The sequence below is a fragment of the Pelomonas nitida genome (assembly GCF_043555975.1).
In the GTDB taxonomy this organism is placed as follows: domain Bacteria; phylum Pseudomonadota; class Gammaproteobacteria; order Burkholderiales; family Burkholderiaceae_C; genus Pelomonas; species Pelomonas nitida.
In genome coordinates this window covers 313,432-428,774 of record NZ_JBIGIA010000002.1, presented here as the reverse complement: position 1 = coordinate 428,774, position 115,343 = coordinate 313,432, and the positions used below count along the sequence as shown (strand labels likewise).

Below are 115,343 nucleotides of genomic sequence, written 5' to 3'. Positions count from 1 at the left end.
AGCGTTGTTCCGCACCGTGGTGCCCAACTCTTCCATCGTTGCCGCTGTCTGTTGCAGCGCGCTCGCTTGCTCTTCGGTGCGTTGACTCAAGTCTGCGTTGCCGGCTGCGATTTGCGCCGAGCCGGTTGCGATGGACTCGGACGCACCCCGGACTTGGTGGACGATCTCTGCCAAATTGCGACGCATGGTTTCCAGTGATGCGAGCACGCTGCCCTCGGGCGCCCGTTCGTTGTATTCCACAGGCAGCAGGTCCCCGTCGGCTACCCGACGGGCCGCAGCGCTCAAGGCGGCCGGTTCGGCGCCAAGCGCGCGGGTCAGGCTTCGAACGATGAGTGCTCCGCTGACGATTGCGACGCCGAATGCGAGCGCCGTGATGACCAGAAACACATTCATCTCGCGGGCCACCCGAGCCTCGGAAGCATGAATCAGCTGCTCGGCACGGTTGGCGGTGTAGTTGGAATAGGCGTTGGTTGCATCCACCAACTCGGCCAGGAGCGGGCGGCATTGTTCAATCATCTTCTGGTTGGCCTCATCGCGCTTGTGCTCGAGCGCGAGGTTGACGATGCCCAGAGCCACCGGCGCATACCGCCGCTCCACGTCGGCAATGGCGGCGATGAGTTCCCTGGCCTTGTCGGAAACGCCGTCCGCACGCGACATCTCCTGCAGCTTCTTCAGTTGCTCGGTCGTCGTGGCATGTGCTTGCTCGACCTTGGCGCGCTCAGCTTGCAAGTCCTCAGGCCGGATGACCAAAACAAGGTTGCGTGCCGCAATAGCCCTTGCATCGACCGCCTGGCGAACAGCGTTGGCAACGTTTGCCCGCGCGTTGATGCCTTGGACGAAGTCCTCGAACGCGGTGCTCTCGACGTTCAATGCTCGCCAAGCAAGCATGGCGACAAGCAGTAGCAGAGCTGCCAGCACGCCGAATGCCATCGACAGTTTGGCTCGGATAGTCAAGGAGGAGAACTTCATGGGAGGCCTTTTCGGTTGCCGAGAACGACATTCGTCCAGTGCCAGCAGGTTAACTCAGCACGGATAAATTTGATGCATTTGATAAAAACAAAATGCAAACAACTGCACGCTATGCCTCAGGTGGCAAGAGGCTCGCGCCAGCAATGGCCGCGAGAAGCCAACAATGATCGAGCGTCGAAGTCGGACGGCGACGTGGTGGCGCGTCCGTGACCAACCGACATGGCGTTCACGGCCAATGCACGGGCTCACGCTGCCGCAGGCACCTCCAGCGAGGGGGCATCCAAAGCCGCATTGCACGCCGACGCGTCGAATGCAATGACTAGCTGGGGCGTCACCGCTGGGTGGTGACGCGCACGCTTGCGTGGCTGGCGGCCTTCGGCAAGCTGCGCATCCGGTTCGACGCGCCGCCTGGACCCATGTGCGCTGTTGAGCTTGGCGCGCCGTGCCATCTGTTGTCGCGCCTTGCCCGAATTTTGCTGGCAGCACTCAGTGCGCCGGCTGGGTCTCGAGGTGTTGGCGCAGGCGGCTGACCTGGCTCTCGGACACCGGCGCGGCCTGGTTGCCCCAGCCCTGGCGCACGAAGCTGGCCAGGGCCGCCACTTCGCGGTCGTCCAGCCGCTGGGCGAAGCCGGGCATGACCAGCACCGAAGGCGCCTTGTCGGTGGAGGGCGTGCTCGCCCCGGCGAGGATGACGTGCAGCAGGCCGCTGGGGCTGTCCGCATTGACGACGGTGGCGCCGTCCAGGCGCGGGAACACGCGTGTCGCGCCCTGGCCGGTCACGAAGTGGCAGGCCGCACAGTTGTCCAGGTACAGGCGCTCGCCCAGCGTCAGGTCCACGGCGGCGGTGAGCTTGCGCTGGGTCTCGGTGGCACCTTGCGGCTTGACGGCGGCGCTGCGTTCGGCCACCGGGCTCAGTGTCTTGAGGTAGGCCGCCATGGCGCGCAGGTCGTCTTCGGCGAGGTGGGCCGTGCTGTGCTCCACCACCTGTGCCATCTCGCCCGCGACGGCGGCGCTGCGGTTGCGGCCGGTCTGCAAGTAGTCGACGATGTCTTTTTCGGTCCAGTGCGGCAGTCCGCGCAGCGACGGCACTTCCCAGCCGCCCAGCTCGCCGCCGGACAGGAAGCTCGCCTGGTCGGAACGGTCGGCCTTCTCGTTCATCGCAAAGCCTCGCGGCGTGTGGCAGCTGCCGCAGTGCCCCAGGCCTTCGACGAGGTAGGCGCCGCGCGTGACCTGCTGGTTCCAGCCGGCTTGTGCGCGGAAGGGTTGGTCCGACGTGAAGAACCAGTTCCACAGCCCCATGGCCCAGCGCTGGCTGAACGGGAAGCTCAGGTCGGTGGCGGGCGGCGTGACTGCCGCCGGCTTCACGCCCTTCATGAAGAACACGTAGAGCGCGTGGACGTCTTCGTCCGAGACCTTGGCGTAGCTCGGGTAGGGCATGGCCGGGTAGAGGTGCTGGCCGTCGGCCCGCATGCCGTGACGCAGCGCGTCGGCGAACTGCGCCTCGGTGTAGCGGCCGATGCCATGCGCCGGGTCGGGTGTGATGTTCGTGGAGTAGATCAGCCCGTGGCCGCTGTCGATGGGCAGGCCGCCGGCGAAGGCGGGCTTGCCGGGCGCACTGTGGCAGGCGATGCAGTCGCCCGCGCGGGCGAGGTATTCGCCGCGCTGGATGAGGGCTGCATCGGTGGGGGCAGCGGCGGCGGTACCGGCGCTGGCGTTTTCAGCGGCAGTCGAAGAGCGCCAGGCGCCGGCGGCCAGCAGGCCCAGCACGGTGGCGGCGAATGCGAGCTTCAGCGGGGCCGAGACGCGGGGGAACTTGAGGGACTTCTGCGTGTTCATCGTGCTCGCCTCCCGCTCATGCCTGCACCAGCGGGCCGGGATTCTTGAGGTACTGGTCCTTGATGGCCTTGGCCGCCATCAGCGTGATGGCGCCGATGGTGGCGGTGGGGTTGGCTTGGAAGTTCTGCGGGAAGGCATTGCCGCCGGGCACGAAGACGTTGTGCACGTCCCAGGACTGCAGGTATTTGTTGAGCGCCGAGTCGCGCGGTGACGTGCCCATGATGGCGCCGCCCACGTTGTGCGTGGACACGTACTTGGTGATGTCCCAGTGCGAGTCCAGCGCGAGGAAGTTCTCGTTGATGGCGTCCGGGCCCAGCTCCTTGGCGATCTTCAGCACGATGTCGCGCAGATAGCGCTGCAGCTTCAGTTCGTTCTGGCGCCAGTCGAAGGTCATGCGCAGCAGCGGCGCGCCCCAGGGGTCTTTGTAGGTCGGGTCCAGGTCCAGGAAGTGGCCGCGGTAGGACATGCAGGTGGTGGTGATGCCCACCGTCATGGAGCGGCCATACCAGTCGACCATGCCTTCCTTCCAGCCCTTGCCCCACTGCGGCGTGCCCTTGGGCAGCGCGGCGCCGATGGGCGCGCCGGTGGACTGCGAGCTGTGGATCTTGGCGCCGCCGATGAAGCCGAGCTTGATGCCGTCGTCGAAGTTGCCGGGCGAGATGTCGTTGAACATTTCGCCGGTGGCGCCGGCGGTGGCGAACGGGTTGAAGTGCTTGTCCTTGAAGAACAGCGTGGCGCTGCCGTTACTCAGGAAGGCGTAGTTGCGGCCGATGGTGCCGGTCTCGGTGACGGGGTCGTAGGGCTTGCCGATGCCCGACAGCAGCATCAGCCGCACGTTGGCGAACTGGAAGCTCGCCAGGATGACGATCTTGGCCGGCTGGAAGACGGTGTTGCCGGCTTCGTCAACATAGGTCACACCCTTGGCGGTCTTCTTGTCGGCGTGCAGCTCGACGCGGATGACGTTGGCGTTGACCTTGTAGTCGAAGTTGGGCATGCGCTTGACCACGTCGAGGATGGTGGTCTGGGGCGATGCCTTGGAGTAGTTCAGGCAGGGGTATTTGCTGCAGTAGCCGCAGTAGTTGCACGGCGCCAGCTGCGCGCCGTAGGGGTTGGTCCAGGCCTGCGACACATTGGCCGACGGGTTGGGGAAGGGGTGGTAGCCCAGCTTGCTGGCGGTCTGCGCGAACAGCGAGCTGTTCAGCGTGTCCTGCAGCGCGGGCAGCGGATAGGGGTTGGAGCGCGGCCCTTCGAACGGGTCGCCGCCGGGCTGGATCTGGCCCTTGAGGTTGCCGGTGTTGCCGGACAGCCCGCAGACCTTGTCGAAGAAGTCGAAGTGCGGCTCGATCTCGTCCCAGGTGAACGGGAAGTCCTTGATCCGCATCTCGGGGTCGAGCTTGCCGCGGCCATAGGCCTGGTCGGCATAGGTCTTGAGCTTGATGTCGGTCTGCGTCGGGCGGATGAGCACGCCCGTCCAGTGCAGGCCCGAGCCGCCCACGCCGGTGCCGGGGGCGAAGGCGCCCCATTTGCGCGTCGGCAGCGCGGTTTCGCCGGCGTTGTAGCGCACGGTCAGCGCCGCGTCCTTGGGCGTGGCGAAGACCTTGTTGCGGATCGCGTGGGCGTATTGGTCGGCCGGCTTGGGGTAGGCGAAGTCGGACGGCGGGCGCTCCGGGCCGCGTTCCAGCGCGCGGACTTTCAGGCCGGCCTGCGCCAGTTCGATGGCCATGAGGGAGCCGGCCCAGCCGAGGCCGACGATGACGACATCGACGTCGTCGTTGGTGAGGTTTTTTGCCATGGGGTGTTGGGTGCGGGGCGCCACGAGGGCGCCGGCAGGAGGCTCACGTCGGCCCGCGGTGGCGGGGGGCGCTGTCGCCGGTCAGTCAGGAAAGCCGAAGCTGGCGGGCGCCGCGCCGCGTGCGGCGGTGTGGCGCGTCGTGCTTCAGGCGCGGCGGCCGCTCAGGCTCACGGGGCCCAGTGGGTAGGGGCGGTTGTGCTGGTCCACCCACTCCGTGTAGGCGCCGCGGGCGCCGGGGAAGCCGATCGCCACCCAGGCTTTCATGTCCTTGTTGCCGCCGTACATGGGGTCGGCCAGATAGCCGTTCTTGGCGTCGTCCAGCAGCTGCCCGAAGAACTGCGAGGCCTTGAGCACCGGCTCGCCGAGCGCGGCGAAGTCGGCGCCGTTCTTCTGCAGCGCCGTCAGCAGCGCGTCGCGCTGGGCGGGCTCCAGGGCCTCGAAGCGCCGCCCCTCGTGCTGGGCCTGGCTGTAGCGCTGTGCCAGGGCGATGCCGCGCCGGTAGACGTCCTGCGGGCTGTAGGGCAGCTGGAAGCCCAGCGTGGCCGGAGCATCCGGCTGGTGGGGCGCGGCCAGGTAGATGTCGCTGCCCAGGCCGTTGTGCAGTTGCTGGTCGATGAAGACCGGCACATGGGTCTCCAGCGCGCCGGGGCCACGCCCTTCGGCCGGGATGAGGCGGTCACAGGCGGCGAGCACGAAGCGCCATTCCTCGGGCGTGAAGAACACCGGCTGGTAGGACTGGAGATCGATGCCTTCCAGCCCTGGGGCCCGGCGCGGCTGCAAGGGCAGCGCAACGACCGGCACGGCAACGGCAGACGCGAGCAGCAGCGCGCGACGGGAAGGGGAGGGGTTGTCTGACATCGGCACTCCTGGCGTCAGCGGGGCGTTGCGGCCCGTGCTCTACGCGTAACTACTAAGAAATACGATGTCATACATCCTATGCCGCAGGCCGGCCAGGCGTGTCGCCTCGCTGCGAATAACCGCGCTGGCGTTGTGGTTTGTTAGCAGTTGTTTCGGGGGCGAGAAGGCGCGCCTCCGGGCAAGCGCCTGCCCCGGCTCACCGGGGGCACTCGCGTGCGGGCCGAACGGCGCCGCTCAACCCAACCGGCGATCGCTGGGCCGGGCGAGGTAGAACCATTCCGTGCCGGGCTGCGACTTCACGTTCGGGAACACGATGCGGCCCTCGCTGGGCGCCAGCACGGCCTCGCCGCTGGCCCGCGTGCCGATCGCCTGGCCCTGCTCGATGGCATCGAAGCTGGCCCATTCGCGCGCGAAGCGGTCGCCCATGTCTTCGCGGTCGATGACGTCGTAGAGCTGCAGCAGCTCCGGCGGCTGCGCCGGCCGGTGCGGCTCGACGGCGCTCTCCTCCAGCATGCCGAGAAACACCAGCGCGCGCAGGATGGCCAGCCGGGCCACCTCGGGGCCGTTGGGGTCCAGATGCTGGCCGCACTCCAGCGTGATCGCCCAGCCGCCGGTGGAGCGCATGTATTCGGTGGTGCCCACGCCGTAATGCGGGTCGGAGATCAGCGAGGCCCGGCGCGAGCCGTCGTGGGCCCGCTGCTGGCGGCGCTGCAGGCCCAGCGCATAGGTGGACAGCCAGCCCTCCACGATGCGGCCGACGCCCAGCCGCGCGGCCAGCGCGGACTCCGTCGCCTCCTGCGAGAACGGCTCCAGCTCGCCGCTGTTGTTGCGCGGCCCGATCATCGCGAAGGCCGGGCCGTTGCCCTGGAAGCTGTGCAGGTCCAGGATGCCGTCGTGCTGGGCAATCAGCGGGCACAGCACGCGCGCGATGCGGTCCTCGAAGTCCTGCGCAATGATGGGCGGGCGCAGGTTGCGGTTCAGGTTGCGGTCGCCCTCGCGGCGGTCGAGCTGGTGGGCCAGCGGGTTGACGATGGGCACCAGCGTCAAGGTGCCGCGCAGCAGCGTGAGTTCGCCGGCATCCAGCTGCCGAATGATCTCGGCCATCGCACGGGTGCCGTGGATCTCGTTGCCATGCACCGCGCCGGTCACGAGGAAGCGCGGCCCCGGCTGCAGGCCGGCAAATTGATGGATGCGGAGGTGGGTCGGTCGGGTCATGGCTGGAGCAGGTCGGAAGACAGCGCCTGATCGGCGGGAAAGACGCGGGGCGGCAGGTCACCGGCAGGCTGGCCCGCACGGTAGCTGACCAGGCGGTAGAGCGTGGCAAACGCGAAGTCCGGCGGCGCCTCGCCCGCGCCGAGCACCAGCTCGCCGCCCCGGCGCACGGCATCGGCCAGGAAGGCGGGCAGGCGCAGGTGGTAGGGGTTGCGGGCAATCTCGCCGGTGTGCCGCTCCAGCGCCGCGATGAGGCGGGCGGTGTCGGCGATGTGGGTCTGCACCAGCGCGTTGGGCCGGGCTTGAGTCGACCAGAACTCGGTCAGCGCCAGCACGGTGTCCAGCCGCGTGGCGGCGATCGCCTGCACGACCAGCTGGTGCACGCCGCGGTGGCTGGGGTTGTCGTCCAGCGCGTGCGGCGCGAGCACGAGGTCGGGGCGATGCGCTTCGAGGACGGCGGCGAGCGCCTGCACCTGCTCGGCGCGAATAGGCTCCGCGCGCACGTCGGACAGGCCGTGCTCGCCGACACGCTGGCACTCGAAACCCAGCACGGCGCAGGCGTCGAGCAGTTCGGCCCAGCGCGCCTCGCGGCGGGCGGCGTTGCTGCCCAGCGTCACCGCGACGTTGGTGACGCGCCAGCCGGCTTCCTGCTTCAGGCGCAGCGGCAGCGCACCGACGATGCATTCGTCGTCGGGATGGGGCGAAAACACCAGGCAGCGGCCGGGCCTGGATGCCGGCGCCGGGGCAGCCTGGCGGTCGGGCGGGTTGCCCAGCAGGGCGGCGAAGCGGGTCAGGTGCTCGCGCCAGCGCGCGAGATCGGTTTCCTCGGACATCCCGTCATGCTACCGGTCAGCGGTTTTCGCGGGCCATGTCGCCAGCAGCACGCCCGATAAGGCCAGGCCATAGGCCAGCGCCTGCTGGGGCGACAGCGTCTCGCCGAGCAGCAGCCCGACGAGCGCCGTGCTGATGGGCAGGAAGACCATGAACACGCCGGCCTTGGCAGCGGGCAGGTGGCGCAGCCCGGCCATCCACAGCCAGACGGTGAAGACGCTGGCGGTCGCGGCGTAGTAGGCCAGCAGGCCCCAGTCCTGCACGCGCGGGCCGCCGAAGTCGAAGCTCAGGCCCTGCCACAGCGCCAGAGGCGACACCAGCACCAGGCCCCACAGGTTGATCAGCGCGCTGATGCGCCGCGGCGTGAGCCCGGCCGTCAGCTGCTTGCCGATGACGACGTAGCTCGCCTCGCAGAACACGGCGGCGATGAGCAGCAGGGCGCCCAGCGGCGTCGTCTCGGCGCCGCCCTGGCGGCCACCGGCCACCAGCGCGATGCCGGCCACGGCGCAGGCGACGCCAGCCAGCGTGCGGCGGCCCGGCTGCTCGCGCAGCACCACCCAGCTCAGCAGGGCGACGGCCGCCGGGATGCCGGCCATGATGACGCCGGCCACCACCGCCGAACTCTGCCGCAGCCCGAACAGCATGCACAGCGAGAACAGGAAGTTGCCGAGAAAGGACTCCAGGAACAGCAGCACGCGGGAGCGCGCGTCCAGCGGCCCCTCGTCGGCGGGCTTCTTCAGCCAGGGCAGCATCAGCAGCGCCGCGAAGCCGAAGCGCAGGCCGGCCAGCAGGAACACCGGAAACGCCGCGACCAGCAGCTTGGACAGGCCGACATAGCTGCCGATCAGGCTGGTGCTGGCCGCGAGCAGCGCGTAGGCGCGCCAGGGAACGGGAGACATGCGGATGGCGAAGTGGTGCGGCGCCTCGCGCGGTGCCGGCGCGAGCGTGCCGGCGAGGCGGGCGCGGTCAGTCCAGGCTCAGCACGACGAACTGGGTGAACTGCTCGGGGTTGAAGTTGTTGTCGGACGCGAGCACCAGCGTGCGCTTGCCCTGGACGGTGGGCCCGAAGGTGATGCCTTCGATGTTGTCGACCGCCAGCGCGCTGCCGTCGTCATTCTTCAGCGTGGACAGGTCCAGCAGCAGGCGGCGCTTGGCGGGCACCCATTCGCGGCCCTTGATGGACGGCCAGCCGGCGACGTTGGTGGCGCCGCTGGTGTCGACAAGGTAGAGCCGGATGGTGTTGCCGGTGGGCTTGCCGGTGTGCGGGCCGAGGCCGGCCGTGGCAGCGCCGACGGCGTAGGAGCGCTCGATGGCGATGAATTCGTGGTCCGACAGGGCCAGCATGTCGGCCACGCCGTTGGTGGCGAAGTCGCCGTCCTTGGTCGGCGGGAAGGCGACGGGGCCGACCTCGTAGACGTATTCGGCGCCGGCCTTGCCGGTCTCCAGGTCGAAGGACAGCATGCGCGCGTGGCTGGTGCGGTCCACGGCGGTCGGCAGGTCGTCCTGGGCGAGAGCGTTCTCGGTGATGGTCCAGAGCGTGCGGCCGTCCGGGCTCAGCGCGATGCTCTCGAAGGCGAGGTTGTTGTAGACACCCATGTCGCCGGCCGCCAGCCCGCCCGCGCTGCCGCTGGGGGCGTAGTAGTCCGGCACGGGGAACTCGCCGGCGGGGCGGCCGTCGAGGTGCATGCGTCGCACGGTGGGCTTTTGCAGCGCGCCGTTCTTGCGCTGGCCTTCGTTGCTCCAGTAGATGAGCTGGCGCCGCGCGTCCAGGCGCAGGCTTTCCGGGTCCACTTGGTTGCGGGCGAAGGGGTGGCCGTCGAGGTCCTGGATGGTCGTCGACGCGATGAAGCGCACGCCTTCGTGGCCCGGCGCGGCGCTGCGGCGGAACTTGGACAGGTCCAGCGCCAGTTCGTAGAAGCGCGCCGGGGCGAGATCGCTGCGGTCGTCGCAGATGGCGAGGTAATGGCCCGTGGCGGGGTTGTAGTCCAGGCTGGAGAGGCCGCCGACCGGTAACTCCTGGAACGGCGTGCCGGTGGGGACGATCTGCTGACCGAGGTAGGTCAGCGTCTGGGCGCTGGCCGACAGGCCCAGCAACGAAAAGGCCGCTGCTGCGGCCAGGTGAGACAACGACTTCATCTTTTTCCTTGGCGCCGCTTGTCGCGTGCGCAGCGGGAGTCTATCTGCCCGCCGGCGCGGGGCGCTCAGGCGGCGCGGCGCAGCGCCCCGCGCAGCGTGTCGATGATGCGCTCGATGTGGCTGCTCTCGATGATGAGCGGCGGGGACAGCGCGATGGTGTCGCCCGTGGTGCGGATCAGCAGCCCCTTGTCCCAGCAGTCCAGGAAGATGTTGAACGCACGCTTGGCCGGCTGGCCGTCCAGCCCCTTGAGCTCGATGCCGCCCACCAGGCCGATGTTGCGGATGTCGATGACGTTGGGCTCGTCGCGCAGCGAATGCAGCGCCTTGGCGAACTCGTCCTGCATGCGCGAGGCGCGGGTCAGCAGGTCGCCGTCGGCGTAGGTGTCCAGCGTTGCCAGGCCGGCGGCGCAGGCCAGCGGGTGGGCCGAGTAGGTGTAGCCGTGGAAGAACTCGATGAGGTGCTCGGGCCCCGTCATGAAGGCGTCGTGGATCTTCTGCTGCGCGAACACCGCGCCCATCGGCACGCAGCCGTTGGTGATGCCCTTGGCCACGGTCATGAGGTCGGGCGTGACGCCGAAGGTCTGCGCGCCGAAGGGGTTGCCGGTGCGGCCGAAGCCGGTGATGACCTCGTCGAAGATCAGCAGGATGCCGTGCTTGTCGCAGATGTCGCGCAGCCGCTGCAGATAGCCGGCCGGCGGGATCAGCACGCCCGTGGAGCCGGCCACCGGTTCGACGATGACGGCCGCGATGGTCGACGCGTCGTGCAGCTGCACCAGGCGTTCCAGGTCGTCGGCGAACTCCGCGCCATGCTGCGGGACGCCCACCGAGAACGCGTTGCGCGCCGCGTCGTGCGTGTGGCGGATGTGGTCCACGCCCGCCAGCAGGCTGCCGAACATCTTGCGGTTGGCCACCATCCCGCCCACCGAGATGCCGCCGAAGTTCACACCGTGGTAGCCGCGCTCGCGGCCGATGAGGCGTGTGCGGCTGCCTTCGCCGCGCACGCGGTGGTAGGCGATGGCCATCTTCAGCGCCGTCTCGACGGACTCGGAGCCCGAGTTCGTGAAGAAGATGCGGTTCAGCCCGGCCGGTGTGATCTGCGCCAGCCGCTCGGCCAGCTCGAAGGCCTTGGGGTGGGCCATCTGGAAGGGCGGCGCGAAGTCCAGCTCGGCGGCCTGGGCCTGGATGGCCTGGACGATCCGGGGCCGGTTGTGGCCGGCGTTCACGCACCACAGGCCGGCGATGCCGTCGAGCACCTCGCGCCCCTTGTCGTCCCGGAAGAACATGCCGTCCGCACCGGTCAGCAGTCGCGGCGACTGCTTGAACTGCCGGTTGGCGGTGAAAGGCATCCAGTAGGCGTCAAGCTTGGAAACGTCAGCGCTCATGCAGGCTCCTGGCGAGGGGCGTGGTCGGATGCGCAAAGTCTAAAAGCTAATTTGACGGGTTCGTCAAAATTTGCCGTCGTCTCAGGGTTCCTACCAGCGGCATCAGCTGCACCGAAAGAATGCACGCCAGCATCAGCCCGCAGCCCAGCCAGCCCGCCGCGTTCAGGTGCTCGTTGAGCAGCAGATGGCCGAACGTGGCGGCGAACAGCGTCTCGGACGACAGGATGATGGCCGCGTCGGCGGCATGCGCGTAGCGCTGCGCGATGACCTGGCCCGTGAAGGCCACGCCGACCGACAGCACGCCGGTGTAGAGGATGGGCCCGGCGGCACTGACGAGGCCTTGCCAATGCAGTGGCTCGGTGGCGAGTGCGGCCAGCAGCGACAGCAGCCCGCAGACCGCGAACTGCCCGCAGGCCACGAGGAAGGGCGCGCCCATGCGGTCCGCCCAGCGGCCGACCATCAGCACGTGGAAGGCCCACGGCAGCGCCGAGGCGATGACCCACAGGTCGCCCAGCCCGACCCGCAGCTCATGCGCGCCCGACAGCAGGAACGCGCCCGCCAGGCAGCCGAAGGCCGCCGGCCACACGGACCAATGCGCCACCTGGCGCAGCAGCGCCCAGGCCAGCACCGGCACCAGCGGCACGTAGAGCGCCGTCAGGAAGCCGGCGTTGGTGACGCTGGTGAACTGGATGCCGACCTGCTGCATGACGGCGCCCAGCGTCATCAACACGCCCAGGCCGGCGATGTGCAGGGCATCCACGCGGCCCAGCGGCCGGCCCGCGCGGCCCAGGCGCCGCCATTCGAGCACCGCCAGCGGCAGCACGACGGCGGCGCCGATCAGGAAGCGAACGCCGGTGAAGAGCAGCGGGCCGACGTCGGCCATGCCCTGGTTTTGCGCAACGAATGCGGAGCCCCAGATCAGCGCGACGAGGGTCAGGAGGAGGTTGGCCTGCAGGCGGGTCATGGGGCGAGGAGGGCGGCCAGTTCGGCGTCGTCGAAGCCGGCGGCACGGCGGGCTTCCAGGTTGAAGGGCGCGCGCAGCCGCGGGGCCTGGTGGCGGGCTGCCAGCTCGGCGTAGGTGGCGATGGGGTCGAGCCCGCGCTGCTCGCACAGGAAGCGGTACCAGCGGTTGCCGGCCAGCACATGGCCGATCTCGTCGCGCAGGATGATGTCGAGGATGGCGCCGGCGCGGTGGTCACCGGCACCGACGAGCTTGGCCCGCACGGCGGGCGAGGCGTCCAGCCCGCGGGCTTCGAGCGTGCGCGGCACCAGCGCGATGCGCGCGAGCAGGTCGTGCCGGGTGCGCTCGGCCATGTCCCACAGCGCGTTGTGCGCGTCGAAGTCGCCGTAGTCGAAACCCAGCGTCAGCAGGTGGTCGCGCAGCAGCGTGAAGTGCGTGGCTTCCTCCTGCGCGATGCGCAGCCAGTCGCGGTAGAAGGCCTCGGGCATGCCGGGGAAGCGCCAGCAGATGTCCAGCGCCAGGTCGATGGCGTTGAGTTCGATGTGGGCGATGCTGTGCACCAGCGCTGCGATGCCGGCGGGCGTGCGCATCGACGGCGGCTTGAGCCGGATGTGCTCGACGAGCTGCGGGCGCGGCGGGCGGCCGGGGATGCCGGCGGGGGCGTCGATGGCCGCCTCGGTGTCGACGGGCAGGTCGCGCGCGAGCGCCAGCGTGGCAGCGGCCTTGGCGGGGGCATCGGCGATCAGGAGCGGGCCGAGCGTGGCCAGGCGAAGGTCGGACATCCGCGCAATTTTAGAATCGCTGGTTTTGACGGGAGGGCCGCGATGGCGATCTACCAGCTCGACGAGCACATGCCCGACGTGGCCGACTCGGCATACGTGGCCGACAGTGCCGAGGTCATCGGCCGCGTGACGCTGGGCGCGGACGTCAGCGTCTGGTTCAACGCGGTGCTGCGTGGCGACAGCGAGACGCTGACCATCGGTGCGGGCAGCAACATCCAGGACGGCGCGGTGCTGCATGCCGATCACGGCTTCCCGCTGGTGCTGGGGCAGAACGTGACGGTGGGCCACCAGGTCATGCTGCACGGTTGCACGGTTGGCGACGAAAGTCTGATCGGCATCGGCGCCGTGCTCTTGAATGGTTCGCGCATCGGCCGCAACTGCGTCGTTGGTGCGGGGGCGCTGGTGACGGAGGGCAAGGTGTTCCCTGACGGCAGCCTCATCGTCGGCGCGCCGGCGCGTGTCGTGCGCGCGCTGACGCCCGAGCAGATCGATGGCCTCAAGGCCAGCGCCCTCCATTACGTGAACAACGGCCGCCGCTATGCCAGCGGCCTGAAGAGAATCCGATGAGCGAATTGCACAAGTTCCTGTTCGATGGCCTGCCCGTGCGCGGCATGCTGGTGCGGCTGACCGACTCCTGGCGCGAGGTGCTGGCCCGCCGCGAGCCGGGGCAGGCCTACCCGACCGAGTTGCGCAACATGCTCGGCGAGATGAGCGCGGCGGCCGTGTTGATGCAGGCCAACATCAAGTTCAACGGCGCGCTGGTGCTGCAGGTCATGGGCGACGGCCCCGTGAAGCTCGCGGTCGCGGAGTCGCACCCCGATCTGTCGTTCCGCGCCACGGCCAAGTGCGTCGGCGAGGTGCCGGCCGGGGCGACGCTGGAGGCCATGGTCAACGTGCACGGCCAGGGCCGCTGCGCGATCACGCTGGACCCCAAGGACAAGTTCCCCGGCCAGCAGCCCTACCAGGGCATCGTGCCGCTGCATGGTGACCGCCGCGAGCCGCTGAAGCAGGTCAGCGAGGCGCTGGAGCACTACATGCTGCAGTCCGAGCAGTTGGACACGCGCCTCGTGCTGGCGGCCAACGGTGACATCGCGGCCGGCCTGCTGATCCAGCGCCTGCCCGTCGAGGGCGAAGGCAACCTGGCGGGCCGCCGCAACGAGGACGACATCGGCCTGTCGGAGGCGTTCAACCGCATCGCCATCCTGGCCGGCACCTTGACGGCCGAAGAACTGCTGACGCTGGATGCCGACACCATCCTGCGCCGCCTGTTCTGGGAGGAAACCGTCACGCGCTTCGAGCCGCAGGCGCCACGTTTTGCCTGCACCTGCTCGCGCGAGCGCGTCGGGCAGATGCTGCTGGGCCTGGGCCGCGAGGAGGCCGACGACGTGCTGGCCGAGCGCGGCGACATCGAGATCGCCTGCGATTTCTGTGGCCGGCACTACCGCTTCGATGCCGTGGATGTGGGCGCGCTGTTCGCGCCGCCCGGGCGCCAGCCCGATGGCGCCGACGCCACGCTGCAGTAGCCCTGTGCGGGGCCATGGCCCCGTCATGTGTTCTGAGGATGCTTTCGCCCTTGGCGATTGACGCCTCCCTGGCGAGCTGAGAGTGTCGCCCCTGGCCCTGTGTTTGCAGGGACGGAGGCGACATTGGCGGACAAGCTCGGCATTGGCAACATCCCTTGGACCAGCATCGCTGTGCTTGCGGCTTTCGTGGCCAGCACGCAGTTGGTGCCTCATGCGTTCGAGCCGTTGCGGCCGGCCGAGAAGGCCCGGGCGCAGGTGCCGCTGGACCCCGATCTCGACGTCAACGCGCGGTTGTGGGAAGACCCGTTCGCTGCCGTGCGCCGCTATGAAGCCGAGCGTGCCGAACGCTGCGAACGCGTGCGCAAGCAGGCCTCGGCGCCACAGGGGGTCGACTGCCTGGCGCATGTCGACGACGTGCGCGACCCGCAGCGTCTCCTTGCCCGGCTGGACCGCGACCATGACCAGCGCCTGGACGACACGCTCATCATCATGGGCCTGATGCCCGGGGCCGACTTCGTCGGCGCCGAAGAAGCCCGTCGGCGCCTGCGCTATGCGACGCTGGCCGGGTTGATGGCTCAGGACTACGTGCCAGACAGCGCCGAGCGGTTGAGCCTGCTGCAGTTCGACCTGCTGCGCGGCCCGCCGCCTGCAACCGCCGCCGTGTCCAGCCCGGCTGCAGGCGATGCCAAACCGGCGGCGCGCGCGGGATGCCTCACCGACTGCTACCTCGTGCCCTACGAGATGCTGTCGGTGCGGGCGGAGCACCGGCGCAAGCCGGACGCTGGCGGTGACGGCCGGGGCGAGAAGCCGCGGCGCTACAGCCAGATCGCCTTGCTGTGGGTGGACGAGAGCGCGCTGCCGCAGCGCAAGCTCGATGCGCTGGCGCGTTTGACGCGTCAGTTGATCGGCGCGGCCGTCATTTCGCAGGAGGCGCTGAGTGAGGCGACGTTGAACGGTACGGCCTCGCGACGCATGCCCAGCCTGGCGGTCATCGGCCCGTCGTCCACCGATGCACTGCGCGCCGCGCTCATGGACCTGCGTTGTGCGGCCGATCGCAAGCATTTCGCGCGGGCGCCCGCCAGCCCGGCCGCGAGCGCCGCCGCTGCCCGCTGCAGCTCCGGTGTGGCGGGCGATGGCGCAGCGGCCTTGCCGGATGACCTGGCGGATGGCTATCGCCTGCTGTCCAGCGCCGAGTTCTACAACTCGTCGTCCACGGCGCCCAACAGCATGATCGGCGAGCTCAGCGACCAGAAGCTCGACGCGTTCGTGACCGACCAGTTCAACCGCATCACCGACGCCAACCCGGCACGTCCGGTGCCCATGCTGCGCACGATCGGCAATGACGCCGATCTCATCAAGCGTCTCGTCAACGAGTTGGTGCTGCGCCTGCCGCGTGAGCCCAGGCGGGTCGTCATCGTGGCGGAGCGTGACTCGCTGTATGCGCAGGCGCTGGTCAGCGAGCTCCGTTACCGGCTGCGGGACAGCCGCTCGGCTGAGCAACTGCAGAGGATCGAGGTCATCTATTTCTTCCGTGGCCTGGACGGGGTGACGACCCGCGATGCGAGCGCGGCCGCCGCCCCCGGTGCTGGTTCCAAGAACGCGCCGCTGGAATGGCCGGAGAGCCGCGACCAGCTCGACTACCTGCGCCGCATGGGCGCCGACCTCAAGCGCAGCGAGACCGACCCGAACCGTCTGCCGATCGGCGCCATCGGCATCTTCGCCAACGACGTGCACGACAAGCTGCTTGTGCTGCAGGCCATGCACGAGGACTTTTCCGATCGCATGTTCTTCACCACCGACATGGACGCGCGCTACCTGCATCCCCGCACGCAGGCCTTTACGCGCAATCTCGTCGTGGCCAGCAGCCTGCCCCTGGCCTTCTACCCGCCAGCGCCCGGCGCGTCGGCGGTCGATCTGCAGGCCGGCACGCCGCCGTTTCGAGATATCTATCAGGTCAGCACCTACGCGGCCGCGCGACGCACGGGTTGTCGCAGCGAGAGTTGCAAGCGCGAGGAGCGCCTGGCGCTGGAGCCGGTGCTGCAAAAGCCGTCGATGTATGAGATCGGGCGATCCAGCGCCGTGCCGCTGTCGGGGTATGCGCTGGAGGCCGGCCCGCCGCGGCCTGACGCGGGGCGAACTGCCCTGGCTGCATTGATGGTGGTGGTCATGGGCGTCGTGCTGCTGGTGTGGCCGTCCACGCCGTCGATGCGGCAGGCTAGGCAGGCGTTTCTGCGCGAGCCCACGGCAGTCAACCAGCCGCACATGGACATGACGTCGATCGTCCTCGTCGCGCTGCATGCCGGGCTGTTCGCCTACGTGCTGGCGAGTCTGATCGAGTTCCTCCGGCCCTCGCAGCTGGGGTTCGTCCAGGCCTTGCTGCTCGCCAGTCTGGCCGCGTTCGGTGCGCTGCTGGCGGTGCTGCCCGCGTTGTTGCAGGCCCGGCGCGAGCTGCCTGCGCCGCCTGATCAGCCTGCCCGGGTCGACCGTCTGCACTTGATCGTCGTGCTGTTCGTCGTGGCCTTGTGGGTGTGGCTGGCCTGGCCGGTGGGCGGCTGGCGCGCGGCCGTCCTCTGCGAGAGCTGCGAGCCCGTCACCTGGGTGGAAGGTGTCAGCGCCTGGCCGTCGCACCTGATCCACCTGCTGGCGCTGTTCGCCATTCTGTGGGCCCTGGACTGGGCGTGGGCTGACACGGTGGAGCAGTTGCGTCGTGATGCGGACTGGCTGCGGCTGCCTCGCGCCATGCCCGCGCCCATGGTGCGCAACGACCTGCGCCTGCTCGTGGGCGGCTGGTTCGAGCATGTCAGCGTGCTCTTCTGGCGCAGCGGTGTCGGCTACAGCTGCGACTTTCAGCAGCTCTGGAAGGAATACGGTGAGCGCGGCGAGGCAAGGCCGCGCGCGGCACGCACGCTGGTGTGGTTCGCCTTGACCGTCTGCTGCGCGGCGCTGCTGTTCATGTGCCTGTCGGAGGGGCAGATTCCCGCCGTGCCGGTGCGCGGTGACGAGCACCGGCAGATGGTGACGGTCACGCTCTACGCCATCTTGTTGCTGCTGCCATTGCTCATCGTGGCTGTGGCGGATGCAACCGTGTTGCTGCTGCGTTTCGTGCGTCATCTCAACGCCGGCCGCAGCTTCTATCCGGAGGCCACCGTCGAGATGTTCGCCAAGGGCCTGGGCGAGGAGCACAAGGCCTTGTGGTCGCAGCGCTTCTGCGGTCGGCCTGAAGAGCGTGGCAGGGACGGCGGAGGCTTTGCCGTGCATACGCTGCTGGACGACTGGATCGACGTGCAAGTCGTCGCCCGACGCAGTGCGACGGTGGCGCGGCTGGTGATCGGCCCCTTCGTCGTGCTGGCGCTGCTGGTGGTGGCGCGTAGCCGGCTCTTCGACAACTGGGCGTTGACGACGGCGGTCGCCGTGGGGGTGAGCTGTTATGTGCTGGCGTTGATCGGCCTGACGTTGCTGCTCAAGCAGTCCGCCGAGGCCACGCGCCGTCGCGCGCTCGAATCCATGCAGGCCGACCTGCGCTGGCTGGCGGGCAGCGGCAAGCCGCTGAGCGACCTGGTGGAGCCTTTCAAGCGCCTGATCGCCCAGGTCGAGAACAACCAGCAGGGCGCCTTCGCTCCATTCTTCGACCAGCCGCTGCTGAAGGCGATGCTCGTGCCGCTGGGCGGCGCCGGTGGCACGCAGTTGTTCGACTATTTGCTGCTCGGGCGTTGACGGCGAGACACGCTCCGGGGCGCGCGCGCTGGCGGGAAGCCGTGCGTCACGTCCGCATCGCAGGAGTCCGCGCAGGCCCGTGGGACGCGCTCAGGCAACCGGGCGGTGCGGCATCAGGCCGGCGCCTGCAGTGCCCGTAGCGCGCCGGAGAGACGCTCGTCGTCGCTGCCGGCGATGTCGGTCCAGGGGAGGGCGTGCCGGGTCATGGCGTCGCGCAGCCGGGCATCGAAGCGCTCGCGCACCGCCGGGCCGTCACGCAGGATGCCGTCGGCCTGCCAGGGCAGGTCGGGCGCGCACAGCAGCGTCAACTGGCAACGGCGCTGAAAGGCCACGGCACCGGCGGTCAGCGAGTCGTCGCTGAAATAGTGCTCGCTGCACAAGGCCGTGATGAGCGGTGTCGTGTCGCAGAAGACCAGGGCATGCCGCTGCGCGGCCACTTCGATGCGCCGCGCCTGCTCTGCGGCGATGGCCGCCTGTTCGTGGCGTTCGGGCGTGCGGGCGTGCGTGTCGCACCATTCGCGCAGATATTCGGTCACGAGGCCGGCGTTGAAGCGCCTCGCCAGTGTCTCGGCCAGCGTGGACTTGCCGGTGCATTCGGCGCCCACCAGCGCCACGATGCGGCTCATGCCCGCCGCCATGCGCGCCAGCCGAGCACGCTCATCGGGATGAAGGCCGCGTACAGGACCACGGTCAGCCAATAGCCCTTCAGCCCGAACAGCACGACGCTGACGGTGTTGACGACGATCCAGGTTGGCCAGTTCTCTTCATACTTGCGTGCGAGCAGCCATTGGCCCAACAGGCTCGCGACGGTGGGGAACGCATCCCAGTAAGGCAAGGGGCTGTCTGTGAACCGGGCGAGGAACAGGCCCAGCAGCGGCCAGGCACCGAGGGTGAACGCGGTCGGTGCGATGAGGCCGCGCAGGCCCAGCCGGCGCACGGTCAGCAGCTCGCCGCTGCTCGTGCGGCCGAAGCGCCACTGCCACGCCCCCCACAGGGCCAGCGCGGCGAAGACGAGCTGCAGGCCCGCCTCGCCGTACAGCTTGCCGTCCAGGAACAGCGCGAAATACAGCAGCGATGCGATGAACGCGAGCGGCCAGGCCAACGGATGGACGCGCATGTTGCAGACGACCATCCACACGGACAGCACGAACGCTGCCAACTCCAGCCAGGTGATGGGGCTGCCAAAAGCAGTGAAGGCCGGCGCCAGCAGCGCCGACCACAGTGTCATGAGCATCAGGGCTTGGGGCTGGAGGCGGCCAGCGAAGCGGTTCTGGCGCCCGAGATGGGCACGAAGACCTCATCGGGCTTGATCATGCCCAGCTCAAAGCGGGCCTTCTCTTCCACCATCTCCAGGCCTTCGCGCAGGTCGCGCAGTTCGGCCTGCAGCTGCGCGTTGCGCAGGCGGGCCTGTTCGTTGTCCGCCTGTGCGGCAGCCACCTCCTGCCGGAGGTGGGCCACGTACGGCACGCTGCCCCGGCCCACCCAGAGCTGGGCTTGGATGGCGATCAGGAAGATCACCAAAACGGCAGCAAGTGCTTTCATGTCAAAGCGTCCTCGGCCCACGAGGCGAGCCAAGGGCCGGGCCGCTCCCAAGCCGGCCCGCCGTGGCGAAGCGCTGCGGCACACGCCGCAGCGCGGTCCCAGACCAGGCTCGCCTGCGTTCAGCAAGGCGAGGATGGGCGAGGAGCCTGGTCACTTCACTTCAGGTTGTAGAACGCAGCGCGGCCGGGGTAGGCGGCGATGTCGCCCAGGTCTTCCTCGATGCGCAGCAGCTGGTTGTACTTGGCCATGCGGTCCGAGCGCGACAGCGAACCCGTCTTGATCTGGCCCGCGTTCAGGCCCACGGCGATGTCGGAGATGGTGCTGTCTTCCGTCTCACCCGAGCGGTGCGAGATGACGGCCGTGTAGCCCGCGCGCTTGGCCATCTCGATGGCGGCGAAGGTTTCCGTCAGCGTGCCGATCTGGTTGATCTTGATCAGGATCGAGTTGGCGATGCCCTTCTCGATGCCTTCCCTCAGGATCTTGGTGTTGGTGACGAACAGGTCGTCGCCGACGATCTGCACGTTCTTGCCCAGGCGGTCGGTCAGGATCTTCCAGCCGTCCCAGTCACCCTCGGCCATGCCGTCTTCGATCGAGATGATGGGGTACTTGTCGACCCACGTGGCCAGCATGTCGGTCCACTGCTGCGAGGTCAGCTGGATGCCGCCTTCGCCGTCGAGCACGTACTTGCCGTCCTTGTAGAACTCGCTGGCGGCGCAGTCCAGGCCGATGGCGATCTGCTCGCCGGCGGTGTAGCCGGCCTTGGCGATGGCGTCCAGGATCAGCTGGATCGCGGCCTCATGGCTCTCGACGCTGGGCGCGAAGCCGCCTTCGTCGCCCACGGCGGTGGAGATGCCCTTGTCGTGCAGGATCTTCTTCAGTGCGTGGAACACCTCGGCGCCCCAGCGCAGCGCTTCGCGGAAGCTCGGCGCGCCCACGGGAATGATCATCAGCTCCTGCAGGTCCAGCGAGTTGTTCGCGTGGGCGCCGCCGTTGATGACGTTCATCATCGGCACGGGCAGTTGCAGGCCGCCCATGCCGCCGAAGTAACGGTACAGGGGCAGGCCGGATTCCTCGGCGGCGGCGCGGGCCACGGCCATGGAGACTGCCAGCATCGCATTGGCGCCCAGGCGGCTCTTGTTGTCGGTGCCGTCCAGGTCGATCAGCGTCTTGTCCAGGAAGGCCTGCTCAGAGGCGTCCAGGCCCAGCACGGCTTCGCTGATCTCGGTGTTGATGTGCTCGACGGCCTTCAGCACGCCCTTGCCCAGGTAGCGGCTCTTGTCGCCGTCGCGCAGCTCGATGGCTTCACGGCTGCCGGTCGACGCACCCGACGGTACGGCCGCGCGACCCATGACGCCGGACTCCAGCAGCACGTCGCACTCCACGGTGGGGTTGCCGCGGCTGTCGAGGATCTCTCGGCCGACGATGTCAACGATGGCGCTCATTCAGTATCTCCAGGAAGTGAAAAATTCGGGCGGGCGCAGTGTGCCTAAGGACAGTTACGGTGTCAGAACAAGCGACCGTGGCTGGCGCCGCAGTTTAAGTGCTGGTGTCGACCGCCGGCCCCTGGCGCCACAGCCGCCAGGTCAGCGCCGCGAGCGCGGCCACGCCCAGGCCTAGCACGGCCCACAGCAGAAGCCGGCGCGGCGGCAGCGCGGGTGGGGCCGGTGCAGCTGCCGCCGGCTGAGCAACGAATTCACCCACGCGGGCCCGGCCCAGGCGTGCCTGCTCGGCCGGCCAGTCGGGAACGACGTCCGGCAGCGGCCGCGGGCCGGCCTCGGGCGATGTCACTCCGACCTCCAGGCTGAAGGGCGGCTGGCCCTGGACCGCCCAGACCAGCCGTGGCGTGCGGGTGGTCCAGCTGAGTTGCAGGGTGCCATTTGGCGGCATGGCGGTGCCGCGCGGCGGCAGCAGGCGCACCTCGCTGACGGCCAGTGTCAGCGGCACGGCGGGTGCGGCATCAGCCGGCGCAGTGCCCCGGTCGACACGGTAGAACACCGCGCGGGCCACGGTCTGCCACGGCGCATGCGGGTCGGCGCGCGTCTGCACCTGGACGGGCAGCACCCAGGTACCCTGGCTGCCGCTCAGCGCAAGACTCATCAGCGGTTGCGGGCCGCCCAGCGGAATGACCCAGCCGCCGTCGGCGTCCGGCGCGGGCAGCGGCGCCGTGCGCGCCGTGTGCGAAGGGGGGAGGCCGCTGGGCTGCCAGGCCAGCGTGGCGGCGTCAGGCTTCACGGCACGGGCCGCGTCGTCCCACAGCAGTCGCAGGTAGCGCTGCGGCGAACCGGGCAGGTCCAGCGACGGTTGCGTCAGCGGTGCGCCGTCGGCGGTGTGCACGCCGAGCAGCTGGCCGGTGCCGAGCGGCCGCCAGGTCTGCAGGTCAGCGCTGGTTTCGAGCCGGTAGCCCGCCTGGAACGGTGCAGCGTCCGCGGGCCAATGCAGTCGCAGTCGGGCTGGTGCCCCTGGCCAGCCGGGCGGCTCGCCCAGGTCCACCAGCCACCCCGCTGGCGCGCGGACCGCGGGTGTCGGGGCGTGGCTGGCAGACGCGGCGGCGACTGGCGGCGGCAGCGCGAACAGCGGGACCGCGCGGTCCGCTGGCGCGACGGGGCCTTCGTCGGGCTGCAGGGCGAAGGGCACGCGGCGGCCGCTGGCGTCGAGCAGCTGCCAGTCCTGCAGATCGGCGCGCCGGCCGTACCGCCAGGCGTCACTGCCCACCTCCAGCGCGAGGAATGGGGCCGGCTGCGTGACCTGGACGGGGGCCCGGTAAGGCGTTGCGCCGGCCGACGCGCAGGCCAGGACGAGCAGCCACTCAGCGCGGCGATGGGCCATGACGTGCGTTTCCAGTCGTTCCAGGCAGCGGGGCGACATAGCCGATGACCAGCATCAACACCCCCACGCCGATGAAGGACACGATGCGCAGCACCGTGCCGCTGCCCTGAAGGTCGAACAGCATCAGCTTGAGCACCACGGCGCCCAGCAGCACGGCGCCCGTCAGCCAGGGCGCGCGCTGCTGGCGCCGCGTGCCGAGCAGCATCAGCACCAGCGCCAGCGCGCTCCACAGCAGCGCCAGGCCCGTCTGCACGCCGCGCGAGGCCAGCCAGCCGGAGACGTGGTAAGGCACGCCGCCCCAGTGGTGGAAGCTACGCACCAGCATGCCGTTGAGCCACAGGAAGCCCAGCGCGGCGGGCAGTGCCAGCGCCTGAGACGGCAGGCGCAGCGCGGCGGCGGCCGGGCTGCGCAGCCAGGCCACGACGGCCAGCAAGGCGGCGGCGATGCCCAGGTCCAGCGGACTCAGCACCGGTACATAGGGCAGCGGCCTGGCGTCGCCTGCGCTGCCCCAGTTGGCGATGAGGGTCCAGGCCGCCAGCGCCAGGCTCAAGGCGGCGCCGCCGGCCTGCGCGTAGGCCGCCGGTGCCAGCCGCAGCGGCCAGACCTGTTGCGGTGGCGCGCGGCGCTGCTGGTGCAGGATGGCGGCGAGCAACAGCGCCGGCACCGCCAGCCAGCCCAGCCAACCCCAGGCACTGCCGGGGTCGCCGAGGTCGGCCGTCCAATGGCGGGCCTGCAAGGCGCCCAGCAGGGCGAACGCCAGCAGGCTGCCGGCGTGCGTGGCCTGCCGCACGGGCGCGGGCCAGTGCGGCGCCGTCTGCGAAAGCACGCAGGCCTGCGCAAGCCAGGCCAGCGGCAGCGCCCACCAGCCGCCGGCCAGCAGCGGCGCGCCATGCAGCGCGGTGCCCACGACGCCGAGCAGCGTCCAGGCCGGCAGCAGCAAGGCCGTGGGCCAGGCGACGACCGGCCAGCGCCACCGCGCCTGCAAGCCCAGCAGCACGGCGCTGACGGCGGCAGCGCACGCAACGCTGGCCGCCCAGGCCTGCGCAGCCGGTACCCATTGCACATGCACGATGGCCGCCGCTGCGACGAGCCAGGCCGTGCCCCAGCCCACCAGCGCCGCTGCCAGCCCGGCATGCCAGGCGCGGGCCAGGTTGCGGCCGAGCAGCCGTGCGCCGGCCAGCCCGGCTGCCGCGATCAGCACGGCGTTCAGCAGTTGCGACGCGGCCCCAGGTCCTGCGAACCCCTTGTTCGCCATGGCCATCGTGAGCGTGAGGCCGCCCAGGGCCATCAGCGCCAGGCCGCTGGCAAGCACGCGCAGCCGCCCCTGCCGCAAACCGAGCCAGAGGGCGCCCAGTCCCTCCAGCGCCCAGGCGCCCGCGGTGGCCTCGGCACTGAGGGCGAATGGAATGACCAGCGTGCCGAACACGGCGCCCAGCGCGATGAAGGCCTCGAACACCAGTGCATGCGCGGCGCGCTGGCGGGCCCAGGCAGCCAGCCCGATGTAGGCGCTGCCAGCCAGCAGCGCCGCCAGCGCAATGGCCATGGCATCGGGCTTGAGCAGTGCGTACTGCAACGCCGCGCCGAACACGGGCACGCCAAAGAGCATCGAGGCCTGCAACCAGTGTTCCGGCGTCTGCGCGCGCCGGCCGGGCATCAGCAGCACGGCCGTGAACAGCAGCCAGAAGGCGATGAGGAAGGCCTGGGCGACGGGATAGTCGGCGGCCGTGTAGCTGGTCAGCCCCCAGGCCGTGGCGATGAGCGACGTGAAGCCGAAGGCGATGAGGTTCAGGCGCGGCCAGTGCTTGAACCAGGCCACCAGCGCCACGCCCAGGCCGAGCACGAAGTCGTAGCCCAGCAGCGTCGCGATGGCGCCGCCGCCGCTGGACAGCAGCAATGGCGTGGCGTACCCGCCCAGCGTGCCGACGACGGCCAGCGCCTGCGCATCCTGGCGCACCGCCAGCAACGCGGCCAGCAGCGAGGCGGCCAGCATCAGCGCGAACACCAGGCCCACCGGCTGCAGCCCGGCCAGCTTCGCTGCGGCGAACAGCGTCAGGTAGACCACCGCGACGCCGCCGCCCTGCATCAGCAGCCCGTAGGCGCGCGAGCGCGATCGCAGCCGCCAGCCGATGGCCAGCAGCGCGAGGCCGGTGGCGCCGATGCCGGCGAGGCGAACCTCCAGTGGCACCGTGACGTTCTCCGCTGCGAAGCGTGCCAGGAACACCAGGCCCAGGAACAACATGGCCAGGCCCACCTTGACGATGGTGTTGGCCGCCGCGAGCCGCTGGGCCCAGGCCGGCATGGGCAGCGGCCGGCGCGGGGGTGAGGGCGCGCGCGCTGCGGCGGGCGTTGGTGGGGCGGGCGTCGTGGCCGCTGCCGGCGGCAAGGTGACCGGCGGCCGGGCTGCCGCTTCGGGCCTGGGTATGGGCAAGGGCGCCGACATCGGCACCGGTGCCGGCATCTCAGCGGGCTCGACGGATGGGCGAGGCTCGGCGGTCGGCCGCACGGGCATGGCCGGGCGTGCGGCGAGCTGCTGCTCGAGCTTGTCAATGCGCCGGCCTTGCTGCAACTGCTGCCAGACCAGCCATCCGCACAGAGCGCCGAGCAGCGCGCCCGGGAAACTTTCCGTGATCAGGCCGCCCAGCAGCAGCCCCAGCAGCAATGCGACGAGTGCCATCGGGTCAGGCGCCTTCCACCAGCATCAGCGGCCGCCGGTCGTCCTCTTGCCCGGCCTGGCCGGTGAGCTTGAAGTTGGCGACGATGCACGCAGCAGACATGTGAGCCTCAGAGCAGTGGGGGCGTTGGCCGTGCGCCCGGCTGCTCAAGGAGCAGCGGGCCGGCTTGGTGACTGTAGACGGCCACCGGCAGCCCTGGCGGAGTGCCCGTGCGCAGGGGCCGCACGGGGGCAGGGCGTGGCGATCCCTGCGCGATCAGCAGGAGAAGTCGTTTTCCAGCAGCGGCTGCTGCTTGACGACGCGGTCCAGCGCGACGAGCTGCGTCAGCAGCGTCTTCATGTGCTTGAGCGGCACCGCGTTGGGGCCGTCGCTGAAGGCCTCGGCCGGGTTGGGGTGGGTCTCCATGAAGAGGCCCGCCACGCCCACGCCCACGCCGGCACGCGCCAGCACGGGCACCATCTCGCGCGCGCCGCCGCTGGTGCCGCCCAGGCCACCGGGCTTCTGCACCGAGTGCGTCACGTCGAACACCACCGGTGCGCCCGAGTTGCGCATCTCGGCCAGGCTGGTCATGTCGGCGACGAGGTTGTTGTAGCCGAAGCTGACGCCGCGTTCGCACGCCAGGAAGCGGTCTTCGCTCAGGCCCACTTCCGCCGCAGCGGCACGGGCCTTGTCGATGACGTTCTTCATGTCCCACGGTGCGAGGAACTGGCCCTTCTTGATGTTGACGGGCTTGCCGCTCTGCGCCACGGCGCGGATGAAGTCGGTCTGGCGGCACAGGAAGGCCGGCGTCTGCAGCACGTCGACGACGGCAGCGACCTCGGCCACCTGCGACGCGTCATGCACGTCGGTCAGGATGGGCAGGCCGGTCTGGCGGCGCACTTCATCGAGGATCTTCAGGCCGGCTTCCATGCCGACGCCGCGCTTGCTGGTGCCCGACGAGCGGTTGGCCTTGTCGAACGAGCCCTTGTAGATCAGCGGGATGCCGAGGGAGTCGCAGGTCTCTTTGAGCAGGCCGGCGACATCCAGCGTGATCTGCAGGCCCTCGATCGAGCAGGTGCCGGCGATCAGGAAGAAGGGCTTGTCGAGGCCGGCGTCAAATCCGCAGAGTTTCATGTCAGCTCCCGCTGGGCCGCCCCAAGGGAGCGGGCGCCCCCTTGGGGGGTGGTGGACGAAGTGAGCGTGGGGGCCGGCATTTCAGGCCTCGTGCTTGTGGTTCAGCGCAGCCTTGATGAAGGCCGCGAACAGCGGGTGGCCGCCCCAGGGAGTGGACTTGAATTCCGGGTGGAACTGCACGCCGACGAACCAGGGGTGCACCTCACGCGGCAGCTCGACCATCTCGGTCAGCTTCTCGCGCTGCGTGATCGCGGAGATGACCAGGCCGGCCTTCTGCAGCCGGTCGAGGTAGTGCTCGTTGGCCTCGTAGCGGTGGCGGTGGCGCTCGGTGACGATGGGGCCGTAGATGTCGTGCGCCAGCGTGCCGGGCTTGACGTCGGAGCTCTGTGCGCCCAGGCGCATCGTGCCGCCGAGGTCGGAGTTGGCGTCGCGCTTCTGGATGCTGCCGTCGGCGTCCTGCCACTCGTCGATCAGCGCGATGACGGGGTGGGGCGTCTCGGGCTCGAACTCGGTGGAGTTCGCGCCTTCCAGGCCGGCCATGTGGCGGGCGTACTCGATGGTGGCGACCTGCATGCCCAGGCAGATGCCCAGGTAGGGCAGCTTGTGCTCGCGGGCGTATTGCGCGGCCAGGATCTTGCCTTCCACGCCCCGTTTGCCGAAGCCGCCGGGCACGAGGATGGCGTCGAACTTGCCGAGCTCGCCCACCGTCTCCGGCGTCAGCGTCTCGGAGTCGACGTACTCGATCTTGACGCCGGCATGGTTGTGGATGCCGGCGTGGCGCAGTGCCTCGTTGAGCGACTTGTACGAATCCGACAGGTCGGTGTACTTGCCGCACATGGCGATGGTGACTTCTTCCTTGGGGTTCTCGACCTCGTGGACGAGCATGTCCCAGCGCTTGAGGTCGGTGCTCTTGGTGTTGAGCTGCAGCTTGGTGCAGATGAGCTGGTCCAGCCCCTGCTCGTGCAGCACGCGTGGCACCTTGTAGATGGTGTTCACGTCCCACATCGAGATCACGCCGTACTCGGGCACGTTCGTGAACAGCGAGATCTTCTCGCGCTCGTCGTCGGGGATGCGGCGGTCGGCGCGGCACAGCAGCGCGTCGGGCTGGATGCCGATCTCGCGCAGCTTCTGCACCGTGTGCTGCGTGGGCTTGGTCTTGAGTTCGCCGGCAGCGGCGATCCAGGGCACGTAGGTCAGGTGCACGAAAGCCGTGTTCGTCGGGCCGGCGCGCAGGCTCATCTGGCGCACGGCTTCGAGGAAGGGCAGGGACTCGATGTCGCCCACCGTGCCGCCGATCTCGACGATGGCCACGTCGACGCCCTCGGCGCCGCGCTTGATGTATTCCTGGATCTCGTTGGTGATGTGCGGGATCACCTGCACCGTCTTGCCGAGATAGTCGCCGCGGCGTTCCTTCTCCAGCACCGTCTTGTAGATCTGGCCGGTGGTGAAGTTGTTGGCCTTCTTCATGCGCGTCGTGATGAAGCGCTCGTAGTGGCCCAGGTCCAGGTCGGTCTCGGCGCCGTCATCGGTGACGAAGACTTCGCCATGCTGGAACGGCGACATCGTGCCGGGGTCGACGTTGATGTACGGGTCCAGCTTGATGAGGGTGACTTTGAGGCCGCGCGATTCGAGGATGGCAGCCAGGGAGGCCGACGCGATGCCCTTGCCCAAGGAGGACACCACACCGCCGGTGACGAAGACGTATTTGGTCATGTCTTGCAGCAGCCCAGAACAGGCTGCTGTGGTGGGAAATGATGATTGTAAGGGAGGCGCCCACCGGGCCCGGCCTCAGCGGAGCGGATCGTCGAGCAGTGCCAGCACCAGGTCGGCCGTCTCGTCGGGCTTCTCGAAGGGGTAGAGGTGCGAGCCCTCCATCCAGCGCCAGCGCTCGCCGGCGAGCTTCATCGAGGCGGCCGCGCCGGCCTGGCGCAGCTCGACGGACTGCGTGCCGCCTACAAAGGCGACCGGGCATTGCGGCGGCCGCAGGCGCAGCAGCCGCGGCAGGTGATGCGGCAGCGTGCGGTAGATCGCCGACTCCACGTCGCGCTGAAAGCGCAGCCGCGTCTGGCCGTCCTCCGTGGGCTCGAAGCCGGCCTGCACGTAGTCGGCCAGCACGCGGGCATCCCAGCGCGCGAACAGCGGCTTGGCGGCGAAGTGGGCGTGGACGGCCGCGCGGTCGGGCCAGCGGTGGCGGCGGTCGCGCGCGACGCGCGAGGCTGGAAAGCGGGTCATCAACCCGGTCGTCTTGGCCACCGCGATCGCTGCGGCCTTGACGCCGGCGATGACGGGTGAGTCGAGCATGACGACGCCGCGAGCTAGGTCCGGCCGGCGGCAGGCGGCCATCAGGCTCAACACGCCGCCGAGCGAATGGCCCACGAGGGCGACGGGTGCCTCGGGCCTGACCTCATGCTCGATGAAATGCAGCAATTGGTTGCGCAGTTGGCGCCAGTCGGCCGTGACCGGGAAGCGCGGGTCGTGGCCGAAACGGTCCAGCGCCTCCACGCGCCAGCCCGCGGCGCGCCAGCGCTCGAACAGCACGCGGTAGCAGCCGGCGGGGAAGCTGTTGGCGTGGGCGAAGACGAGGGTCTTGTTCACCGGGCACCCTTCGGGCTGCGCGTTCCCGCCAGAGGGGACCGGAGCGCCTTCGGGCGGCCGGGCAGCGCTCATGCCTTGGCGATCCTCTTGAGCTTGTAGAGCGCTTCCAGCGCCTCGCGCGGCGACAGCGCATCGGGGTCGATGCCGTCCAGCGCCGCCACCAGCGCGCTGGGTTCCGGCAATGGCGGTGGCGCGGGGGGCGCGGCGAAGAGGTCGAACTGATCGTCCTCGGCGTTGGAGCGTGCCTCCAGCGCTTCCAGCGTCGCCCGCGCCTGGCGCACGAGGCTGGCGGGCATGCCGGCCAGCTTGGCGACCTGCACGCCGTAGCTGCGGCTGGCGGGGCCCGCCTGCAGCTCGTGCAGGAACACGATGTCCTCGCCGCTCTCGACGGCCGAGACGTGCCAGTTCTGCGCCAGCGGGTGCTTGGCGGGGAATTCGGTCAGCTCGAAATAGTGCGTCGCGAACAGCGTGAAGGCGCGCGTCTTGTCATGCAGGTGCGTGGCGATGGCCGAGGCCAGCGCCAGGCCGTCGAAGGTCGATGTGCCTCGGCCGATCTCGTCCATCAGCACCAGCGACTGGTCGGTGGCCGAGTGCAGGATGGCCGCGCCCTCGGTCATCTCCAGCATGAAGGTGGACTGCGCATTGGCGAGGTCGTCGGCCGCGCCGATGCGGGTGTGGATGGCGTCCATGGGCCCCAGCCGGCAGCTGGTGGCCGGCACGTAGGAGCCGATGGCAGCGAGCAGCGCGATCAGCGCAACCTGGCGCATGAAGGTGCTCTTGCCGCCCATGTTGGGGCCGGTGATGACGAGCAGCCGGGTGCGCGCATCCAGCCGGCAGTCGTTGGGCATGAACTCCGCGCCGCCGGTTTCCGCCAGACGCGCCTGCACGACCGGGTGCCTGCCGGCTTCGATGTCCAGGCAGGGCTGCGGGACGAACTCCGGCCGGCACCAGTTCAGCGTGGCGGCGCGCTCGGCCAATGCGGCCAGTGCGTCCAGCCCGGCCAGCGTGCGGCCCAGCGCGGTCAGCGGCTCCAGCCGGCTGATGAGCGCGTCGACGATCTGCTCGTACAGCAGCTTCTCCCGGGTCAGCGCACGTTCGTTGGCGGACAGCGCCTTGTCCTCGAAGGCCTTCAGCTCGGGCGTGATGTAGCGCTCGGCGTTCTTCAGCGTCTGGCGGCGCTGGTAGTCCATCGGCACCTTGTCGATCTGGCCTTGCGTGACCTCGATGTAGAAGCCGTGCACGCGGTTGAACTGCACGCGCAGGTTGGCAATGCCCGTGCGCGCACGCTCGCGCGTCTCCAGGTCCAGCAGGAAGCCGTCGCAGTTCTGCTGGATGCCGCGCAGCTCATCCAGGTCGGCATCGAAGCCATCGGCGATGACGCCGCCGTCGCGCGGCAGCAGCGCCGGCTCGGCGGCGATGGCGCGCTCCAGCAGATCCAGGATGTCGTCCGGCGGAGTCATGGCCTCGCTGCGCAGGCCCGGCGGCGTCGCGGCGCGCAGCGCCGGCAAGGCCTGCAGCGTCGCCCGCAGGCCGGTCAGCTCGCGCGGCCGCACCTGGCGCAGCGCGATGCGCGCGGCGATGCGCTCCACGTCGCTGACCGACTTCAGCGCGTCACGCAGCGGCTCGAAGCCGGCGGCCTGCAGCGCCGCAATGGCGTCGTGGCGCGCGATGGCCTCGCTGCGGTCGCGTTTGGGGTGCAGCAGCCACTGGCGCAGCATGCGGCTGCCCATGCCGCTCTTGCAGGTGTCCAGCAGCGAGAAGAGGGTGGGGCTGGATTCGCCGCGCAGCGTCTGCACGAGTTCCAGATTGCGCTGCGTGGCCGGCGGCAGGTCCAGCAAGTCGCTGGCACGCTGCACGCGCAAGCTGCGCACATGGGCGAGGGCCCGGCCCTGCGTGTGCTCGGCAAACGCCAGCAGCGCACTGCCGGCGGCGTGGGCCAGCGTCAGCTCGTGGGCATTGAAACCCTGCAGGTTGGCCACGCCCAGCTGCTCGCAGAGCTTGCGCTGGCCCAGGGCGCCGTCGAACTGCCAGCTGGGCCGGTTCGTGACCGGGAAGCGCGCGCGCATGACGCCGGCGGGCTGCTGCTCGCGGTTCACGAGGATTTCGGCGGGCATCAGCCGTGCCAGCCAGGCCGGCAGCTCGGTGTCGCTGCATTCGGCCAGGCCAATCTCGCCTTGCGTCAACGACAGCCAGGCCAGCCCGTGGCGGCGGCCCTGGCCGCTGACGCTGAGCAGCACGGCGTCCTGCTTGTCGGCCAGCAGTTCGGTGTCGGTGATGGTGCCCGGCGTGACGACGCGCACCACCTTGCGCTCCACCGGTCCCTTGCCCGCGCCGACCTCGCCCACCTGCTCGGCGATGGCCACCGCCTCGCCCAGCTTGATGAGCTTGGCGAGGTAACTCTCCAGTGCATGCACGGGCACGCCGGCCATGACCACCGGCTGCCCGGCGCTCTGGCCGCGGGTCGTGATGGTGATGTCCAGCAGTGCGTGGCACTTGCGCGCGTCATCGAAGAAGACTTCGTAGAAGTCCCCCATCCGGTACAGCAGCAGCGTGTCCGGGAAGTCGGCTTTCAGCCCGAGATACTGCTGCATCATGGGCGTGTGGGCGCTGAAGTCAGCGGGCTGGGTCATCGGCGTCGTTCGGGAATGGAAAAGCCCTCGGTGGAGGTCTTCAGAAAGCGCGGCAGTTTAAGCGGCGAGGTTCGTGCTTCAGAGATTGGCCGCCGGTGCGGCGGCTGCGGATGTTCCGGCCCGTAAAACGCGAAAGGCCCGCTTGCGCGGGCCTTCGGTGCTTGTGCTGGCGTCAGGAACGCGCGGCGTGATCTCAGTCCTCCGACTTGAACACCAGCTTGACTTCGTGCGTCTGCGCGGCGCCCGTGCCTTCGAACTTCCATTGGCTCAGCGCTTCGATGGCGGCGCGGTCGAAGATGCGCTTGGGTTCGGCTTCCACCACTTCCACGCCCGAGACCTTGCCGTCGCCGGCGATGGCGATCTTGGCGCGCACGCTGCCGGCGCTGATGTTCTTCTTGATGGCCTCGCCAGGGTACTCGGGGGCCACCTTCTTCAGGACCTTGGCATCGGCGTGAGCCAGCGAAGCCGCAGCGACGAGGGTGAGGGCGAGGACGGAGCGAGCGAGCATCGAGAGCTTTCGAAGAGTTGATGAGTGACGGTGCGGCGTCGTGCTTGGCCGCGCTGGCGCGCATTCTGGCGAGGCGCTTCCCCACGGGTAAGGGGGAGAGGTGTGCACAAGTCACGCTTGGCTCTTCGGGTTAGTGCTTACGTGCTTTCCTTGCCAACTTCGTCACGCCCGAAAACAGCGAAGCCCTCGCTGGGAGGGCTTCGTGCATGGCGATAGTCTGGGCTCAGACCGGGCTGTCGTCGCTGCGGTCTTCCTTCTTCAGTCGCACGGGGCCGCGCTTCTTGGCCACTGGTGCAGCGGCCGGGGCAGCGGGTGCCGAGGCCGGGGCGGTGGCCGGCGCCGCCAGGTCTTCTTCCTTGATGACGCGTGTGTAGGGGGCCAGTGTCTGCACGAGCGGGGCGTAGATGCGCGGCGTGCCGGCGATGACTTCGCGCTGGTGCAGGAAGTCGGCTTCGCCGGTGAAGTTGCCGACCAGGCCGCCCGCCTCGGTCACGATCAGCGAGCCGGCCGCCACGTCCCAGGGCTGCAGGCCGGTCTCGAAGAAGGCGTCGTAGTAGCCGGCCGCGACGTAGCAGAGGTCCAGCGCGGCCGCGCCCGGGCGGCGCAGGCCGGCGCACTGCTGCATGACTTCCTCGAACATCTTCACGTAGCGCTTGAAGTTGTCGCCACGGCGGAACGGGAAGCCCGTGCCGATCAGCGCGTCGCTCATGCGGGTGCGCTTGGACACGCGCAGGCGCTTGTCGTTCAGGAAGGCGCCGCGGCCCTTGGTGGCGTAGAACAGGTCGTTGCGGGTGGGGTCGTAGACGACGGCCTGCTCGACCTTGCCGCGGAACGTCAGCGCGATGGACGTGCAGTAGACGGGGAAGCCGTGGATGAAGTTGGTGGTGCCGTCCAGCGGATCGATGATCCAGACGTACTCGGAATGCTTGGCGCCGTGCGTGCGGCCGGACTCTTCGGCGAGGATGCCGTGGTCGGGGTAGGCGCCCAGCAGCGTCTCGATGATCACCCCTTCGCAGGCATGGTCGACCTCGGTGACGAAGTCGTTCGGGCTCTTGGTGTTGATGCGCAAGGCCTCGAGATCCAGCGACGCGCGATTCATGATGGCGCCGGCTGCACGTGCGGCCTTGATGGCCACGTTGAGCATGGGATGAAGAGACGTTTGCTGCATGCGTGCACTCGCTGGGAAGAAGGGGCTGGCGGGGAGGAAAGAGCGGTGGGCGGCCTGGGCCGGCCCGGATAATCGCGCGATTCTAGCCGCTGACCTCCGTACAAACCCCGTGGAATCCGCACGTTTCATCCTCATCCACACCAGCCATGCGGGCAATGTCGGGGCCACGGCCCGGGCCATGAAGGTGATGGGTTTCGGCGACCTGGTGCTGGTGGCGCCGCGCTTTGCCGACGTGCTGTGCCACGAAGAGGCCGTCGCCATGGCCAGTGGCGCCGCCGACATCCTGGCGCGGGCGCGCGTGGTGCCCACGTTGGCCGACGCGCTGGACGGCGTGGATTTCGCCTGTGCCACGGCCATGACGCCGCGCGACTTCGGGCCGCCGACGCACGAGCCGCGCTCGCTGTTCGCGGAGCTCGCCGCGCGCGAGTCGCCGCCGCGGCTGGGCCTGGTGTTCGGTTCGGAGCGCTACGGCATGAGCAACGAGGATGTCTACCGCTGCCATGCGGTGCTGAGCATTCCCACGCACCCGGACTACGGCTCGCTGAACCTGGCGCAGGCCGTGCAACTGCTGGCCTACGACCTGCGCCAGGCGCTGGGCGGCTTCACGGTCTCGGCGCGAACGCCCGACCCTGCGCTCGCCGACGCCCGTGCCGTGCAGGGGCTGCTGGACCACCTGCAGACGGCGCTCGTCGACATCGGCTATCTGGACCCGGCGGCGCCGCGCAAGTTGATGCCGCGCTTGAATCAGCTCTTCAACCGGGCCGCGCTGACCGAGGAGGAGGTTCACATCCTGCGCGGCATCGCGCGCCAGATGTCCAAGACCTCAGCCGCCGCGGGCCCAAAGTAGCGCTCCTACACTGGCGCGCCAACCGCTTCCTGGCCGCATCATGTTCCAGCGCCTTCGCGAAGACATCGCCCTCGTCCTGCAACGCGACCCGGCCGCCCGGTCCACCTGGGAGGTGTTCACCTGCTATCCGGGGTTGCATGCGCTGTGGATGCACCGGCGCGCGCACTGGCTGTGGACACGCGGTTTCAAGTGGCTGGCGCGCTGGGTGTCGCACTGGGGGCGGTTCCTGACGGGCATCGAGATCCATCCCGGCGCGAAGATCGGCCGCAAGGTCTTCATCGACCACGGCATGGGCATCGTCATCGGCGAGATGGCCGAGATCGGCGAGGGCTGCACCATCTATCAAGGCGTCACACTGGGCGGCACGTCGCTCGTGAAGGGGGCCAAGCGCCACCCGACGCTGGGCCCCGGCGTCATCGTCGGCGCCAACGCCTGCGTGCTGGGCGGCTTCACCGTGGGTGCCGGGGCGCGCATCGGCTCGGGCGCGGTCGTCACCAAACCGGTGCCGGCCGGGGCGACGGCGGTGGGCAACCCGGCCCGCATCATCGAGGCTGCCAGCGACCAGGCCCGGGAGGAGGCTGCCGCGCGCATGGGCTTCTCGGCCTATGGCGTGGCCCAGGGGGACGACCCGCTGGCGCTGGCCATGCGCGGGCTGATCGACAGCGCTTCGGGCCACGAGCACCAGATCGCCCTGCTTTGGGAGGCTGTCTGCAAGCTGTCGACGCAGCTGGGCAAGCCAGTTAGCGACTGCGTGCCCTGCGACGCCCAGCGCGACGAGGCCTTCGACGCGGCGGGCATGAACCGGCTTGTGAAGTAACGCTACCGTAACGCGGGTTTCTGGGGGAAAACGTCATCAGTGTCGATGAGAATCGGCCATTCCGGGCCGCTGCCCGCCTCTGACGGCACTTCTTGTCCTCACGCATTTTCGGACTGCAGTTCTTCTCCTTACGGCTGGTGCTGATCGGCCTTCTGCTGACCGCATGGCGGGCCGACGCGGCACCGGCCGCTCGCGAACCGGTGCATGACGGCCTGGCCGATGTCACGTTCCAGCACGTGAACCAGGACCAGGGCCTGCCGAATGCCATCACGACGACGCTGGCCGAAGACGGCCAGGGCTTTCTCTGGATCGGCAGTCCGGGCGGGCTGGCGCGCTGGGACGGCTATCGCTTTCGCGTCTACCAGGCCGACCCGCAGCGTGAGGGCGCGCTGCCCGACAACTACGTGCAGGCGCTGCACGGCGATGTGCGCGGGTGGCTGTGGGTGGGCACCACGTCCGCCGGGTTGTTGCGGCACGATCCGGCAACGGATCGGTTCGTGCGCTACCCGATCGGCGGCGAGAACGGCGTCAGCCACGTCAGCGTGCGCCAGGTGCTGGACGACGGCACGGGCGGGATCTGGATCGTCACGGAAGGCGGCCTGGACTGGCTGGACCCGGCCACCGGGCGGGTTGAGCACGCCAGCCGGGGCTGGGCAGCAGCCGCCGGCGCGCGGACGCGTGTGTTGATGCGCGACAGCGCCGGCGTGCTGTGGCTGGGTAGCGCGGCGGGCCTGTTCCGACGCGAGGTCGGCGGGGAGTTGCAGGCCGTGCCCTTGCGGGCGGGCACGGTCGTGCAGCCCGAGGCGCTGGCGCAGGACAGCAAAGGGCGCATCTGGGTCGGCAGCCGCCGGCATGGTGTCTTCGTGTTGCCGGCGGACGCACGCGCCCCGGCGCAGCAGGTGCATGAGCGTGGGGCCCGCGATGGGCAGGATGTGCTGCAGGACCGGCAGATCACCGACCTGCTCGAAGTCCAGCCTGGCGAGATGTGGGTGGCGACGCAAAGCCAGGGCCTGGTGGCCGTGGCGCTGGACGCCGGTCGCACCCGGCGACTGCGGCACGTGCCCGCCTGGCCCATGAGCCTGGCGGACAACGTGCTGCGCGCGCTTTATCGCGATCGCGCGGGGCTGGTCTGGGTGGCGACCGACCGTGGGCTCAGCCGGTATGACCCGCGCCAGAGCGGCGTGCGCACGCGCTTTGGCGCGACACCGGATGGCGGCGATGCACTCGATGCGCGCTTCGTCAGCACCGAGATCAGTTGGATTCAACCTCGGCCGGGCGGGCAGGTGTGGCTGGGCACGCACAAGAACGGCGTCGACATCCTCGACGCCGGTGGCGCCCGCATCGGCGCGCTGCGGCCCGATGCGGCGCGGCCGCAGACGGCATTGCCGGACGACATCGTGCTGGCGATGGCGCCGTCGCCGGACGGCGGTGTCTTTGTCGGCACCAAGCGCGGGCTCTACCTCGCCGACGCCGCGGGCCGGCGCGTCAGCCGTGTCGCGTTCGCAGGGCGTGACCCTAGCGCGTCCGTGTGGGCGCTGCTGGCCGATGGCGACACGCTGTGGATCGGCGGGCAGAACGACGGCTTGTGGCAGCTGGACCTGCGCACCGGCGGAGGCGCCGCCGTGACGCTGGCCGCGCCGGGGCTCAGCGATCAGCGTGTCACGGTCCTGGCTCGGGCTCCCGCGGCGGAGGGCGTGCTGTGGGTCGGCACGCGCAACGGGCTCAATCAGGTCCGCCTGGACACCCGGGCCGTGCGGCAATGGCTGCCCGGCCCGTTGGCGGGCGACCATCTGGCGGCGGGCTTCATCACCGCCTTGCACACCGACGAAGGCGGCCGGCTGTGGGTGGGCAGCTATGGGGGTGGCATCGACCTGCTGCCCGCCTCGCTGCAGGGCACGCCGCAGCGCATCGGCCTGGCGCAGGGGCTGCCGGACAGCACGGTCAATGCACTGCTGCCAGACCATCAAGGCCGCATGTGGGCCAGCACGGACAACGGCCTGGCGCGCATCGACGGCCGCACGCTGGCGGTGCGGGCGCTGCGGCGCGCGGAGGGTGTCGTGTTTCCGATCTACTGGACCGGCTCGGCCGCCCGCACGGCCGGCGGCGAGCTGCTGTTCGGCGGCGCTGGCGGCATGACCGCCGTGCTGCCGGAGAAGTTGCAGGTCTGGGACTATCGACCGCAAGTACTCGTGACCGGTGTGACGCTGGGCGGTCAGCCCCTGCCTCTGAACCCGGCCGGCGCCTCGCTGACGGTGCAGCCGTCTGCCAACAGCCTGGCGGTCGAGTTCGCGTCCACCGACTTCTCGGCGCCGGAGCGCAACCGCTACGCCTTCAAGCTCGAGGGCTTCGACGCCGACTGGGTGGACAGCGACGCGTCGCGCCGGCTGGCGGCCTACACCAACCTGCCGCCCGGCGACTACGGGCTGCGCCTGCGTGCCTCCAACCGCGATGGCCAGTGGGGCGAGCAGGAGCTGACGTTGCCGGTGCGCGTGCTGCCGGCCTGGCACCAGACCTGGTGGTTCCGTGGGTTGCTGGTCATCGGCGCCTTGCTGCTGATGCTGAGCGTGGTGTGGATGCGTACGCAGCTGCTGCAGCGTCGCCAGCGCGAGCTGGAGCTCAAGGTGAAGCAGCGCACGGCGGAGCTTGAATGCCTGCATCGCTCGCTGCAGGAGAAGACCGCACTGCTTCAGCGCAGCAGCGTCACCGACCCGCTCACTGGCCTGCACAACCGGCGTTTCCTGACCGATCACATCGAGCAGGACCTCGCCGCCAGCCTGCGCCGCGCCCAGGAAACGCTGGCCGCCGGCGGGCAGCCGCTGGACACGGACAGCGTCTTCCTGCTGCTGGACATCGACGCGTTCAAGCGCATCAACGACCGCCACGGCCATGCGGCGGGCGATGCGGTGCTGGTGCAGTTCGGCGCGCGGCTGCGGTCGGTGTTGCGGGAGTCTGACTACCTGGTGCGCTGGGGCGGCGAGGAGTTTCTGGCCGTGGCGCGCGACACCGACCGCGTGCGCGCCGAGGAGCTGGCTGAGCGCATGAGGGTCATCATTGCCAGCACGCCGTTTGAGCTGGCGGACCGGGCGCAGCTGGATGTGAGCTGCTCGATCGGCTTCGCCTGCGTGCCCTTCGAGCCGGAGCGGCCGCTCGCGCGCAGCTGGCAAGAGGTCGTCAACCTGGCAGACCTGGCGCTGTACGCGGCCAAGCGCTCGGGCCGCAACGCGTGGGTGGGCGTGCACACGGCCTGCGGCCGGGGCGCCATCGGCGCGCGCGACATCGGCGGGTTCGGCCTCAGCAGCAATCGGTCGCTGGACGAGGTGGAGGCGGCGCTGGCGACACAGGCCGAACCCGGCGCGATGATCGGCTGAGCCGGCAGCGGCTCAGGCCCGCGCGGGCCGCTGGGCGCTCTTGGGCCGGAAGGCCTTGCAGACCTCGTCGCGCGTTTCCAGATAGGGGCCGCCGATGAGGTCGATGCAGTAGGGCACGGCCGCGAAAATGCCGCTGGCCTGGGCATGGCCGGCCAGCGTCTCGGCAATCGCCTTGGGCTGGCCCGGCAGGTTGATGATCAACGCCTTCCCGCGGATGACAGCCACCTGGCGCGACAGGATGGCCGTCGGCACGAAGTGCAGCGAGATCTGCCGCATCTGCTCGCCGAAGCCGGGCATCTCGCGGTCGGCGACGGCCAGCGTGGCCTCCGGCGTCACGTCACGCGGCGCGGGGCCGGTGCCGCCGGTGGTCAGCACGAGGTCGCAGTGCGCGGTGTCGACGAGGTCGATGAGCGCTGCCGAGATGCCGGCCTGCTCGTCGGGGATCAGGCGCGGCACGAACTCGATCGCGTTGAGCAGCGCGCTGCTCAACCAGTCCTTCAACGCGGGCAGGCCCTTGTCCTCGTAGACGCCGCTGGACGCGCGGTCGCTGATCGAGACGATGCCGATCCTGACCAGCTCGGGCGCGGCGTCAGTCATCGGTGTCGTCGTCGTCGGCAGGCTCCGGCGCCGCGGGCGCTTCGGAGGCCTTGATGAACTGGAACAGCTCGCGGAAGGCGCGGCCGCTGCGCTTCTCGGGTGCGTTGGCTGCGTCCTTGCGCGCGGCGCGCACGAGGTTGCGCAGCTGCTGGATGTCGACGTCGACATGGGCGTTGAGGAATTCCTGCAGCGCGTCGTCGCTGGCCAGCAGGCGGTCGCGCCAGCGCTCGGACTGGTGCAGCCGCAGGCTGTCCTGCGCGTGGCCCAGCTTGAACGCGGCCACGGCCTCGCGCACGGGCTCGGCGTCGATCTTGCGCATCAGCTTGCCGATGTACTGCATCTGGCGGCGGCGGCCTTCGAAGTTGGTGATCTTCTTGCAGGCCTTCAGCGCGTCGTACAGGATTTCCGGCAGCGCCAGCGGCTCCCAGCGGCTTTCGGGCAGGGCCAGCAGGTCTTCGCCCAGCTTCTGCAGCGCGGTCATGTCGCGCTTCATCTGGGACTTGCTGGGACGATCGAAGTCGTCGTCGTCGAATTCAGGGGTGTGTTCTTGCATCTTGTGTCCCGAGGCCGATCCAAAGTGGTCAGCCCTGTCGAGCGGCGGCCGGAGATCCGGCGTCGCCGGTCCGCTGGCGGCGCCGCTTGAGGGGGCCAGCGAAGCCGGTACGGGGTGGTCCATGTTCTCTATGATTGTCGCCCACCCGAATTCAGTGTTCTCCGATGTCTCAAGCCCAAGACGGTTTTGCCTACAGCCCCGAGCAGTTCCAGCAGTGGATCGACGATGCGCTCACCGAGGCGAAGAAGCTGGGCGCGACCGACGCCGGCGCCGAGGTGTCGGAGGGCTGTGGCCTGTCGGTGTCGGTGCGGCTGGGCCAGCTGGAGAACGTCGAGCGCAACCGTGACAAGTCGCTGGGCATCTCGGTCTACCTGGGCCAGCGGCGCGGCAACGCCAGCACGTCCGACTTCTCCCCGCAAGCCATCCGCGACACCGCGCGGGCGGCCTACGACATCGCCCGCTTCACGGCCGAGGATGAATTCGCGGGCCTGGCCGACGAGGCCGACCTGTCGCTGGACGCGTCGCAGCGGCCCGAGCTGGACCTGTTCCACCCCTGGGCCATCGACGCGGCCCAGGCCGCCGACATCGCGCTGCGCTGCGAGGCCGCGGCGCTGGGCGTGGACAAGCGCATCACGAACAGCGAAGGCGCGGCCGTCTCGGCGCAGCAGTCGCATTTCTGGATGGGCAACACGCGCGGCTTCCAGGGCGGCTATGCGAGTTCGCGTCATTCGTTGTCCGTCGCGCCCATCGCCGGCCGTGGCGCCGGCATGCAGCGTGACGCCTGGTACAGCTCCATGCGTGACGCGGCCGATCTCGCGTCGGCCGAGGCCGTGGGGCGCTATGCCGCCGAGCGCGCGCTGTCGCGCCTGAAGGCGCGCAAGGTGGCCACGGCCGAGGTGCCGGTGCTGTTCGAGAGCACGATGGCCATCGGCTTGCTCGGCGCGCTGGTGCAGGCCACCAGCGGCGGCGCGCTCTACCGCCGCACGACCTTCCTGCTCGACAGCCTGGGCCAGCCGGTCATGGCGCCGCACATCGACATCGCCGAAGACCCGCACGTGAAGAAGGGCAAGGGCAGCTCGCCGTTTGACGACGAAGGCGTCGTCACGCGGGCGCGCTCCGTCGTGCAGGGCGGCGTGCTGCAGGGCTATTTCCTGTCCAGCTATTCGGCACGCAAGCTGGGCCTGCGCACGACCGGCCATGCCGGCGGCTCGCACAACCTGCGCATGACCAGCCGAGCCACGGCGCCGGGCGACGATCTCGCGACGATGGTGCGCCGGCTCGGCCGCGGGCTGCTCGTCACCGAGCTGATGGGGCAGGGCGTGAACTACGTGACGGGTGATTACTCGCGCGGCGCCAGCGGCTACTGGGTCGAGAACGGCGAGATCGCCTATCCGGTGCACGAGGTCACCATCGCCGGCAACCTGAAGGACATGCTGAAGAACATCGTCGGCATCGGCGCCGACGAATACACGATGGGCACGAAGACGGTCGGCTCGGTGCTGGTCACCGGCATGAAACTCGCCGGCAATTGAGCGTGGGCGATCGGGCCCGTGCCGCGGAAGGCGGCCGGGGCCGGTCAGGCTCCTGATCTTGAGGGGGCGGCCGCCGGGTAAATCCGGGCCGCAGGGTGGCGGGCGACGTTCCAGAATCTCCCGTCATTTCTGACTGAAGACCCCATAACAGGAGACACCCATGCCCATGGAACGCCGTTCCTTCGTTCGCCACGCCGGGCTGGCCGGCGTGCTGGCGGCAGGCGCCGCCCCGGCCGTCGTGCAGGCCCAAGCCCAGTTGCGCTGGCGGCTCGCGTCGAGCTTCCCGAAGTCGCTGGACACCATCTTCGGCGCGGCCGAGGTGTTCGCGAAGAAGGTGTCGGACATGACCGGCGGCAAGTTCCAGATCTCGGTGCACGCGGGCGGCGAAATCCTGCCGGCGCTGCAGGTGGTGGACGCCGTGCAGGCCGGCACGGTGGAAATCGCGCACACGGCGCCGTACTACTTCTTCGGCAAGGACGAGACCTTCGCGCTGGGCTGCACCATCCCCTTCGGCCTGAACAGCCGCCAGATGACGGCCTGGATGGTCGAGGGCAACGGCCTGAAGCTGATGCGCGACTTCTACCGCGGCTACAACATCATCAATCTGCCCGGCGGCAACACCGGGGCGCAGATGGGTGGCTGGTACCGCAAGGAGATCAAGAGCATCGCCGACATGAAGGGCCTGAAGATGCGCATCGGCGGCTTCGCCGGCCGCGTCATGGAGCGCCTGGGCGCGGTGCCGCAGCAGATCGCCGGTGGCGAGATCTATTCGGCGCTCGAGAAGGGCACCATCGACGCGGCGGAATGGGTGGGGCCTTACGACGACCAGAAGCTCGGCTTCAACAAGGTCGCGCCCAACTACTACTACCCCGGCTGGTGGGAGGGTGGCCCGGAGCTGGACTTCTTCATCAACACCAAGGCCTACGACGCGCTGCCCGCCGAGTACAAGGCCATCGTCGAGGCGGCGGCGGCGCTGGCCCACATCGACATGCAGGCGAAGTACGACGTCAAGAACCCGGTGGCGCTCAAGCAGCTGGTGGGCTCGGGCACCAAGCTGTTCCGGTTCCCGCGTGACGTCATGGAGGCGGCGTTCAAGGAGTCGCAGGCCATCTACGCCGAGCTGTCGACCAAGAACCCCAACTGGAAGAAGGTCTACGAGGACTACGCCAGCTTCCGGCGCGACCAGAGCCTGTGGTTCCGCTTCGCCGAAGCCGGCTTCGACGACTTCATGCAGGCGCAAAAGCTGTAGCCGCAGCATCGATCGAGCGGCCGGGGCGCGCGGTCAGGTGGCGCACGCGTCGCGCACGCAGGCGCGCAGCCAGCGGTGCGCCGCGTCTGCCTCCATGCGCGGATGCCAGAGCATGGACACCGTGAATGCGTCCAGGGCCAGTGGCAGCGCGAAGCTGTGCAGGCCGTTCCGCAGGTGGCCGGTGTGCCGCTCCGGGACCGTGGCGATCAGGTCGGTGTCGCGGGCGAGCGCGAGCGCCTGGGTGAACCCCGTCACGGTCACGGCGACGCTGCGCTGCAGGCCGGCGGCGCCGAGTGCCTGGTCCAATGGCCCGGCTCGCCCGGCTTGCCCGGCCCGCCGCTCGACCGCCACATGTCGTCCATCGGCATAGCGTTCGGGCGTGAGCGGGCCCAGGCTGAGCGGGTGCCCCTGGCGAACGACACCCACCAGCCGATCACGGAACAGGGCCTGGGTGCGCAGCTCCGGGCCGCTGGTCTCGCTGACGACCCCGGTTTCCAGATCCACGCTGCCGTCGCGCAGCGGGGCGCTGTCCTTGTCGGGCTTGGCAACGAAGCGCAGCCGGACCCGTGGCGCCTCCGCCGTGACCCGCGACAGCAGTGCCGCACCGAAATTCTCGACAAACCCTTCGCGCGTGCGCAGCACGAATTCGCGCGCCAACCGGTCGAGCTGCACCGGGGCGGCGGGTTGCAGGGCCGCCCGCGCGTCCTGCATCAGCGGCCCGATCCGTTCCCTTAGCGCCAGGGCTCGCGGCGATGGCACCAGGCCCCGCCCTGCGCGGACCAGCAACGGGTCTCCCGTGGCGGCCCGCAGCCGGGCGAGCGAGCGGCTCATGGCCGAGGGGCTCAACCGGAGCCGGCGTGCGGCACCGGCGACGCTGCCCTCCGCCAGCAAGGCCTCGAGGGTGAGCAGCAGGTTGAGATCGGGCTCTGACATGGCGTTGTATGCAGCAATGGAGTGCAGATGATGCGGCTTCCGCCACGGCCGGAGGCTCTCTATGGTCGTGGCCATGACTTCTTTCGTTCGACTCCCCTCGATGGTGCGGCCAGGTGCCGACGGCCTCGCCGGCCTGGCCTTGTGTTCGCTGCTGCCCGCGTTGGCCGTGAGCAGCGCCAATGTGGCGTTGCCGCGCCTGGGCGACGCCCTCGATGCCCGCTTCGCCACCTTGCAATGGATCGTGCTGGCCTATCTGCTGGCGACGACGGCGCTCGTCGTCGGCGCGGGGCGCCTGGGCGATCTGCTCGGCCGGCGGCGCGTGCTGCTGGGCGGGGTGGCGGTTTTCTGCGCCGCCTCGGGCCTGTGTGCGCTGGCACCCGGCGCGGGCTGGCTGATCGCGGCGCGCGCCGCCCAGGGGGCGGGCGCGGCGGTCATGATGGCGCTTCCCATGGCCCTGGTCGGCGACGTCGTGCCCAAGGCGCGCACCGGAGCGGCGCTGGGGCTGCTGGGGACGATGTCCGCCGTGGGCACGGCGCTTGGCCCGTCGCTCGGCGGGCTGTTGCTGGCGGCATGGGGGTGGCGCGCGCTGTTCGCTGTCAACCTGCCGCTGGGGCTGGCGGCGCTGGCCTTGCTGTGGCGCCGGCTGCCGCCGGATCAACCGTCAGATCAACTGTCAGATCAGTCGAGCACTCGGCCGGTCGGCCTGGACCTGCCCGGCATCGCGGCCCTGGCGCTGGCACTGGCCGCTTATGCGCTGGCGATGACGTTCAGTATCTGGCTGCTGGTGGGCGCCGCCGTGGCCGCCTGGGTCTTCGTGCGCGTCGAGGCCCAGGCCGTGTCGCCGCTGCTGCCTTTGGCGAGCTTGCGTGATCCGGTGCTGGCGGCGCGGCTGGCGGCCCATGCGCTGGTGTCGGCGGTCATGATGGCGACGCTGGTCGTCGGCCCGTTCCACCTGACCTGGGCGCTGGGGCTGGCACCGGCCAGCGTGGGGCTGCTGATGTCGGTGGCGCCGCTGATCGCGGCCTTCAGCGGTGTGCCGGCCGGCCGCCTGGTCGACCGCATCGGCGTGCAGGCCGCCGCTGGCTGGGGGCTGTGTCTGATGCTGCCCGGCTGTGCGCTGCTGAGCCTGCTGCCTGCGGCGCTGGGGCCGGCGGCCTATGTGGGGCCGCTGCTCCTCATCGCGCCGGGGTATGCACTGTTCCAGGCGGCCAACAACACGGCCGTCATGGCCGGCGCCGCCTCGGCGGGCCGTGGCTTGGCCGCCGCGCTGATCAGCCTTGCCCGCAATCTCGGCCTGATGACCGGCGCCTCGCTGATGGCGGGCCTGTTTGCAGCCGCTGCCGCTGCGGGCGGCCCGGCGGCAGCCGCCCGGGGCACACGCTGGAGCTTTGCCGCGGCAACGGGGCTGGTGGTGCTGGCCTGGCTGCTGGTGGCCGGCATTCGGCGGCGCCGGCTGCCGTAGCGCCATCCATACCTATCTTTGCTTTCGACCGGGCCGGGCGGGTCGTCGGCGCCCGTAAAGTGAATCCCGTCGTCAATCCTCGCCCAGGGCGCCGTGCCCGACCTCAATGCCTTGTTGATCCGCCCCCAACTCCTGTCACTGGCCGCCTTGCTGCTGTCCGGCTGCGTGAACCTCGCGCCCGAGTACCGACAGCCCGCAGCCGCCATTCCGGCGGATGGCGCGGCGGCCGTGCCGGCGCCGGACCCGTCCCAGGTCGGCCGCAGCGAGTTCTTCGTCGACGCGCGGCTGCGCCGCACCGTCGAGCTGGCGCTGGCCAACAACCGCGACCTGCGGGTGTCGACGCTCAACGTGCAGCGGGCGCGCGCGCAGTACCGCATCCAGGACGCGGCACGGCTGCCCGGCGTCGATGCGTCGGTGGGTGCGAGCCGCTCCAACAACGGCACGTCGCTGTCCGCCGGGCTGGCGTTGTCGGCCTTCGAGCTGGACTTGTTCGGCCGCGTGCGCACCCTCAGCGAGGCGGCGCTGCAAAGCTATTTCGCCACCGAGGAGGGGCGCCGCAGCGCCGAGATCAGCCTCGTGGCCGAGGTGGCGAATGCCTGGCTGACGCTGGCGGCCGACCTGGAGCGGCAACGCCTGGCCGGGCAGACACAGGAGACCCGCCGCGCCAGCCTGGCGCTGGACGAGCGCCGCCATGCGCTGGGCGCGATCACCGGGCTGGCGCTGGCGCAATCGCAGTCGCTGGTCGATTCATCGCGGCTGGACGTCGCGCGATATGCGGCGCAGGTCGAGCAGGACCGCCATGCGCTGGAGTTGCTGCTGGGCGCGGCCTTGCCGGCCGACCTGGCCCCCGCCAGCGAGCAGAACCTCGCCGACGCCAGCCGCCTGGTGGAGCTGCCGGCAGGCGTGCCGGCCGAGCTGCTGCAGCGCCGGCCCGACGTGCTGCAGGCCGAGCACCAGTTGCGTGGCAGCGTCGTGCAGATCGGCGTGGCGCGTGCGGCCTTCTTCCCCCGCATCAGCCTGACCGCTTCGGCGGGCACGGCCAGCAGCGAGCTGTCGGGCCTGTTCAAGTCGGGCAGTGGCAGCTGGAGCTTCGGCCCGTCGTTGAGCCTGCCGATCTTCGACGGCGGCGCCAATGCGGCCGCGCTGGAGAGCGCCCGGCTCGATCGTGACATCGCCGTCGCGCAATACGACAAGGCCGTGCAGACGGCATTCCGCGAAGTGGCCGACGCACTCAGCGTGCGCGCCAGCCTCGCGGAGCGCCTCGCCGCGCAGCAGGCGCTGGTGGCCAATGCCGAGCGGCAGCTGAGCCTGGCCCAGGCCCTGCACCGTGCCGGCAGCACCGGCATGCTGGAGGTGCTGGACGCGCAGCGCTCGCTGTACGCGGCTCAGCAGTCGCTGATCGACCTGCGCCTGACCGAACAGAGCAACCGGCTGGACCTCTACAAGGTGCTGGGCGGGGGCTGGAAAACATGAAGAACGACGTGATGAAGAAATGGCTCAGACCCGGGCGCCTGACGGCCCTGGCGCTCGTGTTGCTCGTGGCGGGCTACACCGTCAAGCGCGCGTTGACCCCGCCGCCACCGCCGGCCGTAGCGACCGCGCCGGTCACCGTGGCGGACATCGAAGACAGCGTGCTGGCCACCGGCACCATCGGTGCCTTCAAGCAGGTCAGCGTCGGCGCCCAGGTGACCGGCGAGGTGAAGAAGCTGCATGTGGCGCTGGGCGACTCGGTGAAGCAGGGGCAGCTGATCGCCGAGATCGACGCGCTGACGCAGACCAACAACCTGCGCAACAGCGAGGCTGCGCTGCAGAGCGCACAGGCGCTGCTCAAGGCCAAGCAGGCGGCGCTCAAGCAGGCCGAGCTGGCGGCCGCGCGGCTGCGTGAGCTGGTGGCGGTGGATGCCGGGGCGCGCGCCGACCTGGAGGCCGCCGAGGCCACGCTGACGACCAGCCGGGCCGACATCGCCGCGCAGGAGGCGCAGATCGTGCAGGCCCAGATGGCGGCCGACACGGCCAAGGTCAACCTCGGCTACACGCGCGTCGCCGCGCCGATGGATGGCGTCGTCGTTGCCATCGTCACCGAGCAGGGCCAGACCGTGAATGCCAACCAGTCCGCCCCCACCATCATCAAGCTCGCCAAGCTGGACGTGATGACGGTCAAGGCGCAGATCTCCGAGGCCGACGTGCCGCGCGTGAAGCCCGGCATGCCCGTCTACTTCAACCTGCTGGGCGAGCCGGACAAGCGCTACGACGTGAAGCTGCGCGCGGTCGAGCCCGGGCCGACGACGATCGCGACCGACAGCACGACGACGACCAGCAGCGCCACCAGCACCGCCAGCGCCATCTACTACAACGGCATCTTCGACGTGCCCAACCCCGACAACAAGCTGCGCATCAACATGACCGCGCAGGCCAGCATCGTGCTGGCGCGTGTCGAGAAGGCGCTGACGATGCCCAGCGCGGCGCTCGGGCAAAAGCAGGGCGCCGATGGCTACCGCGTGCGCGTCATGGAGGCCGGCGGCCACATCGCCGACCGCGTCGTGCGCATCGGCCTGAACAACCGGGTGCGCGCGCAGGTGCTGGAAGGCCTGAAGGCCGGCGAGCAGGTCGTGACCAGCGAGGCGGCCCCCGCCGGTGCCGCCGGCAACAACAACCAGCGCCGCGGCGGCCCGCCGCCGTTCTGAGCATGACGAGTCCTTCCTTTCTTCAGGCCGGGCGAGGGGCTGGCTGATGGCGTTGCTGGAGCTGCGCGGCGTCGTCCGCGAATTCCCTGCCGGCGAGGGCACCGTCGCTGTGCTTCGCGACGTGAACCTGGACATCGAGGCCGGCGAGATGGTTGCCATCATGGGGCCGTCGGGTTCGGGCAAGTCCACGCTGATGAACATCCTCGGCTGCCTGGATCGCCCGTCACGTGGCAGTTATGCCGTCGCCGGCCAGCAGACCGGCGCCATGGAGCCCGACGCGCTGGCGCGCTTGCGGCGCGAGCACTTCGGCTTCATCTTCCAGCGCTATCAGCTGCTGGGCGACCTGAATGCGCTGGGCAACGTCGAGATCCCGGCCGTGTATGCCGGTGCGGCGGGCGATGCGCGCCAAGCGCGTGCCCGCGTGCTGCTGGAGCGGCTGGGCCTGGGCGAACGGCTGAACCACCGCCCGGGCCAGCTGTCGGGCGGTCAGCAGCAGCGGGTGTCGATCGCGCGGGCGCTGATGAACGGTGGCGACGTCATCCTCGCCGACGAACCCACCGGTGCGCTCGACCAGGCCAGCGGCCGCGAGGTCATGCGCATCCTGGCGGAGCTGCATGACGACGGCCACACGGTCATCCTCGTGACCCACGACGCGCAGGTCGCGGCACATGCGCAGCGGGTCATCGAAATCAGCGATGGCGTCATCGTGGCCGACCGTCGCCAGCCCGACGCCGCCCCGCGGCCGCGCCGCGAGCGCACACCGCCCGCGCGCAGCGGCAGCGCCCTCGGCGCGCTGGCGGGCCGGCTCGCCGAGGCCACCCGCATGGCCTGGCGTGCCATGGTGGGCCACCGGCTGCGCACGCTGCTGACGATGCTGGGCATCATCATCGGCATCGCGTCGGTGGTGTCGGTCGTCGCGCTGGGCGAGGGCTCGCGCCAGCGCATCCTGGCCGACATCAGCTCCATGGGCACCAACACCATCAACGTCATGCCCGGCACGGGCTTTGGCGACCGGCGCGCCGCCGCCGTGCGCACGCTGCGCGCGGGCGACGCCGATGCGCTGGCACAGCTGGACTATGTCGACAGCGTCACGCCCACGGTCAGCGTCAGCGCCGGCCTGCGCTACCGCAACGTCGATGTGTCGGCCAGCGTCAGCGGCGTGGGCGAGCAGTTCTTCCGCGTGCGTGGCTACACGTTTGCCAGCGGCCAGGGCTTTGACACCGAGGCCGTGCGCCAGCGCGCGCAGGAAGCCGTCATCGACGACAACGCGCGCAAGACGCTGTTCCCCAACGGCGAGAACGCGCTGGGCGAGGTCATCCTGCTGGGTTCGCTGCCGGTGCGCATCGTCGGCGTCACCGCCAAGAAGAGCAGCGCCTTCGGCAACGACGATGCGATCAACGTCTGGATGCCCTACACGACGGCCATGAACCGCGTGAACGGGCAGGACTATCTGCAAAGCGTCACCGTGCGTGTCAGCGACCGCGTGGCCAGCAGCATCGCGGAGCAGGGCGTCAAGCAGCTGCTGACGCAGCGGCACGGCAAGGAAGACTTCTTCCTGATGAACACCGACAGCATCCGCCAGACGGTGGAGCAGACCACCGCGACGATCACGCTGTTGATCTCGTCCATCGCGCTGATCTCGCTGCTGGTGGGCGGCATCGGCGTCATGAACATCATGCTGGTGTCGGTCACCGAGCGCACCGGCGAGATCGGCGTGCGCATGGCCGTTGGCGCGCGGCAGAGCGACATCCTGCGGCAGTTCCTCGTTGAGGCCGTGCTGGTGTGCGTCATCGGCGGCGCCATCGGCGTGGGCCTGGCCGTCGGCGGCGCGCTGCTGTTCAACCAGGTGGCCGGCGACAAGTTCCAGATGAGCATCTCGATGCTCGCGGTGGCGGGCGCCTTCGGCGTGTCGACGCTGATCGGCGTGGCGTTCGGTTTCCTGCCGGCCAGGAGCGCCGCCAAGCTCAATCCGGTCGAGGCGCTGGCGCGGCTGTGAGCGGCGCGCCGCGCCGTCGGTGCGCTTCAGTGTGCGTCAGTGCGCGGCCGGCAGGGCGTCGAGCGATTGCTTGAGCCGCTTGAAAGCGGGTGATTCGCGCAGCGCCGCCGCACCGGCGCGCTGCAGTTCGATCACGTCGTGGGCCTCGATGGTGAAGGCCGTGGGCACGCGCAGCAGGGAGTGGCGGATCTTGTCGTCCGGCACGTCGTGCAGGCTGACGCTGACGACGTGGATCTCGGCGTCGGCCGCGAAGGGGCTGCCCGGCTGACCGCGCGTGCGCAGGATCTCGTCGCGCCAGCGCCGCTGGTCATCGTTGAGCATGGCCAGCGTCACCTGCGTCTCGCGCGAGCCGGCGCCGAAGATCAGCGACTCCAGCACCTGCGTCGTCGTGGGCACGCGGTCGCTGTTGTCCACGCGTTCCGTCAGGCTGCGCTCGGAGTTCACGGTGACGAGGATGAGCCGGCGGATCGTGCCGGGCGTGACCTCGGAGAAGTTCGCGGTCATGGAGCCCGTGGCCACCAGCCGGTCCAGCATCAGGCGCACGCCGAGGTTGTCGGTCACGCCGCCGTCCACGAGGTGGATGTAGGGCCGTTCGCGCGCATTGCGGTAGCTCTCGACGCTGCTCTGGAGCATGCGCGCGCGGTAGTCCTGCGCCGGGGCCGGGGCCGGGGTGCTGGCGGCCTGCGGGCAGGCGTCGGCATGGTTGCGCAGCGTCACTGGTGACAGCAGCAGCGGCACGGCCGACGAGGCCGCCACTGCGAACGACAGCGGTGTGGCTTCGATATCCGAGCAGATCAGCTGGAACTGCTCGGCCGTGAAGTCGAACGGCGCGCCGGTCGTCAGGTCGGTCGCCGTGATCATCAGCTCGGGCGCGCCGGGGCGCTTGATCACGTCGGCGAAGGTGCGGCCCTCGAAGAGCTCATCGAAGCGCTGCGCGAGGATCTGCGTGCGCCCGTACCAAGGCGAGGTCAGCCGGTAGAGCCGCTTGGGCCAGAGCGCCTCGCGAATCAGGCGGCCTTCGAAGGGCACGAGCAGGAAGTCGGGCTCGAACCGCTGCAGTGTCGCGTCGCCGAAGGCGGCGAAGTGGGCGGCCAGGATGCTGCCACCCGACACGCCGCTGATGAGGGCGACATGGTCGAGCAGCGACGAGGTCTGCCCGTCGATCGTGAGCGTGGTGGCCTTGAGTTCGCGCAGCACGCCCAGGCCGAAGGCAGCGGCCCGCGCGCCACCCCCGGAGAGCGTGACGGCCATGGTGACCGGCTGCGCCGCCGTCGGGGGCAGCCGGCGCGACTCGGCACCGGCCTGCTGGCCGGCGTCAGCGGCCGGCGGGCGCGGCGCGTTGATCCAGGGGCGGTAGCTCGAACAACCGGCAAGCGCCAGCGCCATCACCACCATGCTCACGCGCCCCGTCCACCACCTTGCTGCCGCCATCACCACCGCACGCCTTCGTTCGTTTCATGCCATCAAGGTTGCCAGGCTGCCAGCGCCAGCTGCACCTGGGCATAGGCCGCCAGAGCCTGTGCCTGCTGCTCGAGCGCCTGCTGCGCGGCCGAGAGCCGCTGCTGGCGCGTGGACAGCGACGTGGCGGCGGGTTCGAGCCCCAGCGCCTCGCGGCGTGCACTGTAGGTCATGGCCTGGTCGGCCGAGCTGAGCGCCAGCTGTGCCTGCCGCCAGCCCAGCCAGCGCGCCTGCCAGCCACGCAGCGACGACTCACCCTCGGCCAGGGCCGTCAGCACCGTCTGCTCGAACTGGGCCCAGGCGGCCTCGTTGCCGGCCTGGATGGCGGCGGTCTCGGCGGCGCGCCGGCCGCTGTCCAGCCAGTCCCACTGCAGCACCGGGCCGGCGGCGTAGCGCACGGCGTTGGCGCGGCCGAGCTGCCCGGGCGTCTGTTGCAAGCCCAGCGTGGCGGCCAGCGAGAGCCGCGGCAGGTAGGCACGCTCGGCGAGCACGGCCTGGCCCAGGCCGGCGCGCAGTTGGGCCTCGGCGCGGGCGACGTCGGGGCGGCGGCCCAGCAGGTCGGCCGGCACGGTCAGCGTGGCGTCGTCGGGCACCGAGGGCAGCGGAGCCGGGGTTTGCAGCGACTGCAGCAGCGGCCCCGGGCGGGCGGCCGACTCGCCCGTCAGCACGGCCAGCGCGGCCAGCTCGACGGGCGTCTGTGCGTCCCAGCCGGCCCCGGCGGCGCGCAGCTGGGCCAGCCCGGTGGCCGCGGCATCGGCCTCGCGCGGGTCCTCCAGGCCCGCGCGGGCGCGTGCCTGCAGCTGGGCCAGCCGGCGGGTGGCCACGTCGAGCTGCTCGTCAGAGAGCCTGGCCGCCTGCTGCGCCTGGCGCAGGGCGATGTAGTGCCGCACCACCTCGGCCTGCACGAGTGCCTGGGCGCCGCGGGCATCTGCCGCGGCGGCGTCCACCGCACGGTCGGCAACTGCCTGCGCGGTGCCGACACGGCCGAAGAGGTCGACCTCCCAGCTCAGCGCCTGGCCCAGCGTGACCAGGCGCTGCTCCGGCGGCCGCGGCAGCCCTTGCCGATAGGGGTCGACCTCGGTGAGGGAGGGGCGTGCGGCCTGCGCCTGGGCGCTCAGGCCGCCTTGCAGCCGCGATTGGGCCTGCACGCCGCCGGCGCGGGCGCGGGCTTCGCGCACGGCGGCGAGCGCCGTCTGCAGGTTCAGGTTGCGGGCCTCGGCCTGCGCCACCAGCGCATCGAGCGTCGGGTCGTGCAGGTCTTGCCACCAGGCGTGGCCGGCATTGCCGGGCAGGGTGTGGTGGCCGGTGGCGGCCGGCAGCGGGGCGTCGTGGCGGGCCTGCAGCGCGGGCAGTTGTGGGCCCGGGGCGACGGCGGCGCAGCCGCCCAGGCCCAGGGCCAGTGCGAGAGCCAGCGAGAGAGCCGCGCGCGCGCGGCGGCGGTGGAGCGAAGTGTTCATGGCGGACGGGAAGGTTCAGGCCGACGTGGCGGCCGGGGCCGGCACGCGGTAGGCGACGGCATAGAGGGCGGGGATGAGGCCCAGCGTGATCAGCGTGCCCAGGGCCAGCCCGCCCATCATCACGACGGCGAGGCTGGTCCACACGGCGCCGCCGTAGAGGTAGAGCGGCACCAGGCCGAGGATGCAGACCATCTTGGTCATGACGATGGGGCGCAGCCGCTTGGCCGCCGCGTCCTCGATGGCGTCCGGCCCCGGCATGCCGCTGGCGCGTGCCTCGTCGATGGCGTCCAGCAGCAGCACCGCGTTGTTGACGATGATGCCGGCCAGCGCCAGCAGGCCCAGGGTGCCGACGAAGGTCAGCGTGGTGCCGGTGAGCTGCAGGGCCAGCGCGGCGCCGATGCTGACGAAGGGGATGCTGGCCAGCACGATGAGGCTTTTGCGCAGGCTGCCGAACTGCCAGACGAACAGCAGGAACATGGCCAGCACGCAAGCGGGCAGCAGCGCGGAGATGGCGCCGTTGGCGCTGGCGTTCTCCTCGATCTCGCCGCCCAGCGCGACACGCACCTGGCCGTCCTGCTGCACGGTGTCGATCTCGGCCGCCACGGCATCGGCCAGCACCTGGGCCGTCCAGCTCGCATGCCGAGCGCTGATGGTCAGCGTGCGCTCCTGGTTGTAGCGCTGCAGCACCGAGGGCTGGGCGGCCAGCTCCACACGGGCCAGCTGGCCCAGCGGCACGGTGCCGCTGCCGTCCGGGCGTTGCAGCGGTGCGGCGCGGAGCTGTTCCACGTGGTCGCGAATCGCCAGCGGGCCGCGCACGACCACGGGCAGCAGCGTGTCGCCATCACGGAACTGCGTGACGGCCTGGCCGGCCAGCAGCAGATCGAGCTGGCGGGCGATCTCGGCGTGCGAGAGACCGGCGCTGGCGGCCTTGAGCGGGTCGACCTGCACTTGCAGCTGTGGGATGGCGCGCTCGGCGTCGCTGGAGAGCTCGACGATGCCGGGCAGGGCGCGCAAGGCCTGCGTGAGCCGGGCGGCGGCGGCCACGTGCGACTGGCCGTCGGCGCTGGACAGGCGGAACACCGCCAGGCCCGATTCGGCCGAGCCCATCGAGAAGCGCTTGGGCTCGAAGCGAACTTCGGGGAACTGGCGGGGCAGGGCCTCGCGCAACCGGGCCAGGGCCTGGGCGTGGGTGACGCCCGGCGCCAGCGTCAGCACGGCATAGGCGCGGTGCGAGGCCGGGGTGGGTGGGTTCAGCGCCAGGATGAAACGGGGGCCGCCGTCGCCGACGTAGATCGCATGGCTCTGGATCTCGGGGAAGCGGCTCGCATCGGCCAGCGCCTGCGAGATGCGGCCGGCCGTGGCCAGTGTGGCGTCGCCGCTGCTGTCGGGCGCCAGCTCGATGCCCATCTGCAGCTGGCGCCGCTCGGAGGCGGGCATCAGCTCCGACGGCACGTGGGCGAACAGCCAGCCTGCCGCGCCCAGCAGGGCCACCATGGCGCCGATGTAGGTCGCCTTGTGGCGCAGCACCCAGCGCACCTTGCCGCGGTACCAGTCGGTCAGCGATTCGACGGCGCGGGCCGTGCGGCTCAGCTCCGCATGGTGCCGGGCGAAGCGCTGGCACAGCAGCGGTGTGACGGTGACGGCCAGCACCAGCGACAGCAGCAGCGCGATGGCCATCACGATGCCCATGCTGCGCAGGTACTCACCGGTTTCGGTCTGGCTCAACACCAGCGGCGTGAAGGTGAGGATGATGGCCAGCGACGACACCAGCAGCGGCACGAACATCGAGCGCCCCGCCTCGGCGGCGGCATCCTCGCGCGGCTGCCCCAGCGCGAGCCGGCGCTCCATGTCCTCGGCCACGACGATGGCGTTGTCCACGAACAGCCCCAGCGCAATGATGATGGCGCCGATGGAGATGATGTGCAGGTCGATGCCCAGCAGCTTCATGGCCACCAGGCTGACGAGCACCGTGGTGGGCACGATAGCGCCGACGATCAGGCCCGTGCGCAAGCCCAGGAACAGCACCACGATGCCCATGACGATGACGGTGGTCTCCAGGAAGACCTGCCCCACCTGCCGGAGCTGTTTGCTCACGACCTCGGCCTGGTCGGTGATCGGCACCAGGGTCATGCCCGGCGGCAGATGCGTCTGCAGGCGGCGAATCTTTTCCTGCAGATGCTCGGCGAAGCTGATCACGTTGAGGCCCGGGTCCATCGACACCGCCAGCACGGCGGCCGCCTGGCCGTTGACGAACGCACCGGTGCTGGCCGGGGCCAGCGGCACCCGCGCGACGCGGGCCAGCTGGCCCAGCGGCATCCAGCCGCCGCGCGGCAGCGCCACGAGCGTCTGCTCCAGCGCCGCGAGATTGGCGGCATCGCCGCTGACCTGCAGCGCGAGCTGGGCGCCGCCGGCATTGACGAAGCCGGCCGGCGCGACGATGTTGCTGCGGGCCAGCGCGTCGGCCACGGCGGTGGGTGTCAGCCCTTGCGCAGCCAGGGCCGGCAGGTCCAGGCTCACCTCGACCTGCTCGTCACGCAGGCCGTGCAGTGTCACGCGCTCGACGCCGGGCAGCTGGTAGAGCCGATCGCGCAACTGGCGGGCCTGCTCGCGCAATTCGCCGGGCGTGTAGTCGGGCCCGGTGAGGCCCAGGGTCAGCACGGCGACGCGGCCGAATTCGTCGTCCACCAGCGGGCCGGTGGCGCCTTGCGGCAGGCGCGGCTGCACGTCGGCCAGCCGGTTGCGCAGGCGCTGCCAAACCGCGGGCAGCGCCTGTGGTGAGACGTCCGGCTCCAGCTCGACATAGCTGAAGGCGAAGCCGGGGCGCACCGTGGTCTTGACGCGCCTCACCTCGGGCAAGGTCTGGATGGCTTCCTCTGACGGGCGGGCGACCAGCTGCTCCATGCGCTCGACGGAGGCGCCAGGAACGAAGGTCAGCACGGTGGCGGTGCGGATGGTGATCTGCGGCTCTTCGGTGGACGGGAAGTCCAGCACCAGCCACAGCCCGCTCAGGATCAGCAGCAGCGCAGCAAGGAAAGCGAAGCGGGGGCGCTTCAGGGCGTAGGCCGTGATGTTCATGACGGGCCCTTTCAGCGCAGCCGGCTGACCGGTGTGACGGCCTCGCCGGCCACGAGCGCGGGTGCGCCGGCCAGCACGACCTGGTCGCCGGCCTTCAGGCCCGTGCGCACCTCGACCTGCTCGCCCTGCAGCGCGCCCAAGGTGACCTTCACCCGCTCGGGCACCTGGCTGCCGGCGGGCAGGCGCATCACCTGGCCGTCGCCAGGCCGGGCCGCGTCCAGCTGCACGGCGCGCAGTGGCACGAGCAAGGCGCCCGTGGCGGGAGCGCGAGGCCAGAGTTGCACCGACACCGCAGCACCGGTGGGCCAGTCGTCCGGGGCGCTCAGCAGCACGCGGCGGCTGCCGCCGGCTTCCAGCCGCGCACCCACCTGCAGCACACGGCCTTCGGCGTTGCCGGCCGGGCTGCGCAGCGTCAGCGCCTGGCCGGTGGTGAGTGGCAGATCGCCGGGCACGGCCAGCCACAGTTCGCGGCCGCGGCCTTCCAGGCTCAGCACCGGCGTGCCGGCGCCGACGACCTGGCCGACCTCCAGCTGCCGCGAGGCCACGCGGCCGTCAAACGGGGCGCGCAGCGCCACCTGTTCGCGGCTCCAGGCGGCGCCGGCGCGCTGCGCCTCGGTCGCAGCCACGGCAGCACGCGCCGCCTGCACCTCGGCCTGCACGGCCGTCCATTCGGCGTCGCTGGCGGCACCGGTCTCGTGCGCGGTTTGCAGCCGCTGCTCGCGGCGCAGGGCTTCCGCCAGCTGGGCCTGCAGCCGGCGGCCTTCGGCCTCCGTGCCGGCGAGCTGGGCCTGCAGCGGTGCCGCGTCCACGCGGGCCAGCAACTGGCCGCGGCGCACCGTGGCGCCCGGCTCCACCAGCACCTCGCGCACCACGCCCGCCACGGCGAACGCGAGCTCGGCCCGCTCGCGGGCGCGCACCTCGCCGGCGAACGTCAGCCCGCCCAGCGGCGCCTCCAGCACAGTGGCCACCAACACGGGGCGGGGCGGCGCCGATGCGGGCGGCGTGTCATGGTTGCCGCAGCCGGCCAGCAGCAAGGCCGCGGCGAGCAGGGTGCCGCCATTCAACAGCGACGAGGGTGAGATCAGGAGGGCGGCGGGCATGACGAAGCCGGAACAGGCAAGGGTTGCGATGGGACGGAACTCTAGGGAGGCAGGGGTGCCGAAGAGGGTGCTTTTCCGGCCAGTCCAGGCTCAGTTCCGGCCCGGCTGCTCCGTGGCAGTGCCACGGGCCGGCGTGGTGTGATGTACTCCTGGTGCCCATGCCAAGCTGGTTCTGTGCCCTGATGCACCGCCGGAGCCGTTGTCCCGCCCATCATTCAAAGGGCCTGCTTCGGCCAGTTCCTGATCACCCTGTTTCGCCATGTCACCCGCCAGATCCGCACCCCGCGCCACGCCCGACCCACGCAGCCAGGCCAATCTCATCCCGGGCCTGGCGCGCGTTTTGCTGGCGCTGGTGGAGGAGCGCGGCCTGCAGCCGGAGCGGCTGTGTCGTGGGCTGGGCATCAGCCCGCATGACCTCGCCATGGCCGACGTGCTGGTCTCCTATCAGCAGACCCGCGCGCTCATCCTGCGGGCCCAGCGCATGCTGGGTGAACCGGCGCTGGGTCTGGCCGTGGGGGCGCGCCAGACGCCCATCTCGTGGGGGCTGCCGGGCCTGGCCATGCTGACCTGTGCGACGCTGGGCGAAGCCGTGCACTACGGGCTGGAGCGGCAGATGCACACGGGCTCGCTGCTGGAGCATCACGTCGTCGTCGACGGCCTCAGCGCCCATCTCACGGCCACGCCCCGCGTGTCTGACCTGGAGATCGAGCCCTTTCTGGTGGTGGAGGCCTTCGCGGGCTCCGTGGCCGTCGTGCGTGCGATGGTGGGCGCGGCGTTCCGGCCGGTGCAGGTGGACCTGGCCCATGCCAGCGACGGCCATCGGCGGCTCTACGAACGCTTCTTCCATTGCCCGGTGCGTTTCGAGGCCGACGAGCACCGGCTCACCGTCGCGTCCAGCTGGCTGCAGGCGCGGCTGCCGGGCTACGACCGCATCACCAGCGACCTCGTCCGTCACCAGCTCAACCAGGTGTTGCGCGTGCCGATCGGGCAGGACGACCTGCTGGCCTCGGTGGCAGGCCGGCTGCGCCATGGCTTGCGCGATGCGCCCAGTCAGGGCGCCATGGCGAGCGAGGTCAACGTCAGCGAACGAACACTGCGCCGCAGGCTGGCCCAGCGGGACACGAGTTTTCGCGCGCTGCGCGACAGCACCCGGCTCGAGCGCGCGAACGACTTGCTGAGCAACACGGCGATGACGATTGCCGAGGTCGCGCAGGCGCTGGGCTATGCCGATGCTCGCTCCTTCCGCCGCGCGTTCAAGCGCTGGACCGGGCAACTGCCCACCGCGTTGCGCGAGGGTTGACGCGCATGGGCTTGCCAAGTGAGGGCAATGGCCCGCACAATCGCGCCCGCTCCGGGGTGCCGGGGCTTGGTTCACACCAGGCCTTGACGCTGAGACGGTCATTGATGACCGAACCCGTGAACTTGAACCGGCTAGTACCGGCGTAAGGAGAGCGCATGCCTCGCGGCGTGCCGATGGACACCCTCTGCGGTGGACCGTCTGGCGCACGCACAGGCGGCCTTGGAGCAGCTAACCCTTCAGCTCCAGGAGACCGCCGTCATGAATGCCCCCGAAAACAACCTCTCGCTCGCCGAGCGCCTGTCGCTGACGCGCGAGCCCTTCCCGGCGTCGCGCAAGGTCTACGTGGCCGGCAGCCGGCCCGACGTGGCCGTGCCCATGCGCGAGATTGCGCTGACGAACGGCGAGCGCGTCGTCGTGCACGACACGTCCGGCCCCTACACCGACGCCAGCGCGACCATCGATGTGCGGCGCGGCCTGCCGCCCATCCGCTCCAGCTGGGTGGGCGACCGTGCAGACACCGAGGCCTACGCGGGCCGCACCCGCGTCGCGCTGGACGACGGCGGCAAGGAAGACAGCGAGCGCATCGCCCAGCTGCGTGCCGAAGCAGCCGCGCTGCAGCGCCCGCCACGCCGTGCGCAGGCCGGCGCCAACGTCAGCCAGATGCACTATGCGCGCCGCGGCATCGTCACGCCCGAGATGGAGTTCGTGGCGCTGCGTGAGAACGGCAAGCGCGAGTGGATGCAGGCCTACCTGTCCGACGCCGAACGCGAGCAGCGCCTGAAGGGCAGCGCGATGGGCGCGCGCATCCCGGCTGTCATCACGCCCGAGTTCGTGCGCGACGAGGTGGCGCGTGGCCGTGCGGTCATTCCGGCCAACATCAACCACACCGAGCTGGAGCCGACCATCATCGGGCGAAACTTCCTGGTCAAGGTCAACGCCAACATCGGCAACTCGGCTGTCACGTCCAGCATCGAGGAAGAGGTGGAGAAGTTGGTTTGGAGCATCCGCTGGGGCGCGGACACCGTGATGGACCTCTCCACCGGCCGCAACATCCACACGACGCGTGACTGGATCGTTCGCAATTCGCCGGTGCCCATCGGCACCGTGCCCATCTACCAGGCACTCGAGAAGGTCGGCGGCGTGGCCGAGGACCTGACCTGGGCCATCTTCCGCGACACGCTGATCGAGCAGGCCGAGCAGGGCGTCGACTACTTCACCATCCACGCCGGCCTGCGCCTGCCGTTCATCCACCTGACGACCAAGCGCCGCACGGGCATCGTGTCGCGGGGCGGCTCCATCCTCGCCAAGTGGTGCATCACGCATCACCGCGAGAACTTCCTGTACACGCATTTCGAAGAGATCTGCGACATCATGAAGGCCTACGACGTCACCTTCTCGCTGGGCGATGGCCTGCGCCCCGGCAGCGCGGCCGACGCCAACGACGAGGCCCAGTTCGCCGAGCTGAAGACGCTGGGCGAGCTGACGCAGATCGCGTGGAAGCACGACGTGCAGACCATGATCGAAGGCCCCGGCCATGTGCCCATGCACCTGATCCAGGCCAACATGGACGAGCAATTGAAGCACTGCCACGAGGCGCCGTTCTACACGCTGGGGCCGCTGACCATCGACATCGCGCCTGGCTACGACCACATCGCCAGCGCGATCGGCGCGGCCATGATCGGCTGGATGGGCACGGCCATGCTCTGCTATGTGACGCCCAAGGAACACCTGGGCCTGCCCGACCGCGACGACGTGAAGCAAGGGTTGATCGCCTACAAGATCGCCGCGCATGCCGCAGACATCGCCAAGGGCCACCCCGGCGCCCGTGCACGCGATGACGCCATGAGCAAGGCGCGCTTCGAGTTCCGCTGGAACGACCAGTTCGCGCTCGGCCTGGACCCCGACACGGCGCGCGACTATCACGACGAGACGCTGCCCAAGGATTCGTCCAAGGAGGCGCATTTCTGCTCCATGTGCGGGCCGAAGTTCTGCTCGATGAAGATCACGCAGGATGTGCGCGATTACGCGAGCAGCAAGGGCCTCGAGGCTGCCGATGTCGTGGCCGAGGGCATGGCGCAGAAGTCGGCCGAGTTCAAGGCCGCCGGCAGCGAGTTCTACATCCCCATCCACAAGGGTTGAGCATGGACATCGCCATCGCAGGCGCCGGCGTCATGGGGCGGCTGCTGGCCTGGCAACTGGCGCGTGCCGGCCACCGCGTGACGGTTGCGGACCCGGCCACCGGCCCCGACGCTGCCGGTGCCGCCGGCTTCAGCGCCGCCGGCATGCTGAGCCCGCTGGCCGAGCAGGAGCATGCCGAGGCCGACGTCGTCGCGATGGGCTGGCGTTCGCTGGCGTTGTGGCCCGGCATTGCCGACGCGCTGGAGCAGCCCGGCCTCGTGAAGATCGATGGCAGCCTGTTGTTGGCGCATGGCGCCGACCTGGGGGCTGCGCAGCGCGTGCTGGCGCGGCTGGACGATGGCCCCGAGCCGCTGGACCGCGCGGCCTTGCAGCGGCTGGAGCCGGCGCTCGCGCCCGACCTCAAGGCCTGGCGGCTGCCGGGCGAGGGCCAGCTGTTGCCGCGTGAGTTGCTGGTGGCGCTGGCGCGGCAGGCTGCGGGCGTGGACTGGCTGTGGGGGCGGCGCGCTGCGACCGTGCAGCCGCATCGCGTCGAGCTCGATGACGGCCGGCGATTGGACGCCGACCTTGTCATCGACACCCGGGGCCTCGGCGCCAAGCCCGACATGCCCGCGCTGCGCGGCGTGCGCGGCGAGATCCTGTGGCTGCATGCACCCGGCGTGCCGCTGGGCCGGCCGGCGCGGCTCATGCACCCGCGCCACCGCGTCTACCTCGTGCCGCGGCCGGGCGACATCGTCGTCGTCGGTGCCTCCGAGGTGGAAAGCGAGGACTGCTCGCCCGTCAGCCTGCGCAGCGCCGTCGAGCTGATGGCAGCCGCGCACAGCGTGCTGCCGGCGCTGGCCGAGGCGCGCATCGTGCACATGGAGACCAATCTGCGGCCGGCGCTGCCCGATCACCGGCCGCGTGTCGATGCGCAGCCCGGCCTGCTGCGCATCAACGGCCTGTTCCGCCACGGCTGGCTGCTGGCGCCGGCGCTGGCGGAGCAGGCCCTGCAACATGTCTGAGTTCACCGTCAACCGAGAGCCGCAGCCCTGGCGTGACGGCCTGAGCGTTGCGGCGTTGCTGGCCGAACAGGGCCGCGCGGCCGACGCCGTCGCCACGGCGCTCAACGGCGCCTTCGTGCCGCGTGCACGCCGGGAGGTCACGCTGATCCAGCCCGGCGACGAGCTCACCCTCATTCAACCCATCACCGGAGGCTAGGGAACCATGCGCGAACCCCACACAGCCGCTCCTTCCGCCGCGACGCCGCGCGGGAATCACTCACAGCGCCCGACGACCTGGACCCTCTACGGCCGCGAGCTCACGAGCCGCTTCCTGCTCGGCACCGCCGGCTATCCCTCGCCCGAGGTGCTGCGCCAGGCCATCCACGCCAGCGGCGCCCAGGTCCTTACCGTGGGCCTCAAGCGCACGCTGGCGGCGGCGGGCGACAACGGCTTCGTCGCGGCCATCCGCGAAGCGCTGCGCGAGATTGGCGGCGCGTTGCTGCCCAACACGGCCGGCTGCCGCACGGCGCAGGAGGCGATCACGCTGGCCCACATGGCCCGGGAGCTGTACGACACGCGCTGGATCAAGCTCGAGGTCGTCGGCGACGACTACACGCTGCAGCCCGACCCGTGGGAGCTGGTCACGGCCGCCGAGCGGCTGGTGAAGGACGGCTTCGCCGTGCTGCCGTATTGCACGGACGATCTCGTCACGTGCCGGCGGCTGCTGGACGCGGGCTGCGAGGTGCTGATGCCCTGGGGCGCGCCGATCGGCTCGGGCCAGGGCTTGCTGAACCCGTTCGCGTTGCGCACCTTGCGGGCGCGGCTGCCCGGTGTGCCGCTGATCGTGGATGCCGGCATCGGTGCGCCGTCGCATGCGGCGCAGGCCATGGAGATGGGGCTGGACGGTGTGCTGCTGAATTCCGCGGTGGCCCAGGCGGGCGACCCGGTGCGCATGGCTGCCGCGTTCGGCCAGGCGATCTCTGCGGGGCGGCTGGCCTACGAGGCCGGCGTGATGGCGGCGCAGGACATGGCTGTGGCCAGCACGCCGGTCGACGGCCGGCCCTTCCTGATCCCATGAGCGGGCCCGTCATCTGGAGCGTTGCCGGGCTGGACAGCGGCGGAGGCGCCGGGCTGAGCGCCGACCAGCGCGCCGCCGACGCCATGGGCGTGCACCTGTGCGGCGTGGCCGCCGCGCTGACGGCGCAGAACAGCGTCGCGGTCGAGGCGGTGCATGCCGTGCCCGCCGAGCAGCTGGACGCCCAGCTCAGCGCACTGGCGCACGACCTGCCGCCCGCCGTCATCAAGACGGGCCTGCTGGGCGGCGTGGCGCAGCTGCGCGTGCTGACGCGTTGGGTGGACCGCCTGCGCGAGCGCGGCCCCGTGGCGCTGGTCGTCGACCCCGTGCTGCGCGCGTCCACCGGCGCCAGCTTTGCCAGCGACGAGCTGCTGCAGGCGTACCGCGACGAGTTGCTGCCACGGGCAACGGTCGTCACGCCCAATCGCCGCGAGGCCGGGCGGCTGGCGGGTGACGGCGAGCCGCCGTTGCAGGCAAGCCGGCTGGGCGTCGAGACGGTGTGCATCACCGGTGGCGACGAGGGCGGCCCGTTGGCGATCGACTGGCTGGCCAGCCCGCAAGCCAGCGGCTGGCTGGCGCTGCCGCGCCGCGACGCGCGCAACCACCACGGCACCGGCTGCTGCTTCGCGACGGCGCTGGCAGCCGCGCTGGCCAAGGGGTTTGTGCCGGCCGATGCCGCAGTGCTCGCCAAGATGCTGACCACCTCCGGGCTGAGCGACGCGCCGCCGCCCGGCGAGGGCGCCGGGCCGGTGCGGCCCCGGGCCGGCTTCATCACCGAGCCCGGCCTGTTGCCGGCGCTGTTCGAGGAGCTGCCGGCGGCCTGGCCTGCACGTGCGGCTTCGGCGGGCGCCTTCATGGGCGTGTACGGCATCACCGACAGCGGTGCTCATGCGGCGGCGCTGTTCGGCGACGGGCTGAATACCGTTCAGTTGCGCATCAAGCGAGCGGACGGCGAGGCCGAAGCGCCGTGGCAGACCCGGCTGGCGGCCGAGATCCGGCCGGCACTCGAGGCGGCCCGGCGCCACGGCGCAACGTTGGTCGTCAATGATCACTGGCAAACGGCCGTGGCGCTGGGCGTGGAGGCTGTGCATCTCGGCCAGGAAGACCTGCTGGCGCTGGACGAAGCCGGCCGCCAGGCACTGGCCGGCGCCCGCGCAGGTGGGCTGCAGCTGGGCCTGAGTTCGCACAGCCTGTGGGAGCTGGCGCGCTGCGTGGCCTGGGCGCCGGACTACATCGCCTGCGGGCCCGTCTGGCCCACGCTCACCAAGGCCATGCCCTGGCGCGCGCAGGGGCTGGGCAATCTGGCCTGGTGGGCCGCGATGTCGCCCGCGCCGGTGGTGGGCATCGGCGGCGTGCTGGCCCCGGCCCAGCTGGCGCAGATCGCCGCCAGCGGCGCGGCGGCGGGCTGCGTGGTGCGAGGCCTGCTGCAGTGGCCGGCGCAGGACTGGCTGGATGGCTGGCGGCTGGCCGGTGGCGGGCCGCCGCGCGCCTTGCCCGGCTGGCCTCAGCCCTCGCTTGGCGCTGCGGCCAGCGCCAGGTAGACCCGCAGCGAGGCGTGCGCGTCGTTGGCCGCGTAGTGCAACTGCTGCGGCGTGAGCGTCGCGTTGGCCCAGTTGGACGTGGTGGCCTTGCGCGACTTCGAGAATCGCTGCCCCAGCACGATGGCCACGGCGGCCTTGAGCCCGACGGCGTCCTTGAAGCCCAGCTTCTTCACGAGCTGGGAGACATCGATGGCGGCCGCCAGCCGCAGGCCGAGCCGGCGCTGGATCTGCGGTCGGTCGGACGCGAGGCCGAAACCCACCTTGATGACGTCCTCGCCTTCGATCATGGCGCGCAGGAATTCGCCCACGCCGGGCGTGGCGGTCTGAACGATGTAGGCATCCGTCAACGTGGCGAACTGGATGACCTCAGGCCCGGTCTGCGGCGCGCCCGCGACGAAGACCGGCTTGCTCTCGGTGTCGAAGCCCACATGCCGCGCCTGGCGCAGCGCGTTCGCCGCCGCGTCGAGCTGTTCGGGGCTCTTGAGCAGATGGATGCGGCCTGCGGGCAGGGGCGCATAGGCCGGCATCGCGGCGATCTCTTCGGCGGTTGGGCGCGACGGGGCTGGGGGTTTGCGCATGCCCGCAGTATGGCCGGCGATGCCGCGCGTCAGTCCGCCAGGCCGCGCCGCCAGAGTTGCTCGGCCGCCTCGAAGACCGAACCGCCGGCTTGAAATGACCCGGGCGCCGCTGCCAGGGCCAGCCAGGCCAGCGTGTCGTGGTGGCTGCCGGGGATCAGGTCGGCCGAGCGCTGCGCGGTCAGCCAAGCATGCAGCCGACCGTAGTGCTCGGGGTGGTGCTCGCGCGTCCAGGCCAGCCCGACGAGGTCGCCATAGGCTTCCTCGCGGCGTGTGGAGCGCATGTCCAGCCAGGCCTGCTGCAGGTCGGCAGGCAGGGTGGCCGGCGCACGCGCTGCGGTGAAGCCGGCGGGCAGGCGATACCAGGCGCCGTCGAGGTAGCGGCGGCAGTGGCCCAGCTCATGGGCGGCCATCAATTCCAGCGCCGCGCTCGTCAGGTCGGGGGGAATGTCGTCGAGCTGCCGCTGCGCCTCGGGGTTGCCGCGCAGCGAGAGCACCAGCTTGCAGCGGCCGTCCGCAAAGCCCAGCGCCAGCGGCGCGGCGCCGGGCGCGTCCTGCGGCTGCACGACGATGTCCAGCGGCAGTGCCAGCGTTTGCCGCGCGTGCAAGACGACCGGCGACGCGCCCTGCAGCCAGCGGGTTTCCAGCGCGGTGAGGTCGCTGGCGCGGGCCAGCGGCGCCAGCGCCGTGGCCAGCAGTGCGAGGAAGGTGAACAGGCGGCGCATCACGGCGGTGGACTCCTTGGCGCGGATCTTCCGGCGGGCCTGGCGGCCGGGCGACGCGGCGCCGGCAGCGAGTCGTGAAATTTGAGGACATGCGGGCAACCAAGCTGTAACGGCATCGGGCCGGCATGGGCGACGGGACCTGTTGATGCCCGCGGTGGCCCGCGGCAGATGCCGCGTGGCACAACGGCCTGTGGCTCGCTGGCTACGCGCCACCTCGTCATGCCGATGATCTGGTTAGCAGATGTTGTCGGCCGGCTCGGAGGACGTTGGCGTGTCGATACGTTGCCGCGTTCGTCGCGCCGTAGCGGGTGAGCGGGAGTGGCTTGGCCCAGCTCGTCTCGCGGGGCGCCTGGAGGGTTGTGCAGATGTCGTGTGAATGCTCAGGGTGGTGTCGACGCTCCCAGGCGATCGTTACGCTTCTTTATAGGGGATCGTCTGAAGCGACGCACCATGCCGCTACACGAGGAGCCGGGCTCCTCCACAACATGGTCGAACGGAGGCACCCTTGAGCAGATTTCTGAAGACGCTGACGTCGCTGGGATGGATCGTCCCCGCGCTGTGGTTGGCGGCACCGGCGCATGCTGCCGGCCCGGCCAGCGGGACGATCGTGACCCTCAAGGGCGTTCAGTCCGGCAATTGCCTGGGCGTGAAAGGGTCATCCGGCGCCTCCGGTGCTACCTTGCAGAGCCAGGGGTGCAGCACGTCCGATTTCCAGCGCTGGAAAGCCGTTTCCGATGGTGCGGGCTACTACCAACTGATCAACGTGGGCAGCGGGCTGTGCATTGACGTACCCGGCGCCTCCGCCGCTGGTGGCGTGGTGATGCAGCAATGGGGCTGTGGCGGCGGCAACTGGCAGAAGTGGGCGTTCAACGAGGATGGTGCAGGGCACTACTACCTCACCTCCAAGTCCAGCGGACTGTCACTGGACGTGCTGAACCAGAACACCGCCAACGGCGCTGCCGTCGTGCAGTGGAAGTACTGGGGCGGAGCCAACCAGCAATGGTCCACGGCCACGACACCGGCGGCCGACACGGCGCCCGTTGGTTTCGGTGCCGGCACCACCGGCGGCATCGGCGGCGCGGTTGTCACCGTGACGACACCCGCCCAGCTCGCCTATGAGCTGTGCCGCACGAGCTCGGGCGGCGTTTGCACCGACACGACCCCGCGCATCATCCAGGTGTCTGGCGCCATCGATTTCCGTGGCAGCGAAGGCTCCATGACTTCTTCGGGCTGCTACGTCAAGCAATGCACCTCCGGGCAGAGCGAGTACATCCTCGGTTCGCTGGGGGCTTGCAATGGCAAGTCCAGCTTCAACATCACCTACGACAAGGCGGGCACTTCGGCGCTGCTGGTGGGCTCCAACAAGAGCGTCATCGGCCTGGGCAGCACGGCGGCCATCCGTGGCAAGGGGCTGCGGCTGGTGGGCGGCGTGAGCAACATCATCATCCGCAACCTCACCATCTCCGACATCAATGCGCAGGTGGTCTGGGGCGGTGACGCCATCACGCTGGACAACGTGGACCGGGTCTGGATCGACCACAACCGTTTCGCGCTGATCGGCCGGCAGATGATCGTCTCGGGCTGGAACAAGGCGTCTCGCGTCAGCGTGACCTGGAACGAGTTCGATGGCCGCACGCCTTACTCCGCCAGCTGCGACGGCACGCATTACTGGGTTGCCCTGATGATCGGTGCGAACGACAGCATCACGATGGCCAACAACTGGGTGCATCACTTCGGGGGCCGTGCGCCGCACGTCGGCACCGACAGCGGCGCGATGCAGCTGCACATGTACAACAACTACTTCCAGCATGCGCCCAACGGCCATGGCCTGGATGCCGGCTCGGACACGACCTATGTGCTGGTGGAAGGCAACTACTACGAGAACGTGGCCCGGCCGTTGACGCCGGTGGTGACGGCCCATGTGATGGCGCCACTGACGAGCACGGCCAGTGGAGCCGCGAGTGCCTGCAACGCGGCCCTGAAGCGTGCCTGTGTCGGCAACGTGGCCGACCCCATGCCTTCGAATGGCACGAGCGCGTTCCCGGCTGATGCGACGGCGCTGAGCAAGTTCAAAGGCCTGTCGACCAGCACGCTGCCCACGCCGTATCCAGCGGCCGATGTGCCCACCATCGTGCCGAAGTCGGCGGGCCCCGGCCACCTGTGATTTGTGAGTGAGGCGCAAGCCGCGATCGGTGATCACGGCTTGCGCCATGGACCCGCGTTTGCGCGGGCTTTGATGCGCTTGAGACCGGGCCAGCCTGCCGGGCCGGTCTGTCCTCGCGGTGCCGTGGCCGCGCGCATCACGTGGCTGTCAGCCCCTCGCAGCGGCGGCGCAACTCGGCGGCCAGGCGGCGCAGGGCCGGCGTGAGCCGGTGGCGGCCGACCGACATCCAGTGCAGCGGCGCGGGCTCGCCCAACCAGCCGGGCAGCAGCGCCACCAGGCGGCCGGCGGCCAGGTCGGCGGCCACGTCCAGGCGGCTCTTGTAGGCCAGGCCCAGGCCGGCCAGCGCCCAGTCGCGCACCATGGCGCCGTCGTCGGCGATGCGGCTGCCGCCCACCTCCAGCACCTGTGGGTCTCCACCCGCTGTCTCAAACTGCCAGCGGCTGTGCACGCTGTCGCCCAGCATGAAGCGCAGGCACGCATGGCCCCGCAGGTCGGCAGGCGCCTGCGGCCAGCCGTGGCGGGCGAGATAGGCGGGGCTCGCGCACAGCACGCGCCGGTTGTCCGGGGCCAGCGGCAGCGCGACGAGGCCTGAGTCCGGCGGCTCGCCATAGCGCACCGCGTAGTCCACGGGTTCCTGAACCAGGTCGGTCAGCCGGTCGCTCAGGCGCAGCTCCAGCTGCAGGCCCGGCGCCGGCTCGGCGGCGGCGAAGTCCTCGATCCAGCGCCACAGCCATTGGCGGCCGATGTCGCTGGGCAGGCTGATGCGCAGCCGGCCCGACAGCGGCTGCTCGGTGCCCGCGCCGGCGGCGAGCGCCGCCTGGCCCTCCTCCCAGGCCGCCACCATCTGGCGCGCATGGGGCAGCCATTGCTCGCCGGCCTCGGTCAGGCGCAGCCGGCGCGTGGAACGCTCGAACAACCGTGTGCCCAGCTCCCGCTCGAGCCGCGCGATCGTCGCGCTGGCCTGCACCGGCCCGATGTCCAGCCGCCGGGCCGCCGCAGAAAAGCTGCCGGCCTCGGCCGCGGCGATGAACAGCTGCACGGGGGAAAAGCGATTCATCTTCATCAATGTCATGAAACTGATTCGGCAATCCTAGGCTTTCTGGTTGAAGTGATGGGCGACACCATGGCGCCCATCGTTGACCTCTCTACAAGGATCGCCCCATGAAAGCCATCGGCTACCTGCAGTCCCAAGCCATCCACCACCCTGAAGCCCTCGTCGACCTGAGCCTGCCGGCGCCCCAGCCCGGCCCGCAGGATCTGCTGGTGCGTGTTGCCGCGGTGTCGGTCAACCCCGTGGACACCAAGGTGCGCCGCAACCGCGCGCCGCAGCCCGGCCAGCCCGAGGTGCTGGGCTGGGATGCCGTGGGCACCGTGGAGGCGCTGGGCGAGGCCGTGACGGGCTTCGCCGTGGGCGACCGTGTCTATTACGCCGGCGCCATCAACCGGCCCGGCACGAATGCAGAGCTGCACGCGGTGGACCACCGCATCGTGGCCCGCGCGCCCACCAGCCTGGGGGATGCCGACGCCGCGTCGCTGCCGCTGACGGCCATCACCGCGTGGGAGCTGCTCTTCGACCGGCTGGGCGTGCCGCAAGGCGGTGGGCAGGGGCAGACGCTGCTGGTGGTGGGCGCGGCCGGGGGCGTGGGTTCCATCCTCGTGCAGCTGGCCCGCCAGCTGACGTCCCTGCGCGTCATCGGCACGGCCAGCCGGCCGGAGAGCCAGGCCTGGGTGCGCGAGCTGGGCGCCCACGCCGTCATCGACCACGGCCAGCCGATGCGGCCGCAACTGGTGGCGGCCGGCGTGCCGGAAGTCGAGTACATCGCCAGCCTGACGCACACCGAGCAGCACTGGGCCGACCTCATCGACGCCGCCGCGCCGCAGGGCCGGCTGGGCCTGATCGACGACCTCAGCGGGCCCGTCGACATCATGCTGCTCAAGCGCAAGGCCTTGTCGCTGCACTGGGAGCTGATGTTCACGCGGCCGCTGTTCGGCACGCCCGATATTGCCGAGCAGGGGCGGCTGCTCGCGCGCGTGGCGACGTTGGTGGACGAGGGCCGGCTGCGCAGCACGGTGACCGAGCGGCTGCAGCCCATCGATGCCGCCAACCTGCGTCGGGCGCATGCGCTGGTGGAGGCGGGCCGCATGTGCGGCAAGGTGGTGCTCAGCGGTGGCTTCTGAGGCGGGTTCTGAACCTAGGAGGCTGTCGGGCTTTGGGCCTGGAGCGCGCCGGGGCGAGTTGCGGGGCAAGGCAAGGCGCCGACGAGGCGTGGGATAGTCCCCCACAACGAGTCGGCAACGCCGAATTGCCCCGCAAATCGCCCCGGCCCCTCGGGTTGGGCCTGCAAGGAGGCTGATCCGTCGTTGCAAATGCTCGCTGGACATCGAGTCCAGCTGCGCTTTGCGCCTCGGCTGAGCCCCCTTGCAGGCCCAACGCGCTCCAGGTCCAAAGCCCGACAGCCTCCTAGCCGCCCGGGCTACCAGCCGCAGCCCTTGCCCCGGGCCGCGTCGACGGCCAGCGGCACGACGGCCAGCAGCCCCATGTTGTCGTAGGACTTGCGGCAGTCCTTCTTCGTGGCGTTCTCGACGGACTGTTCGATCTTGGACTTGCGCTCGGGCGGCGGCGGCACCAGGTCGATGAGGCCGGGGCTGCGGCGTGCGGACATGTCGCCGCGCGGCAGCGACAGGTTCAGCGGCGTGCGCCCCGACGCACTGGCGGCCGGGCCAGGCACGGCCGGGGTGGGCAGGTCGGCGCCCACGCGCAGGCCGGCGTCGGGCGAACCGGCCGAGGCCTTGGGCGCGGCATAGGGGTTGGCCGTGGGGTCGCCCCGGCCAGGGCCTGCGGGCGGGGCGACCTGGGCGGGCAGCGCACTGGACAAGTCCGACAGCTCCGACACGCGGGCGCTTTGCGCTGACGGTGTGGCGGGGCGCACGGCGGTCGACGGCTTCAGCGGCGCGACGGTGCTGGCGTTGTCGGGCGCCTCCAGCCGGCGCACGGCCGTGGGCAGCGCCGGCGCGCCGGCCTGCAGCGCGGCGTCCTGCGCTGCGGTGGCCGGCTGCACGCGCAGTTCGCTGGCGCGACTGACCGGCTTGGCAGGGCTGTCGGCGGCGGCTTCCAGGCGCTGCACGGGCGCCGGCAGTGGTGCGGGTGCTGCAAGCGGTGCGGCGTTGCTCGGTGCCGGCCGCAGGTCGCTCGGGCGAAGGCGTGCCGTCGGGGTGGTGGACGGCGCTTCGAGGCGGCGCACTTGCGCGGGCAACTCGGAGGCCGGCAGCGGCGCGGCCGTGACGGCTGACGTGCGCAGGTCGGCGGCCCGCGGCAGGCTGCTGGGCGCGCGGGCGGCTGGTGCCTCCAGGCGATGGACCGGCGCGGGCAGATCGGTACTGGGCAGCGCGGCCGTCAGCGGCGTGGCGCGCAGGTCGGCAGCGCGCGGCAAAGTGGCGCTGGGGCGGTCGGCGGCGGCGGCTTCCAGTCGGCGCACCGCAGCGGGCAGGTCGGCCGTGGGCAGGGCGGCCGAGGTCAGCGGCGTGGCGCGCAGGTCGGCGGCGCGCGGCAAGGTGGCGCTGGGCCGGTCGGCAGCGGCGGCCTCCAGCCGGCGCACCGCGACGGGCAGCTCGGCGTTGGGCAGGGCGGCCGTGGTGGGCGGTGGGGTGCGCAAGTCGGCGGCGCGCGGCAAGGTGGCGCTGGGGCGGTCGGCAGCAGCGGCCTCCAGCCGGCGCACCGCGGCGGGCAGGTCGGCGTTGGGCAGCGCGGCCGTGGTGGGCGGTGGCGTGCGCAAATCGGCCGCGCGGGGCAGCGAGGTGGCGGCCGGCGCGGCTGTCGCTTCCAGTCGGCTGACCGGTGCGGGTAGATCGTTGGCGGCGGTGGGCGCTTCGGGCGCCGGCCGGGGGGCGCTGCGCAGGTCCTCGGCGCGGGACAGTCGCGTCAGCGGTGCATCGGTCGGGGCTTCCAGGCGGTTCAGCGCGGCGGCCGGCAGGTCTGGCGTGGGCAGCGCGCCGGGGGTGCTGCGCGGCGCGGGGCTGAGGTCCTGGTGCTCGATGGGCCGGAAGCCGTCGGGCAGAGACAGCGTCGCCGTGTTGGCAGGCGCGGGGGACAGCTCATCGGTGCGCGCGGCGTCGGCCGGCACCTCCTTCGGGTTCCAGCGGCCCACGGTGGCCGCACCGGGAGTGGACGACGTGCTGCTGCGCGCCGGCCCGGTGGCCGGGGTGTTGCCGGGCGGCGCCAGCGCGTCGCTGCCGCTGCGCCCCACCAGCTTGACCGACAGGCTGCCCCACACGCCCTGGCCGGGTGCGGCGGTGCCCGAGGCGCTGCCGAACACCAGCACCAGCCAGACGTGCAGCAGCACGGCCAGCAGCAGGCAGCGCTGCAGCAGGCGGTTGTCGGGGGGCGAGGGGCGGCGGCGGCGGGAGGCGGTGGTCACTGCGGGGCGCATTGTGGGCCACGCCGGTGGGCAGGCCGGCGAACGCTATCGGGGATGGACGGCTGGCGCGCCGTGTGTCCCCGCAGACGTTCAGGCCGGTGGCCAGGCGGGCAGCCGGTGCGTGACCGGCGCCATCCAGTGGCCATCGGCATCGACGCTGCGCTCGACGACATGGGTGGTGCCGTCGGCCTGCCGGATCAGCACCGTGGCGCAGCGGGTGCCGTAGACGGCTCGCGCGGGCGCGTCGTCGGCCGGGATGCGGATGAAGCGGGGCGACAGCTGGCGCTCGCGCGTGAGGCCCACGCCGGTGTCGGGCAGGTCGGCGTCGGCAGCGGGGCGGTCGTCGGCCAGCGCGGCCAGCAGTCGCTGCGTCAGGTCGCGCGTGCCCGTGGCCTGCATCAGCGCGTCGGCCATGGCCGTGCGCAGGCCCGTGGTCTTGGGCCACGGGGTGTCGAGCGCGGCGTTGGACAGCGTGTGGATGCCGGCGCCGAGCGCCACCGGCGTGGCCGACGCCCGGTTGCTGATCCAGTGCCACTGGCCGCGCGACATGTCGGCCGTGACCAGGTTGAAGCCGTTGAAGCCCGCCGGCAGCGCCTGTGCGAAGGCGGCGGCCTCGTCGTGGCTGTGCAGCCAGCGCAGCACCAGCGTGCCGCGGGTCGGCGCGGTCGGGTTTTGCCGGCCGGGCTCGCGCACATTGGTCAGCAGCGCCAGGCGCCCCTGGCGCGTGAGGCCGAACCAGGTGCCGCCCGCGCTCAGGTCACGGCCGGCGAGGATGTCGGCATCGTCATGCCACCAGGCCATCGGCGCGGCCGCGCGGGCGAAGGATTCGTCGCGGTTGGCCGCCATGACCAGCGGGTAGGCCGGATGGACGTTCAGCGCGAACGCGGCGAGGCACATCGGTCAGCCGTGCGGTCTCAGCATTCGACGATGTTGACCGCCAGGCCGCCGCGCGCCGTTTCCTTGTACTTGGTCATCATGTCGGCGCCGGTGTCGCGCATGGTCTTGATGACCTTGTCCAGGCTGACGAAGTGCGTGCCGTCGCCGCGCAGCGCCATGCGCGCCGCGTTGATGGCCTTGACCGACGCGATCGCGTTGCGCTCGATGCAGGGGATCTGCACGAGGCCGCCTACGGGATCGCAGGTCAGGCCCAGGTGGTGCTCCATGCCGATCTCGGCGGCGTTCTCGACCTGCTCCGGCGTGCCGCCCATGACGGCGCACAGCGCGCCGGCGGCCATCGAGCAGGCCACGCCCACCTCGCCCTGGCAGCCCACCTCGGCGCCGCTGATGGAGGCGTTTTCCTTGTAGAGGATGCCGATGGCGGCGGCGGTGAGCAGGAAGTCGATGACGCCGTCGTCGTTGCTGCCGTGGACGAAGCGGTGGTAGTAGTGCAGCACGGCCGGCACGATGCCGGCCGCGCCATTCGTCGGCGCGGTCACGACGCGGCCACCGGCGGCGTTCTCCTCGTTGACGGCCAGCGCGTAGAGGTTGACCCAGTCCATCACCTGCAGCGGGTCGCGCAGGGCGGCTTCAGGATTGGCGACCAGGCTGGCATGCAGGCCGGGCGCGCGGCGCTTGACCTTGAAGCCGCCGGGCAGGATGCCTTCGGTGCGGCAGCCGCGCTGCACGCAGGCCTGCATGACGGCCCAGATTTTCAGCAGGCCGGCGCGGGTCTCGTCGTCAGGGCGCCAGTGCGCCTCGTTGCGGCGCATGACCTCGGCGATCGACAGGCCGAACTTCTTGGTGAGCGCCAGCAGCTCGTCGCCGGTCTTGAAGGGGTAGGGCAGGACCGTGGTGTCCGGCGCGATGGCCTTTTGCTTGCTGCCGTCGGCCGCCACCTCGTCGCTGACGATGAAGCCGCCGCCCACCGAGTAGTAGATGCGGCTGGCGATCTCGGCGCCGTCCGCGTCGACCGCGACACAGCGCATGCCATTGGCGTGGAAGGGCAGCGTCTCGCGGCGCTTGAAGACGAGGTCCTTGGCTTCGTCGAAGGCGATCTGGCGCTGGCCTACCAGATTCAGGCTGCCGGTGCGGATGGCCACCAGCAGCGCGGGAATGGCCTCGACGTCCACCGTGTCGGGCTCATGCCCGGCCAGCCCCAACAACACGGCCTTGTCGGTGCCATGCCCCTTGCCGGTGGCGCCCAGCGAACCGTAGAGGAAGACCTGCACGCGTACCGTCTGGTCCAGCAGCCCGTCGTGCTGCAGCCGCAGCCCGAACAGCCGCGCGGCCCGCATCGGGCCCACGGTGTGCGAACTGCTCGGGCCGATGCCGATCTTGAAGAGGTCGAAGACGGAAACGGCCATGAGGTGCTTCTACGATTGTTCAACTATGCGCAAGGCCACGACCTTGCCCGACTGTGCCTTGAAGCTGCACGCGAACTGGTAGCAGTGCTCAAGTTCGATATTGAGCTGGGCGCCACGCTCAACCTCGGTGACGTGAAGAGCCGTGATGACGTTCTGCCCGTTGAAACCTTCGAGGTTTAGGTCGCTGATGCCTTCAAAACGGAAGCTCACCAAAGCTACTTTGGACTGGACGAGTTCGCCGCTGCCTGACTTGGTCAGTAACCAGCCCCGAAGGTCAAGCTCTAGCGAGGGCGCCAGATTGCCCGTGCGATCAAGGGTGATGCGATGGACTTCGCCATCGTGAAAGCTCGGCCAGCAACCAAACCAGGAGGAGACGAGGTGGTGATTGGCGAGGCGCTCGAAGGGCTTCGCGGAGACACTCCCTTCGAGCACATTCGCCATTACTCGGCGTACTCGGACAGGGGCACGCAGCTGCAGAACAGGTTGCGGTCGCCATAGACGTTGTCCACGCGCCCCACCGGCGACCAGTATTTCTGGCGGCGCAGCGACGGCAGCGGGAAGGCGGCCACTTCGCGGCTGTAGCCGTGGGCCCACTCGGTGGCGCTGACGACCATGGCCGTGTGCGGCGCGTTGACCAGCGGGTTGTCCTCGCGGCTCACCTGGCCGGCTTCGACCTCGGCGATCTCGTGGCGGATCTGGATCATCGCGTCGATGAAACGGTCCAGCTCGGCGCGCGATTCGCTCTCGGTGGGCTCCACCATCAGCGTGCCGGCGACCGGGAAGCTCAGCGTCGGGGCGTGGAAGCCGTAGTCGATGAGGCGCTTGGCCACGTCTTCGGCGCTGATGCCGGAGCTGTCCTTCAGCGGGCGCAGGTCCAGGATGCACTCGTGGGCCACGCCGCCACCCTTGACGCCGTCGATGCCGCCGCTGAAGTGGATGTCGTAGTGGTCGCTCAGGCGGGCCGCCACGTAGTTGGCGTTCAGGATGGCCATCTCGGTGGCTTTCTTGAGGCCCTCGGCGCCCATCATGCGGATGTACATCCACGAGATCGGCAGCACGGCCGCGTTGCCCAACGGGGCCGCAGACACGGCGCCGATGTTGCTGGCCTTGCCCAGGCCCGCTGTGCGGTGCGCCGGCAGGAAGGGCACGAGGTCGCTCACCACACAGACGGGGCCGACGCCCGGGCCGCCACCGCCGTGCGGGATGCAGAAGGTCTTGTGCAGGTTCAGGTGGCTCACGTCGCCGCCGAACTCGCCGGGTGCCGCCACGCCGACCAGCGCGTTCATGTTGGCGCCGTCCACGTAGACGCGGCCGCCGTGGGCCTTCACCATCGCGCAGATCTCCTTCACGTGCGTGTCGAACACGCCGTACGTGGAGGGGTAGGTGATCATGATGGCGGCGAGCTTCTCGGCGTGCTGCTCGCACTTGGCCTTCAGGTCGGCCAGGTCGATGTTGCCTTCCTTGTCGCACTTGGTGACGACGACCTGCATGCCCACCATCTGGGCCGAGGCCGGGTTGGTGCCGTGGGCCGACTCGGGAATCAGGCAGACCGTGCGCTGGGTGTCACCGCGGGACTCGTGCCAGGCCTTGATGGCCAGCAGGCCGGCGTACTCGCCCTGCGAGCCGGCGTTGGGCTGCAGGCTGATGCCGGCATAGCCCGTGGCCTCGCACAGCCACTGCTGCAGCAGCGCGTCCAGCTCGGCATAGCCGGCCAGCTGGTCCTGCGGTGCGAAGGGGTGCAGGTTGGCGAACTCCGGCCAGGTGATGGGAATCATCTCGGCCGTGGCGTTGAGCTTCATCGTGCAGGAGCCCAGCGGGATCATGCTGCGGTCCAGCGCCAGGTCCTTGTCCGACAGGCTGCGGATGTAGCGCAGCATCTCGGTTTCGCTGTGATGGGTGTTGAAGACCGGGTGGGTCAGGAAGGCGCTGCTGCGGCGCAGGTTCGACGGGATCAGGCTCTCGACGCCCGCAGCGAACTCGGCCACCGTGGGCAGCACGGCGCCGGCCGGTGCGAACCAGGCCCACAGCGCTTCGATGTCGGCGCGCGAGGTGGTTTCGTCCAGGGCCACGCCCACCAGTTGGTCGCCGTGCTTGCGCAGGTTGGCCTGCGCGGCCACGGCCTTGGCCATCACGGCTGCGGCGTCGCATGACACCAGCAGCGTGTCGAAGGCTTGCGGCGTGACGACCTGGACGCCCATGCGCGTCAGGCCGGCGTGCAGGATGGCCGTGTACGTGGCGACGCGCTCGGCGATGCGCTTGAGGCCTTGCGGGCCGTGGTAGACGGCGAACATGCTGGCGACGACGGCCGGCAGCACCTGCGCCGTGCAGATGTTGGACGTGGCCTTTTCGCGGCGGATGTGCTGCTCGCGCGTCTGCAGCGCCAGGCGCAGCGCCGGGTGGCCCTGGGCGTCTTTCGATACGCCGACCAGGCGGCCGGGCATGGAGCGCTTGAACTCGTCCTTGCAGGCCAGGAAGGCCGCGTGCGGGCCGCCGGCGCCCATGGGCATGCCAAAGCGCTGGCTGTTGCCGACGACGATGTCGGCGCCGAACTCGCCGGGCGAGGTCAGCAGCGTCAGGGCCAGCAGATCGGTGCAGACGATGAAGGCCGCCTGCTTGGCGTGGGCTGCTTCAGTGAAGGCCTTCAGGTCGTGGATGAGACCGGTGGTGCTGGGGTACTGGCAAACGACGGCGAAGTAGTCGTTCTCGGCCATCAGCGTGGGCGCCACGCCGATCTTCACGTCGATGCCCAGCGGTGCGCAGCGTGTCTGGATGACCTCGATGGTTTGCGGGTGCACGTCGCTGGCGACGATGAGCGTGTTGCTCTTGCTCTTGACGCCGCGCTTGGCCAGCGTGACGGCCTCGGCAGCGGACGTGGCTTCGTCCAGCATGGAGCCGTTGGCGATGTCCATGCCGGTGAGGTCGGTCACCAGGGTCTGGAAATTCAGGATGGCTTCCATGCGGCCCTGCGAGATCTCCGCCTGGTACGGCGTGTAAGCCGTGTACCAGGCGGGGTTCTCGAGGATGTTGCGCAGGATGACGCCCGGCGTGTGCACGCCGTAGTAGCCCTGGCCGATGAAGCTCTTGTAGACCTTGTTCTTGCCCGCGATGGCCTTGAGTTCGGCCAGCGCGCCAGCCTCGGTGATGGGGGTGGGCAGCTTCATGCCCTCGGCGCGGCGGATGGACGGGGGCACGACCGCGTCGATCAACGCGGTGCGGCTGGCCACGCCGACGGCGGCGCACATCAGGGATTCATCGACGGCATCCGGCCCGATGTGGCGGGCGTGGAATTCGGTGGCGTCTTCGAGGATGGAGAGCGGCGTCGGCATGGCGGTCAGGAGCAGAAATCAGTGGGGCTGGATCAGAGTGTCTTCAGCAGCGCGTCGTAGGCGGTGGCGTCCATCAGGCCGTCGAGCTGCGCGGGGTTGCTCAGGCGGACCTTGAAGAACCAGCCGGCCTTCAGCGGGGCGGAGTTGGCGAGCGCGGGGTCGTCGCGCAGGGCTTCGTTCACTTCGGTGATCTCGCCGTCCACGGGCATGTAGACGTCGGCCGCGGCCTTGACGGATTCGACGACGCCGGCGACTTCCTTCTCGGCATAGGTCTTGCCCACTTCGGGCAGGTCCACGAAGACCACATCGCCCAGGGCGTCCTGCGCGTGCACGGTGATGCCGACCGTGGCCGTGCCGTCGCCGTGGACTTCAAGCCATTCGTGGTCGGGGGTGTACTTGATGCTCATCGTTCAGCCTCGGTAATAACGGTTGGGAGTGAAAGGGGTAGAGGAGACCACCATCGGCGTGCGCTTGTCGCGCACGACGGCGAAGACTTCGGTGCCGACGGCGGTGTGCTCCGTCGCCAGGTAGGCGAGGGCGACGGGCTGGTTGACGGTGGGTGCGAGCGTGCCGCTGGTGACGACGCCGATGACCGTGCCGTCGGCCGTCACGATCTTGGCGCCCTCGCGCACGGGCATGCGCTCCTTGCCGATCAGGCCGACGCGCTTGCGGCGCGCGCCCTGGGCCAGTTGTTCGTCGATGACCGCAGCGCCGGGGTAGCCGCCGGCCCGCGCGCCACCGGCGCGGCGCACCTTCTGGATGGCCCAGGTGATGGACGCTTCGACGGGCGTGGTGGTGGTGTCGATGTCGTGGCCGTACAGGCACAGGCCGGCTTCGAGGCGCAGCGAGTCGCGCGCGCCCAGGCCGATGGGCTTGACCTCGTCGTGGCTCAACAGCTTGCGGGCCAGCGCGATCGCGTCGTCCTGATGGACGGAGATTTCGTAGCCGTCTTCACCGGTGTAGCCCGAGCGGGTCAGGAAGGTGTCGATGCCGTCGAGCGTGAAGAAGCCGCCGGTCATGAAGGTCAGCTTGGCGACGTCGGGGTTCAGGCGGCTGAGCACCGTCACGGCCTGCGGGCCCTGCAGCGCCAGCAGGGCGCGTTCGGGCATGGGGATGACCTCGCAGCGCGCGCCGATGTGCTGCTGCATGTGGGCGATGTCCTGCGTCTTGCAGCCGGCGTTCACCACCACGAAGAGGTCGTCCGGGCGCTTGCAGACCATCAGGTCGTCCAGCAGGCCGCCTTGCTCGTTCGTGAACAAGGCGTAGCGCTGCTTGAAGACGCCCAGATCGACGATGTCGACCGGCACCAGCGTTTCCAGTGCGGCGGCAGCGTCGGTGCCGACCAGGCGCACCTGGCCCATGTGCGACACGTCGAACAGGCCGGCGGCCGCACGCGTGTGCTTGTGTTCGGCCATCACGCCGGCGGGGTATTGCACCGGCATGTCGTAGCCGGCGAAGGGCACCATCTTGGCGCCGAGTTCGAGATGGAGGGCGTGCAGCGGCGTTTGCAGCAGGGAGGACATCGAGGGCTCCGAGGGGGATTTCGGGTGTGGATGTCCTCGCTGTCCCTGGTACCTGAGAGATTGACTCGCGCGGTGGCTCTGTCCCGCACTTGCTTGCCCCTTCGGTGGGCCGGCTGCAATTCTGAATTGGCCGGCCTCTCTCCAGTGAGGAACGCCGGCAGTGTCTGCCACCGTCGGCGTTTTGTCAGTCCTTTTGCCTGAGCGTTCGAGTCGCTAGACCCTGCGCCTTCGGCGGCTCCCAAAAATCCCGGAGCGCTCTCCTGACAGAGGCGGCATTCTAGCCACGCTCATGCGCGTCGGCGCGCAGGCCGACGCCGAGCTCAATCACCCAGGTGACCGGATTCCAGCGCCTCGTGGTCGATGGGCATGGTCTTGCCGTCGCCGCCTTCGAAGAACAGCGGCTTGCGCGGCTTGGCCACGGGGGCGACCTGGTTCAGCGTGGCGGCGTCGTACAGGCGGCCGTTTTGCATGACCTGCGCGATGCGGTCGCTCTGGCGGATGTCGGCCAGCGGGTTGCCGTCGATGACGACCAGGTCGGCCAGCTTGCCGGGCTCGATGGAGCCGAGATCCTTGTCGAAGCCGAAGTTGCGCGCCGGGTTGATGGTGGCGGTGCGCAGCGCCTCCATCGGCGTCATGCCGCCCAGCACGAACATCCACATCTCCCAGTGCGTGCCCAGGCCCTCGCGTTGGCCGTGGGCGCCGATCATCGTGTTGACGCCGGCGCGCGAGAGCTGGGTGGCGGTGCGCGCGACGCGGATGATGTTGAAGTCTTCCTCGGGGGCCGTCTCGCGGCGCACCGAGCGCGGCTCCAGCACGGTGCGCGGCACATAGCGGCTGAGCAGCGGGTGCTTCCAGACCTCGGTGCGCGCGTACCAGTAGTGCTCGCCGTCCAGGCCGCCGTAGCCGACGTTCAGCGTGGGCGTGTAGCCGACGGCCGTCTGACCCCACAGTTGCTTGACGTCGTCCCAGACCTCGGCGATGGGTAGCGCGTGCTCCACGGTCGTGTGGCCGTCGACCACCATGGTCATGTTGTTCTGGAACAGCGCGCCGCCTTCGGGCACGACCATCATGCCGGTCTGGCGTGCGGCCTCCAGCACCTGTTGGCGCTGTTCGCGGCGCGGCTGCTGGTAGCTCTTGACGCTGATGGCACCCTCGGCCTTCTGGCGGTTGAGGTGGGTCAGCGCGTCGTCGAGGTTGTTGACGTTGGAATAGAAGGGCGTGCGGGCGCCGTAGAGGATGGTGCCGGTCGAGTAGATGCGCGGGCCCAGCACGAGGCCGGCGCGCTGCATCTCGGCCTGCGTGAAGATGGCGCTGCTGAGGTTGCTGGGGTCGTGCAGCGTCGTCACGCCGAAGGCCAGCGAGGCGAGGTTGACCCAGCTCTGCTGCGGGATGAGGCCCGAGTCGTTCATTGCGCCGTGCCAGTGGGCGTCGATGAAGCCGGGCACGATGGTCTTGCCGCTGGCGTCGATGCGCTTGGCGTCGGCCGGGATGGCGATGTCCTTGCCCACCGCCACGATGCGGTTGCCGTCGACGACGACAGTGCCGCCTTCGATGACGCCTTCCTCGCCCGCACCCTTCATCGTCACGATGCGTGCGCCGGTCAGTGCGATCTTGCCGGCAGGCTTGTCGCTGGCCTGCTCGAAGCCGATCTTCTGGCTGGTGGCCTTGTCCTTGCCGGCGGCCGACGCCGTGAACAGTTCATCGCCCAGCGTGAAGTGCAGGCGCTGGCCGTCGCCGCTCCAGTGCAGCGCGGAGCCGGCGTTGACGTCGAGCTGGCGCACCGGCAGGGCGTCCATCTTGGCGCCGACGGTGAGGGTCTTGCCGGCCTGGCCCTGCACCTGCGGCAGCGGCGTGACGTAGGCGTGGTAGCGCTCGACGAAGCCCAGCCATTGCCCGTCGGGCGACACGCTGTATTCGCTGGCGGCGTCGCTGCGCGCGACTTCGGTCTCGCTGCGGTCGCGCAGGTTCAGGCGCATCAGCGAGAAGCGCTGCTCGACCTCGCTGGTGCTGCTGGTCTTCGTGAAGAAGAGTTCATCGCTGCGCAGGCCGAACTGCGGCGCGCTGCCTTCCTTGCTGATGCGCTCGGGCTGGCCGGAGCCGTCGGCGGCGGCGGTGTAGAGGCCCGTGTCGAGGCTGTGCCAGGGGCTGGTCAGCCCGCCGCCCCTGACCTTGCGGTAGACGACCAGCTTGCCGTCCGGCGACAGCCGCGGCTCCAGGTATTTGCCGGGTTCCTTGACGACGAGCGTGTCCCGGCCGCTGGCCACATCCAGGCGGCGGATGCTGCCCTGCGTGTCGTCACGCCAGGTGGCGTACACGAGGCTGCGGCCGTCGCGTGACCAGCTCGGCGCGAACTCGAACGCCTCGGCCTGCTTCGTCAGCCGGCGCGGCGTGCCGCCGGCCAAGTCCTTCACGTACAGCGAGCCCAGTGCCGAGTAGACAACGCGTTTGCCGTCCGGCGAGACCTGCGCTCCGCGCAACTGGTGCACAGCGAACTTGTCCGGCGCCACCGTCTGCGCGAAGCGCATGGGCTCGCGCAGTTCGCGCGTGTCTTTCACATGGAAGGGAATCTCGGCGGCACTGCCCTTGAATGGGTCCACGCGCCAGATCTTGCCCTCGGCCCAGACGACGAGTTCCTTGCTGCCCGGCAGCCAGGCGAAGCTGGGGTACACGCCCCACATCGCCCAGATCTCCTGCAGGTCGCGCGACAGCCCGCTCCAGGCCGGGCGCTCCACGCCGGTGGCCAGATCCTTCAGGAACAGCGTGCTCTGGTTGCGAACGCGGCGCACGAAGGCCAGGTATTTGCCGTCGGGCGACGGCGTGGGCCGCACAGCGCCGCCCGCGCCCTGCACGAAGGGCTCGACGGAGCCGTCGGCCAGGTCTTGCCGGAAGATCTTGTAGATCTCGCCGTTGCCGTCCTTGTTGTATTCGAAGGTGCGGCCGGGTGTCGTGTCCTGGCTGTAGTACAGGTATTTGCCGTCGGGCGAGATGGCCGGCTCGCCCAGGTCTTTCTGCCAGTTGGGCTTCTCGTTGAGCTGCACGCCCTTGTTCTTGGCGGCGTCGGCGTCCACGGCGAACAGCCAGATCTCGCCCGAGCCGGCGCTGCGCGTGCCGGTGTAGTGCTTGCGGGCCAGCAGGTACTTGCCGCTGGGGTGCCAGACGGGGTTGTTCAGCAGCCGGAAGTCTTCCTTCGTCACGGCGCGCGCTTCGCTGCCGTCCACGTTCATGACCCACAGGTTGTCGCCACCGCCGGCATCGCTCAGGAAGGCGATCTGTTTGCCGTCGGGCGAGAAGCGCGCCTGCTGCTCCCACGCGATGGAGTGGGTCAGCGCCTTGGCTTCACCGCCAGCGATGGGCAACGTGTAGAGGTCGCCCAGCAGGTCAAAGACCAGCGTCTTGCCATCGGGGCTGACGTCCACGCTCATCCAGGTGCCGGTCTTCACGTCGATGCTGGCCGTCTTGGCGACGCCAGGTGGCGTGTTGACGTTCCATGCGGGCGCGGACGCGGGTTTGGGCGCTTCCTGGGCGTTGGCGGCGAGCGCGGCGGCCAGCAGCAGGGCAGGAGCGACGTTCAGACGAGGCATTTGAGGTGTTGGTGGAGGCCAAAACCTTCGATGCTAACCAAGCCAGCCTTGGCCGATCGTTCGTCACGGGCGGGCAAACCCGCAGCCGGCGCGGGATGGCCCCGCACCGCCGGGTCGTCGGTCAATGCTTGAAGTGCTGCAGGTCGATGGCCTGCGCCATGGCGGCGTAGCCGGCCGCGTTGGGATGCGAGAAGTCGCCGCTGTTGAGCTCGGGGCGCTGCCGATCCGGTCGCTCGGGGTCGCGCAGCACGCGGTCGAAGTCCACCACCGCATCGAAGCCCCCGCCGTCTCGGATCCAGGCGTTCAGCTCCTGGCGGAGCGCCTCGCCCGCGGGTGTGTGCGCACGCGCGCCCTGCGCGCCTTCGCGCGGCAGCAGCGTGGCGCCCATCACGCGCACGCCGCGCGAGTGCGCGCGCTCGACGAGCTGCTGCATCGCCGCGATGAGCCGCGCGGCCGTGACGCGCTGGGCGGGCTCGTCGGCGAACATGCCACTGGCCGTGATGTCGTTGATGCCTTGCAGCAGCACGATCCATTTCACACCGGGCTTGGACAGTGCGTCGCGTTCGAAGCGCTTGAGTGTGCGTGGGCCCAGGAAGGGATCACGCGCATCGTTGAGGATGCGGTTGCCGCTCATGCCGGCGTTGACGATGGCGACGTCGCGAAGGCCGGGTTCCTGCTGCAGCCGCTGGGCGAGCTGGTCGGTCCAGCGGGTGTCGCTGTCGAGCGCGATGCCCACACCGTCGGTGGTGGAGTCGCCCACGGCCACCACGGCCTGTGCGTGCGCGTCGGTCAGCACGTCGACATCGGTGACGAAGTAGCGGCTGTCGTCCTTCTCGTCGACGTGCAGGGCGGCGGCGCGGGTGCCGTCACGACGCCACTGTGTGTAGGCGTTCTGCATGCCGGTGGAGTGGATGGTGCTGATGCCCGTGCCGCGCGAGAAATAGAGGCTCACGCTCAGTGCCTGCCGTGCCGCCAATTGGAGTGGTAGCGCGTCGGTCAGCACGGACTCGCCCACGCCGACGACGAAGTGCTGCTGGCCCCGCACGGTCAACGGTTTGGCGCTGCCGGCGACGATGTCTGCGCCGTGGCTTGGCAGGGCGACGGACGCGGCATCCACCTGCAGCGGCCGGTCGCCGTATTCGTTCGAGATGCGCAACCTCAGCGCATGGCCGCCCAGGCTCACGCGCAAGGTCTGGCGCATGGTCTGGGGGCGCAGGGCGGGGCCTGGCGAATCCGGTGCAGCCGCCCAGGAAGTGATCCAGGCCAGCTGCTGTGGTGCCGATGTGGCCGGTGCCGATGTGGCGAGGTCGCAAATTCCGATTGCGACCGCGCCTGCGGCGACCAGCCCTGCCCAGCGTGCTCTGAAGTTCATCGTGCAGCCCATTCCTCTGAGGGGTTGAAGAACGGCGCGCAGCGTAACCCTGAAGAAGCCGCTCGCCCGATCCCTAACGGGAGTAGTGCTGAGCGCTCGCCGCGCTTGGGGCGAAGGCTGCGTGGGTATGGGGCGTCAGCCGAACAGCCACCAGACCAGCAAGCCGCCGAAGATGATCCACTGCAGCGCGTAGTAGGCAAAGCGGCTCCTGGCCTTGATGCGCTTGCCGAACAGTCGCAGCTGCTGCACGTAGGCGAACAGCTTGTTGATGCCGCCGGTGCGGTCGGTGTCGGAGTTGGGCGCCGAGGCCGCGCGGATCAGCGTGTGGCTGATGAAGTGGTTGAACCACGTTGCCACCCGGTTGTTCAGCGGCCGCTCGACGTCGCAGAACAGAATGATGCGCATCTGGTCGGACTGGTTCTCGGCATAGTGCAGATAGGTCTCGTCGAAGATGACGCCTTCGCCGTCACGCCAGAAGTAGCGCTCGCCGTCGACCGAGATGTAGCAGCTCGCGGCGTTGGGCGTGACCAGGCCCAGGTGGTAGCGCACCGAGCCGGCGAAGGGGTCGCGGTGCGTGACCAGGCGGCCGCCAGGGGGCAGGGCGGCGAACATGGCCGCCTTCACGCTCGGGATGCGCTGCAGCAGCTCCGTCGTCACCGGGCACAGCGCGCGGGCCGATGCATGGGCTTCGTCGTACCACTTCAAGTGAAAGCGCGTCCAGCCCGTCTTGAAGAAGCTGTTGAAGCCGGCGTCGTTGTACTTGTCGGACTTCTTGATCTCACCGGCTTGGGCAAGTTGAAAGGCCTCGGCACGGATGTCCTGCCAGTGCTCCTGCAGCAGCTTCAGCTCTGGGAAGCTCTCCACCGGCAGGTAGGGCTTGGCCGGCAGGCGCGAGAACATGTACATCAGGCAGTTGATGGGCGCCATGAAGGTGGAGTGATCCATCAACTGGCGGAAGAAGCGCAGCCGCACGCGGCCGCGGAAGTGCACGTAGACAGTGCTCGCGACGAAGGCGCCGACGATGGCGAGCTTGATATAGGGAATGTCGTGGGTCATTTGCCGTAGAAGTCGGGCTCGCCGGGCGGGCGCGACTTGAAGCGCTTGTGAAGCCAGAAGTACTGGTGCAATTGTCGGCGGGCCTGGGCTTCGATGACGGCGTTCATGCGTGTCGCGTCGGCGACCAGGTCGTTGCTGGGAAAGTCGGTGAGGGCCGGCTCGATGACCAGGGTGTAGCCATCCGCTTCACGGCGGGGGTAGCAGGGCAGCACGGCGGCCTGGGTGGCGGCGGCCATGCGCGACAGCCCGCCGATGGTGGCGGCCGGCACGCCGAAGAAGGGCACGAAGACGGAGTCCCGGTGGCCGAAATCCTGATCCGGTAGATAGTAGAGGCGGTATCCGTCCTTGAGCGCGCGCAACGTGGGTCGGGTGCCTTGTCGGCGCGCGAAGATGATGCCGGTGCCGAAGCGCAGCCGCTTGGCGCGGAAGAAGGCATCCAGCCACGGATCTTTCTGGACGGAGTAGATGCTGACCACGGGTGTTTCTAGCGACACCCGCAGGCCGGCCAGGTCGAGGCCGGTGAAATGCGGCGCCATCAGGATCGCGTTGCGGCCGTCGAGTGCGCGCAAGTGCTCCAGCCCTTCGATGCGCACCAGCGCCTTCAGCCGGTCGCGCGACGCGAACCAGCAGTAGCCGTACTCCAGCAGCATCTGGATCATGGCGACGAAGTGCTGGCGCAGCAGGCGTTGGCGCGCGGCGGGCGACCAGTCGGGCAGCACCAGCCGGAGATTGACCTCGCCGATATGGCGCCGCGACGTCGGCAGGGCAGCAATCACCTGGCCGATCAGCCATCCCAGCACCGTGACGACGCGAAACGGCAGCCAGCTCAGCAGCCAGACCAAACCGACAAGCAGCTTCACGCCCACGCGCGCGCTCCCAAAAAAGTCAGGCAAGGCATTGTTCAATCCCCAAGTTCAGGGGCTGGATGGTAGTGGAGGGCAGCGTTCCTCGGGTTGGGCCCGAAAGCTTGTGCTTGATGTGGGGCAAAGCCTGGCGCTCTGGCGGTGTTCCTGTCGGCGCACCAAATCGGACGCGGCTGCAGTCAGCGGCGCGTTGATGTTGTGGCCGGCATGGCTGGCTTGGCGTCAAGCGCCTGTTCATGGGGTTGCGGTGGTGCGTGGGGCGTTGGCCTGAGCCGCGGCGGTGGCGCAATCAGGCGCCGTCAGGTGAGCCCCGATTGTCTTGGCGCGGGCGCCTTGATGCCTATTTGCCCACCATTGGTGCGCGGCACCGTGCTGAGGCGTGGTGTGGGGTGTCTGCACGACACCGTTTCAACGGGACGTCCGAATGTGAACAAACGTACAGCCTGTTTCGGAGCCGCCTGCGTGACGATTCCAAGCGAGAAAAAGTACCGGAATGCCGATGGCTAAAGGGGCGACAGCGTTATCAGTAACCCCGTGAATCGGTGGCATGAGGGGCCCGGGAGGGATACCTGCAGATACAGCGCCTCTGCAGGACTGCGGATCATGTGAACCCTACCGACGAGGTTCTACGGAAGATCCACGATGAGATACCAACCACCGCGTTCGTCACTCGCCCAGGCAGGTACATCGCTTATGCGACGAATTACCCCATTTCTGCTGACCGCCGCCTGCAGCGCCTTGCTGTCGGCTTGCGGAGGTGATGACAGCGCTTCCAATACCGCAGCAGCCACCTCCAAGGGGGCAGGCGTGGGCGGCAGCAGCAAGCCGCTCAGCACCATCCCGGCCGACCCCCACGGCACGCTCCGCACCGCTACGGCGGCCACGGGCTCGGCGCCGTCGCCCGGCTGCTACAGCGCTTCCTTCCCGCGCCGCCTGACGCGCGCTCAGTTCGTGAACGCGCTGACCGATTGGTCCGGTGCGCTCATCACCGACACCGCGCTGCCAGCACGCATCCAGACGCTCGCCATCGACACGGCCCAGTTCCCGCTGGACGCGTCGGTCAACCCCGAGAGCGCGCGCCACCAGGGTTACTACCGCCTGGACCCGACCGTGGCCAGCCGCCAGGTGTCGAGCATCTACAGCGTGGCTCAGTCGCTGGCTGCCGACATGGCCAGCACCGATGCGCGTGCCGCCACCATCGTCGGCAACTGCACGGGCGCCAGCTGCCTGGACGCCTTCGTCCGCAAGGCCGGCCGCATCCTGTTCCGCCAGCCGTTGACCGACGCCGAAGTGGCGGTCTACACCAAGGCCGCCGGTGGCGCGACCGACAAGGCCGCCGTCACCAAGGTGCTGGCGACGATGATCGCGTCGCCGCAGTCCTACTTCGTCGTCGAACGCGGCCTGGCTTCCAGCGACACCAGCGCAAGCTGCGTGTCGCTGAGCGCACATGAGCTGGCCAGCCGTCTGTCGCTGCACCTGTGGGACACCATCCCCGATGCCGCGCTGCGCGCCGACGCCGACAGCGGCGCGCTGCTGCAGCCGTCCGTCTACGCCAAGCAGGTGGCCCGCCTGATGGCTGACGCTCGTGCCGACAACGGCCTGCGCAGCTTCTTCCGCCAATGGCTGGAGCTCGACGACCTGACGCCGATGAATGGTCGCGTCGGTAATGCGAAGTTCGACGCCTTCGCTGGCAACTTCAAGCCGCTGGCCACCACGCGTGACGCCGCGATCACGGAGCTGCTGGACATGGTCTCCTATGTGGCCGGCCGCAATGGCTCGCTGCAGCAGGTGATGACGGACCGTCACTCCTTCGCACGCACCGCCGACATCGCCGCCCTCTACAACACCCCGGTGTGGGACGGCAAGTCGGCGCCACCGCTGTTCACTGAGGCGGAGCGCGTGGGCCTGATGACGCGCGTGGCCGTGCTGGTGAACGGCTCGTCCGACACCACGCTGCCCATCCAGCGCGGTACCCGCTTGCTGCGCGCGCTGACCTGCCAGGCCCTGCCGGCGCCGGCGATGAACCAGACCAATGCTGCCGCCGATCTGTCGGGCGTGTTGACCACCCGCCAGCGCACCGAACGCATCACCGAGATGAAGGGCACGGCTTGCATCACCTGCCACGCCGGCATCATCAACCCCTGGGGCTTTGTGCACGAAGGCTTCGATGCGCTGGGCCGCGTGCGCCGCAGCGAGGTCGTTCGCGATGACGCTGGCCAGACGCTCGGAGAAAAGCCGCTCGACACCTCGGTCGTCGTGAAGCTGGATTCCATGCAGGAGCGTTCGATCTCGACGGTCGCTCAAGCCCAGCAATATGTGCTGGAGAGCGGTGAAGTCGAGCGCTGCTTCGCCCGCAACTACTTCCGCTACTCCTTCGGTCGCGCCAACGTCGACAGCGACGCTGAAGTGATCGAGTCGACCCGCAGCCAGGCCGCCAACGGCGCCAACCTGCGCAGTCTGTTTGCGTCGATCGTGACGCGCGATGAATTCAAGTCCATCCAGAGGCCCTAATGAAACCCGTATTCGACCGCGTTTCCCGCCGCCAGTTCCTGATGGGTACGGGCGGTGCCCTGGTGGCGATGCCGCTGCTGCCGTCGCTGCTGCCCCGCGAGGTGGAAGCCCAGACCATGGCGGCCGCTTCCCAGGAGCGCTACTTCGCGCACATGACCACCTGGCACGCCGTGCTGCAGGCGCAGTTCTACGGCACGCTGCTGGACCTCAAGCCCACGCAGACGATGACGTACGGCGGCTACACCGTCGGCAGCGCCGCTCTGCCCTACACGACCAGCGGCAGCAAGGTTGTGTTGAGCGAAATCCTGCAGGCTGAGAGCTCGGCCCTCACGTCGCGCATGTTCGGCCTGATGAATGTCATCAACGGTCTGGACTTCGGCGTGGGTGTGGGCCACAACCGTGGCGGCACGCTGGGTGGCGACTCTGCCAACCCGACGATCGACCAGATCATGGCCGCATCGAAATCGTTCTACCCGAACAAACCGCTGCAGCCGGCCATCGTGCGCAACCTGGTGTCGTTGTCCAAGACGTCCACCGGTATCGTGCAGACCGAGCAGACCGCCGAGAGCAACGTCAAGCTGTTCGACCGCCTGTTCAAGACCTCGACCACGCCTTCGACCGGCTCGTCCGCGTCGACTCAAACGGTGCTGGTCGACAGCGTCAAGGAGCATGCCGCGCTCGTGAAGGCGGACGCTCGCTGCTCGGCTGATTGCCGCACCCGGCTGGACGAGTACCTGACCATGCTGTCGGAAGTGCAGGGCAAGGTTCAGCAGACCGTCAACAGCTCGTTCGCCCGGCCGACGTCTGACACTCAGTCGATCGAAGCCGCCGAAGGCTTCTACGGCAAGCCCGAAAACCAGGTGGCCTGCGAGAAGCTGTGGAATGACATCGTCGTGGCCGCTTTTACCGCCGGTATCAGCCGTGTGTACGTCTGCGGTCCCACCTCCTACACGTTCGGCACCGTTCCCGAGCACACCTGGCATAACGACTTTGCGCACCAGATCGAGGCCACCGCGGCCGCACGTGCCGGCTACAGCGCTGCGGTGCAGCGCCAGTTCGAAGGCGCGCAGCTCGACCTCGCCCGCAAGATGGACGCGGTCAAGACGGCCGACGGCCTGACCTTGCTGGACAAGGGTCTCGTGGCCAGCGGCCATGAGATGGGTTCGGGCGGCAGCCCGGGCAACCACCACAACCGCTGCATCCCCATCGTCACGTTCGGCAACGCCGGTGGCTATTTCAAGACGGGCCTGTCGCTGGACTTCCGCGACCCCAACTCTTTCACCTGGTCGATCAACCCCAGCACGCCGCGCTGGTGGGGCGGCCTGGTCTACAACCAGTGGATGGGCATGGTGCTTCGCGCCATGGGCGTTCCGGCCGGCGAGTACTCGACGAACAACGGCGCCTATGGCTACCCGAGCGTCAAGGCCAACAACAGCGACCACACCGACGCCATTTGGACGGCGGCTGCCGGCGATCTGCCGTGGATGAAGGCTTGAAGACCATGGTTATCACTACCTTATCCAAGCTGCGGCGCGCCGCAGCGCTGGCGCTCACGGGCTTGTCCCTGTGCGGCGGTGCCTGGGCGCAAAGCGCTGCCAACGGCGAGGTCTTGTACAACAAGCAAATCGCTCCCGTTACCACGCCGCCTACCAAGAGCTGTTTCATCTGCCACGGATCGGCCACCCCGAAGGAAGCCCCTTCGATCGCTGCAAAGGGCTGGGACGCTGCACAGCTGAAGGCATCCGTCATGACGCAGGACAGAATGAAGCCGCTGAACGGCCTCATTTCTGACGCTGAGTTCAATGATCTCGCCGCCTACATTGCCAAAGACATCGGCCGGACTGCGGTCTACCTTCCAGTTTCTACGGCTCCATCCGTCAGCGTTTCCGCCACGTCGCTGAGCTTTACTGCTCAGAACGTGGGTAGCGCCAGCGCAGCCCAGACTGTCACGGTCAGCAATGCTGCCAGCGCTACCGGTGCGCTGTCGTTCACCAGCATTGCCACCACGGCAGGCAGCGACTTCTCGGTCTCGGGCGGCACCTGCTCCACGACGGCTTCCGTCGCGGCCGGCGGCAGCTGCACCGTGAACGTGACGTTCAAGCCCTCGGCGGCCGGCACGCGTAACGGCGCACTGACGCTTGCGCACAACGGCGCCGGCGGCAAGTCGGAAGTCAGCCTCAGCGGCAGCGGCATGTCCACCAGCCCGGTGGTGTCGGTGTCGCCAGCGACGCTGACCTTCTCGGGTGTGGTGGCTACGGCCACGTCGCCCATGCGCGCCACGATCAGCAATACCGGCAGCGGCAATCTTGTCCTGTCGGCGCTGATGTTTGGTGGCACCAACGCGAGCGATTACGGCCTGGCTTCCAGCAGCACTTGCGGCGCGAACACGTCGATCGCCGGCGGCAGCAGCTGCGTGCTGGACATCGTGTTCACCGCGGGCGCTACCGGCGCGCGCTCCGCCACGCTGACTGTCGCCCACAACGCGACAGGCAGCCCCACCACCATCACGCTGATGGGCACGGGCACGGCAACGGCGACGCCTGGCATCGCGCTGGACGCGACCACGCTCGATCTGGGCAACCAGCCGGTGGAGATGCTGAGCACGTCCAAGACGGTGACGCTGACCAACAGTGGTGGCGCCGCGCTGACGCTCGGCAACATCACGCTGGGCGGCACGGATGCCAGCAGCTTCGTGCTGGGCGGCACCTGCGCGGCCAATGCTTCGGTGGCGGTCAAGGGCACTTGCACGATCACCGTCGCGATGAAGCCGCTGACGCTGGGCGCCAAGTCGGCCACGCTGAGCGTTGCGTCGAACGCGCCGACCGGTGCCGTCACTGTGGCGCTGAAGGGCGTCGCGGTGCGGGCACCGGCTCCGGAAGTGGGTCTGTCGCAAGCGGCGCTGGACTTCGGCACGGTGTCGATGGGTGTGAAGTCCATCGCCCGCACCGTGACGCTGACCAACACCGGCTCGGCGGACATGACGATCACCAGCATCGCCAGCACTTCCACGGAATTCGCCGTTACGCACAACTGCCCCAGCTCGCTGGCGGCAGCCGCATCCTGTGTGATCAGCGTGACCCTCACGCCTGTGAGCGCCAACCTGGCCGAGGCCGTGGTCATCACGACCAACGCGCTCAGCTCGCCGAACTCCATCGCGCTGACGGGCCTGGGCACTACGGCGACGATGCCTGTGCTGGCCTGGCAGCAGAACTCGGCGTCGCTGAAGTTCGACTCCACGGTGGTGGGCATGACGAGTGCTTCGCAAAGCCTGACGCTGGTCAACCAGGGCCCGGGCGCTGCGCTGATCAACTCGCTGGGTGTTGCGGGTACGGACGCGACCTCGTTCGCCATCGCTTCGGGCTCCACCTGCAAGGCCGGCGTGTCGCTCGACGTCAACGCCAGCTGCACGGTCGTCGTGAGCTTTGTGCCGGGTTCCACAGGTGCCAAGACGGCCAACCTGCAGGTGTCGTCCAACGCCTCGCCACCGGGTGACGTCGCACTGAGCGGTTCGGGCGCCAGCCCGAGCACCCCCAGCGGCATGATCACGGTGTCGCAAACGACGCTGGACTTCAGCTCCATCGGCGTGGTCGCGGGTCAGACGTCGACTGCACTGACGGTCACTGTCAACAACGGCAGCGCGGCAGCGGTCACGGTGTCCAAGATCGCGGTCAGCGGCCAGTTCAGCATCGTGGCGGCCAGCAGCAACAGCTGCGCCACCTCCGGTGTCACGCTGGCGGCGGGTGGCAGCTGCAATGTGGCGGTCGTGTTCTCGCCGAACATGGCAGGCTCGGCCACCGGCACGCTGACGTTGACGACCTCGACGAACCAGACGGTGGAAGTCACGCTCAAGGGCCAGGCCAATGCGGCGACGCCCAAGCTGGCGTGGCAGGGCAACACGACATCGCAGGCCTTCTCGTCCACGATCGTGGGCCAGACCAGCGCGGCGCAAACGCTCACGCTGACCAACCCGGGCACCGTGGCGGCCACGCTGAGCAGCGTGACGCTGTCGGGCACCGATGCGGCATCGTTCGCCATCAGCAGCTCGTCCACCTGCAAGGCCAATCTGTCGCTCGCTGCCAACGCCACCTGCACGGTCGTGCTGACCTTCACGCCGGCCAGCGCCGGTGCGAAGTCGGCCACGCTGAAGGTGGGGTCCAACGCGACGTCGCCGGGTGATGTGGTGCTGTCGGGCAGTGGCATGACGGCCACGCCGACCAACGGCATGCTGACGGTCGACAAGAGCGCCCTGGACTTCAGCGGCACGAGCGTCGACATCGGTAAGACGTCGGCCGCCATGAACGTGACGGTTGCCAATGGCAATGTCGCAGCGGTCACGCTGAGCAAGGTCGAGGTCACGGGTCCCTTCAAGGTCTCGGCCAACACCTGCCCGGTGTCGAGCTCCACGATCGCGGTGAATGCCAATTGCACGGTGTCCGTCACCTTCGTGCCCACGGCAGCCGGCATGGCTACTGGCAACCTGACGCTGACAACCGCCACCGGTCAGGTGCTGGTGGTCTCGCTGAAGGGCCTTGCGACGGCGACGGCATCGGCGCCTGTGCTGGTCTGGCAGGCGGGCGGCGCAACCACGCTGCAATTCGACACAGCCGATGTGGGCAAGACCAGCGCTGCCAAGAGCGTGACCCTGCTCAACCAAGGCAGCGGCACCGTCAACTTCTCGGCACTCGAGACCGACGGCAATGACAAGGCGCAGTTCCTCGTGACCTCGGATTCCACCTGCAAGGTCGGTACCCCGTTGGCTCAAGGTGCCAGCTGCCAACTGGTCGTGGCCTTCATGCCGACGTCGGCCGGCAGCAAGAGCGCGACGCTGCGCATCGCGTCCAACGCCACGGCACCCGCCACGATGATGCTGTCTGGTGTCGGCAACGCGGCGAGCACCGGCTCCGGTACCGGCTTGCTGTGGGTTGATTACAAGTCGCTGGGCTTCATGGCCGGCACGGGCAGCGCATCGGCCGCTCAGATGCTCACGGTGAAGAACCAGGGCACAGCCCCGATCTCGCTGTCCACCATCGTCACCACAGGCCCCTTCCAGGTGGTCAACAGCGCCTCCGGCGGCTGTGTGTTGCCGCAGCAACTCGCTGCAGGTGCGTCGTGCGTGCTGTCCGTGGTGTTCAACGGCCCGCAGACGGCCGGTGACAGCACCGGCACTGTGGTGCTGACCGGCGCCAGCGGCGACAGCCTCACGGTGAGCCTGACGGGCCGCGCCGTGGCGACCAACGTCGGTGGCAGTGGCGATGACGACAAGGACAGCGGCGGCGGTGCTGCCTCTCCCTGGGCACTGTTGGGCCTGCTGCTGGCTGGTGCGGTTCTCTCTCCGCGCCGCCGCAAGATTTCGAACCTGTGAACCTGTGATTCAGCAAAAGGAAGTAATGATGTCTAAGAGCGTGTTGGGTGCGGCCTGCGTGGCCATGAGCATGATGTTGGGCGGCAGCGCGCTGGCGCTGGATGCGGGCCAGCCGGCCCCGGCGCTGGAAGTGAGCGGCGTCAGCGGCCCGGTCGGCCTGTCCAAGCTGAAGGGCAAGGTGGTTTACCTCGACTTCTGGGCCTCCTGGTGCGGCCCCTGCAAGCAGTCCTTCCCGTGGATGAACGAAATGCAGGCGAAGTACGGCGCCCGCGGTCTGCAGATCCTGGCCATCAACATCGACGCCAAGCGTGCCGATGCCGACCAGTTCCTGGCCGCCGTGCCCGCTTCCTTCCAGATCGGCTTCGACCAGGCCGGCGAAAGCCCCAAGCGCTTCGAAGTCAAGGGCATGCCCAGCTCCGTGCTGATCGGCCCCGATGGCAAGGTCATCAAGGTGCACAACGGCTTCCGCGCTGAAGAGCGCAAGGAACTGGAAGACGCCATCGTCGCGGCGCTCGCCGCCGTGAAGCCATGAGCTCGCGCGCTCCTGGCTACCGTCGCATGGCCGGAGCGTTGGCTGGCGTGATCGCCAGCCTGGCGCTGGGTGGGTGCACCCTGCTCAGCGGCCCGCAGGCCTGGGAGAAGGGCAACCTCGCCAAGCCGGCCATGGGCATGGGCGGCGACCCGCTGGAGATGCGCTATTCGCAGCACATCACCGCAAGCAAGGAGGCCGCCAGCGGCGGCTATGGCGTGGGTGGAGGTGGCTGTGGCTGCAACTGAACAAGGCATGAGCGGGGCGCAGCCCCGCAAGGTCGAGGCCAAGCGTTTCGGCACCATCGTGATGGCGGCGCTCGCGCTGCCCGCGGTGTTGCCCGCGGCCGTGCAAGCCGAGGAGGCACCTGAAAAAGGCCTCGTCGGCGTGCGCTACCTGTACTACCGCGACGAGCAGAAGGTGCAGGTGCAGTACCCCAGCTACGACGGCACCGAGCCCAAGACCCTCGATCGCATCACGGCCAAGGCGCCGTCGGTCTATCTGCTGCTGCCGATGGGATCGAAGTGGTCGCTGGAAGCGTCGGCGGTGAGCGACGACGTGTCCGGCGCCACCCCCCGGAACTACTCGGACGTCACCAGTGCCACCGTCAAGCCTGGCGGCATGCATGACGAGCGCCATGCCGGCGACTTGAAGATCACGCGGCACTTCGACCGTGCCGGCGTGAGCCTGGGCGTGAGCCATTCGACCGAACACGACTACAAGTCCACGGCTTTCTCGCTGGACTTCCGCGTTGCCACGTCGAACAACAACACCACGTTCAACTTCGGCGTGGGCGGCTCCCGTGACGAGATCAATCCCGTCAACAGCGCGGTAGTGGATGGACGCAAGCGCACCAAGGAGTACATGGCCGGCGTGACGCATGCGCTGACCTCGAGCGACCTGGTGCAGTTGAATGCGACCTACAGCGACGGCCGTGGTTACTTCAACGACCCGTACAAGCGCCAGGACGTGCGGCCCGACCGCCGCAAGCAGACCGCGGTGCTGACGCGCTGGAACCACCACTTCGACGGGCCGGATGCGACGCTGCGCACGGGCTACCGCTACTACACCGACACGTTCGGCGTCGTGGCGCACATGTTCGAGGCAGCCTGGGTGCAGCCCATCGGCTCGGCGTTCGCGCTGACGCCATCGGTGCGTTACGCCACGCAGGGCGCCGCCGACTTCTACTACGACCCGGTGATGGACGCGTCTGTCTATCCTCGCCCCGTCAACAAGGATCAGGCCTACAAGACCACTGACCAGCGTCTGTCTGGCTTTGGCGCTGTGACGCTGGGCCTGAAGGCGGAGGTGCGCCTGGGTGACTGGACGGCCGACGTGAAGTACGAGCGTTCGGAGCAGCGTGGCGAATGGCGCTCGTTCGGCAAGGGCTCGCCCAATGTCGATCCGTTCCTGTGGCAGGCGGTCCAGCTGGGCCTGGCGACGAAGTTCTGACGAGCCCGACCATGCACGCCGAACCCATTGCCATGCCTGCGCCGAGTTCCGTCGCGAACGCGGTCTGGTCCGTCACACGGCCAGCCGATCGCAGCGGCGACCACGCGCCGGACTATGGCTTTGAGTTCCGTGCCATGGGAACCTTGTGCCGGCTGCGCGTGTGCGCGCCGTCGGCACAGGTCGCCACCCAGGCGGCCGAGCGGGCGGTGGCAGAGGTGCGGCGGCTGGAGGTCAAGTACTCCCGCTACCGCGCCGACAGCATCGTCTCCCGCATCAACACGGCCGCCGGCAACGGCGAGCCGGTGGTGGTGGATCAGGAGACGGCCGCACTGCTCAATTTCGCTGCGCAGTTGCACCTGCACAGCGATGGGCTGTTCGACATCACGTCCGGCGTGCTGCGCCGGGTGTGGGACTTCGGCTCGGGCCGGCTGCCCAGCGACGATGCCGTGCGGGCACTGCTGCCGTTGGTGGGTTGGCAGCAGGTGCGCTGGGACGGCGAGGTCATCTCGCTGCCGCAGGCCGGCATGGAGCTTGACTTTGGCGGCTTCGCCAAGGAATACGCGGCCGACTCTGCTGCCGCAGCGCTGATGGCCGCCGGCATCGCTGGCGGCACCATCAATCTGGGCGGTGACCTGCGCATCATCGGCCCCCATCCCGACGGCCAGCCCTGGCGGCTGGGCGTGGCCAATCCGCGTCGGCCGGCCGATGACGTCATCGCCAGCCTGGCACTGAGCGAAGGCGCGCTCACCACCAGTGGCGACTACGAGCGATTCATGGACGTGGACGGGCACCGCTACTGCCACATCCTGAACCCGCACTCGGGCTGGCCCGTGTCTCACTGGCAATCGGTGAGCGTGGCCGGGCCGAGCTGCCTGGCTGCGGGTGCGCTCAGCACCATCGCCATGCTCAAGGGCGACCAAGCCCATCAATTCCTGCGCGAGCAGGGTGTCGATTTCCTGACGATCGCCCAAGACGGCGTCGTCCACGAAGAGTCTGTCTAGCGGCGGCCCGGGCTCCGGTCTGCCGCTTGTCTCAATATTTCGAGACCCACTCATGAAACTGTTATCAATTCTTAAACGCGGCGCCGCCACGGGCCTGCTGCTCGCGACGGGCTTGTCGGCATGGGCTGGCAATGACGATTTCCTCCCGGCGGAGCAGGCCTTCGCGCTGAGTGCGCGCGTGCTGGACGCGCACAGCGTGGAGCTGAAGTTCGATGTGGCTGAGGGCTACTACCTCTACCGCGAACGCCTGGGTTTCGAGGCCAAGCCCGCCGTGGGTGACCTCAAGGTGGAGCTGCCCCCGGGCAAGATCAAGTTCGACGAAAACTTCCAGAAGAGCGTCGAGACCTACCGGCATGACCTGACCCTGCGCGTGTCGCTGCCGCAAGCGACCGCGCCGTTCACGCTCAGCGTGAACAGCCAGGGCTGTGCCGACAAGGGCCTGTGCTATCCGCCCATGACCCGCGACTGGCGCGTCGATGTGCAGTCGGGTGTGGTGCGAGCCATCACGGCAGCGGTGCCGGGCGATGAACCCAAAGTGGCTGCCGGCGCAGATGCCAAGGCCGATGTGAAGGCTGACGCGCAAGCGCCGGCCAAGGCTGCCGCCGACAGCGGCGCGGCAGAGAAGCTGGGTGGCGAGAAGGGCGCGCTGCAGTCGGGCAACTTGCTGCTGATCGCGGGTGCGTTCGGCCTGGCAGGCCTGCTGCTGTCGTTCACGCCCTGCGTGCTGCCGATGGTGCCCATCCTGTCGTCCATCATCGTGGGGCAGGGCGAGCCGGTGTCGCGCTCGCGTGGCTTCCTGCTGGCTGCCAGCTACTCGCTGGGCATGGCAATGGTCTACACCGTCATGGGTGTTGCCGCTGGCCTGGCCGGTGAGGGCTTGGCCGCCGCGCTGCAGAACCCCTGGGTGCTGGGCGCATTCGCGCTGATGCTCGCCGGCTTCTCGCTGTCGATGTTCGGCGTGTATCAGCTGCAGCTGCCGTCGTCGCTGCAGGCCAAGGCTTCGGAAACCTCGGGCCGCTTCCAGGGTGGCCGTGTCATCGGTGTGTTCGCCATGGGTGGCCTGTCGGCGCTGATCGTTGGCCCCTGCGTGGCTGCCCCGCTGGCCGGTGCGCTGGTCTACATCAGCCAGACGCGCGACGTGCTGGTGGGTGGCGTGGCGCTGTTCTCGCTGGCTTGCGGCATGAGCGTGCCGCTGTTGTTGGTGGGCCTGTCTGCCGGTTCGCTGCTGCCGCGCGCCGGTGGCTGGATGGAGCACGTGAAGCACGCCTTCGGCGTCATGCTGCTGGGCGTCGCCATCTGGATGGTGTCCCCCGTGCTGCCGGGCTGGGCGCTGATGACGCTGGTCGGCACGCTGCTGGTCGTCACCGCCGTCTACATGGGCGCGTTCGAGCGCCTGCCGGACTCGCGTGGCTGGCCGCGCCTCTTCAAGGGCGTGGGCGTGCTGTTCGCGCTGGTCGGTGCGGTGCAGTTCCTCGGCGTGCTGTCGGGTGGCCGCGACCTGCTGCAGCCGCTCTCCCATCTCGCCCAGCGCCATGGCGGCGCGGCGGAAGGTGCGACGCTGGCCCAGCACAAGGAAGGCCTGAACTTCAAGCGTGTTGCCAGCGTTGCTGAGCTGGACGCCGCGGTTGCAGCGGCCGGCAAGCCGGTGATGCTGGACTTCTACGCCGACTGGTGCGTGAGCTGCAAGGAGTACGAGAAGTTCACCTTCCGTGACGCGCGTGTGCAGGAGAAGCTGCGCGACTTCGTGCTGCTGCAGGCCGACGTCACGGCCAACAACGCGCAAGACAAGGCGCTGCTCAAGCGCTTCCAGTTGTTCGGCCCGCCGGGCCTGGTGTTCTTCGACCCCCAGGGTCGTGAGAAGTCGGATGCCCGCGTGATCGGCTATCAGCCGGGCGATCAGTTCCTCGATTCCCTGAAGGCGGCAACGCTGTGAGCTACAAGTTTCCTTTCTCGTCCTCGCGGCCTCCCGTGCGCTTGAACGCGCTGGCCGCTTCGCTGGCGATGGTCGCGTTGACGGCCTGCGGCGGTGGCGCCTCGGGTAACGGCGACTCTGCGAGCAACGGCCCGGCACCGGCGCCGATTCCTGCGCCCGTCCCGGCACCGACGCCCGCGCCCACGCCGGCCCCGACCCCCGCACCCGCACCGGACCCAACGCCGGCACCGACGCCTGCTCCGGCACCGGACCCGACGCCTGCGCCCACACCGGCACCGACGCCTGCGCCCACACCGGCACCGACGCCTGCGCCCACACCGGCACCGACGCCTGCGCCCACGCCGGCACCGACGCCTGCGCCCACGCCGGCACCGACGCCTGCGCCCACACCGGCACCCACTCCTGCGCCCACGCCGGCACCGACGCCCAAGCCCGCGCCCACACCGGCACCGACGCCTGCGCCCACGCCGGCACCGACGCCTGCGCCCACGCCGGCACCGGCACCGACGCCTGCACCCACACCGGCACCGGCACCGACGCCTGCACCCACACCGGCACCGACGCCCAAGCCTGCGCCTACACCGGCGCCCACGCCGGCACCAACGCCTGCTCCGACGCCGGCACCAACGCCTGCGCCCACACCGGCTCCGACGTCGTGCGCCAGCAGTGGCCTGCTGTTCTGCGAGGACTTCGAGACGACCGCCCTCGGTACGCCCAGCAGCTCTGCCTGGACGATCGAGCGCAACAACAGCACGGTCACCGTCGACGCCACGCATGCCCGTGGCACCCGCGCGCTGCACATCACGGCGCCGGGTGGAGCTTCGGCTTTCCTGGTGCCCAGCAAATTCGCCCCCACCAACAACAGCTTCTTCGGTCGCATGTGGGTCTGGGTCGATGCGTTCCCGACCAAGCCGGACTACGCGCACTTCACGCTCGTCGAAGCCACCGGCACCGGCAACAGCACCATGGTGCGGCCGATCGGCGGTCAATACATCCCCAATCGCGGCTATGGCTCGGCGTTGTGGGCGACTGGCGCTGACGGTGGGCCAACCGGTGACTGGGCCCGTTGGCAGGAAAGCACCGTCGCGACGGGTGGCCGCTGGACCTGCATGGAATGGCAGATGCAGTCGTCCAACAACAGCATCAACGTCTGGATCGATGGCATTTCTCGCCCCGAGCTGAGCGTGTCGACCAAGGATCATGGCAACGACGCGAACACGGATTTCGTGTTCCCGACGTTCAACAAGATCAAGCTCGGCTGGCAGCTCTACCAAGGCGGCAGCACGCCGGCCAACATCGATGTCTGGCTCGACGACCTGGCGCTCTCCAGCTCCCGGATCGGCTGCGGCAGCGGCGTGGCGGCCAACACCGGTCTGCAGTGGCGCGGCACCAGCCTGTCTGGCGCCGAGTTCGGTGAGACCAAGTTGCCCGGTACCTACAACACCGACTTCACTTATCCGAACAAGTCCAGCGCTGACTACTTCAAGTCCAAGGGCATGAACGTGGCCCGGCTGCCGTTCCTGTGGGAGCGCCTGCAGCCGACGCTGAACCAGGCGTTCGACACCACGGAGTGGACGCGGCTGAAGGGCTTCGTCGACCAGGTCACGGCCACCGGCATGATCGTCATGCTGGACCCGCACAACTACGCCCGCTACCGCGGCAACCTGGTGGGTTCCAGCACCGTGCCGAACACGGCGTTCGCCGACCTGTGGACTCGCCTGGCCACGGCCTTCAAGGGCAACCCCAAGGTGGTGTTCGGGCTGATGAACGAGCCGCACGACATGTCGACGGAGCAGTGGCTGGCCGGTGCCAACGCCGCCATCGCCGCCATCCGCGCGGCCGGTGCCACCAACGTCATCACGGTGCCCGGCAATGCCTGGACGGGTGCGCACAGCTGGCTGCAGAACAGCTACGGCACGCCCAACGGCGACGTCATGAAGGGCGTGGTCGACCCCGGCAACAACTACGTGTTCGAGGTGCACCAGTACCTCGACAGCGACTCGTCGGGCAAGAGCGCCACCTGCACCAGCGCCACCATCGGTGCGGAGCGCTTGGCGGCGATCACGGGTTGGCTGCGCAGCAACGGCCGCCGTGCCGTGCTGGGCGAGCTGGGCGCCGCGTCCAACGACACCTGCAACCGCGCAGTGGCCGGCACGCTGGACTACCTGAAGGCCAATGCCGACGTCTGGTCGGGTTGGGTGTGGTGGTCTGCGGGCCCATGGTGGGGTGACTACATGTACTCGATCGAACCCGCCAACAACACCGACAAGCCGCAGATGAGCGTTCTGCAGCCGTATCTGAAGTAACCGCCGCCGCGCCCACAAGGCGCGTGCGAAGACTGACTACTCGTAGGATCAAAGATGAAATATCGCCCCGCCCCCCGGCGTTCCCCGTCGCTGGTCACCAGCGCCTTGCTGATGTCTCTCGTGCTGACCGCCTGTGGCGGCGGCAGCGGCAACGACAACAACTCGAGCGGCACGACGCCGCCCGTGAGCAACGCGCCGACGCCGGCGCCCGTGCCCGCGCCGATTCCGGCACCGGTTCCGTCGCCGACGCCGGCTCCGACGCCTGGTGCGCCGACGCCCGCGCCCACACCGGCTCCGACGCCTGCGCCTACACCGGCTCCGACGCCTGCGCCCACACCGGCTCCGACGCCTGCGCCCACACCGGCTCCGACGCCTGCGCCCACGCCGGCCCCGACGCCTGCGCCCACACCGGCCCCGACGCCTGCGCCCACGCCGGCCCCGACGCCTGCGCCCACACCGGCTCCGACGCCTGCGCCCACACCGGCCCCGACGCCTGCGCCCACACCGGCTCCGACGCCTGCGCCCACACCGGCTCCGACGCCCAAGCCCGCACCTACGCCGGCTCCGACGCCGGCTCCGACGCCTGCACCCACGCCGGCTCCGACGCCTGCACCCACGCCGGCTCCGACGCCTGCGCCTACGCCGGCTCCGACGCCTGCGCCTACACCGGCTCCGACGCCCGCACCAGCGCCCGGCGTCAACCTGATCACGACGGACAACCCGTTCGCGAACGCCACCTTCTACATGGACCCTGACTACCAGGCCAAGGTGGCGATGTCCGCGCAGATGGTGCGTTCGTCGGCGAGCGATACCGCACTGGTGGCTGCGGCGGCCAAGTTCCCGACCGCCGTCTGGCTGGACCGCATTGCGGCCATTGACGGTGCCAAGGCGACCGGCGGCGCGATGGGCCTCGTGGACCACTTGAACGCAGCGCTGACACAGCAAAAGGCAGCCGCAGTCGGCGGCGTGCTGCAGCCCTTCACCATCCAGTTCGTCGTCTATGACCTGCCGGACCGTGACTGCGCCGCGCTGGCGTCCAACGGCGAGCTGCTTTCGGCCAACGACGGCCTGAAGCGCTACAAGACCGAGTACATCGACCGCATCGCCGAGATCCTGGCCCGCCCGGCCTACGCCTCGCTGCGCATCGTGACGGTCATCGAGCCCGACTCCTACCCCAACATGCTGACCAACGTCGGCGTGGGCAAGACGGCCTGCGACACGGTCAACACCAAGGGCGTGTATGTCGAAGGCATCCGCTACACGCTGAACAAGCTGTCGACGCTCAAGAACGTCTACATGTACCTGGACATCGCCCACTCGGGCTGGCTGGGCTGGGACAACAACCGCGCCAAGGCAATCACCGGGTTCAAGGACCTGATCAAGGGCGCCACGACCAGCGGCAGCCTGGGCATCATCCGTGGCTTCGCCACCAACACGGCCAACTACACGCCGCTGGACGAGCCGTACTTCGACGGCACGGACGACGTCGTCAGCACGGGCGGCACGACCCAGTTCTACGAGTGGAACCGCGCGGTCGACGAGCTGACTTTCGTGGACAAGCTGCGTACCGAGTTCGTGGCTGCCGGCTTCCCGCAGACGCTGTCGTTCATCATCGACACGTCCCGCAACGGCTGGGGTGGCGCGAAGCGCCCCACGGCCAAGGCCGCGGACGTCGATGACATGCGCATCGACCGCCGCGCCCACCGTGGGAACTGGTGTAACGTCAAGGACACTGGTATTGGTGAGCGTCCGCGCGCCGCGCCGGACAGCAAGCGCACCTACATCGACGCTTTCGCCTTCGTGAAGCCGCCTGGCGACTCGGACGGCACGAGCGACAGCAGCGCCACGTCGCCTAACGCCGACGGCAAGCGTTTCGACCCGATGTGCGGTTCGACCAACGTCGACGCGCTGAGCGGTGCACCGCACGCAGGCAGCTGGTTCCATAACCAGTTCATGATGCTGCTGCGCAATGCAAGTCCTTCGCTGACCGGCCAGTCCCTGTCCATCAACAAGACGACCTCGAAGAAAGTCAAATGAAGAAGCTCACCACCCCCCGCCACCTGCGCCTGGCGGCGCTGGCCGCGCTGGCCTGCAGTGCCGCGATGCCCGCTGCCGCCAAGGACTGGCCCAGTGGCTATTCGAAGTGCGCTGACGAAGGCGAGACCTGCACCATCAAGGATGGCAAGCATGTCGTGTCCTTCGGCATCAAGGACAAGTTCGTGACGAAGACGCTGTCCGGCAGCGTGGCCTGCACGAAGGCCACCTTCGGCAGCGATCCGTATCCGGACAAGGCGAAGAAGTGCGCGGTTGGCCCGGCGAGCGCCGCGCCGACCCCGGCACCGACGCCGGCCCCCAAGCCGACGCCTGCACCCGCGCCGACCCCGACGCCCAAGCCGGCCCCCACACCGGCGCCTGCTCCTACGCCCAAGCCGGCGCCTACCCCGGCGCCTACGCCTGCACCGACCCCGGCTCCCACGCCGGCTCCGGCACCGTCGGGTGACGCGTCTCGCGATGTGGCGCCCAAGACCGGCTGGGCCAGCCAGAACGGCGGCACCATCGGCGGCTCTGCTGCCGCGTCCGGCCAGATCTACAAGGTCAGCAACGCCACGCAGCTGCTCGCCGCGATCAAGGCGGGTGCCGACAACGCCAAGATCATCAAGGTCACGGGCAACATCGACATGGCCGCCAGCGACAACGGTGGTGCGTTCACCAGCACGAGCGACCAGGCCAAGCGTGGTCGCATCGAGCTGGACAGCAACACCACGTTGGTCGGTGTCGGCAGCAACGCCGGCCTCGTCAACGGCTTCATCTACATCAAGGGCGTCAGCAACGTCATCGTGCGCAACCTGACCATCGTGAACCCTTGCGATGTGTCCCCCATCTGGGATCCGAACGACGGCGACAGCGGCAACTGGAACTCCGAGTACGACGGCATCACCGTCGACAGCTCGAAGAATGTCTGGATCGACCACAACAAGTTCACCGACGCGCCGGTGACCGATGACCTGCTGGCCGTGGCCAATGGCAAGCGCAAGCAGTGCCACGACGGCGCGCTGGACGTCAAGAACGGTTCCGACTTCGTGACCGTGTCCAACAACGTGTTCGAGCTGCACGACAAGAACAACCTGATCGGTTCGTCGGACAGCAAGACCACGGACGATGGCCACCTGAAGGTCACGTTCCACGGCAATTACTTCAGCCGCATCCAGGAACGTGCCCCGCGCGTGCGCTTCGGCCAGGTCCACCTGTACAACAACTACCACGAGGCCAGCAAGTCCGACTCGGCCTATGCCTACGGCTACAGCGTGGGCGTGGCGTACAAGGCCAAGGTGATCTCGCAGAACAACGTGTTCGACGTGGCCGGCGCCAACAGCTGCCAGGACGTGATCAAGAACCCCGGTTCTTCCAGCAAGACCGGCGCCATTGCCGAAAGCGGCTCGCTGCTGAACGGCGCGGCGCTGAACATGGGCCAGTGCAGCTTCAGCACGGCCGTGGGTTGGACCGTGCCTTACGACATCAGCGGCGCGCTGCTGCCGGCGTCGGCGGTCAAGGCTTCGGTGAAGGCCAATGCGGGCCCGGGCAAGCTGACGATCGCTCCCTGATCGTTCCCGGCCAGGCTGGGTGCCGTGATGGCACCCGGCCTGCTTGATGACGCTGCACCAAGACAAACGGGCGCCGGCTGCAAAGCCAGGCGCCCGTTCTTATGAGCGGTATGGGCGGCGCGTCGTCAGGCGCCCAGTGCCTCGATCTGCTCGCCCAGCTCCAGCCAGCGCATCTCGTCGGCTTCGAGCTGATCGGCAATCGCCTTCAGGCGCTTGCCCATCTCGGCGATGGCCGATGCCGCAGCACCTTCGGCGAGCTGGGCCTCGATGCCGGCACGCTCCTCGGCCAGCGCGTGCAGGCGCTTGTCGATGGCTTCCATCTCCTTGCGCAGCGGGCGCGTCTGCTCGGCCAGCTTGGCGCGCGCCTGGCCGGAGGCCTTGCGGTCCTCGCGCGGCGCCGGGGCTGGGGTAGGGGCCCGGGCGGGCGTCGCGGCCACGACAGGGGGCGGGGCCGCCGCCGGCGAGCCCTTCTTGGCCGCGCGCGCCGCCTCCTTGCTTTGGTCGAGCAACCAGCGCTGGTAGTCGTCCAGATCGCCGTCGAACGGCTTGACGACACCGTCGGCCACCAGCCAGAACTCGTCGCAAACTTCGCGCAGCAGCGCGCGGTCGTGGCTGACGAGCATGACCGTGCCCTCGAACTCGTTGAGCGCGAGCGACAGTGCCTCGCGCGTGTTCAGGTCCAGGTGGTTGGTCGGTTCGTCCAGCAGCAGCAGGTTGGGGCGCTGCCACACCAGCATGGCCAGCACCAGTCGCGCCTTCTCGCCGCCGGACAGGCTGCCGACCTGCTGGTTGACCATGTCGCCGGTGAAGCGGAACTGGCCGAGGAAGTCGCGCAGCTCCTGCTCACGGCCCGGCGGGCCGACGTCGCGAGCCAGCCGCACCATGTGCTCCAGCGGGCCTTCGTCCAGGCGCAGCACGTCCAGTTCCTGCTGGGCGAAGTAGCCGATCGACAAGCCCTTGCCCTCGGTCATCGTGCCGGCCATCGGCAGCTGGGCCTTGGCGATGGTCTTGACCAGCGTGGACTTGCCCTGGCCGTTGGCGCCCAGGATGCCGATGCGTTGACCGGCCAGCACGGAGCGGTCCACGCCGCGCACGATGATCTTCTCGCCCTCGTCGGTGCGGTAGCCGGCCGAGAGTGAGTCGAACATCAGCATCGGGTTGGGCAGGCTCAGCGGCTCGCGGAACTCGAAATTGAAGTCGGCCGAGGCGAGCACCGGCGCCAGCTTCTCCATGCGCTCCAGCGCCTTCACGCGGCTTTGCGCCTGCTTGGCCTTGCTGGCCTTGGCCTTGAAGCGGTCGATGAACTTCTGCAGGTGGGCGACCTTCTCCTGCTGGCGCGCAAACGCGGCCTGCTGCAGCACCATGCGCTCGGCGCGCTGCGTCTCGAAGCTGGTGTAGTTGCCGCCGTAGCGAACGAGCTTGCCTTCGTCCAGATGCAGCGTGACCTTGGTGATCGCGTCCAGGAACTCGCGGTCGTGGCTGATGATGATCAGCGTGCCGTCATAGCGTTGCAGCCAGGCTTCCAGCCAGACCAGGGCGTCCAGGTCCAGGTGGTTGGTGGGCTCGTCCAGCAGCATCAGCTCGGCCGGGCACATCAGCGCGCGCGCCAGCTGCAGGCGCATGCGCCAGCCGCCGGAGAAGCTGTTGACGGGTGCGTCGAGCTGCTCGGTGCGAAAGCCCAGGCCCATCAGCAGCGCCTGGGCGCGCGAGCGGGCGTCGAACGCGCCGGCGTCGGCCAGGGCGGCGTGCGCCTCGGCCATGGCGTGGCCGTCCTCGGCCTTCTCGGCTTCGTCCAGCGCCACGCGCGCGGCAACGAGCGTCAGGTCACCCTGCAGCACGAAGTCGGTCGCGCCGTCCTCGGTCTCGGGCATGTTCTGCGCCACTTCGGACCGGCGCCAGTGGCGGGGCACCTCGACCTCGCCGCGGTCGTTGGACAGCCGGCCTGTCAGCAGCGCGAACAGGCTGGACTTGCCGGCGCCGTTGCGGCCCACGAGGCCGATCTTTTCGCCGGGCTGCAGCGTCGCCGACGCGCCGTCCAGCACCACCTTGACGCCGCGGCGCAGCGTGATGTCGCGCAGCGTGATCACAGCAGGTTCTCCTTGGTCACCAGCAGTACCTGGTCGGCACCCGATGAGGTTTCCATCCAGACGACTTCCAGCTGTGGGAAGGCGGCCTCGAAGTGCTCGCGCTCGTTGCCGATCTCCAGCACCAACACGCCGTCGTCAGCCAGCGCCGCGGGTGCCGCGAGCAACAGCGTGCGGATGAAGTCCATGCCGTCCTGGCCACCCGCCAGCGCAAGCTCGGGCTCGGCCCGGTACTCGGCGGGCAGGGCGGCCATGCTGTTGCTGTTCACATAGGGCGGGTTGCACAGGATGAGGTCGTAAGGCCCACCGCCCTGGTTGACGGCGCCAGCCAGCCCGTCGCCCTGCAGCAGACGGATGCGCGCGCTCAGCTCGTGGCGCTGCACGTTGAGCCGCGCCACGGCGAGCGCGTCGGCGCTGAGGTCGAGCGCATCGACCTCGACGTCCGGCCAGGCCATGGCGGCCAGCACGGCCAGGCTGCCGTTGCCGGTGCACAGATCCAGCACGCGGCGGCTGTCGGGGTGGAGCCAGGGGTCGATGCTCGCGTCGGCGATGAGCTCGGCGATGAAGCTGCGCGGCACGATGGCGCGCTCGTCGATCGTGAACGGCACGCCCTGCAGCCAGGCTTCGCCCGTCAGGTAGGCGGCGGGCTTGCGCGTGGCAATGCGTTCGTCGACAAGCTTGGCGATGGCGGCCAGTTCCTCGGCCGTCAGCTCGCGCTCTTCATGCTCGTCCAGCGCGTCCAGTGGAAGGCCCAGGCGCCACAGCGCCAGCCACATGGCCTCGTCGAAGGCGTTGGTCGTGCCATGACCAAAAAACAAGCCCGCCTGGGCAAGGCGGGCGGCTTCGGTGTCGATGCAGTCGATCAGCTTCAAGTGCCGCGGACTTCCAGGGTGATTTCGGTGAAGCTGGCTTCGTCGCCGGCTCGCTCTTCCTTGCGCGGCGCGGTGGCCATGCGGGAATTCGGGGTGTCGTTCTGCAGCCGCCACAGCAGGTTGGTCGGCGAGTCGGCGAAGGCCAGGCCTTCCTCGCGGGTGATCGTGCCGTCGGAGATCAGCTTGGCGAAATGCTCTTCGTAGGTCTGTGAGCCTTCGGCGATGGATTTCTCCATCGCGTCCTTCACACCGGCGAAGTCGCCTTGTTCGATCAGTTCGGCCGTCAGCTTGGTGTTGAAGAGGATCTCGATGGCCGGCACGCGGCCGCCAGCGGTCGCACGCACCAGGCGTTGCGAGACCACCGCCTTCAGGCCCGCCGCCAGGTCGTTCAGCAGGGCCGGGCGAGACTCGGGCGTGTAGAACGACAGGATGCGGTTCAGCGCGTGGTAGGTGTTGTTGCCGTGCAGCGTGGCCAGCACCAGGTGGCCGGACAGCGCGTAGCTGATGGCCGCCGTCATCGTGTCGCGATCGCGGATTTCACCGATCAGGATGCAGTCCGGCGCCTGGCGCAGCGCGTTCTTCAGCGCCACCTGCAGCGTGGCCGTGTCGCGGCCGATCTCGCGCTGGTTGACGACGGAGCGCTTGTTGCTGAACAGGTACTCGATCGGGTCCTCGATGGTGAGGATGTGGCCCGTCATCGTCTGGTTGCGCAATTCCAGCATCGACGCGAGCGTCGTGCTCTTGCCGGTGCCGGTGGCGCCCACCATGAGGATGAGGCCGCGCTTCTCCTTGATCATCTGGCCCAGGATGGGCGGCAGCGACAGGCTTTCCATCGACGGGATGTCGTGCGGAATGTGGCGGAACACGGCCGCGATCGAGCCGCGCTGGCGAAAGCCCGACAGCCGGAAGCTGCCGACGCCGGACACGCCGATGGCCATGTTCAGCTCACCCGTGTTGTCGAGCTCGGCGAGGCTTGCGGGGTTGATCACCTCGGCGATCAGCTGGCGCGGCTGCGGCGGCGTCAGCAGTTGATCCGACAGCTGCACCGTCTGTCCGTTGACACGGATCAGCACCGGCATGTTGGCCGACAAATAACAGTCCGAAGCACCCTTGTCGGCCATCAGCCGCAGGATGCGTTCCATGTTTCCACCAGACATCAGAGACCCTCGTCAGTCGTGTACGCCAGCCGGCTGCCGCGTCGGGCGTTGGCGGCCGGCGTACGTCAGGTTTATGCGCGCAGCAGTTCGTTGATGCTGGTCTTCGAGCGCGTCTGGGCGTCCACGCGCTTCACGATGACCGCTGCGTACAGTGAATAGCGGCCACCATCCTTGGGCAGCGAGCCCGAGATGACGACGGAGCCCGCCGGCACGCGACCGTAGCTCACGGTGTCGGTCGCGCGGTCGTAAATGGGTGTGCTCTGGCCGATGTAGACGCCCATCGAGATGACGGAGTTCTCCTCGACGATGACGCCCTCGACGATCTCCGAGCGCGCGCCGATGAAGCAGTTGTCTTCGATGATGGTCGGGTTGGCCTGCAGCGGCTCCAGCACGCCGCCGATGCCCACGCCGCCGGACAAGTGCACGTTCTTGCCGATCTGCGCGCACGAGCCCACGGTGGCCCAGGTGTCGACCATGGCGCCTTCGTCGACATAGGCGCCGATGTTCACGTACGACGGCATCAGCACGACGTTGCGTGCCTGGAAGCTGCCGCGACGGGCCACGGCCGGCGGCACCACGCGCACGCCGGTGGCGCGCAGCTGCTCGTCGGTCATGCCGGCGAACTTGGTGGGCACCTTGTCGAAGAAGGTCAGGTCCTTGTCGCCCATGAGGCGGTTGTCATTCAGGCGGAACGACAGCAGCACGGCCTTCTTGATCCATTGGTGCACGGTCCACTGGCCCACGCCTTCACGAGTGGCCACGCGCAGGCGGCCGGCATCCAGCTCGGCGATGACGTGCTCGACGGCCTGGCGCAGCTCGGGGGCGTTGGTGGGATCGAGCGACGCGCGGTTGTCCCAGGCGAGGTCGATCAGGCTTTGCAGTTCGGCGGTGTTCATCAGCGGGATTTCGTGAAGGAGACGATTCGGTGGGCGGCTTCCAGGCATTCGGCCTCGTCGGCGACCAGGGCCAGGCGGATGCGGCCGGCGCCGGGGTTGCTGCCGTGCGCCTCGCGGGCCAGCAGGCTGCCCGGCAGCACCGCAAGATTGTATTGAGCGAGCAGGCCCTGGGCGAAGGCGATGTCGTTACCGTCTGGAACGGCCGCCCAGAGGTAGAAGCCTGCGTCGGGCAGGGCCACATCCAGCACCGAGGCCAGCAGCGGCGTGACGGCCGCGAACTTGGCGGCATAGCGGGCCCGGTTGTCGGCGACATGGGCCTCGTCGCCCCAGGCTGCGATGCTCGCCGCCTGCACGATGGGGCTCATCGCGCTGCCGTGGTAGGTGCGGTAGAGCAGGAACTTGCTGATCAGCGCCGCGTCGCCGGCCACGAAGCCGGAGCGCAGGCCCGGCACGTTGGAGCGTTTGGACAGCGACGTGAACGAGATGAGGTTCCTGAAGTCGCTGCGGCCCAGCTTGGCGGCGGCTTCCAGGCCGCCCAGGGGCGGCTCGTCGCCGAAATAGATCTCCGAATAGCACTCATCGGACGCGATGACGAAGCCGTGGCGGTCGCTCAGCTCGAAGAGGGCCTGCCATTCGGCCAGCGGCATCACCGCGCCGCTGGGGTTGCCGGGCGAGCAGACATAGAGCAGCTGCGTTCGCGCCCAGGTCGCGTCGTCGATCTGCCGCCAGTCGACCGCGAAGTTACGCGCCGGGTCGGCATTGGCGAAGGCGACGCTCGCGCCAGCCAGCAGCGCCGCGCCTTCGTAGATTTGATAGAACGGGTTCGGGCAGACGACGGTGGCGCCCGGCCGACTTGCATCGACCACCGTTTGCGCAATGGCGAACAGCGCCTCGCGCGAGCCGTTGACCGGCAGCACCTGCGTCAGCGGGTCCAGCGTGAGGCCGTAGCGGCGGGCGATCCAGCCGGTGATGGCCTGGCGCAGCGCCGGGGTGCCGGCGGTGGCCGGGTAGCCGGACAGACCTTTCATGGCGCCCTTGATCGCCTCTTCGATCAAGGCCGGCGCCGCGTGACGCGGTTCGCCAATGCCCAGCGAGATGGGCGCGACGTCGGCGTTGGGCGTGATGCCTGCAGTCAGCGCCTTCAGACGCTCAAACGGGTAGGGCTGCAGCCTGTCCAGCAACGGGTTCATGTCAGCCCCTCGTTCGATGAGTACATCGCCCGATCCCCCGAGGGGATGCGTGCCGGCTTGGGGGCGGCCCGGCGCTCGTCACGCTTCATGCGCCCAGCATCCCTGACTCGAAGCCATGCGCCGGCAGGTCCACCCGCGGCGCGGGCGTCCAGCCCGGCTTGCGGTGCTCCGCCACGACGTTGGTGTAGATGCCGCCGCGCACGTACCACTTGGCCGTGATGCGGATGAAACGCGGGTCGGTGACCTTGACGATGTCGTCCAGGATCTTGTTGGTGACCTTCTCGTGGAACGCACCTTCGTTGCGGTAGCTCCAGAAGTACATCTTCAGGCTCTTGAGCTCCACGCAGAGTTCGTCCGCGATCATGTCGATCGTGAAGTGAGCGAAGTCGGGCTGGCCGGTCAGCGGGCAGTGGCAGGTGAACTCGGGCACCTGGAACTGGATGACGTAGTCGCGCTCGGGGTTGGGGTTCGGGAAGACCAGGATGTCCTTGCTGGGCTTGCTCGGCGGGTTCGGAGGCACCTCGCGCATCTTGGGCTTCTTCTTGGGGGCGGGGGCGGCGGACTTCTTGGTGGCCATGGTCGTGGGCTTTCTGCGAGGGGGCGAATGCTATCATCCGGCCCCATCGAGGCGCCCGTGAAAGGCGCTTTTCTTTAGCCAAATCAAAGGCTTACGAGCCCCGTCCATGAGACCTGCATGCGGCTGAATTCGATCAAGCTCGCCGGCTTCAAGTCCTTTGCCGAACCCACGACCTTCCAGCTGCCCGGGCAGCTCGTCGGTGTCGTGGGGCCGAACGGCTGCGGCAAGTCCAACATCATGGACGCGGTGCGTTGGGTGCTGGGCGAGAGCAAGGCCAGCGAGCTGCGCGGCGAGTCCATGCAGGACGTCATCTTCAACGGCAGCGGCAACCGCAAGCCGGCGGGGCGCTCCAGCGTGGAGCTGGTGTTCGACAACAGCAGCGCGCGCGCCGGCGGGCCGTGGAACCAGTTCACCGAGATCGCCGTCAAGCGCGTGCTGACGCGCGATGGCACCAGCAGCTACTTCATCAACAACCAGCCGGTGCGCCGCCGTGACGTGCAGGACGTGTTCCTCGGCACGGGCCTCGGGCCGCGGGCCTACGCCATCATCGGCCAGGGCACCATCTCCCGCATCATCGAGAGCAAGCCCGAGGAACTGCGCCTGTTCCTGGAAGAAGCGGCCGGCGTATCGAAGTACAAGGAACGCCGCCGCGAGACCGAGAACCGGCTCAAGGACACGCGCGAGAACCTGACGCGCGTGGACGACATCCTGCGCGAGCTCAACGCCAACCTCGAGAAGCTCGAACGCCAGGCCGAGGTGGCAGCCAGCTATCGGCAACTGCAGGACGCCGGCACGCTGAAGCTGCACCAGCTGTGGTTCCTGAAAGCGCGTGATGCCGGCAATGAAGCCACGCGCGTGAAGGTTGCGCATGCCGAGGCCGTCAACGCGCTGGAATCGCGCCTGGCGGAGCTGCGCGCCGTGGAGGCGACGCTGGAGGAAGTGCGCCAGCAGCATTACGCGGCCGGCGACGAACTGCACGCCAGCCAGGGCCGTTATGCCGAGGCACAGCTGGAAGTGAGCCGGCTGGAGGAGCGCATCCGCTTCGTCGTCGAGAGCCGCAACCGCGCGCAGCAGCGGCTGGTTGAGCTGCAAGCGCAGGACCGTCAATGGCGCGAACGCGTCGAGCAGTCCACCGCTGAACTCGAAGGCATTGCCGAGCAGATCGCCGGAGCCGACGAGCAAAGCGAGATCCTGTCAGCGCAGGCCGAGGAACAGCAGGCCCAGCTGCCCAACAGCGAAGACGCGCTCCGCGCTGCCCAGGCACGCGCGAACGAGCAGCGGGCGCTGGTGTCGCAGGTGCAGCAGCAGATCCAGGTGCTGGCCGCCGAGAGCCGCAGCGTGGACGAGCAGGTCAAGGCCTTGCGCCAGCGCGAGGACCGGCTGACGGCCGAGTCGCGTGCGCTGGGTGCGCCCGACCACGACGCGCTGGAAGCGCTGAAGGCCCGCAGCGCAGAAGCCGACGAGGTGCGCGACCTGACCGATGCCCGGCTGCAGGAGCTGGCCGAGCAACTGCCGCAACTGGAAGAACAACGCCGCGCCGCGCAGCAGGACGCCAACGCGCAGCTGGCCAAGCAGTCGGCATTGACGGCTCGCCTGGACGCCTTGAAGGCACTGCAGGAGAAGGTGCAGACCGAGGGCAAACTCAAGCCCTGGCTGGCCAAGCATGGCCTGGACGGGCTGCAAGGACTGTGGACCAAGCTGCACATTGCCCAGGGCTGGGAGAACGCGCTGGAAGCCGCGCTGCGCGAGCGCATGGGTGCGCTCAGCGTCGGGCGTCTGGACACAGTGCGGGCCTTCGAGGTCGACGCGCCGCCAGCTCGCCTCGCGTTCTATTCGACGCCGGCCGGCGCCATCGCGAACACGCACGAGACGCTGCCCAAGCTGACCACGCTGCTGAAGCTGGACGATGCTGGCCTAGTTGCGCTGCTGAACGACTGGCTGGAAGGCGTCTACACCGCGCCGACGCTGGACGAGGCGCTCGCCGCCCGTGGCCAGCTGACGCATGGGGAGCTGATCCTGACGCCAGCCGGCCATGCGGTGGGGCAGTTCTCGGTGACCTTCTACGCGCCTGATTCCGAGCAGGCCGGCCTGCTGGCCCGCGCGCAGGAGATCGAGCAGCTGACGACGGCGCAGCGCGCGCAGAACCTCATCGCCGACGAGGCGCGCATCACGCTCAGCCGCGTCGAGCACCAGTTCAACGACGCCAGCGGCCGGCTCACGACACTGCGCCGCGAGGCCAGCGAGGCGCAGACGCGCGCGCACCAGATCCACGTCGAGCTGCTGCGCCTGACCCAACAGGCCGAGGCCAGCCAGCAGCGCCGCAGCGCGCTGGACGCCGAGCTGGGCGAGATCGGCGAGCAGCAGGAGGCGCTGCAGGAGCGCCGCGCCGTCGGCGAGGCCCGCTTCGAGGAGCTGGACATGCAGCTGGGCGACGCGCAGCAGCGCCATGCCGAGCTGGAAGACGGCACCATCGCCGCCGAGCGCCGGCTGGCCGACGCCCGCGAGCAACTGCGCACGCTGGAGCGCCGCGCGCAGGAGGCGCGCTTCGCAACGCAGACGCTGGCCGCCCGCCGCGGCGAGCTGCAGCGGGGCATCGAGACGGCGACGGCGCAGATCGCCACCGTCGCGACCTCGGCCGCCAGCCTGCAGACCGAGCTCGACGGCTTCAACGACGTGGCCGCGCAAAACGGCCTGCAGGACGCACTGGCGCTCAAGGTCGAGCGCGAGCAGGCCCTGGCCGCCGTGCGGGCGAACTACGACGACCTCTCGTTGCGGCTGCGCAAGGCTGATGAGCAGCGCATGAGCTTCGAGCGCAGCCTCGACCCGCTGCGCGAGGCCATCACCAAGCTGCAGCTCGAAGAGCAGGCCGCTCAGCTGGGCGGCGCGCAGTACCGCGAGCAGCTCGAAGCCGCGGCGGTGGACCTCGAAGCGCTGGCCAAGACCATCGAAGAAGGCGGCGTGAAGCTGTATGGTCTGCAGGGTGAGATCGACCGCATCAACCGCGAGATCGCGGCGCTGGGCGCGGTCAACCTCGCCGCGCTGGACGAGCTGACGGCCGCGCGCGAGCGCAAGACCTTCCTGGATTCACAGTGCGCGGACCTGAACTCCGCCATCCAGACGCTGGAAGACGCGATCCACAAGATCGACCTGGAGACGCGCGATCTGCTGGGCTCGACCTTCAACCAGGTCAACGAGCATTTCGGCCGCATGTTCCCCGAGCTGTTCGGTGGCGGACAGGCCAAGCTGGTCATGACCGGCGACGAGATCCTGGATGCCGGCGTGCAGGTCATGGCCCAGCCGCCGGGCAAGAAGAACAGCACCATCCACCTGTTGTCGGGTGGCGAGAAGGCGCTGACGGCGATCGCGCTGGTGTTCGCCATCTTCCAGCTCAACCCGGCGCCGTTCTGTCTGCTGGACGAGGTGGACGCACCGCTGGATGACGCCAACACCGAGCGTTACGCCAAGCTGGTCGCGCAGATGAGCCGCGTCACGCAGTTCCTCTTCATCTCGCACAACAAGATCGCGATGGAGATGGCCGAGCAGCTGATCGGCGTGACGATGCAGGAGCAGGGCGTGTCGCGCATCGTGGCCGTGGACATGGACAAGGCTCTGGCCATGGCGGAGATGTGACCGGCCGCCGGGCATCTGCCTTGCCCCTGCGGCGCGTGCCGGCCGGTGCCGGCGTGTGCCCGGTGCGTGGAGAGCCCGCCAGGGCGAAGCCAGAACAGACAATTGAACTGAAATGAGTGTCACCCTGACCCAACTTCTCGCGATGGCCGGCGGCGTGGTGCTGGCTGGCGTCGTCGCGCATGGCGCCTGGACGGCGCGCCGGGCCGGCCCCAAGCGGGCCCTGCCGCCCAGGCAGGAAGAGCCGCACTTCGACACGCCGCCGCTGGGTGTCGATGTGGCCACTGAAGAAGAGCCGCTCGACGTCGCGTTGCCCGCAGTGGCCTGGCCGCTGCGTCGGGCATCCACCCGCATCGATGCCCTCATCGACGCGATCGCCGCCGTCACGGTGGAATCCCCCGTGTCCGGTGAGTTGGCGTTGCAGCACCTGCCAGGCAGCCGGCGTGCGGGCACCAAGCCACTGCAGATCGAGGGCCTCAACGCGGCGACCGGCGACTGGGAGTTGCCTGCGCCGGGCCAGCGCTACAACGAGTTCCAGGCCGGCGTGAAGATGGCCAGCCGCAGCGGGCCGCTCAACGAGATCGAGTATTCGGAGTTCGTGCAGAAGGTGCAGTCGTTCGCCGACGGCGTGGGAGGCTTTGTGCAGTTCCCGGACATGCTGGATGTCGTCTCCCGTGCCCGGGAGCTGGACCAGTTCGCCGCCAGCCACGACGCGCAACTGGCCTTGCTGCTGCGCGCGCGAGCGACTGCATGGACGCCGGGCTTCGTGCAGCAGGCCGCGTTCCGCCATGGCTTCATGCCGGGCGCCTTGCCTGGGCGCCTGGTGCTGCCGTCGGCCGACGAAGGCGCGCCGCCGGTGCTGACGCTGCAGTTCGATGCCCAGGCCGCGCTGGCGGACAACCCGGAGGCGCTGTCGCTGCGCGAGCTGACGCTGACGCTGGACGTGCCGCAGACGCCGGCCGAGCAGGAGCCGTTCGGGCTCTGGCAGGAGTCGGCGCGCGCGCTGTCGCGGGATCTGGAGGCCGAGGTGTGCGACGATCGCGGCCAGATGCTCGGCCTGCATGCGTTCGCTGCCATCGATGTCGAGCTGAAGAAGCTCTACGAGGCGCTGGCCCAGCGCGACCTTGC

The 115,343-nt window shown here is 69.5% G+C and carries 84 protein-coding genes, 1 pseudogene and 3 riboswitches (2 of these 88 only partly in view); of the genes and pseudogenes, 35 read left to right on the top strand and 50 right to left on the bottom strand.

The window, feature by feature from the left end:
- Window positions 1-969: the 5' portion of a methyl-accepting chemotaxis protein gene (locus ACG00X_RS04330; RefSeq protein WP_394486748.1), read on the bottom strand. Its footprint begins 720 nt before the window's first position; the window shows 969 of its 1,689 coding nt (coding positions 1-969); it begins with the start codon at window positions 967-969; the stop codon falls past the left edge of the window.
- Window positions 970-1,214: 245 nt separating this feature from the next.
- Here ACG00X_RS04330 and ACG00X_RS04325 point away from each other — a divergent pair.
- A pseudogene (locus ACG00X_RS04325) lies at window positions 1,215-1,446 on the top strand (IS5/IS1182 family transposase); the annotation flags it as partial.
- A gap of 9 nt (window positions 1,447-1,455) precedes the next feature.
- Here the strand turns inward: ACG00X_RS04325 and ACG00X_RS04320 are convergent.
- The 10 genes from ACG00X_RS04320 to ACG00X_RS04275 form a co-directional block, all read right to left on the bottom strand.
- On the bottom strand, window positions 1,456-2,805 hold the full coding sequence (locus ACG00X_RS04320; RefSeq protein ID WP_394486746.1) for a c-type cytochrome: 1,350 nt from the start codon (window positions 2,803-2,805) through the stop codon (window positions 1,456-1,458).
- Window positions 2,806-2,821: 16 nt separating this feature from the next.
- Window positions 2,822-4,597, bottom strand: coding sequence for a GMC family oxidoreductase (locus ACG00X_RS04315; protein ID WP_394486745.1), 1,776 nt, complete (start codon window positions 4,595-4,597; stop codon window positions 2,822-2,824).
- Window positions 4,598-4,741: 144 nt separating this feature from the next.
- Window positions 4,742-5,455 carry a gluconate 2-dehydrogenase subunit 3 family protein gene (locus ACG00X_RS04310; RefSeq protein ID WP_394486744.1) on the bottom strand — a complete coding sequence of 238 codons (714 nt, stop codon included), beginning with the start codon at window positions 5,453-5,455 and terminating at the stop codon, window positions 4,742-4,744.
- Between the two features lie 234 nt (window positions 5,456-5,689).
- Complete coding sequence (locus ACG00X_RS04305; RefSeq protein ID WP_394486742.1) at window positions 5,690-6,670, bottom strand: succinylglutamate desuccinylase/aspartoacylase family protein; 981 nt, start codon at window positions 6,668-6,670, stop codon at window positions 5,690-5,692.
- Window positions 6,667-7,500, bottom strand: a complete 834-nt coding sequence (locus ACG00X_RS04300) for a PIG-L deacetylase family protein (protein WP_394486741.1) — start codon at window positions 7,498-7,500, stop codon at window positions 6,667-6,669. Before ACG00X_RS04300 ends, ACG00X_RS04305 begins: the two co-directional genes overlap by 4 nt.
- A 9-nt stretch (window positions 7,501-7,509) precedes the next feature.
- A complete protein-coding gene (locus ACG00X_RS04295; protein WP_394486739.1) occupies window positions 7,510-8,397 on the bottom strand; it encodes a DMT family transporter in 888 nt (295 codons plus the stop codon).
- 67 nt (window positions 8,398-8,464) lie between these two features.
- Window positions 8,465-9,634, bottom strand: coding sequence for an esterase-like activity of phytase family protein (locus tag ACG00X_RS04290; protein WP_394486738.1), 1,170 nt, complete (start codon window positions 9,632-9,634; stop codon window positions 8,465-8,467).
- A 65-nt stretch (window positions 9,635-9,699) separates the two neighbouring features.
- Window positions 9,700-11,016 (bottom strand): omega-aminotransferase AptA, encoded by a 1,317-nt coding sequence (gene aptA, locus ACG00X_RS04285; RefSeq protein WP_394486737.1) that lies wholly within the window; start codon window positions 11,014-11,016, stop codon window positions 9,700-9,702.
- A 46-nt stretch (window positions 11,017-11,062) separates the two neighbouring features.
- Entirely contained in the window at window positions 11,063-11,980 is a 918-nt protein-coding gene (locus tag ACG00X_RS04280; protein WP_394486736.1) for a DMT family transporter, read from the bottom strand.
- Entirely contained in the window at window positions 11,977-12,759 is a 783-nt protein-coding gene (locus tag ACG00X_RS04275; RefSeq protein ID WP_394486735.1) for a ferritin-like domain-containing protein, read from the bottom strand. Before ACG00X_RS04275 ends, ACG00X_RS04280 begins: the two co-directional genes overlap by 4 nt.
- A 42-nt stretch (window positions 12,760-12,801) precedes the next feature.
- Here ACG00X_RS04275 and ACG00X_RS04270 point away from each other — a divergent pair, with 42 nt between their 5' ends.
- The 3 genes from ACG00X_RS04270 (at window position 12,802) to ACG00X_RS04260 (ending at window position 17,996) form a co-directional block, all read left to right on the top strand.
- A complete protein-coding gene (locus ACG00X_RS04270) occupies window positions 12,802-13,326 on the top strand; it encodes a gamma carbonic anhydrase family protein (RefSeq protein ID WP_394486734.1) in 525 nt (174 codons plus the stop codon).
- Window positions 13,323-14,282: an Hsp33 family molecular chaperone HslO gene (hslO, locus tag ACG00X_RS04265; RefSeq protein WP_394486733.1), complete on the top strand. Its 960-nt coding sequence runs from the start codon at window positions 13,323-13,325 to the stop codon at window positions 14,280-14,282. Before ACG00X_RS04270 ends, hslO begins: the two co-directional genes overlap by 4 nt.
- A gap of 123 nt (window positions 14,283-14,405) precedes the next feature.
- Window positions 14,406-17,996 (top strand): hypothetical protein, encoded by a 3,591-nt coding sequence (locus ACG00X_RS04260; protein ID WP_394486732.1) that lies wholly within the window; start codon window positions 14,406-14,408, stop codon window positions 17,994-17,996.
- 113 nt (window positions 17,997-18,109) lie between these two features.
- Here the strand turns inward: ACG00X_RS04260 and ACG00X_RS04255 are convergent, their stop codons facing one another.
- The 12 genes from ACG00X_RS04255 to ACG00X_RS04200 all read right to left on the bottom strand — a co-directional run bounded on the left by ACG00X_RS04255 (window position 18,110) and on the right by ACG00X_RS04200 (window position 33,050).
- Entirely contained in the window at window positions 18,110-18,622 is a 513-nt protein-coding gene (locus ACG00X_RS04255) for an AAA family ATPase (protein WP_394486731.1), read from the bottom strand.
- Window positions 18,619-19,224 carry a nicotinamide riboside transporter PnuC gene (gene pnuC / locus ACG00X_RS04250; RefSeq protein WP_394486730.1) on the bottom strand — a complete coding sequence of 202 codons (606 nt, stop codon included), beginning with the start codon at window positions 19,222-19,224 and terminating at the stop codon, window positions 18,619-18,621. The genes ACG00X_RS04255 and pnuC overlap by 4 nt, the downstream gene beginning before the upstream one ends.
- Before the next feature lie 5 nt (window positions 19,225-19,229).
- Window positions 19,230-19,538, bottom strand: a complete 309-nt coding sequence (locus ACG00X_RS04245; protein ID WP_394486729.1) for a septum formation initiator family protein — start codon at window positions 19,536-19,538, stop codon at window positions 19,230-19,232.
- Window positions 19,539-19,693: 155 nt separating this feature from the next.
- Window positions 19,694-20,980: a phosphopyruvate hydratase gene (gene eno, locus ACG00X_RS04240; RefSeq protein WP_394486728.1), complete on the bottom strand. Its 1,287-nt coding sequence runs from the start codon at window positions 20,978-20,980 to the stop codon at window positions 19,694-19,696.
- Between the two features lie 94 nt (window positions 20,981-21,074).
- The gene (locus tag ACG00X_RS04235) at window positions 21,075-22,364 is read right to left on the bottom strand and encodes a DUF3999 family protein (protein ID WP_394486727.1); all 1,290 of its coding nucleotides are present in this window, start codon (window positions 22,362-22,364) and stop codon (window positions 21,075-21,077) included.
- Entirely contained in the window at window positions 22,345-25,038 is a 2,694-nt protein-coding gene (locus tag ACG00X_RS04230) for a DUF2339 domain-containing protein (protein WP_394486725.1), read from the bottom strand. The genes ACG00X_RS04235 and ACG00X_RS04230 overlap by 20 nt, the downstream gene beginning before the upstream one ends.
- A gap of 253 nt (window positions 25,039-25,291) precedes the next feature.
- Window positions 25,292-26,149: a 3-deoxy-8-phosphooctulonate synthase gene (gene kdsA, locus ACG00X_RS04225; RefSeq protein WP_394486724.1), complete on the bottom strand. Its 858-nt coding sequence runs from the start codon at window positions 26,147-26,149 to the stop codon at window positions 25,292-25,294.
- Window positions 26,150-26,230: 81 nt separating this feature from the next.
- Entirely contained in the window at window positions 26,231-27,862 is a 1,632-nt protein-coding gene (locus ACG00X_RS04220; RefSeq protein ID WP_394486723.1) for a CTP synthase, read from the bottom strand.
- A 75-nt stretch (window positions 27,863-27,937) separates the two neighbouring features.
- Entirely contained in the window at window positions 27,938-28,744 is an 807-nt protein-coding gene (locus tag ACG00X_RS04215; protein WP_394486722.1) for an alpha/beta hydrolase, read from the bottom strand.
- Window positions 28,745-28,812: 68 nt separating this feature from the next.
- The gene (mutS, locus tag ACG00X_RS04210) at window positions 28,813-31,374 is read right to left on the bottom strand and encodes a DNA mismatch repair protein MutS (protein WP_394486720.1); all 2,562 of its coding nucleotides are present in this window, start codon (window positions 31,372-31,374) and stop codon (window positions 28,813-28,815) included.
- 193 nt (window positions 31,375-31,567) lie between these two features.
- Window positions 31,568-31,882: an energy transducer TonB gene (locus ACG00X_RS04205; protein ID WP_394486718.1), complete on the bottom strand. Its 315-nt coding sequence runs from the start codon at window positions 31,880-31,882 to the stop codon at window positions 31,568-31,570.
- Window positions 31,883-32,105: 223 nt separating this feature from the next.
- Window positions 32,106-33,050 carry an inositol monophosphatase family protein gene (locus tag ACG00X_RS04200; RefSeq protein ID WP_394486717.1) on the bottom strand — a complete coding sequence of 315 codons (945 nt, stop codon included), beginning with the start codon at window positions 33,048-33,050 and terminating at the stop codon, window positions 32,106-32,108.
- Between the two features lie 109 nt (window positions 33,051-33,159).
- On the opposite strand from ACG00X_RS04200, the gene ACG00X_RS04195 reads away from it, so the two are divergent.
- The 3 genes from ACG00X_RS04195 (at window position 33,160) to ACG00X_RS04185 (ending at window position 38,082) form a co-directional block, all read left to right on the top strand.
- Window positions 33,160-33,897 (top strand): RNA methyltransferase, encoded by a 738-nt coding sequence (locus ACG00X_RS04195; protein ID WP_394486716.1) that lies wholly within the window; start codon window positions 33,160-33,162, stop codon window positions 33,895-33,897.
- A 40-nt stretch (window positions 33,898-33,937) separates the two neighbouring features.
- Window positions 33,938-34,714 (top strand): serine O-acetyltransferase, encoded by a 777-nt coding sequence (cysE, locus tag ACG00X_RS04190; RefSeq protein ID WP_394486714.1) that lies wholly within the window; start codon window positions 33,938-33,940, stop codon window positions 34,712-34,714.
- 92 nt (window positions 34,715-34,806) lie between these two features.
- Window positions 34,807-38,082 (top strand): two-component regulator propeller domain-containing protein, encoded by a 3,276-nt coding sequence (locus ACG00X_RS04185; RefSeq protein ID WP_394486712.1) that lies wholly within the window; start codon window positions 34,807-34,809, stop codon window positions 38,080-38,082.
- A 12-nt stretch (window positions 38,083-38,094) separates the two neighbouring features.
- On the opposite strand, the gene mog is transcribed toward ACG00X_RS04185, so the two are convergent.
- Window positions 38,095-38,679: a molybdopterin adenylyltransferase gene (gene mog / locus ACG00X_RS04180; protein ID WP_394486711.1), complete on the bottom strand. Its 585-nt coding sequence runs from the start codon at window positions 38,677-38,679 to the stop codon at window positions 38,095-38,097.
- Window positions 38,672-39,232: a ribosome biogenesis factor YjgA gene (gene yjgA, locus ACG00X_RS04175; RefSeq protein ID WP_394486710.1), complete on the bottom strand. Its 561-nt coding sequence runs from the start codon at window positions 39,230-39,232 to the stop codon at window positions 38,672-38,674. Before yjgA ends, mog begins: the two co-directional genes overlap by 8 nt.
- Window positions 39,233-39,396: 164 nt before the next feature.
- On the opposite strand from yjgA, the gene pmbA reads away from it, so the two are divergent.
- Window positions 39,397-40,764, top strand: a complete 1,368-nt coding sequence (gene pmbA / locus ACG00X_RS04170; RefSeq protein WP_394486709.1) for a metalloprotease PmbA — start codon at window positions 39,397-39,399, stop codon at window positions 40,762-40,764.
- A 166-nt stretch (window positions 40,765-40,930) separates the two neighbouring features.
- On the top strand, window positions 40,931-42,013 hold the full coding sequence (locus ACG00X_RS04165; RefSeq protein ID WP_394486790.1) for a TRAP transporter substrate-binding protein: 1,083 nt from the start codon (window positions 40,931-40,933) through the stop codon (window positions 42,011-42,013).
- 33 nt (window positions 42,014-42,046) lie between these two features.
- Here ACG00X_RS04165 and ACG00X_RS04160 read toward each other — a convergent pair whose 3' ends face one another.
- Window positions 42,047-42,946 (bottom strand): LysR family transcriptional regulator, encoded by a 900-nt coding sequence (locus ACG00X_RS04160; RefSeq protein WP_394486789.1) that lies wholly within the window; start codon window positions 42,944-42,946, stop codon window positions 42,047-42,049.
- 73 nt (window positions 42,947-43,019) lie between these two features.
- On the opposite strand from ACG00X_RS04160, the gene ACG00X_RS04155 reads away from it, so the two are divergent.
- The 4 genes from ACG00X_RS04155 (at window position 43,020) to ACG00X_RS04140 (ending at window position 49,088) form a co-directional block, all read left to right on the top strand.
- Window positions 43,020-44,408 (top strand): MFS transporter, encoded by a 1,389-nt coding sequence (locus tag ACG00X_RS04155; RefSeq protein WP_394486708.1) that lies wholly within the window; start codon window positions 43,020-43,022, stop codon window positions 44,406-44,408.
- A 114-nt stretch (window positions 44,409-44,522) separates the two neighbouring features.
- Window positions 44,523-45,881 carry an efflux transporter outer membrane subunit gene (locus ACG00X_RS04150; protein WP_394486707.1) on the top strand — a complete coding sequence of 453 codons (1,359 nt, stop codon included), beginning with the start codon at window positions 44,523-44,525 and terminating at the stop codon, window positions 45,879-45,881.
- Window positions 45,878-47,092: an efflux RND transporter periplasmic adaptor subunit gene (locus tag ACG00X_RS04145; protein WP_394486705.1), complete on the top strand. Its 1,215-nt coding sequence runs from the start codon at window positions 45,878-45,880 to the stop codon at window positions 47,090-47,092. The genes ACG00X_RS04150 and ACG00X_RS04145 overlap by 4 nt, the downstream gene beginning before the upstream one ends.
- A gap of 46 nt (window positions 47,093-47,138) precedes the next feature.
- A complete protein-coding gene (locus ACG00X_RS04140) occupies window positions 47,139-49,088 on the top strand; it encodes a MacB family efflux pump subunit (RefSeq protein ID WP_394486704.1) in 1,950 nt (649 codons plus the stop codon).
- A 36-nt stretch (window positions 49,089-49,124) separates the two neighbouring features.
- Here the strand turns inward: ACG00X_RS04140 and ACG00X_RS04135 are convergent, their stop codons facing one another.
- From ACG00X_RS04135 to ACG00X_RS04120, 4 genes are all read right to left on the bottom strand, one after another.
- Window positions 49,125-50,483 (bottom strand): patatin-like phospholipase family protein, encoded by a 1,359-nt coding sequence (locus ACG00X_RS04135; protein ID WP_394486788.1) that lies wholly within the window; start codon window positions 50,481-50,483, stop codon window positions 49,125-49,127.
- 68 nt (window positions 50,484-50,551) lie between these two features.
- Window positions 50,552-52,003, bottom strand: a complete 1,452-nt coding sequence (locus tag ACG00X_RS04130; RefSeq protein ID WP_394486703.1) for a TolC family protein — start codon at window positions 52,001-52,003, stop codon at window positions 50,552-50,554.
- A 15-nt stretch (window positions 52,004-52,018) separates the two neighbouring features.
- Entirely contained in the window at window positions 52,019-55,078 is a 3,060-nt protein-coding gene (locus ACG00X_RS04125) for an efflux RND transporter permease subunit (RefSeq protein WP_394486701.1), read from the bottom strand.
- Window positions 55,079-55,089: 11 nt separating this feature from the next.
- Window positions 55,090-56,178, bottom strand: a complete 1,089-nt coding sequence (locus ACG00X_RS04120; RefSeq protein WP_394486700.1) for an efflux RND transporter periplasmic adaptor subunit — start codon at window positions 56,176-56,178, stop codon at window positions 55,090-55,092.
- Window positions 56,179-56,437: 259 nt separating this feature from the next.
- Here ACG00X_RS04120 and ACG00X_RS04115 point away from each other — a divergent pair, with 259 nt between their 5' ends.
- The 6 genes from ACG00X_RS04115 to ACG00X_RS04090 all read left to right on the top strand — a co-directional run bounded on the left by ACG00X_RS04115 (window position 56,438) and on the right by ACG00X_RS04090 (window position 63,213).
- Window positions 56,438-57,478, top strand: coding sequence for an AraC family transcriptional regulator (locus ACG00X_RS04115; RefSeq protein ID WP_394486698.1), 1,041 nt, complete (start codon window positions 56,438-56,440; stop codon window positions 57,476-57,478).
- A 42-nt stretch (window positions 57,479-57,520) separates the two neighbouring features.
- Window positions 57,521-57,644: riboswitch (TPP riboswitch) on the top strand.
- Between the two features lie 92 nt (window positions 57,645-57,736).
- Window positions 57,737-59,617: a phosphomethylpyrimidine synthase ThiC gene (thiC, locus tag ACG00X_RS04110; RefSeq protein ID WP_394486697.1), complete on the top strand. Its 1,881-nt coding sequence runs from the start codon at window positions 57,737-57,739 to the stop codon at window positions 59,615-59,617.
- 2 nt (window positions 59,618-59,619) lie between these two features.
- Complete coding sequence (locus ACG00X_RS04105) at window positions 59,620-60,618, top strand: FAD-dependent oxidoreductase (RefSeq protein WP_394486696.1); 999 nt, start codon at window positions 59,620-59,622, stop codon at window positions 60,616-60,618.
- Window positions 60,611-60,814 carry a sulfur carrier protein ThiS gene (gene thiS / locus ACG00X_RS04100; protein WP_394486695.1) on the top strand — a complete coding sequence of 68 codons (204 nt, stop codon included), beginning with the start codon at window positions 60,611-60,613 and terminating at the stop codon, window positions 60,812-60,814. Before ACG00X_RS04105 ends, thiS begins: the two co-directional genes overlap by 8 nt.
- 6 nt (window positions 60,815-60,820) lie before the next feature.
- Window positions 60,821-61,675, top strand: a complete 855-nt coding sequence (locus ACG00X_RS04095) for a thiazole synthase (protein ID WP_394486693.1) — start codon at window positions 60,821-60,823, stop codon at window positions 61,673-61,675.
- Entirely contained in the window at window positions 61,672-63,213 is a 1,542-nt protein-coding gene (locus tag ACG00X_RS04090) for a bifunctional hydroxymethylpyrimidine kinase/phosphomethylpyrimidine kinase (RefSeq protein WP_394486692.1), read from the top strand. The genes ACG00X_RS04095 and ACG00X_RS04090 overlap by 4 nt, the downstream gene beginning before the upstream one ends.
- On the opposite strand, the gene ACG00X_RS04085 is transcribed toward ACG00X_RS04090, so the two are convergent.
- The gene (locus ACG00X_RS04085) at window positions 63,177-63,791 is read right to left on the bottom strand and encodes a 3'-5' exonuclease (RefSeq protein ID WP_394486691.1); all 615 of its coding nucleotides are present in this window, start codon (window positions 63,789-63,791) and stop codon (window positions 63,177-63,179) included. The genes ACG00X_RS04090 and ACG00X_RS04085 overlap by 37 nt on opposite strands.
- A gap of 29 nt (window positions 63,792-63,820) precedes the next feature.
- Window positions 63,821-64,513: a hypothetical protein gene (locus ACG00X_RS04080; RefSeq protein WP_394486690.1), complete on the bottom strand. Its 693-nt coding sequence runs from the start codon at window positions 64,511-64,513 to the stop codon at window positions 63,821-63,823.
- 505 nt (window positions 64,514-65,018) lie between these two features.
- Between ACG00X_RS04080 and ACG00X_RS04075 the strand changes: the two genes are divergently transcribed.
- A complete protein-coding gene (locus ACG00X_RS04075) occupies window positions 65,019-66,677 on the top strand; it encodes an RICIN domain-containing protein (RefSeq protein WP_394486689.1) in 1,659 nt (552 codons plus the stop codon).
- A 136-nt stretch (window positions 66,678-66,813) separates the two neighbouring features.
- Here ACG00X_RS04075 and ACG00X_RS04070 read toward each other — a convergent pair whose 3' ends face one another.
- Window positions 66,814-67,734, bottom strand: coding sequence for a LysR family transcriptional regulator (locus tag ACG00X_RS04070; protein ID WP_394486688.1), 921 nt, complete (start codon window positions 67,732-67,734; stop codon window positions 66,814-66,816).
- A gap of 104 nt (window positions 67,735-67,838) precedes the next feature.
- On the opposite strand from ACG00X_RS04070, the gene ACG00X_RS04065 reads away from it, so the two are divergent.
- The gene (locus ACG00X_RS04065; protein ID WP_394486687.1) at window positions 67,839-68,855 is read left to right on the top strand and encodes a zinc-binding alcohol dehydrogenase family protein; all 1,017 of its coding nucleotides are present in this window, start codon (window positions 67,839-67,841) and stop codon (window positions 68,853-68,855) included.
- Between the two features lie 296 nt (window positions 68,856-69,151).
- Here ACG00X_RS04065 and ACG00X_RS04060 read toward each other — a convergent pair whose 3' ends face one another.
- The 11 genes from ACG00X_RS04060 to ACG00X_RS04010 all read right to left on the bottom strand — a co-directional run bounded on the left by ACG00X_RS04060 (window position 69,152) and on the right by ACG00X_RS04010 (window position 85,146).
- On the bottom strand, window positions 69,152-71,092 hold the full coding sequence (locus ACG00X_RS04060) for a serine/threonine-protein kinase (protein WP_394486686.1): 1,941 nt from the start codon (window positions 71,090-71,092) through the stop codon (window positions 69,152-69,154).
- Between the two features lie 90 nt (window positions 71,093-71,182).
- A complete protein-coding gene (locus ACG00X_RS04055; RefSeq protein ID WP_394486685.1) occupies window positions 71,183-71,989 on the bottom strand; it encodes an NRDE family protein in 807 nt (268 codons plus the stop codon).
- 17 nt (window positions 71,990-72,006) lie between these two features.
- Window positions 72,007-73,395 carry an L-serine ammonia-lyase gene (locus ACG00X_RS04050; protein WP_394486684.1) on the bottom strand — a complete coding sequence of 463 codons (1,389 nt, stop codon included), beginning with the start codon at window positions 73,393-73,395 and terminating at the stop codon, window positions 72,007-72,009.
- Window positions 73,396-73,404: 9 nt separating this feature from the next.
- Window positions 73,405-73,836, bottom strand: a complete 432-nt coding sequence (locus ACG00X_RS04045) for an Imm50 family immunity protein (RefSeq protein ID WP_394486683.1) — start codon at window positions 73,834-73,836, stop codon at window positions 73,405-73,407.
- The gene (gene gcvP / locus ACG00X_RS04040) at window positions 73,836-76,721 is read right to left on the bottom strand and encodes an aminomethyl-transferring glycine dehydrogenase (RefSeq protein WP_394486682.1); all 2,886 of its coding nucleotides are present in this window, start codon (window positions 76,719-76,721) and stop codon (window positions 73,836-73,838) included. Before gcvP ends, ACG00X_RS04045 begins: the two co-directional genes overlap by 1 nt.
- Before the next feature lie 32 nt (window positions 76,722-76,753).
- Entirely contained in the window at window positions 76,754-77,128 is a 375-nt protein-coding gene (gene gcvH / locus ACG00X_RS04035; RefSeq protein WP_394486680.1) for a glycine cleavage system protein GcvH, read from the bottom strand.
- Between the two features lie 3 nt (window positions 77,129-77,131).
- Window positions 77,132-78,244, bottom strand: coding sequence for a glycine cleavage system aminomethyltransferase GcvT (gcvT, locus tag ACG00X_RS04030; RefSeq protein WP_394486678.1), 1,113 nt, complete (start codon window positions 78,242-78,244; stop codon window positions 77,132-77,134).
- 29 nt (window positions 78,245-78,273) lie between these two features.
- Window positions 78,274-78,399, bottom strand: a riboswitch (glycine riboswitch).
- Between the two features lie 20 nt (window positions 78,400-78,419).
- Window positions 78,420-78,517: riboswitch (glycine riboswitch) on the bottom strand.
- A 47-nt stretch (window positions 78,518-78,564) separates the two neighbouring features.
- A complete protein-coding gene (locus ACG00X_RS04025; RefSeq protein ID WP_394486677.1) occupies window positions 78,565-81,825 on the bottom strand; it encodes an amidohydrolase family protein in 3,261 nt (1,086 codons plus the stop codon).
- A 121-nt stretch (window positions 81,826-81,946) separates the two neighbouring features.
- Window positions 81,947-83,026 (bottom strand): SGNH/GDSL hydrolase family protein, encoded by a 1,080-nt coding sequence (locus tag ACG00X_RS04020; protein ID WP_394486676.1) that lies wholly within the window; start codon window positions 83,024-83,026, stop codon window positions 81,947-81,949.
- Between the two features lie 306 nt (window positions 83,027-83,332).
- Window positions 83,333-84,232 carry an aspartyl/asparaginyl beta-hydroxylase domain-containing protein gene (locus ACG00X_RS04015; RefSeq protein WP_394486786.1) on the bottom strand — a complete coding sequence of 300 codons (900 nt, stop codon included), beginning with the start codon at window positions 84,230-84,232 and terminating at the stop codon, window positions 83,333-83,335.
- A 17-nt stretch (window positions 84,233-84,249) separates the two neighbouring features.
- Complete coding sequence (locus ACG00X_RS04010) at window positions 84,250-85,146, bottom strand: LpxL/LpxP family acyltransferase (RefSeq protein WP_394486675.1); 897 nt, start codon at window positions 85,144-85,146, stop codon at window positions 84,250-84,252.
- A 777-nt stretch (window positions 85,147-85,923) separates the two neighbouring features.
- Between ACG00X_RS04010 and ACG00X_RS04005 the strand changes: the two genes are divergently transcribed.
- From ACG00X_RS04005 to ACG00X_RS03950, 12 genes are read left to right on the top strand one after another with little or no spacing between them, the layout of a single operon-like run.
- Entirely contained in the window at window positions 85,924-87,627 is a 1,704-nt protein-coding gene (locus ACG00X_RS04005) for a DUF1592 domain-containing protein (protein ID WP_394486674.1), read from the top strand.
- On the top strand, window positions 87,627-89,123 hold the full coding sequence (locus ACG00X_RS04000; protein ID WP_394486673.1) for a DUF1552 domain-containing protein: 1,497 nt from the start codon (window positions 87,627-87,629) through the stop codon (window positions 89,121-89,123). The genes ACG00X_RS04005 and ACG00X_RS04000 overlap by 1 nt, the downstream gene beginning before the upstream one ends.
- A gap of 5 nt (window positions 89,124-89,128) precedes the next feature.
- Window positions 89,129-92,989, top strand: coding sequence for a choice-of-anchor D domain-containing protein (locus tag ACG00X_RS03995; RefSeq protein ID WP_394486672.1), 3,861 nt, complete (start codon window positions 89,129-89,131; stop codon window positions 92,987-92,989).
- A 28-nt stretch (window positions 92,990-93,017) separates the two neighbouring features.
- Window positions 93,018-93,521: a TlpA family protein disulfide reductase gene (locus ACG00X_RS03990; protein WP_394486671.1), complete on the top strand. Its 504-nt coding sequence runs from the start codon at window positions 93,018-93,020 to the stop codon at window positions 93,519-93,521.
- A complete protein-coding gene (locus tag ACG00X_RS03985; RefSeq protein WP_394486670.1) occupies window positions 93,518-93,766 on the top strand; it encodes a DUF4266 domain-containing protein in 249 nt (82 codons plus the stop codon). Before ACG00X_RS03990 ends, ACG00X_RS03985 begins: the two co-directional genes overlap by 4 nt.
- 7 nt (window positions 93,767-93,773) lie before the next feature.
- On the top strand, window positions 93,774-94,970 hold the full coding sequence (locus tag ACG00X_RS03980; protein ID WP_394486669.1) for a DUF3570 domain-containing protein: 1,197 nt from the start codon (window positions 93,774-93,776) through the stop codon (window positions 94,968-94,970).
- Between the two features lie 11 nt (window positions 94,971-94,981).
- Entirely contained in the window at window positions 94,982-95,971 is a 990-nt protein-coding gene (locus ACG00X_RS03975; protein WP_394486668.1) for an FAD:protein FMN transferase, read from the top strand.
- Between the two features lie 52 nt (window positions 95,972-96,023).
- Window positions 96,024-97,904: a protein-disulfide reductase DsbD gene (gene dsbD / locus ACG00X_RS03970; protein ID WP_394486667.1), complete on the top strand. Its 1,881-nt coding sequence runs from the start codon at window positions 96,024-96,026 to the stop codon at window positions 97,902-97,904.
- Complete coding sequence (locus ACG00X_RS03965) at window positions 97,901-100,210, top strand: glycoside hydrolase family 5 protein (protein ID WP_394486666.1); 2,310 nt, start codon at window positions 97,901-97,903, stop codon at window positions 100,208-100,210. The genes dsbD and ACG00X_RS03965 overlap by 4 nt, the downstream gene beginning before the upstream one ends.
- Before the next feature lie 23 nt (window positions 100,211-100,233).
- The gene (locus ACG00X_RS03960) at window positions 100,234-100,965 is read left to right on the top strand and encodes a hypothetical protein (RefSeq protein ID WP_394486665.1); all 732 of its coding nucleotides are present in this window, start codon (window positions 100,234-100,236) and stop codon (window positions 100,963-100,965) included.
- Complete coding sequence (locus tag ACG00X_RS03955) at window positions 100,955-102,247, top strand: glycoside hydrolase family 6 protein (RefSeq protein WP_394486663.1); 1,293 nt, start codon at window positions 100,955-100,957, stop codon at window positions 102,245-102,247. The genes ACG00X_RS03960 and ACG00X_RS03955 overlap by 11 nt, the downstream gene beginning before the upstream one ends.
- Complete coding sequence (locus tag ACG00X_RS03950; protein ID WP_394486662.1) at window positions 102,244-103,812, top strand: pectate lyase family protein; 1,569 nt, start codon at window positions 102,244-102,246, stop codon at window positions 103,810-103,812. The genes ACG00X_RS03955 and ACG00X_RS03950 overlap by 4 nt, the downstream gene beginning before the upstream one ends.
- A 125-nt stretch (window positions 103,813-103,937) precedes the next feature.
- On the opposite strand, the gene ACG00X_RS03945 is transcribed toward ACG00X_RS03950, so the two are convergent.
- The 6 genes from ACG00X_RS03945 to queF all read right to left on the bottom strand — a co-directional run bounded on the left by ACG00X_RS03945 (window position 103,938) and on the right by queF (window position 110,540).
- Entirely contained in the window at window positions 103,938-105,899 is a 1,962-nt protein-coding gene (locus ACG00X_RS03945; protein WP_394486661.1) for an ABC-F family ATP-binding cassette domain-containing protein, read from the bottom strand.
- A complete protein-coding gene (prmB, locus tag ACG00X_RS03940) occupies window positions 105,896-106,768 on the bottom strand; it encodes a 50S ribosomal protein L3 N(5)-glutamine methyltransferase (protein WP_394486660.1) in 873 nt (290 codons plus the stop codon). Before prmB ends, ACG00X_RS03945 begins: the two co-directional genes overlap by 4 nt.
- Complete coding sequence (locus ACG00X_RS03935) at window positions 106,765-107,910, bottom strand: PilT/PilU family type 4a pilus ATPase (RefSeq protein ID WP_394486659.1); 1,146 nt, start codon at window positions 107,908-107,910, stop codon at window positions 106,765-106,767. The genes prmB and ACG00X_RS03935 overlap by 4 nt, the downstream gene beginning before the upstream one ends.
- Before the next feature lie 86 nt (window positions 107,911-107,996).
- Window positions 107,997-108,821, bottom strand: coding sequence for a 2,3,4,5-tetrahydropyridine-2,6-dicarboxylate N-succinyltransferase (dapD, locus tag ACG00X_RS03930; protein ID WP_394486658.1), 825 nt, complete (start codon window positions 108,819-108,821; stop codon window positions 107,997-107,999).
- Window positions 108,821-110,011 carry a succinyldiaminopimelate transaminase gene (gene dapC / locus ACG00X_RS03925; protein WP_394486657.1) on the bottom strand — a complete coding sequence of 397 codons (1,191 nt, stop codon included), beginning with the start codon at window positions 110,009-110,011 and terminating at the stop codon, window positions 108,821-108,823. The genes dapD and dapC overlap by 1 nt, the downstream gene beginning before the upstream one ends.
- A gap of 85 nt (window positions 110,012-110,096) precedes the next feature.
- Window positions 110,097-110,540 (bottom strand): preQ(1) synthase, encoded by a 444-nt coding sequence (gene queF, locus ACG00X_RS03920; RefSeq protein ID WP_394486785.1) that lies wholly within the window; start codon window positions 110,538-110,540, stop codon window positions 110,097-110,099.
- A 165-nt stretch (window positions 110,541-110,705) separates the two neighbouring features.
- On the opposite strand from queF, the gene smc reads away from it, so the two are divergent.
- Both smc and ACG00X_RS03910 read left to right on the top strand, forming a co-directional pair.
- Complete coding sequence (smc, locus tag ACG00X_RS03915; RefSeq protein ID WP_394486656.1) at window positions 110,706-114,218, top strand: chromosome segregation protein SMC; 3,513 nt, start codon at window positions 110,706-110,708, stop codon at window positions 114,216-114,218.
- 112 nt (window positions 114,219-114,330) lie between these two features.
- Window positions 114,331-115,343, top strand: the 5' portion of a protein-coding gene (locus ACG00X_RS03910) for a cell division protein FtsZ (RefSeq protein ID WP_394486655.1). The gene runs 37 nt beyond the window's last position; the window shows 1,013 of its 1,050 coding nt (coding positions 1-1,013); the start codon lies at window positions 114,331-114,333; its stop codon lies beyond the right edge, outside the window.

Coding starts and splice junctions, on each gene's coding strand:
- eno (WP_394486728.1), bottom strand. CDS start 20,980: ATGAGCGCCATCGTTGACATCGTCGGCCGAGAGATCCTCGACAGCCGC.
- ACG00X_RS04315 (WP_394486745.1), bottom strand. CDS start 4,597: ATGGCAAAAAACCTCACCAACGACGACGTCGATGTCGTCATCGTCGGC.
- ACG00X_RS04255 (WP_394486731.1), bottom strand. CDS start 18,622: ATGAGCCGCATCGTGGCGCTGGTGGGCGCCGAATGCACCGGCAAGTCC.
- ACG00X_RS04235 (WP_394486727.1), bottom strand. CDS start 22,364: ATGGCCCATCGCCGCGCTGAGTGGCTGCTCGTCCTGGCCTGCGCGTCG.
- ACG00X_RS04165 (WP_394486790.1), top strand. CDS start 40,931: ATGGAACGCCGTTCCTTCGTTCGCCACGCCGGGCTGGCCGGCGTGCTG.
- ACG00X_RS04275 (WP_394486735.1), bottom strand. CDS start 12,759: ATGTCCGACCTTCGCCTGGCCACGCTCGGCCCGCTCCTGATCGCCGAT.
- ACG00X_RS04120 (WP_394486700.1), bottom strand. CDS start 56,178: ATGCCCGCCGCCCTCCTGATCTCACCCTCGTCGCTGTTGAATGGCGGC.
- ACG00X_RS04135 (WP_394486788.1), bottom strand. CDS start 50,483: ATGGTGGTGATGGCGCTGGCGCTTGCCGGTTGTTCGAGCTACCGCCCC.
- ACG00X_RS04160 (WP_394486789.1), bottom strand. CDS start 42,946: ATGTCAGAGCCCGATCTCAACCTGCTGCTCACCCTCGAGGCCTTGCTG.
- ACG00X_RS04090 (WP_394486692.1), top strand. CDS start 61,672: ATGAGCGGGCCCGTCATCTGGAGCGTTGCCGGGCTGGACAGCGGCGGA.
- ACG00X_RS04130 (WP_394486703.1), bottom strand. CDS start 52,003: ATGAACACTTCGCTCCACCGCCGCCGCGCGCGCGCGGCTCTCTCGCTG.
- ACG00X_RS04000 (WP_394486673.1), top strand. CDS start 87,627: ATGAAACCCGTATTCGACCGCGTTTCCCGCCGCCAGTTCCTGATGGGT.
- pnuC (WP_394486730.1), bottom strand. CDS start 19,224: ATGACACTGTGGTCGGCGCTGCTGGCGCCGGCCTTCACTGCTTTTGGC.
- ACG00X_RS04045 (WP_394486683.1), bottom strand. CDS start 73,836: ATGGCGAATGTGCTCGAAGGGAGTGTCTCCGCGAAGCCCTTCGAGCGC.
- ACG00X_RS04290 (WP_394486738.1), bottom strand. CDS start 9,634: ATGAAGTCGTTGTCTCACCTGGCCGCAGCAGCGGCCTTTTCGTTGCTG.
- ACG00X_RS04245 (WP_394486729.1), bottom strand. CDS start 19,538: ATGAAAGCACTTGCTGCCGTTTTGGTGATCTTCCTGATCGCCATCCAA.
- ACG00X_RS04025 (WP_394486677.1), bottom strand. CDS start 81,825: ATGCCTCGTCTGAACGTCGCTCCTGCCCTGCTGCTGGCCGCCGCGCTC.
- mutS (WP_394486720.1), bottom strand. CDS start 31,374: ATGACCCAGCCCGCTGACTTCAGCGCCCACACGCCCATGATGCAGCAG.
- ACG00X_RS04145 (WP_394486705.1), top strand. CDS start 45,878: ATGAAGAACGACGTGATGAAGAAATGGCTCAGACCCGGGCGCCTGACG.
- ACG00X_RS04300 (WP_394486741.1), bottom strand. CDS start 7,500: ATGTCCGAGGAAACCGATCTCGCGCGCTGGCGCGAGCACCTGACCCGC.
- mog (WP_394486711.1), bottom strand. CDS start 38,679: ATGACTGACGCCGCGCCCGAGCTGGTCAGGATCGGCATCGTCTCGATC.
- ACG00X_RS04295 (WP_394486739.1), bottom strand. CDS start 8,397: ATGTCTCCCGTTCCCTGGCGCGCCTACGCGCTGCTCGCGGCCAGCACC.
- ACG00X_RS03980 (WP_394486669.1), top strand. CDS start 93,774: ATGAGCGGGGCGCAGCCCCGCAAGGTCGAGGCCAAGCGTTTCGGCACC.
- gcvP (WP_394486682.1), bottom strand. CDS start 76,721: ATGCCGACGCCGCTCTCCATCCTCGAAGACGCCACCGAATTCCACGCC.
- ACG00X_RS04055 (WP_394486685.1), bottom strand. CDS start 71,989: ATGTGCCTCGCCGCGTTCGCGCTGAACGTCCATCCGGCCTACCCGCTG.
- ACG00X_RS04305 (WP_394486742.1), bottom strand. CDS start 6,670: ATGACCCGACCGACCCACCTCCGCATCCATCAATTTGCCGGCCTGCAG.
- ACG00X_RS04205 (WP_394486718.1), bottom strand. CDS start 31,882: ATGCTCGCTCGCTCCGTCCTCGCCCTCACCCTCGTCGCTGCGGCTTCG.
- pmbA (WP_394486709.1), top strand. CDS start 39,397: ATGTCTCAAGCCCAAGACGGTTTTGCCTACAGCCCCGAGCAGTTCCAG.
- ACG00X_RS04050 (WP_394486684.1), bottom strand. CDS start 73,395: ATGGCCGTTTCCGTCTTCGACCTCTTCAAGATCGGCATCGGCCCGAGC.
- ACG00X_RS03935 (WP_394486659.1), bottom strand. CDS start 107,910: ATGGAACGCATCCTGCGGCTGATGGCCGACAAGGGTGCTTCGGACTGT.
- ACG00X_RS04155 (WP_394486708.1), top strand. CDS start 43,020: ATGACTTCTTTCGTTCGACTCCCCTCGATGGTGCGGCCAGGTGCCGAC.
- ACG00X_RS04280 (WP_394486736.1), bottom strand. CDS start 11,980: ATGACCCGCCTGCAGGCCAACCTCCTCCTGACCCTCGTCGCGCTGATC.
- ACG00X_RS03975 (WP_394486668.1), top strand. CDS start 94,982: ATGCACGCCGAACCCATTGCCATGCCTGCGCCGAGTTCCGTCGCGAAC.
- cysE (WP_394486714.1), top strand. CDS start 33,938: ATGTTCCAGCGCCTTCGCGAAGACATCGCCCTCGTCCTGCAACGCGAC.
- ACG00X_RS04140 (WP_394486704.1), top strand. CDS start 47,139: ATGGCGTTGCTGGAGCTGCGCGGCGTCGTCCGCGAATTCCCTGCCGGC.
- smc (WP_394486656.1), top strand. CDS start 110,706: ATGCGGCTGAATTCGATCAAGCTCGCCGGCTTCAAGTCCTTTGCCGAA.
- ACG00X_RS03985 (WP_394486670.1), top strand. CDS start 93,518: ATGAGCTCGCGCGCTCCTGGCTACCGTCGCATGGCCGGAGCGTTGGCT.
- ACG00X_RS04095 (WP_394486693.1), top strand. CDS start 60,821: ATGCGCGAACCCCACACAGCCGCTCCTTCCGCCGCGACGCCGCGCGGG.
- ACG00X_RS04125 (WP_394486701.1), bottom strand. CDS start 55,078: ATGAACATCACGGCCTACGCCCTGAAGCGCCCCCGCTTCGCTTTCCTT.
- yjgA (WP_394486710.1), bottom strand. CDS start 39,232: ATGCAAGAACACACCCCTGAATTCGACGACGACGACTTCGATCGTCCC.
- kdsA (WP_394486724.1), bottom strand. CDS start 26,149: ATGAAACTCTGCGGATTTGACGCCGGCCTCGACAAGCCCTTCTTCCTG.
- aptA (WP_394486737.1), bottom strand. CDS start 11,016: ATGAGCGCTGACGTTTCCAAGCTTGACGCCTACTGGATGCCTTTCACC.
- ACG00X_RS03995 (WP_394486672.1), top strand. CDS start 89,129: ATGGTTATCACTACCTTATCCAAGCTGCGGCGCGCCGCAGCGCTGGCG.
- dapD (WP_394486658.1), bottom strand. CDS start 108,821: ATGAACACCGCCGAACTGCAAAGCCTGATCGACCTCGCCTGGGACAAC.
- dapC (WP_394486657.1), bottom strand. CDS start 110,011: ATGAACCCGTTGCTGGACAGGCTGCAGCCCTACCCGTTTGAGCGTCTG.
- ACG00X_RS04230 (WP_394486725.1), bottom strand. CDS start 25,038: ATGGCACTCGTCGCATTGCTGCTGGGGCTGCTGCTGGGCGGCCTGATC.
- ACG00X_RS04220 (WP_394486723.1), bottom strand. CDS start 27,862: ATGACCAAATACGTCTTCGTCACCGGCGGTGTGGTGTCCTCCTTGGGC.
- ACG00X_RS03990 (WP_394486671.1), top strand. CDS start 93,018: ATGTCTAAGAGCGTGTTGGGTGCGGCCTGCGTGGCCATGAGCATGATG.
- ACG00X_RS04270 (WP_394486734.1), top strand. CDS start 12,802: ATGGCGATCTACCAGCTCGACGAGCACATGCCCGACGTGGCCGACTCG.
- ACG00X_RS04115 (WP_394486698.1), top strand. CDS start 56,438: ATGTCACCCGCCAGATCCGCACCCCGCGCCACGCCCGACCCACGCAGC.
- ACG00X_RS04020 (WP_394486676.1), bottom strand. CDS start 83,026: ATGCGCCAGACCTTGCGCGTGAGCCTGGGCGGCCATGCGCTGAGGTTG.
- ACG00X_RS03955 (WP_394486663.1), top strand. CDS start 100,955: ATGGACCCTGACTACCAGGCCAAGGTGGCGATGTCCGCGCAGATGGTG.
- ACG00X_RS04080 (WP_394486690.1), bottom strand. CDS start 64,513: ATGCGCCGCCTGTTCACCTTCCTCGCACTGCTGGCCACGGCGCTGGCG.
- ACG00X_RS04310 (WP_394486744.1), bottom strand. CDS start 5,455: ATGTCAGACAACCCCTCCCCTTCCCGTCGCGCGCTGCTGCTCGCGTCT.
- queF (WP_394486785.1), bottom strand. CDS start 110,540: ATGCGCGAGGTGCCTCCGAACCCGCCGAGCAAGCCCAGCAAGGACATC.
- ACG00X_RS03950 (WP_394486662.1), top strand. CDS start 102,244: ATGAAGAAGCTCACCACCCCCCGCCACCTGCGCCTGGCGGCGCTGGCC.
- ACG00X_RS04065 (WP_394486687.1), top strand. CDS start 67,839: ATGAAAGCCATCGGCTACCTGCAGTCCCAAGCCATCCACCACCCTGAA.
- gcvH (WP_394486680.1), bottom strand. CDS start 77,128: ATGAGCATCAAGTACACCCCCGACCACGAATGGCTTGAAGTCCACGGC.
- ACG00X_RS04085 (WP_394486691.1), bottom strand. CDS start 63,791: ATGCGCAAACCCCCAGCCCCGTCGCGCCCAACCGCCGAAGAGATCGCC.
- ACG00X_RS04320 (WP_394486746.1), bottom strand. CDS start 2,805: ATGAACACGCAGAAGTCCCTCAAGTTCCCCCGCGTCTCGGCCCCGCTG.
- ACG00X_RS04070 (WP_394486688.1), bottom strand. CDS start 67,734: ATGAATCGCTTTTCCCCCGTGCAGCTGTTCATCGCCGCGGCCGAGGCC.
- hslO (WP_394486733.1), top strand. CDS start 13,323: ATGAGCGAATTGCACAAGTTCCTGTTCGATGGCCTGCCCGTGCGCGGC.
- thiS (WP_394486695.1), top strand. CDS start 60,611: ATGTCTGAGTTCACCGTCAACCGAGAGCCGCAGCCCTGGCGTGACGGC.
- dsbD (WP_394486667.1), top strand. CDS start 96,024: ATGAAACTGTTATCAATTCTTAAACGCGGCGCCGCCACGGGCCTGCTG.
- gcvT (WP_394486678.1), bottom strand. CDS start 78,244: ATGTCCTCCCTGCTGCAAACGCCGCTGCACGCCCTCCATCTCGAACTC.
- ACG00X_RS04105 (WP_394486696.1), top strand. CDS start 59,620: ATGGACATCGCCATCGCAGGCGCCGGCGTCATGGGGCGGCTGCTGGCC.
- ACG00X_RS04200 (WP_394486717.1), bottom strand. CDS start 33,050: ATGCAGCAAACGTCTCTTCATCCCATGCTCAACGTGGCCATCAAGGCC.
- thiC (WP_394486697.1), top strand. CDS start 57,737: ATGAATGCCCCCGAAAACAACCTCTCGCTCGCCGAGCGCCTGTCGCTG.